Genomic DNA, 86740 nt, shown 5'->3' on the forward strand with positions numbered 1-86740 from the left:
CGGCGGGGCGGGGCCGCGAGCCCCGCGCGGCGGCGTCCCGCGATGGTGACGGGCAACTGGCGGGCCGCCAGGTCCACCATCCGGTTCAGATGCTCGCCCGAGGGCAGCTCGTACGGGTAGTCGACGGCGTCCGCGATGTCCCCGGCGTGCACCCAGCACTCGAAGGCGCGGTCCAGGAACGCGTCGCGCAGGGGCAGCGCGAAGTCGCCGTAGGAGACCTCGATACCGGCCGAGGCGGCCCCAGCGAAGGAGACCGTGCGCAGCAGGGTGTGGCCCTGTTCGCGCCAGGGCTCACGGATCGCGGGGGAGCGCAGCTCCGCTGGGGCCGCGCGCCAGTACGCCTCCGTGCGCGTCAGCGGACTCGTGCCCGCGCTGTCCTGCACGGCCAGCTCGGCGAGCGGGTCGGTCAGGCCGAGCGCCGCCGAGACGAGCCCGTCCACGGCGCGCAGATGCCCGATCACCCCGGCGACGGTGGTCTCGCGGGTCGCCTCCTCCCGGCCGTCGAACCAGCGCAGCAGCACCGGGGCCCGCCACTCCTCCTCGGCCATGTCGCGCAGCAGCGCGTCGAGCCGCGCGGTCTCGGCATCGTACGGAGCGGCCCACTCCGGGAGCGGGATACGGGCCGGACGCCGCCCGAGGCAGCCCTCCAGGACGCGCGAGCGCAGCATCGGGTCGAGGTCCAGGCTGTCCTCGGGGTGCAGCAGACCGACCGCGTCCCGCAGCCGCAGCGCCTCCTCTGCGCAGGTGGCGCAGTCGGTCAGATGGGCCTCGATCGCGGCCGTCTCCTCGGCCGAGCAGGCGGCCAGTGCCCAGGCGCCGAGCAGCGACTTCAGGACCCGGTGATCGTAGGCGGGCGGCTCCGGGGGCCCGGGCGGCTCGGGAGGCCCGGGGGTCTCGCGCTGCCCGGGAGCCTCCGGTGCGTCCTCCGTACCGTCACGCACGGCGTCCCCCGCGTCCTCGGTGGCCCCGCGCTGCTCCGGCACCTCTTCGCGCCGGGCCGCACCGGACGGCGGGCGCGGCCCGGGGGAGGGCGAGGCGGAGGGGGAGGGCGGCGGGGCGGGTGCGTCGTCGGCTGCGGTCCGGGGCGGCGGTATACGGGGCGGCTGGGCCGCACCGCTCCCGGGGCCCTGGCCGGGCCCGCCCTCGCCGGGGCTGCCGTCGGAGGGGACGCCGCCCCGGCCGCCGGGCCCGCCGGGGCCTTCCCGGTCGCCCGGTCCGCCCTGGCCGTGCGGGGCGTTCATTCCGGCCGTCCGAGACCACGCGGCTGGGCGGGCAGGGGCCGGGTGCGCGCTGAGGAGAGCAGCTGGAGGCCCAGGCGCAGCCTGCGCCGCGCCTCGTCCTCGGTGACGCCCAGTTGCCTGGCGGTCTGGCGGTAGTCGCGGCGCTGGAAGTAGGCCAGCTCCAGTGCCGCGCGCAGGGATGCGGGCATGGAGGTGACGATGTAGTCGGCGCGGGCCGCCGTTGACGCGGCGCGCACCTTCTCCTCGATCTGCTCGAAGCGCTCGGGGGAGCGCGGCCCGAGGTCCCGGTGCCGCTGACGCAGCCGGGCCGCGGCCTGGCGCTGGGTGACTCCGGCGATCCAGGAGCGCAGCGGTCCCTCCTTCGGGTCGTACGCGTCCGGGTGCTCCCAGACGTGGGCGAAGACCTCGCGCGTGGTCTGGTCGGCCGCCTCCTCGTCGTCGAGGACCCGGTGCGCGAGGCTGTGGACGAGCGAGGCGAACCTGTCGTACAGCTCGCCCAGCGCGGCGGCCTCACCCCGCGCGAGGCGCTGCTGCATCTTCCGGTCCCAGCGCGGTGGTGTGTCATTCGCCATGTGGCTCCCCAGCCCGTACGTACCGCCCTCGTCACGCGCTTCAACACCTCGAATGTAGTGCGAGGGGCAGACAACGCACGCCCCTTTGCGGCAATGTGCGCCCCGGAGCGACTGCTGACCGTACTGATCACGTCACCTTCCGCTCGCCCTCACCCGCCGCCCCGAAACGATCACTCTCGAATTCCGCCAGGAGTTATGCGGGTGTGACTGGAACTATGGGGAGGAACAGAAGGTCCAGGGCATAGGGTCTTGGCCAGGGGCCAGTTTTGACTGCGACCGGCAGGGCAGCCGAGTCGAGGAAGGATCACTTCCGGTACGCGATCACGGCGCGCCACGTCGAGAAGGAGCGCACCAGGCCGAGAAGGGGCGCACCACGCCGATCGAAGGGGATGCGAGACCTGTGTCGTTGAAGGTGTTGGAGGAGGAGCGGGGGGAGTGGGCCGTCCTCCGGGTCTCCGGCGAGATGGATCTGGTCACGTCCCCCGCGGTACGGCAGCACGTGCACGACGCGGTGGCCGACGGACGGCGAAGTCTGGTCCTGGACCTCTCCGACGTGCTCTTCTGCGACTCCAGCGGTGTGGGTGTCCTGATCGCGTCGCGTCGGCTGATGCGCTCTTGCGCGGGGAGCCTCCGGCTGATCCTGCCCGCGCAGGGTGCCGTGGACGGATCGCATGTGAACCGCGTGCTGGCGGCGCTCGGTGTCCGCCGCCTCTTCGACTGCTACCCGGACCTGGACGCGGCCACGGGGCGCGGCGCCACGGCAGGCCCGCTCTCCGCCTGAGCCCTTCCGGCGTTCCGGCGCCTCGACGCTCCCCGGGCCCGCCCCGGCCCGCCTCACCCGAACCGCTCGCGCAGCTTGTACTTCAGCACCTTCCGCAGCGCGTCGTTGCGCGGCAGCGCGTCCACCGTCTCCCACTGCTCCGGCAGCTTGTGCACCGAAAGACCCGCGTCCCGCAGATACGCGGTGGCCTCCTCCAGTGTCAGTGCCCCGGCCCCCTCGGCCCGCTCCACCACGGCACACACCCGCTCCCCGCGCTCCTTGTCGGGCAGCCCGATCACCGCGACGTCGCCGACGGCGGGGTGCTCGTAGAGCAGCTGCTCGATCTCCTTGGCCGAGATGTTCTCTCCCTTGCGGATGATGATGTCCTTCGTGCGCCCGGTCAGCACCAGATAGCCGTCCGGTGTGAGGTGCCCCAGGTCGCCGGTGATGAGGAAGCCGTCCGCGTCGAACGCCTCCGCCGTCTGCTCCGGGTCCAGATAGCCCTGGCACACGGCCTCGCCGCGCAGCCGTACCTCCCCGTCCGTGCCTGCCGGCAGCGGCTTGCCGTCGGCGTCGGTGATCCGTATCTCCATGGCCTCGGGCGGCCTGCCCTCGGTGGTGGCGAGGTTCTCCGGGGTGTCGTCGGGGGCGCCCATGGTGATCATGGGGGCCTCGGTCATCCCGTAGCCGTGGGTGAGCTGGCAGCCCAGCTCCTGGACGACCTCGTGGTACAGCTCCGCCGGTTTCGCCGCGCCGCCGCCCGCGAGCAGCCGCAGCGACGGGATCAGCCTGGTGCCGGGCCGCTTGCGCTGCTCGGCCAGGAACATCGCGTAGAAGGCGGTGGAGCCGCCTGCCGTGGTCACGCCGTTGCGGCGGTACGCGTCCAGCGCGTCGGGCAGCGCGAACTTCTCGAAGAGGACGGCGGGAAACCCGTAGAGCAGCAGCATCACCAGATAGTCGGGGCCGCCGATGTGCGCGTACGGGAAGGCGATCGAGCCGACGTCGTCCGGGCGCAGCCGCAGCGCGTGGGCCAGGCAGGAGCCGCCCGCGATGAGGCTGCGGTCGGTGTGCCGCACGCCGCGCGGGTCCGAGGTGGTGCCGGAGGTCCAGTAGATCCAGCGCACCGCCGTGCCGTCGGACGGGGGCGGCGGGAGGGTGGCGGGATCCCCGTCGGGGAGCGCGTCGTGGACGGCCAGCAGTTGTACGGGTTCCCCGCCAGTCCCCTCCGTCCCCTCCTTCCCCTCCGCCTCTTCCGGTTCCTCCGGTTCCGGGGCGACGCGACGGGCCATCGCCCCGTAGTCGAAGTCCCTCCAGTGGCCCGGGTGGACGAAGTACCGGGCCCGGGTCGCACGCAGCGCGAGGCCGACCTCGCGGTCGCGGTAGAAGGGGATGACCGGGGTCTGTACGGCGCCGAGGCGTGCGAGGGCGAGGGAGAGGACCACGGTCTCGATGCGGGTGGGGAGCTGCCAGGCGACGGTGTCCCCTGGGCGCACGCCCAGCGCGTACAGTCCGGCCGCCGTGCGCTCGGCGCGCGTGCGCAGCTCGCCGAAGCTGATGCGGCGGTCCGACGGGGCCTCGGTGCCGGTTCCCGCGCCCCCATTGCCGTCCCCGTCCCCGGCTCCGTCCCCGGCCTGGATCAGTACCGGCGCTTCCGGGCTGAGCGCGGCCCTGCGCGCGAGCAGTTCCCACAGGGTGCGCGAGGCGTCCAGTGCGTCCGGTGCGTCCGCGGTGCCGGTCATGCGCCCTCCCCTGTCGGGCCCGCTCGGGACCCGGAGTGACGTTAACTGACGTTCCGTCAGATCGTGCGGGAAGCGTAAGCCTCCACGCCTTGTCGGTCCAGAGGTCGCGGGGCTAGCCTCTTTCTGACGGGTCATCAGATACGGGCGAGGGGATATCCCGTGACGGAGCTACCGCGCATCATCAGCGTCGACGACCATGTGATCGAGCCCGCGCACCTCTTCGAGACCTGGCTGCCGCGCAAGTACCGTGACCGCGGCCCCCAGCCGCTCACCGCGGGCATCGGCGAGCTGGAGTACACGGGCGGCAAGTACCGGATCACGATGGACCCGGACGGTCCTCCGGCCGACTGGTGGATCTACGAGGACCTGAAGTTCCCGTACAAGCGCAACATCGCCGCCGTCGGCTTCGACCGCGACGACATGACCCTGGAGGGCATCACCCGCGCCGAGATGCGCCGCGGCTGCTGGGACCCCGTGGAGCGGCTGAGGGACATGGACCTCAACCATGTCGAGGCGTCGCTGTGCTTCCCGACCTTCCCGCGCTTCTGCGGGCAGACCTTCGCCGAGGCGCACGACAAGGAGGTCGCGCTCGCCTGCGTGCGCGCGTACAACGACTGGATGGTGGAGGAGTGGTGCGGCGGCAGCGGCGGGCGGCTCATCCCGCTGTGCATCATCCCCTTGTGGGACATCGGACTGGCCGTCGCCGAGATCAGGCGGAACGCGGCACGCGGCGTGCGCGCCGTCACCTTCAGCGAGATCCCCACCCACCTCGGGCTGCCCAGCATCCACAGCGGCTACTGGGACCCCTTCTTCGCCGTCTGCGAGGAGACCGGAACCGTCGTCAACATGCACATCGGCTCGTCCTCGCAGATGCCCGCCGCCTCCCCCGACGCGCCGCCCGCCGTCCAGGCGTCGCTGTCCTTCAACAACGCGATGGCGTCGATGATGGACTTCCTCTTCTCGGGCGTGCTGGTGAGGTTTCCCCGGCTCAAGCTCGCTTACAGCGAGGGCCAGATGGGCTGGATTCCGTACGCCCTGGAGCGCGCCGACGACGTGTGGGAGGAGCACAGGGCGTGGGGCGGGGTGCGGGACCTGATCCCCGAGCCGCCCTCCACGTACTACTACCGGCAGATCTTCTGCTGCTTCTTCCGCGACAAACACGGCGTCGCCTCCCTCGACACCGTCGGGCGCGACAACGCCACCTTCGAGACCGACTACCCGCACGTCGACTCGACCTTTCCGCACACCAAGGAGGTCGCCCTCGACCATGTGAAGGGCCTCGATGACGAGACGGTGCACAAGCTGATGCGGGGCAACGCCATCCGCATGCTGGGGCTGGACCTCGTATGAGCCGTGTGCGCGTACGCGGGGGCGCCCGATGGACCTGACGTCCACCGAGGAGGAAGAGGACTTCAGACGGCGGCTGCGCGCCTGGCTGGGCGAGGTGCTGCCCGAGCTGCCCGCCAAGCCGGACCCCCTGGACTGGCCGGGGCGGCGCGCCTACGACCTCGGCTGGCAGCGCATGCTCCACGACGCCGGGTACGCGGGGCTGCACTGGCCCAGGGACGCGGGCGGCCAGGGTGCCACCCCGGCGCAGCATCTGATCTTCCTGGAGGAGACCGAGCTGGCGGGCGCGCCCTACGTAGGCGCCAACTTCGTCGGACTGCTGCACGCGGGCCCCACCATCGCGGCCGAGGGCACACCGGAGCAGCGCCGCCGCTGGCTGCCGCCGGTACTGCGCGGCGAAGAGGTCTGGTGCCAGGGCTTCAGCGAGCCCGAGGCGGGCTCCGACCTGGCCTCGCTGCGCACTCGCGCGCTCCGGGACGGCGACGACTACGTCGTGACCGGCGCCAAGATCTGGACCTCGCACGCGGAGGTCGCCGACTGGTGCGAACTCCTCGTGCGCACCGACCCCGAAGCGCCCCCGCACCGCGGCATCAGCTGGCTGGCGATGCCCATGGACGCACCCGGCATCACCGTACGGCCGCTGCGCACGCTCGCCGGGTCCGCCGAGTTCGCCGAGGTCTTCCTCGACGAGGTGCGCGTCCCCGTGAGCAACAGGGTCGGCGCGGAGAACGACGGCTGGCGCGTCACCATGGTGACCCTCTCCTTCGAGCGCGGCACGGCCTTCGTGGGCGAGGTCGTCGCCTGCCGGCGCGTGCTGCGCCGGGTCGCGCGCGCCGCGAAGGCGAACGGGACGTGGGACGACCCGGTGCTGCGGCGGCGCCTGGGGCGGCTGCACGCCGAGTTCACGGCGCTGTGGCGGCTGACCCAGTGGAACGTCAGCGAGGCGGGGCACGCGCTGGCGCGGGGCGGGAGCGGGGTGCCGGGGGTGGGCGCCTCGGTGTTCAAGCTGCGCTACTCGCACGCCCGGCAGGAGCTGTACGACGCGGCGGCCGCTGTGCTGGGCCCCGGTGCCCTCGACGCCGACGAGGAGTGGACCGCCGACCGCCTGTCCTCACTCTCGTACACCATCGCCGCCGGAACCTCCCAGATCCAGCGGAACATCGTCGCCGAGCGCGTCCTCGGCCTCCCGAAGGGACGGTGACGGCGTGGACTTCCGGCTCACCGAGGAGCAGCGGGCGCTGCGCCAGGGCATGCGCGATCTACTGGAGCGCCGTTTTTCCCCTGACGCGCTGCGGGCTGCGGGGCGGGCCACAGCGACCCCGGATGGACAAGAAGGGGGAGGCGGGGCAAAACGGGCAGCCGGTTTCGGGCTCGACCGCGTGCTGTGGCGGGAACTGGGCGCGGCCGGGTTCTTCGGGCTGCGGCTGCCCGAGTCGGCGGGCGGGGTCGGCCTGGGCATGCCCGAGGCCGTCCTCCTCTTCGAGGAGGCGGGACGCGCGCTGCTGCCCGGCCCCCTCGTCGCCACGCACCTGACCGCGAGCGGGGGCGACGGGTGCGACGGGGGAGCGGCGACGGGCGCGGCGAAGGGGGTGGCGGCGGCTGCGGCGAGGGGTGAGGCCGTGGTCACGGCCGTGGACGGCGGCCTCGTGGAGTGGCTGGACGAGGCCGACACCGTGCTCGGCGACGCGTCCGGGGCCACGCCGCTGCGCTCCGTCGACCCGCTGACGCCGCTGCACCGGGTCCCCGCCCCCGAGGCCCCCGAGACCCCCGAGACCCCCGAGGCCGCCGCTCCCGGCCTTCCCGTGCGGGAGGCCGCGCTGCTCACCGCGGCGCTCCAGCTCGGCAGCGCCTCGCGCACCGTCGCCATGGCGGTGGACCACGCGCGGACGCGGCACCAGTTCGGGCAGCCTGTTGGCGCCTTTCAGGCGGTCAAACACCTGTGCGCGGAGATGCTGGTGCGCGCCGAGACCGCGCGCGCCGCCGTCTACGCCGCCGCGGTGACGGGTGAGGCGGCCGAGACGGCGGGGGCGAAGCTGCTCGCGGACGAGGCGGCCGTGCGCAACGCGCGGGACTGCCTCCAGGTGCACGGCGGCATGGGCTTCACCTGGGAGTCCGAGGTCCACCTCCACCTCAAGCGGGCGTGGCTGCGGTCCTGGCAGTGGCAGGACGCGGCGGCGGCAGAGGAGGAACTGGCGGGTGCGCTCTGAGTAACCACTGGGGCGCTAAGTGACGCTTAGTGGTTTGATGCGCAATTTAGATGCGTAATGCGGGATTGCGTGATTACGCTGCGTCGATATCGGGCTGTGTCCTCGATGTGATCGAAGACGAGCGGGGGATGTCATTCCGCTCCGGTACCCTCCCTGGGGTGCGAGCGGTTCCTGGGCGCGGCAAAAGCGAAACGAGTGCATGATGCGGTGTCGTTCGACTGCACCTGGGCAGGGTCGCACAGTATGCAGTACGTCTACTCCTTTGCGCCGGAATATGCCTGAAGCGCTTGTTGCAGTGACTATGCGTCAACCATGCTGTTCTCTGCCGGGGTCACGTTCTGTGACGACGAGGAGACAAGAGGCGATGTGTCCGCCGATTCGGATGGTGTGAGCGGTGCAGGTGCTTCAGGTGCAGTTGGAAATCGGATCCGACCCGATGGAGGTCGGCCGCGCCCGCAGGTGGGCCAGATCCAGGCTCGCGGGGTGCGGTATCGACGCGGACGAGCCGCTGGCGGAGACCCTGATCCTCCTGATCTCGGAACTGGTGACCAATGCGGTCGTGCACACGGGCGCTCCCGCCGTGCTGCGCATGCTGCTGCCGGTACGCCCCGTTCCGCGGGAGTCGGGGGCCGTGCGCGTCGAGGTCGCGGACGTGAGCAGCCGCCCGCCGCGCCAGCGGCAGGCCGACGGTGACGACACCAACGGCCGCGGCCTTGAGCTGGTCTCGGGCCTCGCCGACAGGTGGGGCTGGGAGCGCGAGGAGGGCGGCAAGAACATCTGGTGCGAGCTGGACTGCGACCGGCCGGGCGAACCGGACTGCGCCGAGCCGGGCGGAGTCGGCGCGGGAACCGGTTCCGGGGCCGGTTCCGGAGTCGGGGCCGGTGCCGGTGCGGCGGCCGGTTCCGGTGTCGGGGACGCCGCTCCGGACGCGTTCGCGATGGGTGTGTACGGAAGGGTGTGGGCTCGGACAGTCGGGGCATAACCCTCAAAGTCCAGACCAGGTGTTGACGTCTCGTATCTGGTTGATCACCCTTGGATGGAGCGATTCGTCGCGAGGGGACGCCGAGGGCCGTGTGCTTCCTCGGCGAGTGCGGGTCGTGTTCCGGCGCCGGCCTCCGTTGGAGGCAGGGCCCGAGCGCCGGAGCCGGGTGGCGGTCCGCCGTGCCGTGCTCGGGGTGCGCATGGGCGCACCGCCACCCGACCGGCCTTCCCCTTCGCGGGGTTCTTTACGGGGTCGTCGCGGCCACCGCAGCCGCCGTAGCCGTCGCGGCCACCGTGGCCGTCACAGCACCGCCACCGGTGCCACTGGCGTGCCCGTGCCGCCCACGAACGGCTCCGGGTCCGCCGCCAGCAGGAACGCGTAGCGGCCCTCCTCGGCGCACGCCTCGGACAGCTCCTCCAGGTTCCAGTTCTGGCCCTGGAGCATGCCCATCTCCACCAGGTCGAGGGCGTGGACGGGCAGCCAGAGGTTCTCGATCTCCGGCGGGAAGATCTCGAAGGTGAGCGTGTCGTTCGCGACGGCCGCCACGTCGCGTGCGTGGAACCACTCGGGGGTGCGGACCGACAGGCCCGGTGACGGGAACGCGTACGCCTGCTTGTCGCCCGCCAGATACCGCCGCATCTGGCCCGTGCGGACGAGCACGATGTCCCCAGCCCGTACGCGTGTCCCCGCCAGCTCCTCCGCAGCGGCCAGATCGTCGGGCGTCACCGCGTGGCCGCCCGCCAGTACCTCCTCGCCCCGCGCCCTGGCCACGTCCAGCAGCACCCCGCGCGAGACGATGCCGCGCGACTTGTCGATGCCGCTGAAGGCGGCGCCGCCATGTGCGGTGATCGTGTCGGCGGGGCGGCCGTTGTAGATCCGGCCCGAGTGGGATACGTGGGTGAGGGCGTCCCAGTGGGTGGCCGCCTGGAGGCCCATGGTGACGGCGTCGTCGCTGGTGGCGACGGTGCCGGGGCCGAACATCTCGTGGTTGAGCGCGACCATCGTGTGCAGCGGGTTGACCCGCCCCGGGATCATGCCCGTCTGCACACCGTCCTGCTGGAGCGGGAGTGCGAGCGGGACGCGGCGGCCCGTGCGGACCGTCGTCGCGGCGTCGCGCACGACCGCGTCGGTGATCAGGTTCAGTGTGCCGCGCTCGTCGTCGTCACCCCACCGTCCCCAGTTGTTGACGCGCTTGGCGATGTCGTGGAACTCCGGCGGCAGGGTCATCCTGGCCTCCCTCGGGGCGGGTGTGGGCGGGTTCGGGTACGGGTCTTGTGTTCCGTGGGCGCGTGCTCAAAAATCTAACGGTCCGTCAGAAACCGCGGGAAGGGGCGCGACGTGGGGAACTTCTTGGCAGGCAAGGTGGTCGCCGTCACCGGAGCCGGGCGCGGCATCGGGCGGGCCGTGGCGCTGGCCTGTGCCCGCGAGGGCGCGAAGGTCGTCGTCAACGACTACGGCGTCTCCATCGAGGGCGGCGAGCCACGGAGCGAGATCGCCGACGAGGTCGTCAAGGAGATCACAGCGGCGGGCGGCGAGGCGGTCGCGGTCGCCGACGACGTCTCGACGATGGAGGGCGGCCAGCGGATCGTCGACACGGCCCTAGCGGAGTACGGGCGGGTCGACGGGGTCGTCTGCGTGGCCGGGATCCTGCGCGAGCGCATGCTCTTCAACATGGGCGAGGAGGAGTGGGACCCCGTCGTCGCCACCCACCTCAAGGGCACGTTCACCGTCTTCCGCGCCGCGAGCGCGGTCATGCGCAAGCAGAAGTCCGGCACGCTCATCGGCTTCACCAGCGGCAACCACCAGGGCTCCGTCTCGCAGGCCAACTACGCCTCGGCGAAGGGCGGCATCATCTCGCTGGTCCGGAGCGCGGCGCTCGGCCTCAACAAGTACGGGGTGACCGCCAACTGCGTCGCGCCCGTGGCCCGTACGCGGATGTCGGCCAACGTGCCCATGGAGCTGAAGGAGATCGGCGAACCGGAGGACGTCGCGGCGCTCGTCGTCTACCTGCTCAGCGACCGGGCCCGCGAGGAGGACATCACGGGCCAGGTCTACACCGTCGCGGGGCCCAAGATCGCGGTCTGGGCGCAGCCGAGGGAGCTGCGCGCGGCGTACGCGACGGGAGCGGAGGCGGGAGCGGGAGCGGATGCCGGTGGTGGCGGCGGCGCTGCGCGCGCCGTGTGGACGCCGGAGCTGATCGCGGACGTGCTGCCCGCCACGGTGGGCCAGGACCCGATGCCCCTGCTCGGGCAACTGCGCGCCATGGCCGAGGCGGCGGCCAAGAAGGAGCGGCCCAACGCGTGACGGTCGCGGCGCGTGACGTGAGGGACGACAGGGTGAAGGACCGCAGGGGTGAAGGGCCGGAGGGAGGAACCGGAACCGTGGACTTCGGGGGCGAGGGAGGGGACGAGGCGTTCCGGGAGGAGGCGCGGACATGGCTCCGCACCCACCTCGTCGGCGACTTCGCGGCAGCCGCCCGCCGGGGCGGTCCCGGCAGCGAGCACGAGGCAACGGACGTCCGCCGCGCGTGGGAGCGCGAACTGGGCGCCGCCGGATGGATCGGCATGGGCTGGGACCGTACGCACGGCGCGTACGGCAACCGGGCCGCGAGCCTCACTCAGCAGGTCGTCTGGGCCGAGGAGTACGCGCGCGCCGGGGCACCGGGGCGGGTCGGGCACATCGGCGAGAACCTGCTCGCGCCGACGCTGCTCGCCTACGGCACGCCCGCGCAGCGCGACCGCTTCCTGCCCCCCGTCGCGCGCGGCGAGGAACTGTGGTGCCAGGGCTACAGCGAGCCCGGCGCCGGGTCCGACCTCGCCGCGGTGCGGACGTCAGCCGTCCGGGAGGGCGGTGACGGCGACGGCGGCGGCACGTACCGCGTCACGGGCCAGAAGATCTGGACCTCCCTCGCGCGGGAAGCGGACTGGTGCTTCGTGCTGGCCCGCACCGAGGCGGGATCGCGGCGGCACCGCGGACTGTCGTTCCTGCTGGTGCCCATGGACCAGCCGGGACGCATCGAGGTACGGCCGATCCGGCAGATGTCGGGGACGGCCGAGTTCAACGAGGTCTTCTTCGACGGCGCGCTGGCCCGCGCGGAGCACCGCGTGGGCGAGGAGGGCGAGGGCTGGCGCGTCGCGATGGGACTGCTCGCGGTGGAGCGCGGCGTGTCCACCCTCGTGCAGCAGATCGGCTTCGCCGCCGAGCTGGCCGAGGTGATCGGCCTGGCGCTGCGTACCGGCGCCGCCGGGGCCGACCCCGTGCTGCGCGAGCAACTCGTCCGCTCCTGGGCCGAGCTGCACGCCATGCGCTGCAACGCCCTGCGCACGCTGGGCCGGAACGGCGACGGCAACGGGCGCGCCGGGCACGGGCGCGCGCCCGGCCTCGGCGCCGGGCCCGAGGGCGCGCCCAGTGTCGCCAAGCTGCTGTGGGGCGGCTGGCATCAGCGGCTCGGCGAACTGGCGGTGCGGGTGCGGGGCGCGGCGGGCGCGCTGGGCCCGTACGACTGGACGCCGGAGCGTCCGTACGCCCTCGATCCGCTCCAGCGGCTCTTCCTCTTCACCCGCGCGGACACCCTCTACGGCGGCTCGGACGAGGTGCAGCGCAACATCATCGCCCAGCGCGTGCTGGGCCTCCCGAAGGAGCCACGCGCATGACGCGCACACAGGGCACACAGGGCACACAGGGCACAGCGTCCACGAAGGGTCCGACGCCCGCGAAGAGCTACCAGCACTGGATCGACGGGCGCCGGCACGAACCGGCCGCCGGGCACTATCCCGTCATCGCACCGGCCACCGAGGAGCCCGTCGGCCTCGCCCCCGAGGCGGGCGCGGACGGCGCCGAGGTGGACGCGGCGGTACGGGCGGCGCGCGGCGCACAGGAGGAGTGGGCGCGCACGGAGCCGCGCGAGCGCGCCGCCGTGCTCGACCGGATCGCCGACCTGCTCACCGAACGCGGCCCCGCGCTCGTGCCCCTGCTCCAGGCGGAGACGGGCGCCACGGCGAAGGTCGCCTCGGGGATGCAGATGCCGACCGCGGCCGACCGCTTCCGCCGCTACGCGCGCGGCGCGCTCGAACCCGCCACCGTCCCCCTCGCGCCGCAGCCCGTGCGCGCGAGCGCGCTCGCGCCCGGTGGCCTGATCGGCGCCGCCGCGGTGCGGCGGCCCGTGGGCGTGGTGGGGTGCATCACCTCGTACAACTTCCCCGTCGTGAACCTCGCGGGCAAAGTCGCCCCCGCGCTCGCCATGGGGAACGCCGTCGTGTGCAAACCGGCTCCCCAGGACCCCCTGAGCTGTCTGGAACTGGGGCCGCTCCTCCAGGAGGCGGGGCTGCCCGACGGGCTCTACAACGTGGTCACGGGATCGGGCGCGGCGGCGGGCGAGGCCCTGGTCGGGCACCCGGACGTCGACATGATCAGCTTCACCGGTTCCACCTCCGTGGGCAAGAAGATCGCCGAGACCGCGGCGAAGGGGATGAAGCGCACCCTCATGGAGCTGGGGGGCAAGGGCGCGGCAGTCGTCCTGGAGGACGCGGACGCGCGCACGGTGAAGTCCGCGCTGGGCGCCGTCGCGTCGACGTGGGCCTTCCACAGCGGTCAGATCTGCACGGCGCCGACCCGTGTCCTCGTCCACAGCTCGCTCTACGACGAGGTCGTCACCGCTCTCGCACAGTACGCCGAGGCACTGACAGTCGGTGATCCCGACGATCCGGCCACGCTGGTCGGCCCCCTCATCTCGGCGGCCCAGCGCGACCGCGTCGAGTCCTATGTGGCGGGCGCGCGCGCCCAGGGCGCCAGGGTCGTGGCGGGCGGCGAACGCCCGGCGCTGAAACCGGGCTTCTACGTAGCGCCCACCCTTCTCGCCGGTGTCACCCCGGAGATGACCGTCGCGCGGGAGGAGATCTTCGGCCCCGTGGTCGTCGCCCTCCCCTTCGAGGACGAGGACGAGGCGGTCCGGATCGCCAACGGCACGCCCTACGGGCTGTCCGACTACGTGTTCAGCTCGGACGCGGGGCGCGCCTGGGCGTTCGCGGCGCGGCTGCGCAGCGGCAACATCGGCATCAACACCGTGCAGCGCCACCCGGAGACGCCCTTCGGCGGCTTCAAGGAGTCCGGTATCGGGCGCGACGGCGGCTCGTTCGGGCTGCACGCGTACAGCGAACTCCAGTCGCTGGTCTGGCCCTCCTAGGGACGGCACGGGGACCGGCAAGCGGCGGCATGGCGGCGGCACAGCGGTTGACGTAGCGGTCGGCGCACCAGCAGCACCCCTCGCGCAACAGCGGCCGGGGGAACCAGGACCGAGGGAACCAGGACCGAGGAGCGGGCCCATGCGCGGTGTCATCTTCGACGGCAGGCAGGCACAGGTGGCCGACGACCTGGAGGTGCGCGGCCCCGGGCCCGGCGAGGTCCTGGTCGCGATACGGGCGGCGGGCCTCTGCCACAGCGACCTCTCCGTGGTCGACGGGACCATCCCCTTCCCGGTCCCCGTCGTCCTGGGGCACGAGGGCGCGGGCGTCGTGGAGGCGGTCGGCGAGGGGGTGCGGCATGTGGCGCCCGGTGACCACGTCGCGCTGTCCACGCTCGCCAACTGCGGGACGTGCGCGGAGTGCGACCGCGGGCGCCCCACCATGTGCCGCGCGGCCATCGGCAGACCGGGGCGCCCGTTCACGAGGAACGGGGAGCGACTGTTCAACTTCGCCTCCAACTCGGCCTTCGCTGAGCGCACCGTCGTCCAGGCGGTCCAGGCCGTGCGCATCCCGGACGACATCCCCTTCACCTCGGCCGCGCTCATCGGCTGCGGCGTGCTGACCGGGGTGGGCGCCGTCCTCAACAGGGCCCGGGTCGGCCACGGCGAGTCCGTGGTCGTCATCGGCACGGGCGGCATCGGGCTGAACGTCCTCCAGGGCGCCCGCATCGCCGGGGCCTCGCCCCTGGTGGCGGTGGACGCGAACCCGGCGAAGGAGGAGGTGGCCAGGCGGTTCGGCGCCACCCACTTCGTCGACGCGTCCACGGTGGCGGACACGGGCGCGGCCGTGCGCGAGATCCTGCCGACGGGCGCCGACCACACCTTCGAGTGCGTGGGCAGCACGAAGCTGATCCGGCAGGCCGTCGATCTCCTGGACCGGCACGGCCAGGCCGTGCTCCTGGGGGTGCCGCCGGCCGACGCGGAGGCGTCGTTCCTGGTGTCGTCCATGTACCTGGACAAGTCGATCCTGGGCTGCCGTTACGGCTCCTCGCGCCCACAGCGGGACATCGCCCTCTACGCGGACCTCTACCGGCGCGGGCTGCTGCTGCTCGACGAGCTGGTGACGGAGGTCTATCCCGTCGAGGACTTCGCCAAGGCCGCCGACGACGCGCACCACGGGAGGGTCGCCCGCGGCGTGCTCACGTTCTGACGAACCGGGTCGGGTCGGCGGGGCGGGGCGGGCCCGGCAACCGTCAGGCCGCGACCGTTTCCGCGTCGCGGCCCGTGCGGAACGTGCGCCGGTACGCGCTGGGTGAGACGCCCAGCGCTGCCTGGAAGTGCGCTCTCAGCGACGAGGCCGAGCCGAAACCCGCGTCGGAGGCGATGCGGTCGACGGGCAGATCGGTGTCCTCCAGCAACTGCCGCGTCCGCTCGACGCGCTGCCGGGTCAGCCACTGCTGCGGGCTGACGCCGACCTCCTCGCGGAAGCGCCGCGTGAAGGTGCGCACGCTCATCGACTCGCGCTCCGCCAGGGCGCGCAGCGTGAGGGGCTGCCCGAGGTTCTCCAGCGCCCAGGCGCGCGCGGTGCCGGTGCTGTGGATGCCTGCCACGGGGACGGGCCGCTCGATGAACTGGGCCTGGCCGCCGTCCCTGTGGGGCGGTACGACGGTGCGGCGGGCCACCGAGTTGGCGACGGCCGAGCCGAAGTCCTCGCGCACCATGTGCAGGCACAGGTCGATGCCGGAGGCGACTCCGGCCGAGGTGAGCACGTTTCCGTCGGCCACGTAGAGCACGTCCGGGTCCACGCTCACCTTCGGGAAGAGCGCCTGGAAGCGCGCGCACGACGCCCAGTGGGTGGTGGCCCGCCTGCCGTCCAGGAACCCCGCCGCCGCGAGCACGTAGGCGCCCGTGCAGATGGACGCGACGCGCGTACCGGGCCGTATGCGGGCCAGCGCGTCCGCGAGCGGGCGGCTCAGCACCCCCTCGGCGAAGGGCTCGTCCGCCTCGTGCGCTGCGGGGACGATCACCGTGTCGGCCTCGTCCAGCGCCTCGGGGCCGTGGTCCACGTTGACGGTGAAGTCGGCGTCCGTACGGACCGGGCCCGGCTCGGCGGAGCAGGTGACGACCTCGTAGAGCAGCGTGCCCTCCTCGGTCTTGGCGCGGCCCATCAGGCGGTGCGGAATGCCCAGTTCGAGTGGCAGCAGACCGTGCCGCACGAGGACGGCGACGCGGTGGCGGCCCGGATGACGGAAGACAGCCATGGCCCGATCCTCGCACATCATGGCTTTCGGGCCACTCGTTCGCACGGGGGCGCTGCCGGAGGCTGTTCCGCGTGACCCGGACAACCGAACTCCCTTCGCCAGAGGACCGCGACGAAACCCGTACTGGCCCCCGTATCGGCCGCCGTACCGGCGCGCCGCCGGAGGAGCGGGTTCCGCGCGTGCACCGGGCGTGGTGGGTGGCGGCCGTCGCGTTCGTCGCCCTCGTGGGCGCCGCGGGCTTCCGTGCCACGCCCAGCGTCTTCATCGACCCCCTGCACGAGGAGTTCGGCTGGTCCCACAGCACCGTCTCGGCGGCCGTGTCGGTGAACGTGCTGCTCTACGGGCTCACCTCGCCCTTCTCCGTGGCCCTCATGGAGCGCTACGGAGTGCGCCGCATCGTCGCCTGCGCCCTGCTGCTGATCTCGGCGGGCAGCGGGCTGACCGTCTTCATGGACGCCACCTGGCAGCTCGTCCTGTGCTGGGGCTTCCTCGTCGGACTCGGCACCGGGTCCATGGCGCTCGCGTTCGCCGCGACGATCAGCAACCGCTGGTTCATCCGGCGCCGCGGCCTCGTCAGCGGCATCCTCACGGCCGGAGGCGCCGCGGGGCAGCTCGTCTTCCTGCCGCTGGTCGCGCTCCTGGTGGAGGGCCCTGGGTGGCGCGCCGCCTCGCTCACGGTCGCCTTCTGCGCGCTGGCCGTCGTGCCCCTGGTGCTGTTCGTGCTGCGCGACCGCCCCGAGGACACCGGCCTGCTGCCCTACGGAGCGGGCCCGGACTACGTCACTCCGCCCACGCCCCCGCCGGGCGCGGCCCGGCGCACCCTGGCGACGCTCAGGGACGCGGCGCGTACGAAGGTCTTCTGGCTGCTGGCCGGGACCTTCGCGGTGTGCGGCGCGTCGACCAACGGCCTCGTCGCCACCCACTTCGTCCCGGCAGCGCATGACCACGGCATGCCGGTGCCGGCCGCCGCCTCGCTGCTCGCGGTGATCGGGGTGTTCGACCTGATCGGGACCGTCGCCTCGGGCTGGTTCACGGACCGCTTCGACGCGCGCAGGCTGCTCGCCGTCTACTACGCGCTGCGCGGCGTCTCGCTACTCTTCCTGCCGCTGCTCTTCGCGCAGGACGTGCGCCCCTCGATGCTCTTCTTCATCGTCTTCTACGGGCTCGACTGGGTCGCCACCGTGCCGCCGACCATCGCCCTGTGCCGGGAGCACTTCGGCGAGAACGGCTCCATCGTCTTCGGCTGGGTCCTCGCCTCGCACCAGGTGGGCGCCTCGGCCGTCGCCTTCCTCGCGGGACTCGCGCGCGACACCTTCGGCTCCTACGACGTGGCCTGGATCGGCTCGGGCGCGCTGTGCGCCGTGGCGGCGCTGATGGCCCTGGTGATCCGCAGGAGGCCGGTCACGGCGTGAGGCGGGGGTCCCCTGGGGCCGGACCCGCGTCCGTGTCCGGGCTCGGGTCCGGGTCCGCCCCCGGGGCCAGGTCCGGGGCGCGGAAGGTGGCGCGGTAGGCGCTCGGTGTCACGCCGAGCGCCGCCTGGAAGTGCTGGCGCAGGGAGGCGCCGGTGCCGAAGCCGACGCGTGCGGCGACCGCGTCGACGGGCAGCCCGGTCTCCTCCAGCAGGTGACGCGCCCGTTCCACGCGCCGCTGGCTCAGCCACTGCACGGGCGTGAGGCCGACCTCCTCACGGAAGCGGCGGCTGAACGTCCGTACGCTCATGGCCTCCCGCTCCGCCAGCTCGCGCAGGGACAGCGGGCGGTCCAGATGACGCAGCGCCCACGCGCGCGCGGCGCCCGTGGAGGCGCGCTGCCCGGGCTCGGGCACGGGGCGCGGGATGAACTGCGCCTGCCCGCCCTCCCGGTGCGGGGGCACCACGGTGGAGCGGGCCACGTCGTTGGCGACGGCGGCCCCGTGGTCGCACCGGATCATGTGGAGCGTCAGATCGATCCCGGCCGCCTCGCCCGCCGAGGTGAGGACGTCGCCCTCGTCCGTGTAGAGGACGTCGGGATCGAGCGTGACGGCGGGGAAGAGGCGCCGGAAGTCCTCGGTGGACTTCCAGTGGGTCGTGGCCCGCCTGCCGTCCAGGAGCCCCGCGGCCGCCAGCGCGAAGGCGCCCGTGCAGACGGAGGCGACGCGCGTACCGGGCCGTATGCGGGCGAACGCGTCAGCGAGCGGCCCGTCCAGCCTCCCGTCCGTCTCCGGCACGTCCGGCTCGTGGGTGGCCAGGACGACGACGGTCTCCGCGCCGTCCAGCGCCTCGGGCCCGAGCGCGACGTGTACGGGGAAGTCGGCGTCCGTACGCACCAGCCCCGGCGTGAGGGCGCAGGTGACGACCTCGTACAGCGGGCGGTCCGTGCCTGGCGCCCTGGCCGCGCGGAAGAGCTGGTGCACGAGGCCCAGCTCCATCGGCATCACCCCGTGCCGGACGAGGACGGCGACGCGGTGAGGGCGAGGGCGAGGGCGAGGGCGAGGGCGAGCGGTAGGGGAGGCTGTGGGCGACGGCATGGCCAGATTCTTTCACCTCACGTCCATCTGGCCACTCGTGGCGACAAGGGGCCGTCGCGAGGATCGGCGGCATGAGGATTCTCTGGATATTCGCGCACCCCGAACGCCGCTCCCTGAACGGCTCCCTGCTCGACGACGGCCTGCGCGCCCTGTCCGCACAGGGCCACGAGAGCCGGGTCTCCGACCTGTACCGCATGGGCTGGAAGCCGGTTCTCGACGCCGCCGACCTGGGCGGGACACCGGAGGACGGCGGACGGCTGCTGGTCGGCGCCGCGCAGGAGCGCGCGTACCGCGCCGAAGCGCTGGCCGACGACATCCGCGCCGAACAGGAGAAGATCGCCTGGGCCGACGCGCTCGTCTTCCAGTTCCCCCTGTGGTGGCACGGGCCGCCCGCGATCCTGAAGGGCTGGTTCGACCGCGTCCTCGTCCAGGGCCTCGCGTTCGGCCTCCGGTCCCCCGAAGGGCGTGCGCTGCGCTACGGAGACGGCGGCCTGGCGGGCAAGCGCGCCATGGTGGTCACCACCGTCGGGGCGCGTGCGTCGGGCTTCGGCCCGCGAGGTGTGCACGGGCACGTGGACGAGGTGCTGTTCCCGCTGCTGCACGGCACGTTCTGGTACACCGGCATGCCCTCGGTGCCGCCGTTCGTCGTCTACGGTGCCGACCGGCTGACGGCCACCGGCTACCAGGAGTACGCCGACGAACTGCGCGCACGCCTCCGCGACCTGCCCACGGCCGCGACGCTTCCGTACCGCCACGAGGCGGGCGGCGACTACGACGACGCGCTCGTACTGCGCCCCGCCGTGGCGCCGGGCCGCACGGGGCTGGGCGTGCACCTGCGGCCCGAGGGCGCGGGGGAGCCGGAGCGGGACCGGGGCCGGGGCCGGGCGGCGGCGGTCAGGGGGTGAAGCGGCCGAAGGCGCCCCGGTGGAACAGCAGCGGCGCCGCGTCGTCCCGTACCGCGTCGAGCGCCTGGACGCGCCCCACCACGATGAGGTGGTCCCCTCCGGTGTGCACGGCGTGGACGACGCAGTCGATCCAGGCCGGTACTCCGTCGAGGCGCGGCGAGCCCGTGACGGGCGCCGGTGTCCACCCGATCCCCGCGAACTTGTCGCCGCCGCGCACGGCGAAGCCCCGGCACAGTTCGCCCTGTTCCGCGCCCAGGACGTTGACGCAGAAGACACCGGCGCGTGCGATACGGGGCCAGGTCGTGGACGTACGGGCGATCATGAAGGCGACCAGGGGCGGGTCGAGGGAGAGCGAGGCGAAGGACTGGCACGCGAACCCGGCGGGCGGCCCCTGCTCCCCGTCCGGCTCCTCTTGTGGGGGCGCGGGGCGCTCGCCGGGGGCGGTGATCACGGTGACGCCCGAGGCGAAGCTGCCCAGCACACGACGGAACTCGGCGGGATCGAGCGGCGCCCGCTCGTCGTCCCGTACCGCGCGCAGGCCGGGGCGTGGCACGGGGGCGGCCGACAGGGGCGTGCCCCGGTCCGTCTCGCCGGGTGCGGACGCCGTCGCGCCCACCGACCGCAGATAGCGCACCGCGGTCGCTGCCATGCCTGCGTGTCCCATCATGGACTCATTGAATCTGATGGCCCATCAGATGTGAACCCCTGGCAGGCGGCTCGGTCAGTGCCGGTCGGTGTCGCTCGGTGTCGGCCAGCGCCGGTCAGTGCCCCCGGTACTCGGGGGTGCGGCGCTCGACGAAGGAGGACACGCCCTCGGCCGCGTCCCTCGTCGTCATGTTGACCTCCTGCGCCTGCGCCTCTGCGGCGAACGCGGTGGCACGGTCCACGTCCAGCGAGGCGTTGACCAGTTCCTTGGTGAGCGCCAGCGCGCGGGTGGGGCCCGTGGCGAGGCGCTCCGCCCAGGCGCGCGCGGTCTTCTCCAGCGCGTCGGGCGCGACGACCCGGTTGACGAGCCCGAGCCGTTCCGCCTCGGCGGCCGGGAGCGAGTCCCCGAAGAACAGCAGCTCCTTCGCCCGCTGAGGCCCCACGAGACGCGGCAGCAGATAAGCGCCGCCCCCGTCGGGCACCAGACCGCGCCGCACGAACACCTCCACGAACGTGGCGTCCTCGGCCGCCAGTACGAGATCGCAGGCGAACGCGAGATGTGCGCCGATGCCCGCAGCGGTGCCGTTGACCGCCGCGATCACCGGCTTCTCGCAGTCCAGCACGGAGGCGACGAGGCGCTGGGCGCCACGGCGGAGGGTGCGTGCCACGTCGCCCGGGACGCGTTCCGGGGCGCTGGTACCTCCGCCCCCGCTTCCGCCCCCACTTCCGCCCTTGAGATCCGCTCCGGCGCAGAACGCGCGGCCCTTCGCGGTGAGGACGACCGCGCGTACGGCGGGATCGGCGGAGGCGCCTTCCAGCAGCGCGATGAGGCGTTCCCGCTGGTCCCAGGTGAGGGCGTTCATGGCCTTGGGCCGGTCCAGAGTGATCCACGAGACGCCGTTGTCAGTGGCGTGGCGTACAACTTCTTCCACGGGCTCATCACCGGGGGAGGTGCTCATGGGAACGCTGCTCCTTGTCGCCGTCACGGCCGCTGTCGCGGTCGTCGCTGTGGTTGCCGCTGTCGCGCTGCTCGGTTCGCGCGTGTGCGGGCGGGGCACGCAGCGCGGACGCCCTTCACCGGCAGACGGCCAGCGCGTCGAGCGCCACCGCGCCCTGGCCCCGGGGCAGGACCACCAGGGGGTTGATGTCCAGTTCCGCGAGGCTGTCGCCCAGTTCCAGCGCCATGCGCTGGACGCGCAGGACGACCTCCACCAGGGCCTCCGTGTCGGCGGGCGGCAGCCCTCGCACGCCGTCGAGGAGGGCGCGCCCGCGCAGTTCGGCGAGCATTGCGCGGGCCCGGTCCTCGCCGAAGGGCGGGATGCCGATGGCCACGTCGCGCAGGACCTCCACCAGCACGCCGCCGAGCCCGACGGTCACCGTCGGCCCGAACAGGTCGTCCTGGCCCACGCCCACGACCATCTCGACGCCCTGCTCGATCATCTGGCACACGAGGACGCCGTCCAGCTCGACGCCCTCGTAGCGCGCGATGTCGGTCAGGTCGCGATAGGCGTCGCGCACCTGGCTGGCGGAGGTCAGGCCGACCTTCACCAGGCCCAGTTCGGTCTTGTGGGCGAGCTGCGGGGCCGATGCCTTCATCACCACCGGGTAGCCGACCTGCGCCGCAGCCCGCACGGCGCCCGCCGCGCTGGTCACGAGCTGCTCGCGGGGCACGCGGATGCCGTAGGCGCGCAGGAGCTGCTTCGCCGCGTGCTCGCTGAGCTGCTGCCCCTCGCGCAGCAGCGCGCGGGCCTTGCGCGCGGAGGGGGAGAGGGTGCGGGGCGCCTCGTCGAAGGGAGAGCGGTAGTCGCGGGTGAAGCGGTGGTGTCCGAAGTAGGCGCGCACGGCGGTCACGCAGTTGGCGAACGTACGGAAGGTGGCCACCCGCGAGGAGCCGAGCAGCGTCTTGCGATAGGCGTCCTCGTCGCCGACGGGCGAGCCCCAGATGACGCAGACGAGCTTGTCCGTCTCCTCGGCCGCGTCCACGAGGTCCTGTGCGAGCTTGTCGCTCATCGGCGGGAAGGGCCCGGTGATGGGGCAGATCAGCACGCCGACGTCGGGGTCGGCGAGGATCGCGTCGATGATCTTGCGCCCGCGCCAGTCGCCCACGGGGTGGCCGCCGTTGTCGATGGGGTTGGCCACGCTGAGATAGTCCGGGATCCACTGGTGCAGCTCGGCCTGCTTGGCGTCCGAGAGCGTGGGGAGTTCGAGCCCGGCCGCGCTGGCCAGGTCGGAGAAGTGTGCCCCGGTGCCCCCGGAGATCGAATACACGGCGACGCCCTCCGCGCGCGGCGCGCGTGCCCGCGCCAGCAGCGCCGCGGTGTCCTGGAGTTCGTCGAGTCCGTCGACGCGTATCACGCCGTACTGCCGCATCGCCGCGTCGACGGTCGCGTCGGCGCCGGTGAGCTTGCCGGTGTGCGAGGCGGCCGTGCGCGCCCCGGTCTCGGTGCGCCCCACCTTGACCGCGACGACGGGCACCCGGTTCCGGGCCGCACGGTCGGCGGCGAGCAGGAAGCCGCGGCCGTCCTTGAGCCCTTCCACATAGGCGGCTATCGCCCCGACCTCGGGACGGGAGGCGAAGTAGGAGATGAAGTCGGCGGTCTCCAGATCGGCCTCGTTGCCGGTCGGAGCCCAGTGTGAGAGGCGGACGCCCAGTTCCTGCATGGTGAAGACGGGACGCCCCTGGTGGCCGGACTGCGTGATCAGGGCGATGGCGGGCCCTTCGAGATCGTCGCGGAACCTCTCGAAGGCGTTGAGGTTGGTGTTCGGGCCGAGCAGGCGCAGGCCCGAGCGCTCGGTGACCTCGGCCAGTCGCTCCTGCGCCGCCGCGCCGTCCTCGCCGGTCTCGGCGAAGCCGGAGGCGAAGGCGACGGCGAACCGGGTCTTGGTGTCGGCCAGTTGCTCGATCACCGGGACCGGGTCGCCGACGAGCAGCACCGCCACGTCGACGGGCTCGGGCAGATCGGCGACGGAGGAGGAGCAGGACAGCCCGAACACCGTCTCCCTGGTCGGATGCACGGGGTGGAGCCTGGCCCCCACCCGCTCCGACCACGCGATGAGCTGGCGGGTGATCCCGGTGTTGGGCCGTCCCTCGGCGTCCGACGCTCCGACGACGGCGACGGACTCGGGCCGGAAGAGCCGGTCCAGATCGGGTACGGGCGCGTGCAGCGGGCGACCGCTGACGTCGAGCCCGTCGTCCGACGCTGTGCCGTGCACGATCTGTGCCGAGTGCTCGCCGCAGGCCACGACACGGGCCGGACGGGAGGTGGTGGTGAGGGTGCCGTGAGTCGATCCAAGCATCGTTCTCGCCCACTCCTGTGTGGTGGCCAACACAACTGACGCCCTGTCAGATTACTGAACTGACAGGGCGTCAGGAAGAGGCCGTACCCACCGCGCCGTCAGCCGCGGTGTCCGCGCGGGGCCGGTCGGCCACCCGGTTTTCCGGGGAGGGCGGGTCCCCGGCCAGTGTCGGGGCACCGGGCGTACGGGGTCCAGAGCGCGGGCGGCGGGGGCGGGTGGCGAAGGAGGAGCGGGGGCACGCACGCGACGGCGGCCCCTCCGCCCCGATGAGAGGGGGAAGGGGCCGCAGTCCGGCGCTCCGTCAGGAGAGATACGTGGTGCGGACAAGTGCTACCCGGTGATTTCCCGGCGCGTTCACCGAGGCCCCCCTTCCCCATGTCTGTTTTCGCGCGCTAATTCAGGAGAGGTTGATCATTTCGGACTTTTCCGCACGCGGGCAGAGAATTGCCCCGGGTCGCCGCAGCGGCCCGGGGCAATGCGCGCTTGTTCAGTTCAGCGTGTGTGCGAGGTTCAGTCGTTGCCGACTTCGAGGAGCCAGCCGTCGCTCTGCTCGGTGCACATGAAGCCGTCGGTCTGGCCGTTGTTCGTCAGCTCGGCTCCCTTGTCCATGCAGGCCTGCTGGGTGGGGAAGCCGCGGTATTCGTCCGCCGCCTGTGCGGTTGCCGCTGTGGCGCCGGTGATGGCCGCGAGGCTGGCCAGGACGACTGCTGCCTTTGCGAACTTGCTGCGCATGCACACCTCAAGTGAATGTGGTTCAGCCGAATTTCCGCTGAGCCATGACTTTCGGGATCCAGGGCGTCTCCACGTTTCCGTGAAAAGGGATAGCGAATTTCCGCTGTCCGACGCCCAAGGGGAAAGTATCAGGCGCCCGTTGCCCCTTCGGGTTACTCGTCCGTATGTTACGTGCGCAGGGCATCTTGTTACATTCTCAAGTGCTAGGCGGCGGCCTTGGATATCGCTTTGGCGATTTTGTCCGCGTCGCGGGCGATTTCGCGCAGCATCCCGCTGATGGGATTGGTGAACCCGGTGAAGTGCAGTCCGGGCGCGTCCGGGTGGGTGCGTCTGCCGTGGACGACGGGGCGGCCCCGCGCGTCCAGCACGCCGAGGTGGCCGACGAGGTCCTCCAGCCCGCGCCGGTAACCCGTCGCGGCGATGACGACGTCCGGAGTGACCGTCGTCCCGTCGGTGAGCTGGACCTTGGACCCGTCGAGCGACTCGACACCGGCCACGGGCTCGACGCGGCCCTCGCGCACCGCCTTGACCAGGCCGACGTCCTGCACCGGGATCGCGCCCTCGCGCACCCGCGAGTAGAGGCCGGTCGTGGGCCTCGGGAGCCCGTACGGGGAGAGGTCGGGGAGCGACGCCTTCGCCAACTGGGCGGCGAGCCCGTCCACCAGGCGCGTCGGCAGCCGGCGGCACAGCACCGCGCTCGCCTGCGCGGGCCAGCCCAGGGTGGTGCGGCGGACGATGTGCGGTGGGGTGCGCACGGCGAGGCGTACGCGCGAGGCGCCGCCCTCCGCGAGATCGACGGCGATCTCGGCCCCTGTGTTGCCGACGCCGACGACGAGCACGTCCTTGCCCGCGTACGGGGCTGCGTCGCGGTAGCGCGAGGCGTGCAGCAGCTCGCCCTCGAAGCTCTCGCGCCCCGGCCAGTCGGGCAGATGCGCCGTGTGGTTGCAGCCCGTGGCCACGACCACCACCGGAGTGGTCAGCCGCCGCCCGCCGTTGGCGTGGAGCACCCACTGCTCGCCGTGGCGGTCGAGGCTGTCCACCTCGACGCCCGTCGCGACCTCGATCTGGTGATACTCGGCGTAGGACTCCAGATAGCGCACGAGATCGTCGCGCGCGACCCAGCGCCCGTACGAGCGGGGGATCGGCAGGCCCGGCAGCGACGACCAGCGGCGTGTGGTGTGCAGGTGCAGCCGGTCGTAGTGCGCGCGCCAGGAGGCGCCGACGGAGTCGGACTTCTCCAGCACCACGGTGCTGATCCCGCGCGCTCTGAGCGCGGCGGCCGTCGCGAGTCCCCCGGGTCCGGCGCCGATGACGTGGACGGGTCTTCCCTCATCGGTCATGGGCATGACGGAGAGCTTAGTGCCCATGACCCCTTGCGCACCCGGGGGCATTCCGATGAACTGACGTACCGTCAGATCAACCGTGGGGGCAAGGAGGTTGGCCCATGGAGATGGAGACCGTGTGGCTCAGCGGGGCCGAGTGGCTCGCCGTGCTGCGCGTCGGCCTCGGCCTGTGGTGGCTGGAGAGCTGGCGGCACAAGGACAAGAAGGGCTGGTTCGAACGCGGTACGGGCATCGCCTGGGCCGGTGACGTCGCGGCGAAGCACCGCTGGCGCGCGGTCGGCAAGGGCTTCGACACGGTCGTGAGGCCGAGGCCCAAGGCCATCGCGTACGTCGTCGTGTACGCGGAACTCGCGCTCGGGCTCGGCCTGGTGCTCGGGTTCCTCACACCCGTCGCGCTGGTCGGGGGACTGGTGCTCAACCTCCTCTACCTCGTGCTGATGATCCACGACTGGGCCGAGCAGGGGCAGAACGCGATGATGGCGCTCATCTCGCTCGTCGCGCTCTTCGGCATGAGCTGGCAGACGTGGTCGCTGGACAGCGCACTGGGGATCTTCTGATGGCGGGCCGTCCGGTGAGCCGTCCGGTGAGCCGCCCGGTGAAGCTTCCGGCGAACCTTCCGGAGGCCGACGCCTTCACGCGCACGTACTGGGACGCCGCCGCCGAGGGGCGGTTGCTGGTGCGCCGCTGCCGGGCCGACGGGTGCGGCGCCGCGCACCACTACCCGCGCGAGTTCTGCCCGCGCTGCTGGAGCGAGGACGTCGTGTGGGAGGAGGCGAGCGGACGCGGCACGCTCTACACCTGGTCCGTCGTCCACCTCAACGACCTGCCGCCCTTCGCGGCGCGCGTCCCCTACGTAGCGGCCGTCGTGGACCTCGCGGAGGGGCCCCGGATGATGACCGAGGTCGTCGGGTGCGAGGAGGGCGCGCTGCGGGTGGGGATGGCGCTGCGGGTGGCGTTCCGTACGGAGGGTGACCCGGAGGAAGGGGAGGGCGGGGCGAGCGGGACGGCGGTGTCCGTGCCGGTGTTCACGCCCCTGGAGTGAGGGCGCGGACGAGGGGGCGGAGGATGGGGATATGCGGAGACAACCTGTGCTCGTCTACGACGGAGACTGCGCGTTCTGCACCACCTCGGTGAGGTTCGCCGAGCGGCGCCTCCACGCGCGATGCGAGGCCACGCCCTGGCAGTTCGCCGACCTGGAGGCGCTCGGCGTCGCGCGGGAGAGGGCCGAGCGGGAAGTGCTCTGGGTGACCCAGGGCGGGGAGGTGCACGGCGGGGCCCAGGCCGTGGCCAGGCTGCTGATGCGCTCGCGGGGCGGCTGGCCGCTGCTGGGCGCGCTGCTCACGCTGCCGCCCGTGCGGTGGGCGGCGCACGGCGTGTACCGGCTCGTCGCGGAGAACCGGCAGCGGATGCCGGGCGGCACCGCGGCCTGCGCGGTCCCGCGACCGCCCGGCGGTACGGGTACGGGTACCGGCACCGGTGCCCGCGCCTGAGAGGGCCGGCCCGGCGGGGGCGCGCCCCTACGGGGACACGTCGCGCTCGACAGCGGGCCCAGTGACGCCGAGCCGCGGACGCCGGGGGCGCCCCTGCGGGGCACGTCGCGCCCCGGCCCCGTCGAACCCCGGCCCATCGGGCCCCGAACCTAGTCGCGGCCCAGCACCACCGTGCCCGAGGAGCAGAACCAGCCGCCCGTCCCTGACGCGACGGCGAGGCGCGGGAGCCCGCCGTCCCGCCCCGCCGCCTGCCGACCCTCACCCGCCTCGCCGCGCAACTGCCGCACCGCCTCCACCAGCAGGAACAGCCCGCGCATCCCGGGGTGGCAGGCGGACAGGCCGCCGCCGTCGGTGTTGGTGGGCAGGCCGCCCTTCAGCGTGAGCCGCCCGCCCGTGACGAAGTCGCCGCCCTCGCCCTTCGCGCAGAAGCCCAGGTCCTCCAGGGTGACCAGCGTCATGTAGGTGAAGGCGTCGTAGATCTCGGCGACGTCGATCTCGTCGGGGCGCACCCCCGCGCGCCCGAACGCGTCGCGCCCCGAGACGGCGGCGGGCGAGACGGTGAAGTCGTCCCACTCGGACATGGTGGTGTGCGAGACGGCCGTGCCGGAGCCCAGCACCCACACCGGGGGCCGCGCCAGGTCCGGCACCCGGTCCTCGGCGACGAGCAGCACCGCGCAGCCGCCGTCGCTGCGCACACAGCAGTGCAGCTTGGTGAACGGGTCGGCGATCATCGGGCCCGCGAGGACGTCGTCCACGGTGAGGGGCGCGCGGTACATGGCGTCAGGGTTGGCGGCGGCGTTGGCGCGGGCCTGGACGGCGACCTCGGCCAACTGCTCCAGGGTGGTCCCGTACTGGTGCATATGGCGGCGCGCCGCCATCGCGTACTTCGCGATCAGGGTGTGCCCGTAGGGCACCTCGAACTGGAGCGGGCCGCGTGCGCCGAACGAGAGGTTCGCCGTGCGGCGCCCGGCCTTGAGATCGGCGCGCGCCGTCGAGCCGTAGACGAGGAGGACCGCCTCCGCGTGCCCCGCCGCGATGGCGTCGGCGGCGTGCGCGGCCATGACCTCCCAGGTCGAGCCGCCGACGGAGGTGGAGTCCACCCAGGTGGGGCGCAGTCCGAGGTACTCGGCGACCTCGGCGGGCGCGAGCGTCCCGAGCCCCGCCGAGGCGAACCCGTCGATCGCCGAGCGCTCCAGCCCGGCGTCGGCGAGCGCGCGCCGCGCGGCCTGGGCGTGCAGCGCGTACGGCGTGGCGTCGTCGACCCGCCCGGTGTCGGACAGCGCGACCCCGGCGACGGCGACCCCGCGCCGCCCGGTCCCGCGCCCGGCCTCGTGTGCGGTGGTGCGTGCGGTGGTGTGAAGTGCAGCGGCAGCCATGGAATCTGACGGTACATCAGATGTGTGCGGAGCTGGAGAGGTGCGGCGCCGGTGCGCGAGGCCGGGCTCCGCGAGGCCGCTCCGCGAGGTCGCGAGGGTTGGACGGCCCGCGCCTCTGGGCATCTCGTAAGCACGTCCCTAGCATGACGCCCCGTCAGATCTGAGGGGAGTGCCGATGGACACCGCGTTCACCGAGGAGCAGGACGAGATCCGGCGCACCGTACGGGAGTCGCTGGCCAAACGGTGCGGCCCCGGCGAGGTGAAGTCCGCCGTGCTCACCGGGCACGGCTACGACGAGGACCTGTGGCGCCTCCTCGCCGGGCAACTGGGCCTGCCGGGGCTCACCGTGCCGGAGGAGTACGGGGGTGCGGGCTGCGGAGGCGTCGAACTGGCGCTGGCCTGCGAGGAGGCGGGCCGCGTGCTGCTGCCCTCGCCGCTGCTGGCCAGCACGGTGCTGAGCGCCCCGCTCGTACGGGCCCTCGGCACCGACGCACAGCGCGCCGCGCTGCTGCCCCGGCTGGCCTCGGGTGCCCTGACCGCCGCGCTGGCCGTCCCCGGCGGCGCGCTTCCGCTGGCGCTCGGCCTCGTCGGCGCCGACGCGACGGAGGGGGCCGACGCGGCAGCGGGCGACGGTCGCGGCCGGGCCCCGGACGCGGACTGGTCGGGCGGCGGGCGCGCGGGCGGTGTCCAAGCGCGCTGCACGGACGACGGCTGGCGGCTGTACGGCGAGGCCGCGCAGATCCTGTCGGGCCACAGCGCGGGCCTGCTCCTGGTCGCGGCGCACACGGGTGGCTTTGTACGGGGCCGGACGCTGCTGTTCCTCGTGCGCGAGGGCGCCGAGGGCCTGGTGCGGGCCCGGCAGACCGGGCTCGACGAGACCCGCGCCGTCGCCCGCGCCGAACTGCGCGACACCCCGGCGGAGCTGCTGGGCCACGACGATGCCACTGCCGTACGGGACGCGCTCGCGCGTGTGGGCGCCTCGGCCGCGGCGGCGCTCGCGGCGGAGGCCGTCGGCGCGGCGGACGGGGCGCTGGAGCGTACCGTCGAATACGTCAAGACGCGCGAGCAGTTCGGCCGGGCCATCGGCTCCTTCCAGGCCGTGCAGCACCGGCTGGCCGATGTGTACGTACGGGTGCAGGCCGCGCGCTCGGCCGCGTACTACGCCGCCTGGGAGGCGAGCGGACCCGCCGCCTCCGGCAACGGCCCAGGGCCGGTTCCGGTTCCGGCCCCGGTTCCGGGGGGCGTGTCGGCGGGGCTCGCGCTGGCGCAGGCACTGGACGCGCTGCGGCTCGCGGCGGGAGAGGCGGTGCAGTTGCACGGCGGAGTCGGCTTCACCTGGGAGCACGAGGCGCACCTCTACTTCAAGCGCGCGGCCGGGGACGACCTCCTCCTCGGCCCGGCACACCGCCTCCGCGACCACGCCGCGGCCCGCGCGGGCCTCTTCACGCCGCCCTCGCCGCGCCCGCCGTCCCCGTCGCCCACTCTCGAAACCGGCGCCGACGCGGCGGTGAGGGCGTGATGGACAGGGCGAGGATGGTGCAGCGGATGTCCTCGACGAGGGGCTTCGCGAAGGTCGCCCCGTACGTCGTCCCGGCCCTGGACCGCACGGTCCACCGGCTCACCGGCGGCAGGAAGATGCTCAGCGACCAGATGCTGCCGGGCGTCGTCCTGACCGCCAAGGGCGCGAAGACGGGCCTGGAACGGCGTACGCCGCTGGCCTGCATGCCCGAGGAGGGCGGCACCTGGCTGCTCGTCGGCAGCAACTTCGGCAAGCCGGGCCACCCCGCGTGGACCGCCAACCTGCGCCGTCACCCGGAGGCCGTGATCAGTTGGAAGGGCGAGGAGATCCCCGTCACCGCGCGCCAGTTGGAGGGCGCGGAACGGGAGGAGGCGTGGCAGGCCGTGCTCGGCTTCTGGCCGCCGTACGCGGTCTACCAGTCACGCGTCGAACGCCGCCTGCGCCTCTTCAGGCTGGAGCGCCGCTAGAACAGCGTCCCTAGTAGAACGGCGCCCACGGCAACCGACCCGACGCCACGGCAACCCGCCCGACGGCCCGGCGTGCCGGAGCGACGCCGCCCCGCACACTCCAGCCGCCTACTTGACGGGCTTCTTGCCCGTCACACCCAGGTGCACCAGCAGCGCGAGGCTCGGCTTCAGCTCCGCCTGCTTGACGCCCCAGCTCTGGAAGCCCTTCTGGTGCCCCGCGACCGAGGCCAGCATGGCGACGAGGGCGCCCGCCATCGCGGCGGGGTTCACGTCCTTGTCGACCCTGCCCTTGGACTGCAACTCCTTGATGGAGTCGGCGAGGGAGTTGTTGACCGAGTTGAGGATCTTCATGCGGATCTTGTAGAACCGCTTGTCGCCCTCGGCCGCGCCCAGGTCGACCACGCGCAGGATGGCGTCGTTCTTCCGCCAGAAGGAGAGGAAGCCGTCGACCAGCTCCTCCGCCGTCTGCCAGCCCGACTTGCCCGTCCAGGACCGCCCCGCGACGAGGTCGGTCAGGCCCGCGCCCTCCTTCGCCATGGCCTCGGCGAGTTCCAGCACGGCGCCTTCGACGTCCGGGAAGTACTGGTAGAAGGTCGCAGGGGACGTGCCCGCCTTCCGCGCGACATCAATGACCTTGACGTCGCGATACGGCGACGAGCTGAGCATCTCGCTGAGGCAGTCGAGCAGCTTCTGCCGCGTCGCCTGCCCGCGGCGCCCGGCTACTCGGCCGTCGACGGTTCGAACTTGTCCTGTCATGCCGTCAGCTTACCGAGGGGTGATCGGGGCGCGATTCGGCGCATGCAAATGGGGTGAAGCGGCGTCATCACGGGAGCGCGGCCGGGGCGCGGGCGGGATGCGGAACCGCCGGTGTTCAGTGCTTTTCACTGCGCTTGCCCCCGAACACGGCTAGCGTTCCCGTACAGGTCGGAATCCGCCCCCAGGGAGGTACGGAAACCATGGCCGCACACGTGGGCAGACATGCGGACAGGCATGCGGACAGGCATGTGGACAGGCCCCGCGAGGGCGCCCCCTGCTGGGCCGACGTGATGCTGGCCGACCTGGAGGCGGGCAAGCGGTTCTACGGCGGGCTGTTCGGCTGGAGCTTCGGCGAGCCGGTGAGCGGCAGGGACGCGTACACGCTCGCCTATCTGGACGACGGTGTGGTCGCGGGCCTCTTCGTGAAGCCCGACGGGCGCATGCCCACCGTCTGGAACCTCTATCTCGCGACGGACGACGCGAAGCTGACCGCCTCCCGCATCCGCGAGGCGGGCGGCCGGATGCTGATGGATCCCATGCCGGTGAACGGCGTGGGCGTCAACGCGGTGGGGGCCGATCCGGAAGGCGCCGTGTTCGGGCTCTGGCAGACCAGGACACAGAGCGGCTTCGAGGTGCGCGAGCGTCCTGGCGCCTACATATGGGCGGAGGTCTACGCACGGGACAAGATGACGGCCGACGCCTTCTACACCGAGGTCTTCGGCTACGGCATGCGGGACATCGACGCCGGAGGGGGAGCGGACTTCGCGCTCTGGGCCCTGGAGGGCGATCCGGTGGACGACGCGCACGCCGTCGGAGGCCGCTGTCTCATCGAGAGCACCTTCGCTCCGCAGATGCCCGCGCAGTTCCTCACCTACTTCGCCGCGGCCGACTGCGACGAGACGGCGCGCACGGCGGTCCGCCTGGGCGGGCGCGTCCTGCGCGGCCCCGAGGACAGCCCGTACGGGCGCTTCGCCGTCCTGACGGACGACCAGGGCGCGAGCTTCGCCGTGCTGGAGCCGCCGTCCGGGGAGGCCGCGGGCTGAACCGTACCCGGCGCGGAACCGTAGCTGAGCAGGGAAGCACGGCGAGCTGAGCGGGAGGGGAGTGGAGAAACGGGGGAAGCGGGGGAGAGGTGTCCGGCCCCTGCGCCGGGCCGTGGACGGCGCGGCCCGGCACAGGTCCGGTCCGCGTCGCGCATCGCACCGCACGGGGTGCGAGGCGAAGGGCGCGAGGCGAGGGGCTGAGGGCGAGGGGCGACACTCCCGGCGCACGGTGAAGGCCGCGGGTGGGCACGTCGCGTCTCCGGATGGTAGGAATGCCGGAAATCTCCCGCGTCGGTGCGCTGACCCGTAAGGCGAAGACACGTCCGGGCTGCCCCCGGGTTCGCAACCGTCGGCTTCGCCAGGAAGAATCAGCCTCTGGACCGCAGGTCCGGCACGGCAGTGAGAAGCTGCACGGGGCGGAAGTCGAAGAGCCCCTACGGGGAGGTGGCAGGCAAGTGGTGGAGCAGCTTACGCAGCACGATCCGCGGCGGATCGGCCCGTTCGAGGTGCTCGGCCGTCTCGGTGCCGGGGGCATGGGGCTGGTCTATCTCGCGCGCTCGGCGTCCGGGCGGCGCGTCGCGATCAAGACCGTGCGTACGGAGCTGGCCGAGGACCAGCTCTTCCGGGTGCGCTTCACCCGCGAGGTGGAGGCGGCGCGGGCGGTCAGCGGTTTCTACACGGCCGCCGTCGTGGACGCCGACCCGCGCGCGGCCGTGCCCTGGCTGGCGACGGCGTTCGTGCCCGCACCCTCCCTCGAGGAGATAGTCAATGAGTGCGGGCCGCTCCCGGTGCAGGCGGTGCGCTGGCTGGCGGCCGGGGTCGCCGAGGCGCTCCAGTCGATCCACGGGGCCGGACTCGTCCACCGCGACCTCAAGCCCTCCAACGTGCTCGTGGTCGAGGACGGGCCGCGCGTCATCGACTTCGGCATCGCGTCCGGCGTCTCCAACACGCGCCTGACCATGACCAACGTGGCCGTCGGCACGCCCGCGTACATGTCACCCGAGCAGGCCAGGGACTCCCGCAGCGTCACCGGGGCCAGCGACATCTTCTCGCTGGCTTCCACCCTCGTCTTCGCGGCCACGGGGCACGCGCCCTTCCACGGCGCGAACCCGGTGGAGACCGTCTTCATGCTGCTGCGCGAGGGCCCCGATCTGGAGGGCATGTCGGAGGAGCTGCGCCCCCTGATCGAGTCCTGTATGCGCATGGCGGCCGAGGAACGCCCCACTCCGGCCGACCTCCAGGCACAGCTCGCGCCGCATCTCTTCTCGTCCGGCGGCGACGACAGCGGCACGGCCTCCGCCTGGCTGCCGGGCGGCGCCGTCGCGCTCATCGAGCGCAAGCGCGGCGTACGGCCTGCGCCCGTGCCGAAGCGCGAGCCGCCGCCCAGGCCGCAGCACGCCGCACCCGCACCCGCACCCGCACCCGTACCCGCTCCCGGTCCCGACCAGGCCCCGGCGCACGGCGCGCCGCCCGAGGCGGTCCCGGCCGGTCACGGCGCGGGCCAGGGCCAGGGCCAGGGGCAGGGCGGCCAGCACGGACCGGGGCACGCGGCGGCGTACGCGCACGGTCAGCACGGTCAGCAGAGCCAGCACGGCCAGCACGGACACGGCGGCGGCGCGCACGGCGGATACGACGGACATGGCGGGCACGGAGGCCACGGAGGCCACGGCATCCCCGCGGGACCCGGCGGCCCCGCGGCCGTCGGCGCCAACACGGGCGCGAGCGCGGGCCCCGGAGCAGCCGCGGCGGCGGCCTCCGTGGCCTCGCCGCCCGCCGCGCAGTCGGGGCCGCACATGGCGCCGCCCAGCTCGCCGCCGGTCGCGCCGGCGCAGGGCGCCGACGGCAACCCCGTACGGCTTCCCGGCTCGCATGTGCCGATCGGCCCAGGACCGCGCCGTTCCGAGGACGCGCGGTCGGCCGACACCGGCCCCGCGACGGGCTGGGTGCGCCCGCCCAACGGTGGTCAGCACGCCGCGCAGCCCGCGCCACCGCCCACCGCGCCGCCCATGCCCCACCACCCGTCCGGTGTCTCCGGCGTACCGGGCGCCACCGGTGTCACGGGCCCCGGCGCCGGAGCCGGTCCCGAAGCGCAGGCCGCTGCCGCCGCCGGTGGCGCCGGTGGCCCCGGAACGGGCGCGCCGCCGCCGCCTTCGGTCCCGCCGCAGCAGCAGCGCTGGCGGCCGTGGCGGTTCCGCATGTCGAACGACGTGTGGGGCACGCCCGTCGTCGCCGACGACCTCCTGTACGTCACCTCCTTCGAGGTGCACGCGCTCGACGTGGCCAGCGGGCGGCGGCAGTTCAAGACCCGCGAGGTGGCGTGGTCGATGGCCGTCGCGGGCGGTCGCGTGCACGCCTCCGACGGGCCGAGCCTCTACGCCCTCGACGCCCAGGACGGCTCCGAACGCTGGCGGCTCGCCACCGACGGCTGGGTCTACGCGCTGAAGGTCGACCGCGGCACCGTCGTCACCGGCACCCGGGGCGGCGGCGTCCAGGCGTGGGAGGCGGGCAACGGCGAGCGGCTGTGGGAACTCACCGGAGCCCAGTCCGACTTCGAGACCCCCGAGGCGGGCCCCGTCCTCCACGACGGCACCGTCTACACCTGGGGCGACGGACGCCTCTACGCGGTGGACGCGCGCGGCGGCACGGAGCGCTGGTCGTATCCGGTCGGCGACGTCTCGGCGACGGGCGGCGTCCCCGTGCGGGTGACACCGGCCGAGGACGGCACGGTGTACGTGTGCGCCGGGTCGCGGGTCTTCGCGCTGGACGGTGCGACGGGCGCCGAGCGGTGGCGTTTCGACGCCCCCGCCGCCTTCCTGTGCGCCCCGGCCTTCGCGCCGGGCCCCGCCGTCACGGGCGGCGGCATCTACCTCGCCGACTACCTCGGCACCGTCTACGCCATCGACGCGTCCAACGGCCACGACCGCTGGCGCATCGCCACGGAGGCGCGGCACTCCACGGAGGCCGTCGTCGTCGCCGACGGCCTGGTCCACCTGGGCAGCGGCGGCGCGCTCTACACGCTCGACGCGGTCAGCGGCACCCCGCGCTGGCGGTTCGCCGCCGGCGGCGACGTGGTCGGCGCGCCCGTGGTCTCCGCGGGACGCGTGCACTTCGGGTCGGCGGACCACTGCCTCTACACGCTGGACGCGGTGGGCGGCCAGCTCCGCTGGAAGCTCGCGACGGGCGGCGAGATCACGGGGTCGCCGGTCGCGGCGGGCGGCGTGGTGTACGCGTGCAGCAAGGACCGCTGCGTCTACGCCCTCGACGCGGCCAAGGGCACGGGCCAGTCCCGCCAGACCTGACCCGACCGCCCCTGCGCGTCGGCCCACTCCGCGCGGTCTCCGGCTCACTGGCCTGTGCGTCCGGGCTGGGCCTGACGGGCGGGGCCGCGTCTGGTCCGCCGGGTGCCCGGCCCGGCTGGGGGAGGCTGGCGCCGCCCCTTCGGGGCTGCCCTGTGCGGGCTGCGGCTGACGGGCGGGGCTGCGTCTGGTCCGCCGGGTGCCCGGCCCGGCTTCCCGGCCTGTCCGGCTTCAGTTGAGGGGCCTGGCATCGCCCCTTCGGGTCTGCGGGCTGCGGCTCCGCCGGGGTGGACGGCTCGGGTTTCTGGCCTGTCCGGTTCCGGTTGAGCGGGCTGGTGCCGCTCCTCCGGTTCTGCCTTGCGCGGGCTGCGGCTGACGGGCGGGGCTGCGTCTGGTCCGCCGGGTGCCCGGCCTGCTCGGCTTCGGCTGGGGGAGGCTGGCGCCGCTCCTTCGGGTCTGCCCTGTGCGGGCTGTGGTCGGCCTGTGTGTCTGGGCCGCGCCTGGTCCGCCCGGCTGTCTGGTTCGCCGGGTCTGTCCGCTCGGCTGAGGGGGGCTGGTGCCGGGTCGGGGCGCGTGTTCGGGCGGGGTGCCGGGGGTCAGGCCGCGTCGCGGTGGTTCGGGGTTCGGTGGCTTCCGGGGTTCTCCGGGGCGGTCGGGGGGAGCACCTGGGTCTCGTCCATGTCCTTGGGGGGCTGCTCGGGGGGCCAGGGTTCCGTGTCCTCCGGCGTCGCCGCTCCCCGCATGTCGCGCGGTTCCGTCGTCTCCGTCGGCTCCGCTGTCTCCCCTGTCCGCGCCGCCTCGCGCTCGGGGAGAGGGATCACTTCCGTTTCCGGTTCCGGACGGGGCGGGCCAGTGGGCGGTGCGCCCTGTCCGGAGGCGTCCGGCTGTCCCGGGTGCCCCGGCTGACCCTGCTGGCCTGGCTGCCACGCCTGCCCGGGGTGACCGTACGGGTCGGGACGGGGCTGGCGTACGGAACCGGTCGGCGGGGTCGGCCTGAAGTCCTGCTGCTTGCCGGGGTCAGCGACGGGCCAGGGGTCGCGCTGTCCACCCTGCGCCCGGTACGGAGAATCCGGTTCCGTTCCTGGTTCCGGTTCCCACCCTTGGGCGGGCGGACGACCGGGGGCCCACGGCTGGGGCGGCGTCGAGCCGGGCGGCGCGGGCTCGTACCCGTAGCCGGGCCCGTACCCGTATTCGCCGTCCGCCTCCTCCGCCGCCTCACGGCGCCGAGCCCGCCGCCCACCGCGGCGGCCCCGCATCACGAGCGCGCCGACGAGCAGCACGACGCCTCCGGCAGCCGCGCCCGCCACCCCCGTGCCCAGCCCCTCGTCGCCGTTGCCGCCCGCCGTGAGGCTGCCCTCGGCCTGGCCCTGGCGGACCATCCACAGCGCCGTGAAGCCGAGCACGAGCAGGCCCGCCAGCGCCGCCGGTGACTTCGCCCTCAGCAGCACGGCGACGACCGTGAGGAGGGCGGCGACGAGCATGGGCAGCAGCATGCCGGAGAGCGGCGTCGCGGCTCCTCCGGTGATGCCGCCGCCCGTGAACAGCTCCTCGACGCGGAAGTCGCGCCCGAGACGGCCGTCGTACCAAGGACGGAAGGGGCTCCATACGGCGGCCGTCGCTCCGATGAGGGCGAGCAGGGACCCGAGGATGTTCCGGATCATCGCCTCGCCTCGCTTTCCGGCGTCCTGACCCGGCCCTGAGCGGGCAGGCGGGCGCCGAAGGGTGCGTCGTCCACGTTCGACGCTACGCCCGCGGGAACCGCCCCGCCACCGCTGACGTCCCCCACGTAAGCGTTTGGAGAGGCGGCGGGAGCGGCAGCCGCGCGAAGTCACATGCGTCTCTCAAGACACTTCCGTACCACCCGTCACAGCGCTGCTAGGGTGACGTGCGCTCGTCAAAAGGCGGGTGACATGTCACTACTTTTGCGTAAGTAACGGGGAGTTGAAGAAGCGTGAAGCTTCGTCATGTTCGGGCGGTGGCCGTCTTCGGGGTCGCCCTCGTCCTGCTGACCGGTGCCCGCGGTTCGCACGGCGGAAGCTGCGGCAAGAGCGACAGCGACAGCAGCAGCAGTAGCAGCAGCAGCGGTGGCAGCGACGACGTGATCGGCACGACCGGCAGCACGGGCGACGTCGGCAAGGACGACCTCAGCGGCGGCACCTCGTCCACCGGGACCACGTCCTCCGGCACCACGTCCTCGGGCACCAGCACCACCGGCAGCGTCGGCGGCAGCAGGAACGACGCCATGCGCGACATCCGGATCTCGGACTGCTCCTACGACGAGGCGACCGGCATCACCGCGAGCCTGTCCGCCACCAACAGCACGTCGGAGACCGTCACCTACGAGGTGACGGTGAAGTTCACCGACGCCAACAGCGCGACCATCGCGACCGAGGACCGCACCATCGCCCTCGTCGAGGCGGGCGGGACCGACACCCTGGACGTGTCCACCCCGTACGTGCCCGAGCAGGGCTCCAACGGCGGCGGCGAGTGCAAGGTCACCGACGTGTACCGCAAGACCTACTGAGTCAGCGCTTACCGTCCCACGTCGCCTCAGCGCAGCCGGAACCCGGAACTCCGGGCGCCGAACAGGCCGGACTGCTGATCAGGCGGCAGATTGCCGAGCGCGATCAGGTGCGGGGCCTGGGCCATGGCCTGGCCCCGCACCGCCTCCTTGGCGGCCCACACGGCCCGTACCGTCCCCTGCACCGCCTCCGCCGGGTACGAGGCGAGCACGCGCGCGCAGCGCAGCGCCGCCTCCAGCGCGCCGCCCGGCGGGGTCAGTTCGGAGACCAGTCCGACGTCGTACGCGCGGCGCGCCGAGATCCGTTCCGCCGTCCCCATCAGCGCCATCCGCGCCACCTCGCCGAGCGGCATCCGCTGGGCCATGGCCATCGCCTCGTACGCGCTGACCATGCCGTAGGTGGTGTGCGGGTCGAAGAACGCGGCCTCCTCGGAGGCGATCAGGAACTCCGCCTCGCCCAGCAGGTAGAAGGCCCCTCCGCACGCCATCCCCTCGACGGCGGCGATGACCGGAATCCACAGGTCGTTGGCCTTGGGGCCGATGGTGAGCAGGGGGTCGTCGAGGGCGTAGGGGGAGTGCGGCTGACGCGCCCCGGCCGCCACGGCCGCCTCGCGGTCGATGCCGGTGCAGAACGCCCGGCCGCCCGCCCCCGTGACGACGGCGGCGCGCACCGAGGGATCGGTGCGGAACCCGCGCCACACGGCGGCCAGTTCGGCAGCCGCCGCCAGGTCGATCGCGTTGTGCCGCGACGGGCGGTCGAGGGTGACGACGGCGACACCGTCCACGGTCTCCGTCCGGATCATGGACCCCGCACCGGTCTTGTCCCCGTCTGCGCCCCCGTCCCCGCCTGCGTCACCGCCCCCCGTCACGGCCGCTCCAGCAGCCAGCGCGGCACGTGGGTGCCGTCGGAGAGGCGGGTGAAGGCCACCTTGACGGGGGCGCCGATGCGCAGGCGGGACGGGTCGACGGAGTTGAGGGGCGCGTCGGGCGAGGCCACGAGGTTGCCGACGAGCCGGATGTGCGGGGCCTCGGCCAGCTCCACCACGATCGCGTTGTACGGCGCCTGTTCGGCGTACCCGGGAAGCAGCGGCGGATGCGGGACGACGTACGACCACACGCGCCCCCTGCCGCTCATCCTGCGCCACTCGCTCGCGAAGGAGTGGCAGTACGGGCAGCAGGGCCGGGGCGGGAAGCGCAGCTCCCCGCAGGACTCGGCGGCACACGCCTGGACGCGCAGTTCGCCCTCGGCGGCGTACTGCCAGAAGGGGGCGCCGTCGTCGTCGCTGACAGGTGACAATAGTTGATTAACAGAATCTGTCATCTGTTATCTGTCCTCCCAATTTCAGATTCCGGATTTCCCATCCCGGATTCCCGGCTCCCGTTCCCGCCCGTCCATTCCCCGACCCCGTTCAGTTCCGCAGCAACAGCGCCGACGTCGGCACCCCTTCGCCCGCCGTGACCAGGCACGTCGCGGCGTCGGGCACCTGGGCCGTCGAGGTGCCGCGGAGCTGGCGGACGCCCTCGGTGATCAGGTTGAAGCCGTGTACGTACGCCTCGCTGAGCCCGCCCCCGCCCGTGTTGATGGGCAGCCGCCCGCCGATCTCCAGGGCCCCGCCCTCCGTGAAGGCGGCGCCCTCGCCCCGGTCGCAGAAGCCGTAGCCCTCCAGGGAGAGCGGTATCAGCGGCGTGAACGCGTCGTAGATCTGCGCGACGTCCACATCCTGTGGGCCGAAGTCGGCTGACTTCCACAGGTGTTCTGCCGCCGTCCAGGAGGGGCCCGTGAGGGGGTCGTCGTTCCAGTAGTTGACCATCCCGTGGTGCTGTGCGGGCAGGCCCTGCGCGGCCGAGTGGACGTAGACGGGGCGCTGTCGGCAGTCGCGGGCGCGGTCGGCGGAGACGAGCACGCAGGCCAGGGCCCCGTCCGTCTCCAGGCAGTTGTCGAAGAGGCAGAGCGGCTCGCTGATCCAGCGCGCCGTCATGTACATCTCGCGGGTCAGCGGCCGCTCGTACATCATCGCGGCCGGGTTCTGGTTGGCGCGGTTGCGGCAGGCGAGCGCGACGTTGAAGAAGTGGTCGCGGGTGGCGCCGTACTCGTGCATGTAGCGCCGCGCGAGCATCCCGATCTCGTCCGCCGGGCGCAGCAGCCCGAAGGGGCGCGTCCATTGGGCAGGAGTGGGCAGTTGGACACGGGTGTTGGTCCACGGCCGGGCGCCTGAGCCGCGCTTGCGGGAGCGCCAGGCGACCCCGACCGTCGCCTGGCCCGTCGCGATGGCGGCGGCCAGGTGCGCGACGGTGGCGCAGGAACCGCCGCCGCCGAAGCCGACCTTGGAGAAGAAGGTCACGTCACCCGCGCCGATGGCCTTGGCGACCTCGACCTCGTCGGTCTCCTCCATCGTGTACGAGGCGAGCCCGTCGACCTCGGACGGCGCGATGCCCGCGTCGTCGAGTGCGGCGAGGATCGCGCGGCAGGCCAGTGCCTTCTCGGATTCGGGGAGGTTCTTGGCGAAGGGGGTCTGGCCGGCCCCCACGATCGCCGTCGCGTCCTTGAGGTCGTTGAGCGCTGCCCCCATCGCCACCTCCGGGCGTATCCGCGTGTGTGCCTGTCCAGGGCGTGGCCGTCACCCCGCCGCGTCCGGGACTGCTGACAGCGGAGGAGGCTACAGCTAATCTGACGGATAGTCAGCTAGTAACCGGCTACTCGGCGGGAGACTTGCATGCGCGAGACGGCGTCCTCCCGGGGCGAAGTCCCTGGCCCCCGGCCCCCGGCCACCCGGTGGCGCACCGTTCCGGACCTCGTCCGCGACGCGGCCCGGCGCTACGCGGACCGCGAGGCGGTCGTCGACGGCCGCACGCGGCTCACCTACGCGCAGCTCGGCGCGCGCGTCGAACGCGCGGCGGCGGCCTGCGTCGCCGCGGGCCTCGCGCCGGGGGAGCGGGTCGCCGTCTGGGCGCCCAACACCGTCGACTGGATCACCGCGGCGCTCGGCGCGGTGACCGCGGGCGGCGTCCTCGTCCCCGTCAACACCCGCTTCAAGGGCACCGAGGCCGCCTACGTGCTGCGCCGCACCCGCGCCACGATGCTCTTCGTCACCGGGACGTTCCTGGGGACCTCGTACGTGGCGTCGCTGCGGCGCGCCGCGTCGGAGGTGCCGGAACCGTCGGAGGCGCCGGGGGGCGGCACCGTGCCCGGCGTCGGGCCGCTGCCCGGTCTGCCGCACCTGCGTACCGCGGTCGTCTTCTCCGACGACGCGCCCGAGGGCTTCCACACCTGGAGCGGGTTCCTCGCGGGCGGCGCGGACGTGCCGCCCGAGGCCGTACGGGAGCGGGCCGACGCCATCGACCCGTCCTCCCCCTCCGACATCACCTTCACCTCGGGCACCACGGGCAACCCCAAGGGCGCCGTCATCACCCACGAGCAGACCCTGTGCGTCTACGACACCTGGGCGGGGCTCGCGGGCCTGGAGGAGGGCGACCGCTATCTGATCGTCAACCCGTTCTTCCACACGTTCGGGTACAAGGCGGGGATCATCGCCTGTCTGACGCGGGGCGCGACGATGATCCCGCAGCCCGTCTTCAGCGTCGAGACCGCGCTCGCGCACATCGCGGCGGAGCGCGTCAGCGTGATGCCGGGCCCGCCGACCCTCCACCAGTCCGTGCTGGACCACCCGCACCGCGCCCAGCACGACCTGTCCGCGCTGCGCCTGGTGGTGACGGGTGCCGCGGTCGTGCCGCTGGAACTGGTCGAGCGGCTGCGCAGCGAGCTGAAGATCGCCACCGTGCTCACGGCTTACGGGCTCACCGAGGCCAGCGGCACCGTCACCATGTGCCGCCAGGGCGACCCGGCCGAGATCATCGCGGGCACCTCGGGCCGCGCGATCCCCGGTACCGAGGTCCGCGTCGTCGCCTCGTCGGGCGCCACCCAGCCACCAGGCGAACCCGGCGAGGTCCTCGTGCGCGGCTACCACGTGATGTCGGGGTACTTCGAGGAGCCGGAGGAGACGGCGAAGGTCCTCACGTCCGACGGCTGGCTGCGGACGGGCGACGTCGGCGTCATGGACGCGGACGGCAATCTCCGCATCACCGACCGGATCAAGGACATGTTCATCGTCGGCGGCTTCAACGCCTACCCCGCCGAGATAGAGCAGCTTCTCGCCCGCCACCCCTGCATCGCGGACGTCGCCGTCGTCGGCGTGCCGGACGGGCGGCTGGGCGAGGTCGGCAAGGCGTTCGCCGTCCGGCACGAGGGCGCGACGGTGACGGCCGACGACCTCATCGCCTGGTCACGCCGGGAGATGGCCAACTACAAGGTGCCGCGCGAGGTCGAGTTCGTCGACCGGCTGCCGCGCAACGCGAGCGGCAAGGTGCTGAAGACGCGGCTGCGCTCCGGGGGTTGAGCGAGGGAAGCGCGGTGCGATTCCGCGTCGGTACGCCGGAATACGGGGCGGGCGGGAGAAGCTGAAGACTGCGCGCCCGGTGCCACTGTCCGCCGGACGCGCGTCTCCCTTACGGCCTTACGGCACGTTCTGCGAAGGAGCACGACATGGCCCTGTCCCGTGAAGAACGCGAACACTTCCTCGCCGAGCCGCACATCGGCGCCCTCTCCGTAGCGCGGGAGGAGGCGAACCGGGCACCGCTGACCGTCCCCATCTGGTACCAGTACGCACCCGGTGGCGAACTGTGGATCATGACGGGCCGCGACTCCGTCAAGGCCAGGCTCATCGGCAGCGCCGGCCGCTTCACGATCATGGCCGACCGCCTGGAGCCCACGATCCGCTACGTCTCCGCTGAGGGCCCGGTCACCGAAACCTCCCCGGCCACCCAGGAAGCCCTCCGCGAGATGTCAGCCCGCTACCTCCCGCAGGAGAAGGTGGACGGCTACGTGGCCTGGTCCTGGAAGGAGCACGGCGAACAGATCATCATTCGCATGCGCCCCGAACACTGGGTGAGCGCGGATCTGGGAACGGTATAGCCGACGGAAGAGACCGGGGCGCTACGGTCCTTGCCGTGCCCGGCCCTGGGCTCAGGAGGTGCGGTCGCGTCCTAGGTGGCTTGGGCGACGGCCGGTCCCTGGTCCTCGGACGTCGGCGGGGCGACGGTCTGGTGGCGGTCCTCGGTGGTCACCGTGTCGGAGTCCGCGGCTAGCGTGGGCCCGGCCGAACCGACGGCCATCGCTATGGCTATCGCACAGGTCGCGATGATCTTTTTCGAACGGGTCATAGAGAGACTCCTCCCAAGGGGAACGGGCTTGACCTTTGGTGCTGCGCGTGACGCTAGTCGCATAATGTTCGGACGAATCCGGTCATGGCTGGAACTCACCATGAAGTGACGGGTTCTGATATCCGTATACCCGCGTCTGTCCCTCTTGCGCACACGCGCGGGCCGTCACCGGCGACTCCCCCTCTCCGTCGCCGATGACGGCCCACGCATGTCCCCCGTGGTGGTTGGTCTTAGCCGGCGGGCTCGCTCGACTGGTGACGGTCCTGCGTACCGACGGTGCCGACCGTGGCCTCTTCGTTGGCGGGCTCGCTCGACTGGTGACGGTCCTTGGTGGTCGGGTTGTCGTCGGTCGTGGTCTTCTTCTCGTGAGTACCCATGGTGAATCCCCCTGTTTCTATTCATTTGGGTGACGGTGCCCGCCCGGCGACTCCCCCGTGGGTCGCCGGACGGGTGTTGCAGGACCGCATACCTTAGTCGGTCTGCGGCCCTCCCCCATCGGTCCGCCTGCCCCCCGACGCGACGGATCGATTGCAATGAGCATGGCGGGTGGCGATAAACGATCGATGAACGTCCGGTTGGCGGGCTGTCTCAGGCGGCCACGGTGGGGCGGAGCAGCTCCCTGACCTCGCTCGCCTCAACAGTGCCGAGTTCCTCGAAGATGGCGAGAGCCTCGCGCCAGCAGGCCCGAGCGCGGTCGGTCTGTCCCAGAGCGTCCAGTGACTTGCCGAGAACGAGCAAGAACGTTCCCCGCCGCCATTCCCCGCCGATCCCGCGCAGCGCGAGGGCCCGTTCGGCCTGCGCCGCCGCCTGGGCGGGCTTGTGCGCCGCGAGATACACCTCCGCCAGTCGGAAGTGGGTGTTGCCCTCCCACAGTTGCTGTCGGCTGTGGCGGAAGATTTCGATGGCTTCGAGGAACTTCTGCTCCGCTTCCTGGGGCCGATGGGCGGCGGTGAGTGTGATCCCCAGCGCGTAGAGACCGTTTGCCAACCGCATGGAGACGTCCAGCTGACGGTAGATGACGACCGCCTGCTCGGCGAGCTGGACCGCGCTGGAGGCCCTTCCGGTGCCGACGTGCGCGCGAGCCAGGTTGCACAGTGCGCTGGCCTCGGACGGCTTGTTCGCGTACTCGCGGAACCGGTCCAGCGCCTGCCGGATGTATTCCTCGCCCTCGGTGTACCTGCCCTGGTAGTTCGCCACGATCCCGCGGTCGTTCAGCGCGTACGAGGAGGAGATCGGGTCCTCGGACGCGAGCCCGAGGATGCCCGCCATGCGGGCCTCGTCGTCCGCGCGGTCGAAGGCGCCCGTCGTCAGGTGGAGCCCCGTCAGCACCGAGCGGGCGCGGGCCTCGGCGTGGGTGTCCCCGGCGATCTGGGCGGCCTTCTTCAGGGTCTCAGCGGCCTGCTCGTACTGGCGGACGTTGATGCCCGCCTCGCCCAGGTCGCTCGTGGCCATCAGCAGGTCCACCGCGCGGCGCAGTGTCGGTCCCGAGGCGAGCTGACGCGCCGCGGCGAGGAAGCAGCCGGACTCGGCGAAGAGCCAGTCGATGGCCGCGCTCTGGCCGTCGAAGGCGAGCCCTGGGCAGGCCGTCTTCGCGAGGTGTTCCACCAGGCGCTCGCCCGGACGCTCCAGGGCGTGCACGTTCCGTGCCGTCGCCAGGTAGAAGTCCAGCAGCCGGGAGAGCGCCGCGTCCCGTTCGCTCGGCGGCTGTTCGTCGCGCTCGGCGCAGGCGCGGGCGAAGAGGCGGACGAGGTCGTGGAGGCGGTAGCGGCCGGGCGCTGCGGATTCCAGGAGGGAGGTGTCCACCAGGGACTCCAGCAGGTCCTCCGTCACCGCCGGGTCGCGGTCGAGCATGGCCGCGGCCGCCTGGACGGAGATGTCCGGGCCGTCGGCGAGGCCCAGCAGGCGGAAGGCGCGGGCCTGTTCGTGGTCGAGCTGGCCGTAGCCGAGTTCGAAGGTGGCCTTTACCGCTTGGTCGCCCGCCTGGAGTTCGTCCAGGCGGCGGCGCTCGTCCGCGAGCTTGGAGGCGAGGACGGAGACGGTCCAGGTGCGGCGGGCCGCGAGCCGGGCCGCCGCGATGCGGATGGCCAGCGGCAGGAACCCGCACGCGGCGACGACGTCCATCGCCGCCTGCCGCTCGGAGGTGACGCGCTCCTCGCCCACGATGCGGGTGAAGAGGGTCATGGCCTCCTCGGGGCTCATGACGTCGAGGTCGACGAGGTGCGCGCCCGCGAGGTCCACCATGCGGGCCCGGCTGGTGATCAGCGCGGCGCAGCCCGCCGTGCCGGGCAGCAGGGGCCTGACCTGCGCCGCGTCGCGGGCGTTGTCGAGGAGGGTCAGGACGCGGCGGCCCGCGAGGAGGGAGCGGAAGAGGCCCGCGCGTTCCTCGACGCCGTCCGGGATGGCCGAGTCGGGTGTGCCCAGCGAGCGCAGGAACGCGCCCAGCACGGCCTCGGGTTCGGCGGCCGAGGGGCCCGCGCCCTGGAGGTCCACGTAGAGCTGTCCGTCGGGGAAGTGCTCGGCCGCCGCGTGGGCGACGTGGACGGCCAGCGTGGTCTTGCCGACGCCGCCGATGCCCGCGACGGCGGAGACCGCCATCACCGTGCCCTCGGCCTCCCCGAGCTGGTCGCTCAGTTCGGCGACGAAGGAGGCGCGACCGGTGAAGTCGGCCACCGTGGCCGGGAGCTGGGCCGGGCGGGTCAGGCTGGGGACGGCCGTGCTCTCGGGCGCGTCGGGGTTGTGGTTGAGGCCCTCGTCGGCCTCCAGGATGCGCTGTTGCAGCTCGGAGAGCTCGATGCGCGGATCGACGCCCAGCTCGTCGGCGAGCAGGCGGCGGGTGTCGGCGTAGACGGCGAGGGCCTCGGCCTGCCTGCCGCTGCGGTAGAGGGCGAGCATCAGCAGTTCGCGCAGCCGCTCGCGCAGCGGGTGCGCGGCGGTGAGCGCGGTCAGTTCGCTGACGGCCTCGGCGTGGCAGCCGACCTGGAGGTCGAGATCGAGCCGGTGTTCCAGCAGGCTGAGGCGCCACTCCTCCAGCCTGATGCGCTGGGTCTCGGCGTAAGGGCCCGGGACGTGGGCCAGCGGCTCGCCGTCCCACTCGTCCAGGGCCGCGTTGTACTGGGTACGGGCGCGGCAGCGGTCGCCGCCGGCGGCCGACTTCTCGGCGTCGGTGGCGAGGGCCGCTGCGGTGTCCACGTCCAGGACGGCGTCGTCGGTGGCGCGGATCGCGTAGCCGCCGGATTCGCTGACGAGTACCTCGGCGTCGGCGCCCAGTGCCTTGCGGATGCGGGACGCGTACGTGCGCAGCGCGGCCTTGGCCTGATCCGGTGGCTCCTCGCCCCAGATCGCGTCGATCAGCTCCTCGGCCGTGGCCGTGTGGCCGCCGCGCAGCAGGAGGGCCGCGAGGAGGGCGCGCTGCTGCGGGGAGCCCATGTTGAGTGCCTGGTCACCGCGCCAGGCGCGGACGGGTCCGAGCACGGCGAAGCGCAGCCGTCGTTCCTGCTGCTCGGGTTCGCGTCCCCGGTGCCCCTCGGCGCCCATGGTGCCCCCTGCGTTCTGCGCTCCACTCCGCAGGGCCAGTTTGCCTTGTCATCGGCGATTACGTCAGCTCGGTACCGGCCTCTCTACGAGGTCCCCAAATTTCGCTGGCATTCCGCTAGCTGACGGATCGTCAGATCGGGGTTACCGTGGACGCCATGGAGACCTTCCCGAAGATCATCTCGGTGGACGACCACACGGTCGAACCCCCCAACGTCTGGCAGGACCGGCTCCCGTCGAAGTATCAGGACATAGGGCCCCGTATCGTCCGGGCGCCGCTGAAGGAGATGACCTTCGTCGGCGGGAAGTTCGCCCCCCTGATGGGAGGTCAGGGCGACCCGGGCCCGGTGGCCGACTGGTGGGTCTACGAAGACCTGCACAGGCCGCTGACCAGGCTCGATACGGCCGTCGGCTACGACAGGGACGAGGTCAGGCTGGAGGCCATCACCTACGAGCAGATGCGCCCGGGGTCCTTCAGCGTGAAGGACAGGCTCGCGGACATGGACGTGAACCACGTCCAGTCCGCGCTCTGCTTCCCCACCTTCCCGCGCTTCTGCGGACAGACCTTCACGGAGGCCAAGGACCGCGAACTCGGACTGCTCGGGGTGCGCGCGTACAACGACTGGATGGTGGAGGAATGGTGTGGGCCCGAGGCGGGCGGACGCCTGATCCCCCTCACCCTCGTACCGCTGTGGGACGCGGAACTGGCCGCGGCCGAGGTACGGCGCAATGCCGCGAGAGGAGTCCGCGCCGTCTGCTTCAGCGAGATTCCCCCGCACCTGGGTCTGCCCAGCATCCACGGCGACGAGTGGGACCCGTTCCTGCGCGCGTGCGACGAGACGGGCACCGTCATAGCCATGCACATCGGCTCCTCCAGCCGGATGCCGTCCACATCCGCTGACGCGCCCCCGGCCGTCGGCTCGACGATCACCTTCGCCAACTGCTGCTTCTCGATGGTCGACTGGCTGATGAGCGGCAAGTTCGACCGCTTCCCCGGACTGAAGATCATGTACGCGGAGGGCCAGATCGGCTGGATCCCGTACATCCTCGAACGCGCGGACGTGGTCTGGGAGGAGAACCGGGGGTGGGGCGGCGTCGCCGAGAAGGTGCTGCGCCCGCCGTCCGAGCTGTTCGCCGATCATGTCTACGGCTGCTTCTTCGACGACGCGTTCGGCCTGAAGAACATCGACGCCATCGGCGTACCCAACGTGCTCTACGAGACGGACTACCCCCACTCCGACTCCACCTGGCCCAGGTCCAGGGAGGTCGGCGAGGAGCAGATGGGGCATCTGGCGCCCGATCTGGTGGAGCGGATCGTGCGCGGCAACGCGATCTCGCTCCTGGGGCTCACGCCGGACGGGCTGTGGGCCGGAGCGTGACCCGGGGCCGGGGCCGGGGCCGCCCACAGCCGGGCGGCCCCTCCCCGTCACACGGTGCGGTGCGGCGGCGTCGGCGCGTTCCGCGTCAGCTCAGCAGCACGGGAAGCGTCGCGGGCCCGTCCGAGATGAACGAGGTGATCGGGACGATCTCCTCCGGAGGGACCGCCAGTCGGATGCCGGGGAAGCGCCCGAAGAGCGCGGGCAGCGCCGTACGGGCCTCCACCCTGGCCAGCGGCGCGCCCAGGCAGAAGTGCACCCCGTGCCCGAAGGACAGGTGCTCCTTGTCGGTGCGGGTGACGTCGAAGGCGGACGCGGTCGGCCCGTGCTTCTCCGGGTCGCGCGCCGCTGCCGCGTAGGTGGTGAGGATCGCGTCGCCCTGGCGGATCGTGCCGCCGTCGGGGAGCGCGATGTCCTCGACGGCGAAGCGCAGCGGCAGGTTCGAGATGCTGGGCGCCCAGCGCAGCGTCTCCTCGATGACGTCGTCCCACGTGGCGCCGCCGTCCAGCACCAGCTTGAGCTGTTCGGGGTGGGTGAGGAGCGCGTGGACGGCGTTGGCGATGAGGTTCACGGTGGTCTCGTGGCCCGCGCCGATCACCAGCATCAGCGTGTCGATCAGTTCGCTCTCGCTCAGCCGCGAACCGTCCTCCTCGTCACGCGCAGAGACCAGCACGCTGGTCAGGTCCTCGCCCGGCTCCCGCCGCTTCAGCTCGGCCAGCGCGCCGAACGCGATCCGGATGTCCCGCGCGGTCTCCGCCGCCTCCTGCGGGGTGGCGGAGGTGTCGAAGACCCGCTCCACGATCCGCCGCACCTCCGGCTGGTCGCGCTCGGGCACCCCGAACAGCTCGCAGATCACCCGCATCGGCAGCGGGTGCGCGTAGGCGGCGCGCAGATCGACGCTCTCGCCCTCCGGCTGCTCCTCCAGCGCGCCCAGCAGGTCCGCCGTGATGGCCTCCACGCTGGGACGCAGCCCCTCGGTGCGGCGTGCCGTGAAGGCGGGCGCGACGAGTTTCCGCAGGCGTCTGTGGTCGGTGCCGTACGCGGTGAACATGTTGTCCACGTCGATCCAGGCCCGTACCCAGGTGTCACGGAACTCGCCGCGCTGCCAGGCGGGCCAGTGCTTGCGCGGGTCCTTGGAGACCCGTGCGTCGGTCAGCATGTCCTTGAGCAGCGCGAAGCTGTTGACGGACCAGGCGGGGATGCCCGAGGGCAGCTCTATCCGGGCCGCTGGTCCGAAACGGCGGAGGCGGTCGGCCTCGCCGTGGATGTCGCTGCCTGCGGGGTCGATGACGAGGGGCTGCTCTTCCACGGGGTGGCTCCCGCCTGGTCGGGGACGATGGGCGTGAAACGGGCGGGCAGTTCGGCGAGGGCACGGTGGAAGGGGCCGTTGCGCCACTCCAGCGTGTCGAAGGCCACCCGCAGTTCGATGTCGGAGAGCCAGGCCGTGAGCCGCTCGATCGCGGTCGTCGCGATGAGCAGCGCGGGCCTGTGCACCGGGCAGGAATGCGGGCCCGCGGCCCACGCCAGGTGCGCGCCGCCGCCGGAACCGCCGGTGCCGCCGCCCTGGCCGGGGGCCGTGCGCCCGTGCTGGGTGTTGGCCGCCGCGTAGGAGACGAGCACGAGCTGGCCCTTGCGGATCCAGGTGCCGTGGAACAGCACGTCCCTGGTGGGGAAGTGCGCCGAGTAGTTGGAGATCGGCGGCTCGTTCTGGAGGACGTCGAGGATGGCGTCGCGCGGGGTGAGGGCGCCGCCGGAGAGGGTGCTGTAGTAGCGGTCGTCGGAGAGCATCCGGGCGAGCGCGTTGCCGATCAGGTTGGTCGTCGGCTCGTGCCCCGCGCCCATCGTCAGGACGATCTGGTGGATGACCTCCTCGTCGCTGAGGCCCGCCGGGTGGTCCATGAACCAGGAGGTGAGGTCGGCGCCGCGCTCGCGCTTCTTCGCCGCCGCCAGCTCCCCGATGTAGCTCTCGAACGCCGCGTTGCCCGCGGCGGCCTCCTCCGGGGTGTTCGCCTCGAAGAGCGCGGAGAGCGCGCTGACCAGCCGGTCGCTGTAGGAGTCGGGCAGCCCGAAGACACGGTTGAACAGCAGCAGCGGCAGCACCCGCGCGTACTGCGAGATCAGGTCGGCCTCGCCGTCGGCGCCGAACCTGGCGATGAGGGAGTCGGCCAGCTCCTGCACGTGCCCGCGCATGACGTGGGGTTCGATGCGGTCGAAGCTGTCGGTGATGACCTGCCGGTAGCGCGTGTGGGCCTCGCCGTCGCTGAAGAAGACGTTGGGCCGCCACGACATCATGGGCCGGATCGGCGAGTCCTCGGGGATCGTGTCCTGCCAGACCCGCGAGTCCTTCGACCAGGTGACGGGGTCGTGCAGCAGGTCCAGCGCGGCGCGGTAGTCGAGGATCAGCAGCGCGCCCACGCCCGGCGCGACCTCCACGGGCGCGAGGGGCCCGTAGACGCGGAGGCGGTCGTAGACGCCGTGCGGGTCGGCGGCGAACTCCGGGCCGTACAGCGCGGTGACCTCGCTGCCGGGCGGCGCCATGGGCGGCGGCATGACGCCGGTGGCGCGGGAGGCGCCGGGACGCCCTGGGGGCGGGCCGTGCCTGCGGGGCGGGGGCGGGGGGTGCGGGGTGTTCACGCGGGCTCCTGGTGCTGTGCCGGTGCGTGGCCGGGCGCTGGGCCCGGGTCCGGGGTCTGCGGGGTGTGGGAGAGGACGTGGCCGACGAGGGCGATCAGCGCGTCGGCCGACTGGTCGCGGTCGCGCGCGTCGCACAGCACCAGCGGGGTGTCCGGGTCCAGATCGAGGTGGTCGCGCAGGGTTTCGACGGCGTGCGACGGCGAGTCGGGGAAGGTGTTGACGGCGACCGCGTACCGCAGCCCCGCCTCCTCGATCATGTCCATCACCTCGAAGGAGTCCGCCAGCCGCCGGGTGTCGGCCAGCACCAGGGCCCCCAGGGCCCCGCGCGCGATGTCCTGCCACAGCGGCCTGAACCGCCGCTGGCCCGGCGTGCCGAACATGTAGAGCACCAGGTCGCCGGGCAGGGTGCGCCGTCCGAAGTCGATCGCGACGGTGGTCGTGGACTTCTCCCTGACCCCCGCCAGGTCGTCGACGAGCGCTCCGGTCTGCGTCATCACCTCCTCGGTGTGCAGCGGAGCCGTCTCGGACAGCGAGCGGATGAACGTCGTCTTGCCGACCCCGAACGGCCCGGCGACCAGCAGCTTCACCAGCGTCTTGGCGGAGGGGTCCAGATACATGCTGCCGTCGGACGCCGTGCCCGGCTCGGGGCCGGGACTAGGACGACTTGAGAGTGCGGAGTCCATCGAGAACTTTCTCCAGAATCTGCCGCTCGGGCAGTTCGGCATCGGGTATCGGCGCACGGGCCTGGAGATGGCCCGCGTCGACCAGGTCGGCGGCGAGGACCCGCACGACACTGACCGGCAGCCGCAGGTGAGCGGCCGTCTCGGCCAGGGAGAGCGCGCCGGGGAGGAGCAGCTCCAGCAGCCGCCGCTCCTCCGGCCGGAGTCCGCCCGGCAGCGTGCCCGCCGAGCCGGACAGCACGGTCAGCCGGTCAAGGGTGTTGCGGCTCGGCCGGGCGCGCCCTGAGGTGGCCAGGTAGGCCGGGACGAGGCGCCTGCTGTCGCGGGGTGGCGGAGTCATGCGGGCGCGTCGTGCGGAGACCGGTCGGGGGTGTCGTCGCGGGGCGGCGCGTTCATGGTCTTGGCACCGAGCGTCGCCACCTGCACCTGCATGTGGTGGGTGACGACGCCCATGTTGACCTCGGGCTCGGCGAAGACGGCCAGGCAGGTGTTCTCACCGGCGGGGATCGCGAAGACCCAGCCCTGATCGGACTCGATCACGGTCTGCCGCAGCTTGACCCCGAAGTCGCCGCTGAACGCGACGGTGGTGGTGCGGGCGGCGCCTTGGAGGGCGGACATCATGGCGGCCACGCCCTCCGCCGCCTCCCGCTCCAGGCCGGGCGAAGCGCCCTCGATGAGGCCGTCTCCTGAGATGACGGCCGCGTGGACGACGTGGGGCAGGTCCAGGAGCGGGGCCAGTACCCAGGACGTGTCCTCTCGGACGGACCTGCGTGCGGGGGATGTCATGCGGGGGAATTCCCTTCGGACTCACGGGGGTCGGCGTCGGATTCGGTACGGGGGCCGTCGTACGGGGCACGGGGCGCGGGTACGGACGTGGGTTCCGGCGTCTGCTCGGGGGCCTGCTCGGGCAGCGGCGCGCCGCCGGGGGAAGCGGAGGCGGCGGCGGACTCGCTCTCCTGGACCGCGGCCCGGCCTGATGCCGTGCCCTGCTGGAAGGCGGCCCAGCGTGCCGCGCTCTCCCGCGCGTCGGGCTGTGGCGCGGGCTCGGGGCGGTGTGCGGAGTGGCCGGCGTGGCCGGACCGGGCGGAGTGCGAGGAGTGCCCGTACGCCTCGTGCGCGCCCTCGCCCTCGCCCCTCGCGCGGGCGTGCGCACCGGAGGACTGCGGCGCGCCGCTCTCCTCGGGCAGGGCGCGGCGCCTGCGCCTGCGCGGCAGTTCGGCCTCGGCCGACGCGGGCGCGGGCTCGGGCGCCCCCGCCGGGACCTCGGGTGCCGCGGGGGCGGGCGCCGCCTCGGGCGCCCGCGTCGAGCGGCCCCGCACCGGGAGGCTCGCGCCCTCCGGCGTGGCCGGGACGGACGAGGAACTCGTCGGCGGCAGGGGCGCCATCGCGGACACCGGGTGCTCCTCCTCGTCCAGCAGGGTCAGCAGCGGGTCGCCGGGGATGTGCACGATGGCCCGGACGCCGCCGTACGGCGAGGTCTCCACGTGGGTGCTGAACCCGTACTGCCGCACGAGCCGGCCCACGGCGGCGAAGCCGCTGCGCGGCGGGTCGCCCAGTTCGGTGATGAGCACCGCATCCTGGCCGCCCATCAGCCGGGCCGCGCGGCGCAGTTCGTCGCCGTGCATGCCGACGCCCGCGTCGTCGATGATCACGGAGGCGCCCCGGTTGCCCTGCTGGAGGGTGACGGCGACGGGCAGGTCGGGGTGGGAGTAGTGCAGCGCGTTGGCCAGCAGCTCCGTCAGCGCGACGGCGACGGGCTCCACGGCGCGCGCGACCACGCCCACGGGGTCGCGCAACTGGTTGGTGACCTGGATGCGCTCGTAGCCGTTGAGGCGGGAGCTGGCGCCGACGACGATGTCGGCCAGGTGCGAGTTCTGCCGCGTCAGGCCGGGCCAGGCACCGCAGACCACGGCCGTGGACTGGATGCGGCGCAGCGCCTGCTCGTTGAGGAAGTCGGCGGCGAGGAGGTCCTCGGCGACGGCGGGGTCGTCGTAGCGCTCCTGCATCCGCTGGAGCAGCGTCTGGAGCTGGTACAGCAGCGCCTGGATCGTGGTCGCCGCGCCGCGCAGCGCGGCCTGTGCGGCGGCGTCCACGCGCAGCCGCTCCTTGTCGACGGCGTCCCTGAACTGGTCGAGGACGGTGGTGAGGGCCTGGTCGAGGCCGCTGCCCACGGTCTCGCTGTGGAGCGGGCCGCGCACCGGGACGTCGGTGTGGGCCATGGCGACCGTCAGATCGGGGATCCGGGCGCTCGACAGGTGCTGGACCTCGCTCTCGGCTGCCTGGAGCCGGGAGGTGAGGGTGGCGTTGTAGCGCGAGGCGGACCGCAGGTCCTGCTCGACGGAGTCGACGCGTGCCCGCAGGCGGCGCGCCTCCCCCCGCGCGCGGACGAGCAGCAGGGCCGTGACGATGGCGGCGACTGTGCCCAAGGCCAGGATGACGATCAGCGCCACCGGTATCTCGGTCATCGGTGTCCTCGGTCATGGAGTGCTGGGGACAGTGTTCGGTTTGCGGCGAGTGGCCGGTTCCGCCGGGGGCGGGGCGAGGCAGCCGGGAGGCGCGTAAATGCGCTTCACCGGTTCCTCTTCAGTCACTCATGGTGCACCAGTTGACACCTGTGTACACCGCCTACGTTAAACAACGGTTGCCCGAGGCGCGCATCCGGATCATGCCAGCTTGCGCCGGGGACCGCACTCCTCTTGTCTGATGGCCCGTCAGATAACACCATGGGGCCCGCACAGCGGCGGGCGCGCGGCGTGCCCGCACCGAGCCGAGGAGGGTGCGTCGTGCTGTACGGGATGCAGTTGCCGGTCCAGTCGCAGAGCGCCATCTACACCGAGCCGTGGGAGGCGGAGGCGGGGGCCGGGGACCTGGTCGCCGTCGCCAGGGCCGCCGATCTGCACGGGTTCGACTACATCGCCTGCTGCGAGCACGTCGCGATCCCCAGGCGGCTGGCCGCGGCCATGAGCACGGTCTGGTACGACCCCGTCGCCACCCTGTCCTTCCTGGCAGCCGCCACCCAGCGGGTGCGGCTGCTCAGCCACGTGGCGGTCGTCGGGCTGCGGCACCCGCTGGCCACGGCCAAGCAGTACGCCACGCTCGACCACCTCTCGGGCGGGCGGCTGATCCTCGGCGTGGGCGCGGGGCACGTGCGCGAGGAGTTCGACATGCTGGGCGCCGACTTCGCGGGGCGCGGCGCCGTACTGGACGAGACCGTCGACGCGCTGAAGGCGGCGCTCGGCGAGGAGGAGTTCCCCGAGTTCGCGGGGGAGCGCTTCCGCTTCTCGGGGCTCGGACAGCGGCCCAGGCCGGCGCAGACACCCAGGCCGCCGATCTGGGTGGGCGGCTCGTCCCCCGCGGCGGTACGCCGTGCGGCGGTACGGGGCGACGGGTGGCTGCCCCAGGGCGACCCCAGGGACCGGCTGCCGGGGCAGATCGAGAAGCTGCGGGCGCTGCGCGAGGCGGCGGGCGTCGAGGAGCCGTTCACCGTCGGCGCCATCGCGGAGCCGCTGTACGTGGGCACGCCCGGCTGGGACACCGGGCGTCACACGCTCTCGGGCGGGCCGGAGGCGCTGGCCGAGTCGCTGCGCGCGTACGCGGCGATGGGGGTGCGGCAGCTCCAGGTCCGGTTCCGCAGCCGGGGGCGCGACGAACTCCTGGACCAGATGGCCGCGTTCGCGACGGGGGTGGCGCCGCTGCTGGAGGACTGACGGGCCGGGGCGTGCCCCGTCGAAGGCGGGTGGTGTGCCCCGTCGAGCACCGGACCGCACCGTTCACCACCACACAGGGACAGGGAAAGAGGCGCTGGACATGGGCAAACTCGACGGGCGCGTCATCGTCATCAGCGGGGCCGCGCGGGGCCAGGGCGAGCAGGAGGCACGGCTGTTCGCGGCCGAGGGCGCGCGCGTCGTGCTCGGCGACGTGCTGGACGAGCGGGGTGAGCGGCTGGCCAAGGAGCTGGCGTCGGAGAAGGGGAACGGCGGCGGGGGCGCGGTGTACGTCCACCTTGACGTGCGCAGCGAGGAGGACTGGGCCGCGGCCGTCGTCGTCGCCAAGGAGCGGTTCGGCAAGGTGGACGGCCTGGTGAACAACGCGGGCATCGTGCGCTTCGCCGAGCTGACGGGCACCTCGCTGGCGGAGTACCGCGAGGTGGTGGAGGTCAACCAGGTCGGCTGCTTCCTCGGGATGCGCACCCTCGCGCCGGAGCTGACGGCCGCTGGCGGCGGCACCATCGTGAACACCGCCTCGTACACGGCGCTGTCCGGCATGGCCTTCCTGACCTCGTACGCGGCGACGAAGGCCGCCATCGTCGGCATGACGCGGGTGGCGGCAATGGAGCTGGCGGCCAAGGGCGTCCGGGTCAACGCCATGTGTCCCGGCGCCATCGACACACCGATGAGCAACCCGCGACAGGCGTCGGAGAACGGCCTGGAGGTGGACGACCAGGGCTCGCGGGAGGCGCTGGACGCGCTCTACGCGAAGGTCGTGCCGCAGGGACGTATCGGCAGGGCCGATGAGGTCGCGGCCCTCGCCCTGTTCCTGACGTCCCAGGACTCCTCGTACATCACGGGCCAGCCATTCGTGGTGGACGGTGGCTGGATGGCGGGCCTCTCGCTGCTGTGAGGCCGGGGCGCACGAACCCCGTGTCTGATGCGTCGTCAGGTATTGACGCTCCACGGAGCCGGTGCCAGAGTCGTGCACATCCATATCTGACGCACCGTCAGAAAAGAGAAGCAGGACCGAAGAGGGAGTGAACCGCCTTGGAATTCGGGCTCTTTGTGCAGGGATACGTGCCCGCTTCGCGGGCGAGGACCGATCCGGAGGCCGAGCACCACGCCCTGGTCGAGGAGACCGAGTACGTCATCCAGGCGGACAGGTCGGGGTTCAAGTACGCCTGGGCCTCGGAACACCACTTCCTGGAGGAGTACTCGCACCTGTCGGCCAACGACGTCTTCCTCGGCTACCTCGCGCACGCCACCGAGCGCATCCACCTCGGCTCCGGCATCTTCAACCCGCTGCCGCAGGTGAACCACCCGGTGAAGGTCGCCGAGAAGGTCGCCATGCTCGACCACCTCTCCGGCGGGCGCTTCGAGTTCGGCTCGGGCCGGGGCGCGGGCTCCCACGAGATCCTGGGCTTCCTGCCGGGCATCACCGACATGAACCACACCAAGGAGATCTGGGAGGAGACCATCGCGGAGTTCCCGCGGATGTGGCTCCAGGACGAGTACCAGGGCTTCCAGGGCAAGCACTGGTCGCTGCCGCCGCGCAAGATCCTGCCGAAGCCGTACGGGGGCTCGCACCCGGGCATGTGGTACGCGGCCGGGTCGCCCTCCTCGTACGCCATGGCGGGCAAGAAGGGCCTCGGCGTGCTGGGCTTCAGCATCCAGAAGGTCTCCGACATGGAGTGGGTGCTGGAGTCGTACAAGGGCGCCGTCAAGGACGCGGAGCCGGTGGGCGACTTCGTCAACGACAACGTCATGGTCACCTCGACGGCCATCTGCGCGGAGACGACGGAGAAGGCCAGGCGGCTGGCGGTCGAGGGAAACCTGCACTACCTCCAGTCGCTGCTGTTCCGCTACCACGACACCTTCCCCCGGCCCGAGGGCATACCGGAGTGGCCGGAGCTGCTGCCGGAGTACACCGACGAGGTCATCGACCTGCTCATCGCCGAGGAGCTGATGATCTGCGGCAACCCCGACGAGGTGCTCCAGCAGTGCAAGCGCTGGGAGCAGGCCGGGGCCGACCAGCTCTCGTTCGGGCTGCCCATCGGCATCCCGCCAGAGGACACGCTCAACACGATCCGGCTCATCGGCGAGCACGTCATCCCGCAGATCGACACGGACCCGGTGCACAGGACGACCCGCTTCCGGGACGCGGCACGGGCCGCGCGGGGCTGAGCGCGCGCCGTTACCGGTCGCGGGGCGGGCGCCGGGGCCGGGCCCCGTCCCGCGGCCGGTGAGCGTGCGTTCCGGAACCGGTGACCAACCGCCCGAGGCCGATCCGAACCCGAGGCCGATCCGAACCCGAGGCCGATCCGAGGCCGAACCCGAGCCCGAGGAGGAGACGGAACCATGCTTGACCACCTGATCAAGGGCGCGACCGTGGTGGACGGCACGGGCGCGCCCTCGTACACCGCCGACGTCGGCATACGGGACGGCCGCATCGCCGTCGTCGCCGAACCGGGGACCGTCCACGAGGAGGCGCGCTCCAGCCAGGAGGCGGCCGGGCTCGTCCTGGCCCCCGGCTTCGTCGACCCGCACACCCACTACGACGCGCAGCTCTTCTGGGACCCCTACGCCACCCCGTCGATGAACCACGGCGTCACCACCGTCGCGGGCGGCAACTGCGGCTTCACCCTCGCGCCCCTCCACCCGGACCGCCCTGAGGACGCCGACTACACCCGTCGGATGATGTCCAAGGTCGAGGGCATGTCCCTGGTCGCGCTGGAGGAGGGCGCGCCCTGGAACTGGCACGGCTTCGGCGAGTACCTGGACGCGCTGGAGGGGCGCACGGCCGTCAACGCGGGCTTCATGGTGGGCCACTGCGCGCTGCGGCGGCACGTCATGGGCGCCGAAGCGGTGGGCGGGCAGCCCAGCGAGGAGCAGCTCGCCGAGATGCTGCGCCTCTTCCACGAGGCGATGGACGCGGGCGCGTGGGGCCTGTCCACGACGCAGTCCGCCACCCACTCCGACGGCGACGGCGAGCCCGTCGCCTCCCGGCACGCCCGGCCCGGAGAACTCCTGGCCCTGTCCCGCGCGGTGGCCGAGCACGAGGGCACCCAGATAGAGGCGATCGTCTCCGGCTGCCTCGACCAGTTCTCGGACGAGGAGATCGACCTCTTCGCCGAGATGAGCGCCGTCGCGGGACGCCCCCTGAACTGGAACGTCCTCACCATCGACGCCGCCGTGCCCGAGCGCGTGCCCCGGCAGCTGGAGGCCAGCGAGCGGGCTCGCAAGGCGGGCGGACGCGTCGTCGCGCTGACGATGCCGATCCTCACCCCGATGAACATGTCGCTGGGCACCTTCTGCGCCCTCAACCTCATCCCCGGCTGGGGCGACATCCTCGGGCTGCCGCCCGCCGAGCGCGTCGCGAAGCTGCGCGATCCGGCGGTGCGCGCGGAGATGCTGCGGCGCGCCGACAGCAAGGAGGCCGGGGTCTTCCGGCGCCTCGCGCGCTTCGACCGCTACGTCATCGGCGACACCTACTCGGCCGCCAACGAGGGCCTGTCGGGGCGCGTCGTCCGGGACATCGCCGCCGAGCGGGGGCTCGACCCCTTCGAGTGCCTCGTCGAGATCTGCGCCGCCGACGATCTGCGTACGGTGCTGTGGCCCATGCCCACCGACAACGACCCCGCGAGCTGGGAGCTGCGCCGCCGCACCTGGGAGCACGAGGACGTGCTGCTCGGCGGCTCCGACGCGGGCGCCCACCTGGACCGCATGTGCGGCGCCCCGTACACGACGCGCTTCCTCGGCGACTGCCTGCGCGGGCGGAAGCTGGTCGGCCTGGAGCGCGCGGTGAAGATGCTGACGGACGACCCGGCGCGGCTGTTCGGGCTGCGCGAGCGGGGCCGCGTGACCGAGGGCTGGCACGCGGACCTCGTCCTCTTCGACCCAGACCGCATCGACGCGGGCCCGGCCCGCCTCCTCCACGACCTCCCCGGCGACAGCCCCCGCCTCGACTCCGAGGCCACGGGCATCGTCGGCGTCTGGGTCAACGGCGTGGAGACCGTCCGCGACGACAAGGTCACGGGCGCCGTGCCCGGCACGGTACTGAGGTCGGGGCGCGATACGGAGACGGTGCGCACGAGGTGAGGCGGGACGGGGTGAGGTGGGTACGGGGAAAGCGTTAAAAGCGCTGGCCGGACCGTATGAGGCCCGTCAACGGCCGCGTCACGAGGGCGCCCTTCGCCGTATTCCGGAATGAACCGCGAAACCGCGGATACGGCATACGGCATACGGCAAGTGGCGGAAAATATGAGCGAGTCTCCCCGGCGTCAAAGAGCACTGGAAGCCACCCTTGAAGGTCTTCCCCTCGCCCTCCAGGGGATCGGCACCATCACGAGAAACCTCAAGGCTTATGGAGCCGGTGTCGCGATAAACGGGATCGTCGGGCTCAAACAGGTCGCTGACGAGGCCGGACACGCCTGGCAGATCTATTGGCACCCGGACCACATCCACCCGAAACCCAACTACTACAAAGCCGCCAGCGGCGTCGTCAACGTCGTCGGCGCGGCCGTGTACGGCGCTTCCAGCGCCGGTGCGCTCAGTCCGGCGCTGGGCGGTGCGGGCGCCCTCGCGCAGGGCGTGTCCTACTACGCGGCAAAGCTCCTCCCGCAGGACGCGGGCACCTACTATCCGCCCCTTCCCACGCACCACGGGCCGGTGAGTCCCGGCGCCGCCCGGCCACCTGTCGCACCGGGGAGTACGACAGTGGCCCAGGCGGCGGCGCTGAGCGCGACGGGCCGTGGGACCCCGACGCGCGAGGGCGGCACGGCGAAACCGGCCGCCGACTCGTACGCGAACCGTCCACACGCCGGTCCGCACGGTCCGCACGGTCCGCACGCCGGAACGGTGACGCGCGGGGGCGGCGCACCCCAGGGGCGTCGGCACTCGCTGTAAGCCCTGGCCTCGGAAGAGCACCGGAACGGCCGGGCTCCGACCGGGCTACCGGCCGTTCCGCGCCTGGAGCACGAACAGCGCCCACGCCACGTTCTGGCGCTGCTTCCTCTCCTTGTTCCACTCGCCCAGGGACAGCGCGCCGCTGAGCAGGCTGCCGAGCCCAGGGTGGACGAGGTTGCCCGCAGGGCCGATGCTCGCCCTGCCGATGGTGCGCAGCTTTCCCCTGCCCCGCACGAAGCGGTCCATGACCTCCACGGAGTGCCGCGTGGCGAGTTGGCAGACCTCGGCGGCGAGGGCCGTCGCGTCCGCGTCCGGCCTGTCCGCCTCGCTCATGTAGTCCCGGAACTCCCGGAGACGAGCGTGCGCGCGCAGGTCCTCGACCGACTCGTGATAGGCGCCGCGCGGCCCGAGATGGTCGATCGTCCGCAGCGCGACCACCTCTTCCGCCGCCTGGAGCTGCCACTGCTCGAACGTCTCGACCCCGCCACCGGGCGCGGCCCGGCCGAGGGCGCGCAGCGCCCTGGCCATGATGCTGTTGGAGACGAGGTCCACGTCCATGTCCATGGCGGCGGCGATGCCGAGGTCCTGGACGAAGAGGACGGGGTCGGCGGAATTCCCCTGCCCGAACCCTGGGGTGATGCCACGGGAGTGGTTGTCGGGCCCGAACGCGCAGGGCAGGGCCCGCCGCATCCTGTCCACCACATCGGGATAGTCGTCGGGCCGGGCCTCGCCGATCCTCGTGACGGTCTCCCGGAAGTCCGTGTAGTCGTACTGCTCGCGTGCCACCAGGCTGCGCTGCCACAGTTCCGGGTGGTCGTCGATGAACTTGACGTACGGCAGTTCCCGCAGGTCCACGGGGCAGAACTCCCGCGAGACGAACCAGATCTCGTCGTAGCAGAGCAGCAGCCCGGTCACGTTCTCCAGTACGGCGTTGGGAATGGTCCCGCCGTGCTCCGTCCGCCCCAGGATGTTCTCGTAGTCGTACGTGATCGGCGTCGACAGCCCGACGAGTGCACGCTTCACGGTTCGTCCCCCTCCGCCCCCGGATGCTCGCATCCTAGAAGGGGGCGGCGGACTGGGTGTGTCCGGCCTGGGCGGGGCCGGTCAGCGGCGGCGCAGGGACGCGTCGGTCAGGGGCGGCGGGGTGAAGTAGAAGTCGTCCGCGTTGAGGTCCGTGCCCGGCGGGACGATCTCGTCGATACGGTCCAGGACGTCCGCGCTCAGCGTCACCTCCGCGCCCGCGAGCAGCGAGTCCAGGTGGTCCATCGTGCGGGGGCCGAGGATGACCGAGGTGATCGCCGGGTGCGCGCGGACGAACGCCGTCGCCAGCTGGGGCAGCGGCAGCCCCGCCTCCTCGGCCAGCTTGGCGAGCAGGCCGACGGCCTCCAGCTTGCGCGCGTTGCCCGGCAGCGCGGGGTCGAACTTGTGCCGCTCCACGCTGCCGCGCCCCTGGCCGAGGTCGACGTCCGCTGCGGAGCGTATGCGGCCCGACAGCCAGCCCGCGGACAGCGGCCCCCACGTCAGCACGCCGAGCCCGTACTTCTGCGCCGTCGGCAGCACCGCCCGCTCCACACCGCGCGCGAGCAGCGAGTAGTGCGGCTGCTCGGTACGGAGGCGGACATGCCCGCGACGCTCCGACGCCCACTGCGCCTCGACCAACTGCTCGGCGGGAAACGTGGACGTGCCGACGGCGCGTACCTTGCCCGAGCGGACGAAGTCGGACAGTGCCGAGAGCGTCTCGTCGATGTCCGTGTCCGGGTCGGGGCGGTGCACCTGGTACAGGTCGACGTGGTCGGTGCCCAGGCGGCGGAGGCTGTCCTCCAGCGCCCGGGTGAGCCAGCGGCGCGAGTTGCCGCCCTGGTTGGCGTCGGGGCCCATGGGGAGGTGGCCCTTGGTGGCGAGGACCACCTCGTCGCGACGGGCCCCCTTGAGCGCCTTGCCGACGACCCGCTCAGAGCCGCCGGTGGAGTAGACATCGGCGGTGTCGATGAAGTTGATGCCCGCGTCCATCGCGCGGTGGATGATGCGGACGGCCTCGTCGTCGTCCGTGTCGCTCAGGCCCCCGAACATCATCGCGCCGAGCGCGTGGTCGCTGACGGAGATGCCCGTCCCGCCGAGAATCCTGCGTCGCATCGCTGCGTACCCCTCGTTCTGTGTGCGTGTGCCTGCGCGTGTGCGTGGCTGTGGCTGTTCCGTGCGTCTACGGGGACGACTCTGCGGGCTCCCGCGGCCGGCAACCAGATCAGGCTCAGCCTGGGTCCGGCAGTACCACCCGGCGGATACTGGAGCCATGGCACGAGGCGAGCACACGGAGACGATGGGCATTGCCGCGTTCCTGAGAGCCCGCCGGGCCGCTCTGGAACCGGGCGAGGCGGGACTGCCCCGGATGCCGAACCGCAGGCGCGTGCCCGGGCTGCGCCGCGAGGAGGTCGCCCAGCTCGCGGGCATCAGCGTCGACTACTACGTCCGCATCGAGCAGGGCCGCGCGCACGGCATCTCGGACTCGGTGCTGGAAGCCCTGGCACGGGCGCTGCGGATGACCGAGGACGAGCGCAGCCACCTGCGCAACCTGGCCGCGCCGCGCCACCGGCACGGGGGCACCGACAACCTCGTCGTACGGCCCCAGATCCAACGCCTCCTCGACTCGATGGAAACCGTGCCCGCCTTCGTGGTGGGCCCCGGACTGGACTACCTGGCCTGGAACCGGCTCGGCGCGCGGATCGCCTACGACATGGAGACGCTGCCCCCGGAGGAGCGGAACAGCCCGCTGCTCGTCTTCCTCCACCCCGAGAGCCGGGCGCTGCACCCCGACTGGGACAGCGTGGCCGCCGAGACCGTCGCCGCCCTCCGCGCCGAGACCGGACGGCACCCAGGCCACCCCCGGGTCGAGGGCGTCCTCGCACGGCTGCTGGAGGAGAGCCCGGAGTTCCGCGCGCTGTGGGAGGAGCAGGAGGTGCGCGAAAAGCTCTCCGGCACCAAGCGCATCCACCACCCCGGGGCAGGTGAGCTGACGGTCACCTACGAGACCTTCCGGCTCACCCTCGACCCGGACCAGACGCTGTGCACCTACACCGTGGACCCCGGATCACCCTCCGAGACCGCCCTGCGCAGGCTCGCCGGAGAGCCCGTGGGAGCGGGCGCGGGGAGAGCGGGCGCGGGGACCGGGGCGGCGGGCTAGGCGGTGGCGTCCAGCCACACGGGGTTGGTCATGGCCGCCATCGCGCCCGGTATCCCCGAGGGGGAGCCCTCGGGCACCTTGTGGCGTATCTCCGCGCGGACGTACGTGGCCAGGGAAGCCGTGGTGCGCCACTCGACGGGCGCGGCGCTCACGGGGCCCGAGCGCATCTCCCCCTGGTCGGTCAGCAGGCGGAACGTGGCGCCCTCGGGCGCGCCCGAGACCTCCATCCTGACCGTCACCTCCGCGTCGCCCGGGACGCGGAGGCGGTCCCCGATGCCCGCGTGCTCGCCCCGGCCGCCGCTCGCGGACAGCTTCAGCCCGGTCTTCGAGGACTCGGCGAGATAGCTGCGGCCCGCGCGGATACCGTCGAGCAGCGCGCGCCGGGACAGGTCGTCGGCGAGGACGACCGTCTGGGGCAGCCCCACGACCTGGGGCTCGCGGTGGGCATCGCTGTTCCCCATGGCCGGAAGCCAGCCGTCGCCGCTCTCTGCGGCCGACACCAGCATGTTGTCCCAGGCGGCGACGGCCAGTTCGTCATCGGCTGTCCAGGGGCCGTTCCAGACCTCGACGGCGTCCGCGTCCTCGTAGCCGAACTTCCACTGGCAGCCCACGAACGGGCAGTTGGGATGGGCGGGGACCACCAGGCCACCGGCCCGGCGGATCCTGCGGGCGTAGCGCTCATAGGCGTCGTCCCGCGCGCGGTAACGCCAGTCCACGAAGGTGCCCGGCTCGGTACCCAGGGCGAGATAGTGCCCGTTCCTCGTGGTGACCTCCTCACCGCAGAGGACGAGGAGATCCTCGCCCCACAGCCCCTCCCAGGCGGCGTGCCCCGAGGTGGTGTTGTGCTCGGTGGTGGTGAGGAAATCGAGCCCGGCGGCGCGCGCCGCTGCCGCGACCTCCGCCGGGGTGCGCTGCCCGTCGGAGTGGACGGTGTGCAGATGGCAGTCGCCCCGGTACCAGGCCCTGCCCCGCCCCTTGGCGCGCTCCGGCGGATAGGCGGGCTTCGGCGTCTCGCCCCGCTCACCGTGGCGGAGGGTGACCGTCACCTCGTAGTCCAGGCCCTGGGGCGCGACCGTGTAGGGCCCCAGGGCGATATGCCAGGTGCCCTCGCGCACCGGGCCCGCGAGATAGCCGGGAGTGGCCTTCTCGGCGCTGATCGCGAAACTGGTGCGGAAGCCGCCCGACCAGCCGCGGAACCCCTTGCCGCCGGGCGCCGTGCCCCGTTCGTCGAAGATGCCGATGTCCAGCGCGTTCCCCGGAGTGCCCGCGGGGACCTGCGGCTTCTCGTACGTGTACGAGACGGCGATCTCGCGCACGCCGCCGGGCACCTCGACCGGCAGATAGACGAAGTCCGGCGCGCCGGTGGGCAGATGGCCGCGCACGGTCCGGCTCTCCTCGGCGCCGCCGCCCCGCCCGGCACCACCGCCGTCCTGGCTGCCGTCCGGGCCGTTTTCCACGCCGCCGCCCGCGGCGCGAGCGAAGCTCACGGTATTGAGCGTAAGCACACTGGCCGCGCCCGCAACCGCGGACAGCTTGATGACCTCGCGTCGTTCCATCCCGGACCGCCCCCCTGCGTCGAAAGTGCCGCGAGACACAGTTGTACGCGGGCGGGACAGGCAGGGAAAGCCCTGTGGATAACTCGGAGAAGAGGGGGTGACGAGGGACTTCGGTGCTCCGGACAGGGGCCCGGGAGGGGACGGTGGCGGGGCCGCGCGGGCTCGGCCCCGCCGGGTTCGGTTCCGCCGTGCTCGGTCGCGGCGGGTTCGGCCGCGCCCGGGTTCAGCCGCGGCGGGCGCGGCGAACCAGGAAGACGACCAGCGCCACGATCAGGACGAGCGGCAGCAGCAGGTACATAAGCAGCCGCTTGACCCACTTGCTCGTCGTGCTGCTGCCATTCGTGCCGCTGGTACCGGTGGTGCCGGTGGTGGTGACCCCGCTGGTGGAACGGCTCGTGCCGCTGCTGGAACCGTTGTCCTTGCTGATGCCGCCGCTGCCGCTGACGGTGCCGCCCGTGCTGCCGCCACCGCTGCGGCTCCCCCCGCCGCTGCTCCCGCCCGAGGACCGCCCGGGGGCCGCCTGCACGGTGGAAGCGGAAGCGGAGTGGGCCGAGATCAGGCCGGAGGTCCGGCTGGACGCCTGAGTGGACGTCTGAGTGGACGTCTGGCCCGTCGTCCGGCTCGTGGTCTGGCCCGATGTCCGTTCCGACGACGGGCTCTTGTGCGGATACGCGGGCGTCGAGGCGTGCGCGGCGACGGGCCCCAGCCCCAGCAGGGCTCCCAGGAAGAGAACAAGAGTGGCAGTTCGCATGGATTTCCCCCGTGATCGTGTGCAGAGTGACGGTGGCCCACCCGTCGTACGGGCCTGGGCCACGGAACCGTAGAACCGTAGACCACTCGTCAGGACGCCGAGAGAAGGGCCCTGGATGCGGATCGCGACGACAATCCCCTCGACGGACGAGACCATCCGCCCGGCCCGGCTCGCCCGCGAGGTCGAACAGCGCGGTTTCGACGGGCTCTACCTCCCCGAGCACACCCACATTCCCGTCAGCCGCGAGACCCCGTCACCGATGGGCGAACCGCTCTCTCGCGAGTACGGGCGCCTGCTCGACCCCTACGTCGCGCTCGCCGCCGCGGCCACCGTCACCGAGCGCATCGCGCTCGGCACGAGCGTCACCCTCGTCGCCCAGCACGACCCCATCGCGCTGGCCAAGACGGTCGCGACGCTCGACCTGCTCTCCGAGGGACGGTTCAGCCTCGGCGGGCTCGGCGTCGGCTTCGGCTGGAACGTGGAGGAGGCCGCCGACCACGGCGTCGAATGGTCCGGCAGGAGGGAGCTGGTACGTGACCGGATCGCGCTGATGCGGGCGCTGTGGGACCCGGAACCGACGCCCTACGAGGGCGCCTTCGGCTCCGTGAGCGCCAGCCTCGCGCACCCCAAGCCCGCCCGACGGGGCGGACCGCCGGTGCTGCTGGGCGGGGCCGCGGGGCCGAAGCTGTTCGCGCAGATCGCGGAGTACGCGGACGGCTGGATCCCCATCGGAGGCAGCGGCCTGGCCGAAGCGCTCCCGGTCCTCCACGAGACATGGGAGCGGGCCGGGCGCGGCCCGGAGCGGCCCATGGTGGTGCCCAGCTTCGTGGAACCGTCACCGGGCAAGCTGGAGCACTACGCGGAACTGGGCATCGACCAGGTTGTCCTGCGGCTGCCCGCTGGCGAGGAGGGCGAGGTACTGCGCACGCTGGACGCGTACGCGCGGTACTTGTGAGGGGGGCACCGCCAACCCGGTGCCCCCTTCCCGCTCCCCGCCCCGTTCCCCCTGCCCCGTTCACGCCGCCTCGGCGCGCCTGATCTCCTTGATCTTCAGCATCCGCGTGATGACCTTGTCCAGCTCGTCGTCCTGGAAGACCTTCTTCCAGTCGTCCTTGACGATCGACTCGCGCCCGTAGTCCATGGCGATCAGACAGGCGTCGGAGAACGGGTTGGACCCCTTCAGGGTGTTGGCCAGCGCCACCTGGGTGTGGCCGAGCAGCATCGCGCGGGCGGCCTTCTCGGGCACGCCGACGGTGTTGACCGTCTCGTCCAGGGCCTCGGTGAGCAGGGCGCCGACCATGCAGGCGATGGTCTCGACGAGGGTCGGCTCCAGCACCGCCAACTGCTTGACCGTCACCCAGTGGACGTCCACGACGGGCGCGTACATGGTGCGGATGACCTCGTCTGCCAGGTCCTTGCGGCTCTCGTCGGCGCCCTCGTACGCGGCCACGACCTCCTGGGGCGCGGCGATCCCCCCGAAGGTGTCGGCCCACTCCTCCTTGGTGGTGCGCTCCAGGAAGACGGACGGGTGGCAGGGGTGCGCCACCGCGTTGACGACGTCGGCCCTGCGCGCGAGCAGCCCCGCGTACGCGGCGGCCGGGTCCAGGGTGAGCAGCACCGAGCCGGGTCGCATCAGGGGCACCAGGGCCTCGGAGACGGTGCCCAGCACGATGTCGGGCACGGCGAGGATGACGACGTCGGCCTGGGCGGCGGCCTGGGCCGAGTCGGTCAGTTCGCGGCCCTTCTCCCGGAGCAGTTCCTGTCCCTTGGGCGAGTTCTCGCTGAACAGGACCCGGAAGTCGCTCTCTACGAGGTTGTTCGAGACGCGCTGGCCCATCTTGCCCGCGGCGCCGATGACGGCGACGGTCCGCTGCTCGGTCTCCTGCTCGGACATCACTTGCTCCTCATGAGGGTGTTGACGCTGTGCTGTGTCCACTGGTCTTCGAGCCGGGCGGTCTCCTCGAAGCCGCCCTGCCACGGGAGCCAGTGCTCCACGATCTGGTTGATGTCCCGCTCGTCGGGACGGACCCGCTCCACCATGTGGGCGTGATCGAGCAGCCCCTCGCCGAGCGGGCAGCCCGCGAAGGTGAAGCCGACCCAGCCGTCGCGGCGGCTGAACGCGAAGTCCTTCACATGGATGTTGACCACGTAAGGGGCGGTGCGCTCCACCACGTCGACGGGCCGCTCCAGGCGGGCGACGCTGTTGCCGGGGTCCAGGCAGACGCCCAGGTGGGGGCTGTCCACGGCCCGTACGACGGTGAGCAGATCGTCCGTGGAGACCTGCTCGTACGTCTCCAGGCCGAGGGTGACGCCGCGCTCCGCGTAGGCGGGCACGGTCTCGCGCAGCAGGGCCGTTGCCTCGTCGGTGGAGGGCCGGTGGCCGGCGGTGTTGAGCATGCTGCGCACAAACGTGGCGCCCAGCGCTTCCGCGAGACGGAGGTAGCGGCGCAGGTGGCCGGGGGCCACGCCTCGGGTGCCGAGTTCCAGGCGGAGGCCCAGGTCGTCGGCGGCGGCGCGCACCTCCGTCAGCTCGGCGTCGGTGAAGGACTCGATCACGGGGTGGTCGCAGATCTGGAAGACGTCGGCGCCCAGTGCGCGCGTGTTCTCCAGCATCTCGCGAACCGTCAGCGGCTTCGGGGCCCGTTCGGACAGGCGCCAGAAGAACGCGTACGTGCTCAGGCCGTAGGCCATCACGCGCTCCTTTCCAGGGTGTCGGTTCCGTTTCCGTTTCCGTGGCCGCCGGTCGTCCCCTGGGGGCGGCTCCCCTGCGGCGGGCCCCCTTGCGGGTGGCTCCCCTGGGGGAGGCCGTGGAGGGCGACGGCCTCGTCGAGGATCTGGGCGAAGGCCGCCGGGTCGTGGGCGAACCGGCCCAGGAACAGGCCGCCCGCGCGCGTGCCGAGCCGCGTCAGCAGGCCGGGGCCCGCGCTGCCGCCGTAGATGACCCGGCTGCCCGTCAGGCCCGGCTGTTCCGCCAGCCACGCGGACAGGCCCGCGCAGACGGCGCCGATGTGCTCGGGCGAGGCGGGTTCCGGGGCGCCGATGGCCCACTGCGGCTCGTACGCCACCAGGACGCGCCCCAGCACACCGCCCGCACCGTCCCGCGCCGCGACGGCGAGCGCCGAGGACACCTCGTCGATGCAGCGCTCCGTCGCCTCGCCCACCCGCACGCGCTCCGGTTCGCCGACGCAGAGCACCGGGGTGAGCCCGGACCGCAGCGCGGCCGCCGTCTTGGTGGCCACGGTGTGGTCGTCCTCGCCGAAGAGGCGGCGCCGTTCCGCGTGGCCGACCTCCGCGTAGGAGCAGCCGATCTCCCTCAGTTGAGGGCCCGCGACCTCGCCCGTGTAGGCGCCGTTGTCCTCGGCGCACAGGTCCTGGGCGCCGATCCGTACGCCCGATCCGGCGAGGATGCCGCAGGCGGGGGCGAGCGTCGGGAAGGAGGGCAGGACGAAGGTCTCGGCGAGTCCGCTGACGACGGCGGGGTGCCGGTCGGCGATGGCCGCGATGCGGCGGCACCAGTTGAGCGTCTCGTGGTGCCCGAAGTACATCTTGAGGCTGACGCCGATGGTGACGGCCGAGGCGGCCGGGGTGGTCGAGGCTGCCGAGGCCGCCGAGGCCCTTGTGGGGTGGTCGGGGGTCATGTCAGGCCGCCTCGTGACCGGGGCCGGTGCCGGGGCCCGAGGCGGTGCCGGTGCCGGGCGCGTCGTCGCCGTCGCGGCTCTCCTCGTAGTCGCACATGAGCTGGACCTTGGCGGCCGAGGCGGACGAGGTGTCGAAGCGGTACGTCAGCCACTCCGCCGCCAGCCTGCGGGCGAGTTCCAGGCCGACGACGCGCTGGCCGAAGGTGAGCACCTGCGCGTTGTTGGAGAGGACGGCACGCTCGACGGAGAAGCTGTCGTGCGCGGTGACGGCGCGGATGCCCTTCACCTTGTTCGCGGCGATGGCCACGCCGAGGCCCGTGCCGCACACCAGGAGGGCACGGTCCGCCTCGCCCGCGGCGACGAGTTCGGCGGCGGCTATCGCGACCTTCGGGTACGCGGTGTGGCCGTCCGCGTCGACGCCCACGTCCCGTACGGACGCGACGAGTCCGCTGGCCTCCAGGTCCTGCTTCAGCGCCTCCTTGTAGGAGTATCCGGCGTCGTCGCTGCCGACGACGATGCGGAGCGCGGGGGCCTGCGGTGCGGTGTCAGCCTTGTCAGCCATCTCAGCTTTCCTTAGTGGTGCGGTACTTCGGTGGTGCGGTGCTTCGGGGTGGTGCGGTGCTTCGGCTCGTCGACGCGGGCACGGGCACGGGCGTGGGTGCGGGTGCGGGTGCGGCTGTCCGTCGGCTCAGCCCCCTGCGGGCCGGGCGGCCAGTACGCCGTGCACCGCGCGGGCTATCAGGGCGAGCGAGACGGCGCCCGCGTCCGGGGTCCCGAGGCTCTTCTCGGCGTGCGGGCGGGCCCGGCCCATCCGGGGCAGCAGCTCGGCGGTGGCCTCGGCGGCGCGCTCGGCGGCCGTCGCGGCGTCGTCCCAGGCGACGGTCAGCGCGCGGCCCTCGGCGACGCCCTTGCCGAGCGTCTCGGCGAACGGCACCAGCACGTCCACCATGGTCTTGTCGCCGACCTCGGCCCCGCCGAGCCGTCGCACGGCGGCCGACGCCTCCGCGGCGGCGTCGCCGACGGTCCCCGGCGCGGGCGCTTCCTGGTCGCCGAACGCGGTGCCGAACGCGCGCAGGACGACGCCCCACAGTGCGCCCGAGGTGCCGCCCGCGCGGTCGGCCCAGGCGTCGGCGGCGCGCTGGAGCAGCGTCCCCGCTCCGGCGCCCTGGCCGAGCGCCTCACGGCCCGCCTCGTAGGCGGCGGAGGAGCCGCGGCGCATCCCGATGCCGTGGTCCCCGTCGCCCGCGACGGCGTCGATCCGGCCGAGTTCCTCCTCCTGCCCCGCGACGGTGCGCGCTGTGGCCTCCAGGGCGGCCAGCGCGGTACGGGCCGCACGGCGGGAGGCATCGCTCGCACCCGGAACGGGCTCGGTCGCGGGGACGGCAACAGGCGCAGCCCCGGCCCCAACTCCAGCCCCGTTTCCGGAACCGGCCGGTGCCACGCTCCCCTTGCGGTACGCGGGCGCGTCGGCCGGAGCCCGCCACAGCGGCTCCAGCTCGTCGTCCAGCCAGCAGAGGGTGAGCGAGACGCCCGCCATGTCGAAGCTGGTGACCAGCTCCCCGACCTCCGGATCGACGGCTTCGACGCCCGCCTCCTCCAGAAGGGCGGCGACGCGCCGGTAGACGACGAACAGTTCCTCGTACTTGACCGAGCCCAGCCCGTTCAGGAGCACCGCCGCACGCTGCCCACGGGGCGCGGCCACGCCGTCGGGCAGCTCGGACAGCAGCGTGGAGACCAGCAGCCCGGCCGCCTCGTCCGCACTGGGGACCTCGCGCTCCCCGAGCCCGGGCTCCCCGTGGATGCCCAGGCCGACGGCCATCCGGCCCTCCGGCACCTCGAACAGGGGCGCCTCGGCGCCGGGCAGCGTGCAGCCGGAGAAGGCGATGCCGAAGGAGCGCGTACGCGCGTTGGCGAGGCGCGCGAGGCGCACCACCTCGTCCAGCGCGAGCCCCTGCTCCGCCGCCGCTGCCGCCGTCTTGAAGACCGTCAGATCGCCCGCCACGCCCCTGCGCCGCTCCGGCTCGGACGCATCGGCGCTGGACACGTCGTCGGTGACGGCGAGCGTCTCGCAGCGGATGCCCTCGCCGTTCAGCCGCTCCGCCGCCTGCCCGAAGTGCAGTACGTCCCCGGCGTAGTTGCCGAAGGCCAGCAGCACTCCGCCGCCGGAGTGCGCTGCCCTGGCGACCTGGTGGATCTGCTGCGCGGAGGGCGAGGCGAAGACGTTGCCGACCGCCGCGCCGTGCGCCAGCCCCTGGCCGACGAGACCGGAGAACGCGGGGTAGTGGCCAGAGCCGCCGCCGACGACGACCGCGACCTGCCCGTGAACCGTGGGCGTGCTGCGGACGACGCCTCCGGGGACGCCGCGTACCCAGCGGCGGTGCGCGGCGACGAAGCCCTCCAGGGCCTCGTCCGCGAAGGCGGAGGGCTGGTTGAACAGTCGAGTCATGAGAGGCGGCCTCCAGGACCGTGAGGAGGGGGAAGCGGGGGGGGCGGGCGTGGGGACGCGGTGGGGGGGCGGGAGCGCGCGGGGGTCAGCGGCCGGTGGCGGGAGGCGCGAGGGGCTGCGGCGCGGAGGGGGCGCCCTCGGCCACCGCCGATCCCGCCGATCCCGCCGATCCCACCGATCCCGCCGATCCCGTCGAACCTGTCCGTCCCGTCGACCCCTCCGGCGTCCGGGGCCCCTTGCCCTTCCCCTCCCGGGCGCTGAGCCGGAGCATCAGCACGGCGGACAGCAGCATGAACGCGCCGACGAGGAAGAGCGGCAGGTAGTAGGTGCCGCTGAAGTCCTTGAGCCAGCCGGTGATGTAGCCCGCCGCGAACCCCGCGATGTTGCCCGCGGTGTTGATCAGCGCGATGCCCGCGGCAGCCGCGGCCCCGGTCAGGAACTGGGAGGGCAGCGACCAGAAGGTGGGCAGCGCGGCGAAGATCGCGCACGCGGTCACCGTGATCACGGCGATGGTGGCGGCCGGTGAGCCCATGTAGAGGGCGAGCGGAATGCTCAGCCCGCCGACCACCGCCGGGCCCGCGATGTGCCAGGACCGCAGCCCGTGCCGGGTGGCGTGCCGGGACCAGAAGAACAGCACGATGGCCGCGGGCAGATACGGGATCGCCGTGATCAGCCCGGTCTGGAGCACGTCGAAGCTGGTGTCGTACTGCTCCTCGAACCCCTTGATGATCGTGGGCAGGAAGAACGCGAGCGCGTACAGCCCGTAGATGAAGCCGAAGTAGATGACCGCCAGTGTCCAGACGCGCCCACTGGTGAACGCGGCCTTGAGCGCCGCCTTGCCGTGGCTGCCGCTGCCGCCGCTTCCGTTGCCGCTGCCGCTGCCGCTGCCGCCGTGGGCCTTACCGTCGGCGCCGTCCGTACCGTCCGTCTTGGCGGTGTTCTCGCGCGCCAGCTCGGCCGTCAGCCAGTCCTTCTCGGCCTGGGTCAGCCACTTCGCGTCGGCCGGGCGGTCGATCAAGTAGAACCAGGCGACGACGCCCAGGACGATCGCCGGGATCGAGACCCCGAGGAACATGAAGCGCCAGCCCTCAAGGCCTAGGAAGGCACCGTGCTGGTTGATGAGCCAGCCCGCGAGAGGGGCGCCGATGACCGTGGTCAGCGGCTGGGCGAGGTAGAAGAGGGCGAGGATCTTGGTGCGGTGCCGGGCGGGCACCCACTGGCTGAGGAAGAGGATCGCGCCGGGGAAGAACCCGGCCTCGGCCACCCCCAGCAGGAAGCGCAGCGAGTAGAGCTGCCCGCTGCTCTGCACCCACGTGAACAGCAGCGAGACGACGCCCCACGAGATCATGATGCGGGCCAGCCAGCGGCGGGCGCCGAACTTGTGCAGCGCCATGTTGCTGGGCACTTCGAGCACGATGTAGCCGATGAAGAAGACGCCCGACGCGAGGCCGAACTGGGCGGCGGTCAGGCCGAGGTCCTGGCCCATGCCGTTGGGCTCGGCGAAGGAGATGGCCGTCCGGTCCAGATAGTTCACGAAGAACATCAGGGCGACGAAGGGGACGAGCCGGACGGCGATCTTCTTGATCGCTGATCGCTCCACGGCTGGAGCGGCGGTGGCACTCATGGCGAACTCCTCTTCCGATCCGGACCGCGTCGTCCGGAGAAGAAACCCTGTCCACCTGGCGGCGGCTCCGCGAGAGAACTCGCTGGACAGGGGGCTGTACGGAGCACGCTAAGCCCGCACCAGCAAATTGGTCACCAATTTACCAAAGTGATGTATGTCGCTTTTGAATCCCCTTGACGGCCCACCCTGGACCCCTTTGCGACGTGCTCTGATGTACTGGAGCCAGGCCGCCGCCCGCCCTCCCTCCGGGAGCACGCGCCGGGAGCGGCGCCGACCGAGGGAGCCTCCGTACGTGAAAGGGAACGCCGCGTGAGCGCCCAGCCTGACCAGCCCGGCCAGCCCGCCCGGTCCGACGAGCCGAGCTTCGAGGCGCTGCTGCGCCCGGTCGTCCGGGAGTCGTCCGTCAGCGAGGTCGCGAAGCGGCTGCTCGACCACCTCTCCGAGGGGCACCTCAAGCCGGGCATGCGGCTGCCCGCCGAGCGCCAGCTCGCCGAGGCGCTGAACGTCGCCCGCTCCAGCGTCCGCGGCGCCCTCTCCGCGCTCGACGTGCTGGGCATCATCGAGATCCGCCCGGGCTCAGGCTCCTACGTGCGGGCCGGGACCTCCGAGTTCCTGCCCCGCGCCATCAACTGGGGCCTCATGCTGGGCCAGCGCCGCACTCATGACCTCGTCGAGGTGCGGACGTTCATGGAGAACGTGTCCGCGCGGCTCGCCGCCGAGCGCGCGTCGGAGGAGGACGCCGATCGGCTCCAGCGGCTCCTGGACCGGATGCGGGAGGCGGGCGACGACGTGCCCGCGTTCGTCGAGGCGGACATCGCCTTCCACTTGGAGACCGCGAACATCGCGGGAAACTCCGTGCTCAGCGACATCCTGCACAGCATCCGCGCGCTGCTCCAGGTGTGGATGGAGCGCGCGGGCGGCGTCGAGGGCACCGTGTCCGGCACCCTCAAGGAGCACGCGGAGATCCTGGCGGCGATCCGTGCCCACGACGGGGACGCGGCGGAGCGCGCCATGGCCGCGCACATGAACTGCGCGAGTGCGCGCCTGCGGTCCTCGCTGAGCGACGAGGAGAGCGGGGAACTGGACACCGCTGACACGACGCGCTGACCGTCGCGCCGCGCCCGGAGCGGCCCGCCCTGCCCCCAGGCGCCGCGAGCCCCCCTTACCGCCCCGAACCGCACAAAGCGCTTGCTCGTATGCTCGGGGGATGACTTCGAGCGCGCAGGCAGTCCCCACAGCCAACGCCATGCGACGTGCACTCCGCCGCGCCCGCGACGGTGTCGCACTGGACGCGACGGAGGCCGCCGTGCTCCTTCAGGCGCGCGGCGACGATCTCGCCGATCTGGCCGCCTCCGCTGCCCGGGTGCGGGACGCGGGTCTGGAGGCCGCGGGACGGCCGGGAGTGATCACGTATTCGAAGAGCGTCTTCATTCCGCTGACCCGGCTCTGCCGCGACAAGTGCCACTACTGCACCTTCGTGACCGTGCCGGGCAAGCTGAGGCGCGAAGGGCATGGCATGTTCATGTCGCCCGATGAGGTGCTGGACGTCGCGCGGCGCGGAGCCGAACTCGGCTGCAAGGAAGCGCTGATCACTCTCGGCGACAAGCCGGAGGACCGCTGGCCCGAGGCCCGGGAGTGGCTCGACGCCCACGGCTACGACGACACCATCGCCTACGTACGGGCCATCTCCATCCGCATCCTGGAGGAGACCGGTCTGCTGCCTCATCTCAATCCGGGCGTGTTGTCGTGGACCGACTTCCAGCGGCTCAAGCCCGTCGCGCCGAGCATGGGGATGATGCTGGAGACGACGGCCGAGCGGCTGTGGTCCGAGCCGGGAATGCCGCACTACGGCTCCCCGGACAAGGAACCGGCGGTCCGACTGCGGGTGCTGGAGGACGCGGGCCGTTCCTCCGTGCCGTTCACCAGCGGGCTGCTCATCGGGATCGGGGAGTCGTACGAGGAGCGCGTGGAGTCACTGTTCGCGCTGCGCCGCGTCGCCCGCGCGTACCACGGCATCCAGGAGCTGATCATCCAGAACTTCCGCGCCAAGCCGGACACAGCGATGCGCGGGATGCCGGACGCGGACCTCGACGAGCTCGTCGCGACGGTCGCCGTGGCCCGGCACATCATGGGCCCAGCCGGGAACCTCCAGGCGCCGCCGAACCTCGTCGACGGCGAGTACGCGCGTCTCATCGGCGCCGGGATCGACGACTGGGGCGGAGTCTCCCCGGTGACCATCGACCACGTGAACCCCGAGAAGCCGTGGCCGCGTCTGGACGAACTCGCCGCACAGTCGGCGGCGGTCGGCTTCGAGCTGCGGGAACGGCTGTGCGCCTACCCCGAGTTCGTCCAGCGCGGCGAACCCTGGATGGACCCCAGGCTGCTGCCCCACGTCACCGCGCTGGCCGACCCGGAGACGGGCCTCGCGCGCGAGGACGCCACTGTCGAGGGCCGCCCCTGGCAGGAGCCCGACGAGGGCTACATCGCCCCCGCCGGCCGCACCGACCTGCACCGCACCATCGACACCGAGGGCCGCACGGGCGACCGTCGCGACGACTTCGACGAGGTCTACGGAGACTGGGACGACCTGCGCGAGCGCGCCAAGCCCGGCATGGTGCCCGAGCGCATCGACACGGACGTACGGGCCGCGCTCTCGCAGGCCGCCGACGACCCCACCAAGCTGACCGACGACGAGGCCCTCGCGCTGCTCCACGCCGACGGGCCCGCGCTGGACGCGCTGTGCCGCACCGCCGACGACCTGCGCCGCGAGGCGGTCGGCGACGACGTCACGTACATCGTCACGCGGAACATCAACTTCACCAACGTCTGCTACACGGGCTGCCGTTTCTGCGCCTTCGCGCAGCGCCGTACCGACGCCGACGCCTACACCCTCTCCCTCGACCAGGTCGCCGACCGCGCCCAGCAGGCGTGGGACGTCGGCGCCACCGAGGTCTGCATGCAGGGCGGCATCCACCCGGACCTGCCCGGCACGGCCTACTTCGACATCGCGCGCGCCGTGAAGGAGCGCGTCCCTGGCATGCACGTGCACGCCTTCTCACCGATGGAGGTCGTCAACGGCGCCAGCCGCACAGGCCTGTCCATCCGCGAGTGGCTCACGGCCGCCAAGGAAGCGGGCCTGGACACCATCCCGGGCACGGCCGCTGAGATCCTGGACGACGAGGTCCGCTGGATCCTCACCAAGGGCAAGCTGCCGGCAGCGACGTGGGTGGAGGTCGTCGAGACCGCGCACGAACTGGGCATCCGCTCCTCCTCGACGATGATGTACGGGCACGTCGACCAGCCCCGCCACTGGCTGGGCCACCTGCGACTGCTCGCGGACATCCAGCGCAAGGCGGAGGCGAAGGGCGTGGAGGGCTTCACCGAGTTCGTCACGCTGCCCTTCATCCACACCAACGCCCCCGTCTACCTCGCGGGCATCGCCCGGTCCGGGCCCAGCACCCGCGACAACCGCGCGGTCACGGCCATGGCGCGCGTCCTGCTCCACCCGCACATCCCCAACATCCAGACGAGCTGGGTCAAGCTCGGTACCGAGGGAGCGGCCGAGATGCTGCGCTCCGGCGCGAACGACCTGGGCGGCACGCTGATGGAGGAGACCATCTCGCGCATGGCGGGCTCCAGTTACGGCTCGTACCGCTCCATCCAGGACCTGATCGCCATCGCCGACGAGGCGGGCCGTCCGGCGAGGGCCCGTACGACGACGTACGGGCCGGTCTCCGAGGAGCGCAGCGCGGCGGCCCACGCCTCGGACGGCCACCTCCCGGAGCTGCTGCCGGTACTCGGCGACTGACCCTCACGCTGACCCCCGCCCCGCCCCGTCTCTTCCCCGGTCATCCGGACACCACGGACAGCTCACACAGCGCCCACAACTGACAGAACCTTGTCGATTAGAGTGCTGACCCGGTCAGGCGGGGCGGAAGGCGTACGTCCGGCACGGCAGCGTCCGGAACGGCAGGGCGACGCGTTCCCCGCGCGGCCAGCGAGACGACGGCGACACGAGGGAGCAAGGGGAGGGGAGGACGGTGGCCGCTTCCGGCAGCGATGCCATATGGGGCCGCGCCGAACAGCAGGACTTCCGCAGCAGGGTGCGGGGCTGTCTGCTCGGTGGCGCGATCGGTGACGCACTCGGCGCGGGCATCGAGTTCGACTCGCTGGACACGATCCGGCGCACGCACGGCGCGAGCGGCGTCACGGACTACGTATCGGCCTATGGGCGACGCGGCGCGATCACCGACGACACGCAGATGACGCTGTTCACGATGGACGGCCTGATCCGCGCCCACGTCCGCCGCGACACGGGCGCCTGGCACCCGCCCACCGACGTGCACGCCGCCTACCGCCGCTGGGCGGCGACCCAGCGCGACTGGGGCCCCGACGAGCGCAAGAAGGAAGACGGCTGGCTCGCGCGCGAGGAGTGGCTGTACGCGCGCCGCGCGCCCGGCAACGCCTGCCTCAGCGGTCTCGCCGACGACCGCATGGGCACCGTCGAGACGCCCAAGAACCCCCAGTCCAAGGGCTGCGGCACCGTCATGCGCTCCGCGCCCTTCGGGCTGCTCGTGGGCTGGGAGCCCCAGCTCGTCTTCCAGCTCGCCGTCGAATGCGCGGCCCAGACCCACGGCCACCCCACCGGCTACCTCGCGGCCGGCGCCTTCGCCGCGATCGTCCACGCGCTGGCCCGCGGCGACTCCCTGGACCACGCGGTCCAGAAGGCACTGGCCCAGCTCGCCGCCCGCCCGGGCCACGAGGAGACCTCGGACGCGCTCAAGCGCGCCCTGGGCGCCGTGCGCCAGGGCATGCCGACAGCCGAGCGCGTCGCGGCCCTCGGCGAGGGCTGGACGGCCGAGGAAGCGCTGTCGATCGGCGTCTACTGCGCCCTGGTCGCCGAGGACGTCCGCCACGGGCTGCTGCTCGCCGTCAACCACGGCGGGGACAGCGACTCGACGGGGTCCGTCTGCGGGAACCTCCTCGGCGCGATCCACGGGGAGACGGCGCTGCCGCCCGGGTGGGTGGCGGAGCTGGAGGGGCGCGCGACGATCCTGGAACTCGCGGACGACTTCGCGATGGAGATGACGCAGGGCCCGGCGCTCCACGCCCCCGGCGCTGCCAGCCCGGCCTGGCTCCTCCGCTACCCGCGCGCGTAACGGCTCCGGCGCCTTTGGCGGACCGTGCCCTCCGAAGAAGGCAAGGAGAAGGCAAGGGGCCGGGGGAGGTTTCAGCGGAGGCACACCGCCAAGGGGCCGGCGCCACGCGTCAGCGCATCAGCTCGCCCGCGTTCACCAGGAGGCACTGGCCCGTGACCGAGCGGGCCCGCTCGGACGCGAGGAAGGTGACCGCGTCGGCGACGTCCCCGTCGGTCGCCAGCTCGGGCAGCGCCATCCGCGACGCCAGCCGCTCCCGCACCTCCTCCTCCGGCACCCCCTCCGCGTCGGCGGCCCACCGCACGTACGCCTGCACGGGCGGCCCCCACATCCAACCGGGCTGCACGGTGTTGACGCGGACGCGGTGCGGGCCCAGCTCGCGGGCCAGCGAGTACATGGCCGACACCAGCCCGCCCTTCGACGCCGCGTAAGCGGCCTGCCGCACCTGCGAGGGCGCGGCCACGGACGACTGCGTGCCGATGAGGACGACGGCGCCGCCCCCGCGCCGCTTGAGCGCGGGCAGGCAGGCCCGTGTCATGCGCAGGGTGCCGAGGAGGTTGACGTCGAGCACGTCGCGCCAGGCGTCGAAGTCGGCGTCCTCCAGGCCGCCCATGTAGCTGTCGAGTGCCGCGACGTGCACGACCGCGTCGATCCCGCCGAAGCGGGACTCGGCCAGCGCGGCGAGCGCCGCGCACTGGTCGTCGTCGGTGATGTCGGTGACGAGATGGGCCGTGCGCGCACCGGACGGGTCGATCTCGGCGGCCGATTTGGCGAGATTCGCCTCCGTACGGGCGCCCAGCACCACGTTCGCCCCGTCCCGCACGCACGCCGCGGCGACCTGGTGCCCCAGCCCCGCGCCGACGCCTGACACCACCACGGTCCTGCCTTCGAGCAGCACTGTCGGTCCCTCCCACCCGCTGAGCCGTAACTGACGGCTCGTCAGGGTAGGGACGCGCCCGCGAGAAGACCAGCCCCACGCGCACCCGGCGTGACTCCCAGTGCGCCGCACCTCTCGTCTTCTGATGCCACGTCAGCTATACGTGCGGGGGTGCGGGGGACTGTCGTCGTCACAGGGAGGCACTCATGCCGGAGGACACACGGAGCGGGACGTACGCCGAGCTGGCCGCCGTCGGCCCGTACGGGGTGCGGCCCGGACACGCCCTGATCACGATGGTCGAGCCGCACCCGGGGCACGAGCACGCCTACAACCGCTGGTACGAGGACGACCACTTCATCGCGGGCGCCATGGCCATGCCCTGGATCTACGCGGGCCGCCGCTGGGTCGCCACCCGCACGCTGCAACTCCTGCGCTACCCGGAGGACTCGGCCGTCGCGAAGCCCGTGACGGCGGGCTGCTACCTCTCGACGTACTGGATCACCGAGGGCCGCTACGACGAGCACATGAAGTGGACCGTCGGCATCAACAAGCGACTCAACCGCGACAACCGGGTGCACCAGGAGCGCACCCACGTCTTCACCAGCTTCCAGGACCACGAGGCAACGGTCTACCGCGACGGCGACAGCGGCCCCCGCGACTTCCACGCGCTCGACCACCCCTACCGTGGGCTGGTCATGCAGGTCATCGACGCCGAGAGCCCGGAGCGCTGCGGCGAACTCGCCGCCTGGCTGCGCGACACGCACCTGCCGGAGCGGCTGAAGGGCTCACCGACGGCCATGGTCACCCTCTTCCGGCCCACACCGCTGCCGGGCGACCGGATGTCGTACGTGAAGCAGGTCGAGGGCGTGGGCACCCGGCTCACGCTGCTGTGGTTCCTGGAGCAGGACCCGCGCGAGTGCTGGGAGGCATGGTTCACGGGCCTGGACGAGTCGGTGGCCGGTTCGGGCCTGGGACGCGTGGAGTTGGTGGCTCCTTTCCTCCCGACGGTGCCGGGAACCGACACCTACGTGGACGAACTCCGTCAGGAACTCCGGTGAGGGTGAGGGGAGGGACACGCGGGGAGGACCCTCACGGAAGCTCCTCACAGTGACAACTGCGGAGGAGGGGAGGCAGTTCCCGAAACGGGAGGACATCCGAAGGGCGGGAGTGTCGGCGCGACGGGGTGGCGTGGGGTGGTGCGGAGCGGCGCGGGGCGGTGCGGGGGCGGTGCGGAGTGATGCAAGGCCGAGCCCCCTCGGCCGGGACGGCGGACCAGTCGAGAGGGCTCTTGGGTGTTGCTGGTGTCACTTACCTTGTCGCACTCGTGGCGTTCTGCCGCGCCGAATACGTGGCAGAAGCCGAGTTGGTCAGCGAGGGTCGAGAACCCTGGCGCTCACCGCGTCGACGAACCCGGTCCAGCTCTCCGGGCGGAAGCTGAGCGAGGGGCCGCCCGGCGCCTTCGAGTCACGGACGGCGATCGCGGACACGATCGGCGACCTCACCTCGACGCACGCGCCGTTGGCAGAGTAGGTCGATTTGGTCCAGTTGTCGGTGTTTCCCTGTCGAATAGCCATGTCTGCTCCATTTGTTGGTGCCTTGTGATCGACCGTACGCCCCGATATCGGGGCGCGAAGAGGTCCTTCACTCGACTGGATGGCATATTCCAGTCCGGTCTTCACACCGCAGACAGGCGAGGGGTACCCTCTCCGCCCTCAGGGTTTGACGAAATCCTTGGCCGCTTTTTCGATGAACCGGCGGGTCTCCTCCGGGTTCAGGGCCTCGGCGCGCAGATGCTCGTACATCACGCTGTAGCTCTGCACATCGTGCGACTTCTCCAGATAGAGGTCGCTCGTCACACCCTCCAGATAGACCACGGACGAGTCCGAGGTGTCGGGGAACTCCAGGATCGTGTACTGCCCGTTGACCCCGGGGTGCGCACCCATCGAGAACGGCATCACCTGGATCGTGACGTGGGGCTTGGTCGCCATCTCGTTGAGGTGCTCCAACTGCTCGATCATCGTCTGACGGCCGCCGACCTCCCGCCGCAGCGCCGCCTCGTCCAGCACCGCCCACAGGCGCAGTGGCTGCCGGGGGTCGGTGATGCGCTCCTGGCGCCGCATCCTGACCTGCACCCGTTTCTCGATGTCGGCGTTGGACGCCTCCGGGAGCGCGCCCACGCAGACCGCTTCCGCGTACGCCCTGGTCTGCAAGAGGCCCGGCACGACCTGCGGCTCGTAGACACGCAGCGAGGCCGCGTCGGTCTCCAGGCCGATGTAGACGCTGTACGGGATGTCGCCGAAGGCGTGCCACCAGCCCTGCTGGCGGGACTCCTTGGCCATTTGCATGAGCGAGTCGACTATCCGCCGGTCATCGACCTCGTAGACCCCGCAGAGGTCACGGACGTCGCGCTGGCTGATGCTGCGGCGCCCGTTCTCCAGGCGGCTGATCTTGGACTGGGACACGAGCAGACGGTCCGCGACCTCCTCGGCCGTCATGCCCTTCCGCTCGCGTAGCTGACGCAGTTCCTGCCCCAGCCTTCGGCGTCGGACGGTGGGGTTCACGTTGGACGCCACTGGATCTGCACCTCCGCGTAAGTACGACTACTTCCAGCAGGTTGCCACCAACATGTGCGGCTGCGCTGGCAAATGGCAACAGAGGGTGCCTGTTTGAGTACGCGTTTGCGTCGGGATACGGCCAGCCGCGCGCACAACCGGCGCGCGGGCGTCACGGAGTGAGCACCGCCCCGCACGTGGGCGTACGGGGCCGACGGCGGTACGCGTACGGACTCCGCCCTCAGCCGCGGCAGGGTCGTGCGCGGGCGGACGTGGGGTGCGCGCATGCCCGTGCAGGCCCTTCGGCGCGCCCCCGAGCGCCCTGTCGCCGCGCCACAGGGTGCCCTTGCTCCGGGGGTCCGGGGGCCCTCCGTGGAGGGCTTACGGGGCCGCGCACGCCCGCGCGGGGTGGCGAACCCGGCCGTCGTCCTAGGCGGTCGGATCGCCACCCCGCGCGTTTTCGCGGCTCCCGGTGGTGGTTCAGCCGTGGGTACGGCGTGCTGCCTCGTGCTGTGTGCGGTGCTGCCTGTCTGTGGTGCTGTCGTGCCTTGGTGCTGTGGTGCGCGCCAGGGTCGTACGCCCTCAGTGGTGCCCTGGTGCCGTGCCCGCGCCATGCCCTGGTGGTGACCGGACGTACGCGCGGTGGTGCTCGTCCTGCCTCAGCGGGCGCCGGCGCGGGCCATGCCGCCCGCCGGTTGCCGTGCCTGCTCGGGGAACTGCCGCGACTGCGTGGGCCCGGGGGATGAGGTCGCCCGCGCCGTCGCCGGTGGGCGGCCGACCGGGCCGCCCCCGCTGTTGTTCCCCGCCGGGCGCCGCGGCTGGGCCGCGACACCGTTCTGCACGTCCATGACGGCGTGCGCGACCAGACCACCCATGGGGTCGTGCCTGATCAGGTCCCGGAGGCGGGAGCGGCACGACCGCCCCTCGTTCCCGGGGTAGAGGTGCTTGCCGAGTCCGACCGCGTGGGCCAGCGCGGCGAGCGCCGCGGTCCGCGGGTCCGGCGGCACGCCGGTGCGGATCGCCGAGTCCAGCCGGGTCCTGATCTCCCGGCTGATCGCTGTCTCCGTCGCCTGGTAGCGCGTCGTCGGCAGCACCCCGCACATCTGGCCGGATACGGCGTGCACCATGCCGCACCGCTCCAGGTGTGTGAGATAGGTTTGGCGCAACCCCAGCCGGGGTCCGCCGATCCAGTGAACGGCGCGCACCGGGCTGCCACGCCTTCGCAGCAACTCAAGCGCGGAGTCCAGAGTCGGATCTCCGGTCGGCCGTGGCAGCACCACGGCGATACGATCCCCATCAGGGGCTATCCGTCCTGCCAGAGCCAGCTCCACTAGCTGTGCCCCGGCCAGGCCGAGGTCGAGCGACTGTGGCTGCGCCGTGGTGCCCGTGGCCGGGTCCAAGGCGAGCAACAGAAGCTCCTCCGGAATTGTTCTGCGGCTCCTGCCCATCCATGCCTCCCCGCGTGGATGAATGACAGGGTGACCCCTCTCACAATGGTCTGTCGAGAGTGCGTGGACGTTATGGGCGGGAACCAGTAGGTATGTCGTTCTCGTCTGCCCGGTTGGGAAGGCCGGTAGCAGACCTGTGGAGCCGCCGCCGCGTGACGTGGCGGGCACGGTGCACAGGACACTGTTAACTGGTATGGCGAGCGGCGAGCATCAGCATCAGGAGGCATCGGTGGCGGGCGAGTCCCCCGACAAGTCGAAGCGCGAGAGGTCGTCGGGGGAGACGACGGCGGACGGCGGAGTGGTTCCGTCCGACAACGGGAGGGCCGCGAAGGCCGAACCCGAGGTGGAGTCCCCGGCCGTCGAGACCGAAGGTGACACTGCGTCTTCGGACGGTGACGCTGAGGTCGAGGCGCAGGGCGACCGTAAGGGCAACGGCGAGGGCGGCGGTGACGAGCGGCTGAAGGTGGCCGTCGCCGCATGGGTTGCGAACGCGAACGACGACCCGGAGAGCGCGGACTCCGGCGAAGCTGACGAACCCGGTGAAGCCGACGAAGCCGACAGGTCCGAGAAGAAGGGGAGCGGCGGCGACGAACCCGTCGCCTCCGGTTCCAAGGACGGTAAAGCGCCGGAGGGCGAGGGGGATTCCGGCCAAGCTGCGCCGAGCGATCTGCCGATACGTCCGAAGCCGGGCGACGGCGACCCGGAGGAGCCCGAGAAGGGCGGCGAGCGCGCCGCGAGTGCCGAGGGAGGCAAGAGCGCCGGGACGGCCAAGGGCGGCAAGTCCGGCGGCAAGCAGGGCGGTAAGCAGGGTGGCAAGCCCGGCAAGGGTGCTGCCAAGGGTGCGAAGGGTGCCGGGGCGGCCAAGAGCGCTGCTGGTGCTGGTGCCGTCGCTGGTGGTGGCGACGCCGGCAAAGGTGCTGAGGGAGCCGAGGGCACCCGGGGCGCCGAGGCGGAGGTGGACCAGCCGACCGCCATGTTCGGCGTCCTGCGGCCCGACTCCGACCGCACCGCCGACGCCGACGAAGAGGCCGCGGCACGTCGCGCCGAGCGCATGACCTCGGCCTTCTTCGGCAGCACGAAGCGTGGCGACGAGGACGACGAGCCGACGGCCGCGAAGAACGGCGACAAGGACTCCGCGGACGACGCGGGCGGTAAGGACGCCAAGGGCGGTAAGGGCGAGGGCGGTAAGGACGCCAAGGGGGGCAAGGGCGAGGGGACTTCCGCGAAGAGCTCCGGGTCCGCCACGGGTTCCGGCTCGGAGAAGGCCGCCCCGTCCGGCAAGAGCACGCCCTCGTGGGCGGCCGTCGACCAGCCCACGACGACCTTCCGCGCGGTCGGCCCCGACAAGGGCGGGGACGAGGGCAAGGACGAGAACAAGGGCGCCTCCGACGCGCCCTCCGACAAGAGTGAAGGCGCCAAGGACGAGAGCGCCGGAGCCGTCGACCAGCCCACGGCCGTCTTCCGCGCCCTCGGTGCGGATAAGCAGGACACCAAGGGCACCAAGGAAGCCAAGGGTGCGAAGGACGCGGCGAGCGACCAGGGTGCCAAGGACGCCGACGGCACCAAGGACACCAAGGGTGGCAAGGAGCCCGTCGAGGAGTCGGAGTCGGAGCGGACGAGCCAGTTCGTACCGCTGAAGTCCGCCGACGACGCGCCGCGTGCGCCCAAGAAGCCCACGCCCGCCGTGCCCCCGAAGCCCTCGGGCAAGCCGCGTACGGGCGCTCAGGACCCGCGGCTTCCGCTGCCGCAGGCCGAACCGTCCGCGGGCGGCCAGGGCGCGGCAGCGGCGTCCGCTTCCGCGGCGGCGCCGTCGGAGGCCGGGGCGCAGCCGCAGGCGGAGCAGCGCCCGTTGACCGAGGCGGAGCTGACGCGTTTGCAGCCGCGGCCCGACCAGGCGCCGTTGGACCTGCTGGCGCAGCTCACCAACACGCCTCCGCCCCCGGAGACCCCGCTGCGCACGGCCGCGCGCCGGGTGAAGATCTGGACTCCGCTGGTGCTGCTGCTGTTGGTCCTGTTCGTGATCGCACAGGCCGTGCGCCCGCTGCCGGAGTCCACGCTCACGCTCACCGCGTCGGACACGTTCACCTTCGAGGGCTCGAAGCCATCGGTGCCGTGGCCCTCTGAGGGGCAGGCGGTGCTCGACGTCCAGGGGCTGGGCTCGCTCGGCTCCTACGGGGAGCAGAAGCCCGTGCCGATCGCGAGTGTGGCCAAGGTGATGACGGCCTACGTCATCCTGCGCGACCACCCCGTCAAGAAGGGCTCGGACGGCGTGAACATCCCCGTCGACAAGAAGGCGGAGGACGAGGCGGGCCTGAGCGCGCAGAACGAGTCGACGGTGGAGGTGAAGGAGGGCGACAAGATCTCGCAGCGCGAGGCCATGGAGGCCATCATGATCGCGTCCGCGAACAACGTCGCACGACTCCTCGCCCGCTGGGACGCGGGTTCGGAGGAGGCGTTTGTGAAGAAGATGAACGCCGCCGCCAAGGACCTCGGGATGACGAACACGAAGTACACCGACCCGAGCGGTCTCAAGCACTCCACCGTGAGCACCGCCGCTGACCAGGTGAAGCTGGCCAAGAAGGCGATGGCCATCGACCTGTTCAACAAGACCGTCCGGCTGCCGGCGTACACCGACACCAAGGGCGAGAAGCACCTGAACTGGAACCGGCTCGTTCCGCTCGACGGCGTCGTCGGCATCAAGACCGGCACCACCACCAGGGCGGGCGGCAACCTGCTCTTCGCGGCCGAGAAGGAAATCGGCGGCACGAAGCAGTTGATCATCGGGGCCGTGCTGGGGCAGTACAAGCCGTCGATCCTCGACACGGTGCTCGGCGAGAGCAAGAAGCTGATCGACTCCGCACAGGACGCGCTCCAGTCCCGCAAGGTCGTGCAGAAGGGCGACGTCGTCGGCTACGTGGACGACCAGCTCGGCGGCAAGACACCGGTCGTCGCGACCAAGGACGTCTCCGCCGTCGGCTGGTCCGGGCTGAAGGTCAAGCTCGCGCTGAGCGACAAGGGCAAGAGCGTTCCCCACGAGGGCGCCGCCGGCGACGTGGTCGGCAACCTCACGGTGGGCGACGGTCCTGGCCAGGTGCGCGTACCGGTCGCGCTCCAGGACGACATGAGCGAGCCGAGCTTCGGCTCGAAGCTCACCCGCATCCTCTGACGGATGGCAGGTAACAGCTTTCAGATGACAGCTAACAGATAACAGATAACCAATTTCGGATAACGCCTCACGGCGCAGCCACGACTGCGGGCCGGGACACACTGTCCCGGCC

General features: G+C 72.4%; 74 protein-coding genes (1 of these 74 only partly in view). 34 read left to right on the plus strand and 40 right to left on the minus strand.

Annotated features, from left to right (window positions below; genetic code table 11):
- Together ACWGJ2_RS06430 and ACWGJ2_RS06435 are read right to left on the minus strand one after the other, a co-directional pair.
- Nucleotides 1-1241, minus strand: the 5' portion of a protein-coding gene (locus ACWGJ2_RS06430; protein ID WP_453344823.1) for a zf-HC2 domain-containing protein. Its footprint begins 265 nt before the window's first position; 1241 of the gene's 1506 nt are visible here — the first part of the coding sequence; the start codon lies at nt 1239-1241; its stop codon lies beyond the left edge, outside the window.
- On the minus strand, nt 1238-1813 hold the full coding sequence (locus ACWGJ2_RS06435) for a sigma-70 family RNA polymerase sigma factor (protein ID WP_453344824.1): 576 nt from the start codon (nt 1811-1813) through the stop codon (nt 1238-1240). The genes ACWGJ2_RS06430 and ACWGJ2_RS06435 overlap by 4 nt, the downstream gene beginning before the upstream one ends.
- A gap of 400 nt (nt 1814-2213) precedes the next feature.
- Between ACWGJ2_RS06435 and ACWGJ2_RS06440 the strand changes: the two genes are divergently transcribed.
- Nucleotides 2214-2594, plus strand: coding sequence for an STAS domain-containing protein (locus ACWGJ2_RS06440; protein WP_453344825.1), 381 nt, complete (start codon nt 2214-2216; stop codon nt 2592-2594).
- A gap of 53 nt (nt 2595-2647) precedes the next feature.
- Here the strand turns inward: ACWGJ2_RS06440 and ACWGJ2_RS06445 are convergent, their stop codons facing one another.
- A complete protein-coding gene (locus ACWGJ2_RS06445; RefSeq protein ID WP_453344826.1) occupies nt 2648-4312 on the minus strand; it encodes a class I adenylate-forming enzyme family protein in 1665 nt (554 codons plus the stop codon).
- 159 nt (nt 4313-4471) lie between these two features.
- On the opposite strand from ACWGJ2_RS06445, the gene ACWGJ2_RS06450 reads away from it, so the two are divergent.
- From ACWGJ2_RS06450 to ACWGJ2_RS06465, 4 genes are all read left to right on the plus strand, one after another.
- A complete protein-coding gene (locus ACWGJ2_RS06450; RefSeq protein ID WP_453344827.1) occupies nt 4472-5662 on the plus strand; it encodes an amidohydrolase family protein in 1191 nt (396 codons plus the stop codon).
- Between the two features lie 28 nt (nt 5663-5690).
- The gene (locus ACWGJ2_RS06455) at nt 5691-6860 is read left to right on the plus strand and encodes an acyl-CoA dehydrogenase (RefSeq protein ID WP_453344828.1); all 1170 of its coding nucleotides are present in this window, start codon (nt 5691-5693) and stop codon (nt 6858-6860) included.
- 4 nt (nt 6861-6864) lie between these two features.
- A complete protein-coding gene (locus ACWGJ2_RS06460; protein WP_453344829.1) occupies nt 6865-7866 on the plus strand; it encodes an acyl-CoA dehydrogenase family protein in 1002 nt (333 codons plus the stop codon).
- Nucleotides 7867-8260: 394 nt separating this feature from the next.
- A complete protein-coding gene (locus ACWGJ2_RS06465) occupies nt 8261-8848 on the plus strand; it encodes an ATP-binding protein (protein ID WP_453344830.1) in 588 nt (195 codons plus the stop codon).
- A gap of 300 nt (nt 8849-9148) precedes the next feature.
- Here ACWGJ2_RS06465 and ACWGJ2_RS06470 read toward each other — a convergent pair whose 3' ends face one another.
- Nucleotides 9149-10075, minus strand: a complete 927-nt coding sequence (locus ACWGJ2_RS06470) for a cyclase family protein (protein WP_453344831.1) — start codon at nt 10073-10075, stop codon at nt 9149-9151.
- 111 nt (nt 10076-10186) lie between these two features.
- On the opposite strand from ACWGJ2_RS06470, the gene ACWGJ2_RS06475 reads away from it, so the two are divergent.
- From ACWGJ2_RS06475 to ACWGJ2_RS06490, 4 genes are all read left to right on the plus strand, one after another.
- Nucleotides 10187-11152, plus strand: a complete 966-nt coding sequence (locus ACWGJ2_RS06475) for an SDR family NAD(P)-dependent oxidoreductase (RefSeq protein ID WP_453344832.1) — start codon at nt 10187-10189, stop codon at nt 11150-11152.
- Between the two features lie 77 nt (nt 11153-11229).
- A complete protein-coding gene (locus ACWGJ2_RS06480; RefSeq protein WP_453344903.1) occupies nt 11230-12501 on the plus strand; it encodes an acyl-CoA dehydrogenase family protein in 1272 nt (423 codons plus the stop codon).
- Nucleotides 12498-14030, plus strand: a complete 1533-nt coding sequence (locus ACWGJ2_RS06485; RefSeq protein ID WP_453344833.1) for an aldehyde dehydrogenase family protein — start codon at nt 12498-12500, stop codon at nt 14028-14030. Before ACWGJ2_RS06480 ends, ACWGJ2_RS06485 begins: the two co-directional genes overlap by 4 nt.
- A 139-nt stretch (nt 14031-14169) precedes the next feature.
- Nucleotides 14170-15237: a Zn-dependent alcohol dehydrogenase gene (locus ACWGJ2_RS06490; RefSeq protein WP_453344834.1), complete on the plus strand. Its 1068-nt coding sequence runs from the start codon at nt 14170-14172 to the stop codon at nt 15235-15237.
- Nucleotides 15238-15280: 43 nt separating this feature from the next.
- Here ACWGJ2_RS06490 and ACWGJ2_RS06495 read toward each other — a convergent pair whose 3' ends face one another.
- Nucleotides 15281-16288, minus strand: a complete 1008-nt coding sequence (locus tag ACWGJ2_RS06495; RefSeq protein ID WP_453344835.1) for a GlxA family transcriptional regulator — start codon at nt 16286-16288, stop codon at nt 15281-15283.
- 71 nt (nt 16289-16359) lie between these two features.
- Between ACWGJ2_RS06495 and ACWGJ2_RS06500 the strand changes: the two genes are divergently transcribed.
- The gene (locus ACWGJ2_RS06500; RefSeq protein WP_453344836.1) at nt 16360-17700 is read left to right on the plus strand and encodes an MFS transporter; all 1341 of its coding nucleotides are present in this window, start codon (nt 16360-16362) and stop codon (nt 17698-17700) included.
- Here the strand turns inward: ACWGJ2_RS06500 and ACWGJ2_RS06505 are convergent.
- On the minus strand, nt 17690-18793 hold the full coding sequence (locus tag ACWGJ2_RS06505; RefSeq protein WP_453344837.1) for a GlxA family transcriptional regulator: 1104 nt from the start codon (nt 18791-18793) through the stop codon (nt 17690-17692). The genes ACWGJ2_RS06500 and ACWGJ2_RS06505 overlap by 11 nt on opposite strands.
- Nucleotides 18794-18864: 71 nt before the next feature.
- Between ACWGJ2_RS06505 and ACWGJ2_RS06510 the strand changes: the two genes are divergently transcribed.
- Nucleotides 18865-19698 carry an NAD(P)H-dependent oxidoreductase gene (locus ACWGJ2_RS06510; protein ID WP_453344838.1) on the plus strand — a complete coding sequence of 278 codons (834 nt, stop codon included), beginning with the start codon at nt 18865-18867 and terminating at the stop codon, nt 19696-19698.
- Here ACWGJ2_RS06510 and ACWGJ2_RS06515 read toward each other — a convergent pair.
- From ACWGJ2_RS06515 to ACWGJ2_RS06535, 5 genes are all read right to left on the minus strand, one after another.
- The gene (locus ACWGJ2_RS06515) at nt 19688-20347 is read right to left on the minus strand and encodes a flavin reductase family protein (RefSeq protein ID WP_453344904.1); all 660 of its coding nucleotides are present in this window, start codon (nt 20345-20347) and stop codon (nt 19688-19690) included. The two genes, ACWGJ2_RS06510 and ACWGJ2_RS06515, sit on opposite strands and share 11 nt — an antisense overlap.
- A gap of 112 nt (nt 20348-20459) precedes the next feature.
- Nucleotides 20460-21302, minus strand: coding sequence for an enoyl-CoA hydratase/isomerase family protein (locus ACWGJ2_RS06520; RefSeq protein ID WP_453344839.1), 843 nt, complete (start codon nt 21300-21302; stop codon nt 20460-20462).
- 115 nt (nt 21303-21417) lie between these two features.
- Nucleotides 21418-23640, minus strand: coding sequence for an acetate--CoA ligase family protein (locus ACWGJ2_RS06525; protein WP_453344840.1), 2223 nt, complete (start codon nt 23638-23640; stop codon nt 21418-21420).
- Nucleotides 23641-24150: 510 nt separating this feature from the next.
- Entirely contained in the window at nt 24151-24372 is a 222-nt protein-coding gene (locus ACWGJ2_RS06530; RefSeq protein WP_453344841.1) for a hypothetical protein, read from the minus strand.
- Nucleotides 24373-24575: 203 nt separating this feature from the next.
- On the minus strand, nt 24576-25712 hold the full coding sequence (locus ACWGJ2_RS06535; protein ID WP_453344905.1) for a flavin-containing monooxygenase: 1137 nt from the start codon (nt 25710-25712) through the stop codon (nt 24576-24578).
- Between the two features lie 110 nt (nt 25713-25822).
- Here ACWGJ2_RS06535 and ACWGJ2_RS06540 point away from each other — a divergent pair, with 110 nt between their 5' ends.
- From ACWGJ2_RS06540 to ACWGJ2_RS06550, 3 genes are read left to right on the plus strand one after another with little or no spacing between them, the layout of a single operon-like run.
- On the plus strand, nt 25823-26272 hold the full coding sequence (locus ACWGJ2_RS06540) for a DoxX family protein (protein WP_453344906.1): 450 nt from the start codon (nt 25823-25825) through the stop codon (nt 26270-26272).
- Between the two features lie 38 nt (nt 26273-26310).
- Nucleotides 26311-26757 carry a Zn-ribbon domain-containing OB-fold protein gene (locus tag ACWGJ2_RS06545; protein WP_453344842.1) on the plus strand — a complete coding sequence of 149 codons (447 nt, stop codon included), beginning with the start codon at nt 26311-26313 and terminating at the stop codon, nt 26755-26757.
- Between the two features lie 31 nt (nt 26758-26788).
- Nucleotides 26789-27205, plus strand: coding sequence for a thiol-disulfide oxidoreductase DCC family protein (locus ACWGJ2_RS06550; RefSeq protein ID WP_453344843.1), 417 nt, complete (start codon nt 26789-26791; stop codon nt 27203-27205).
- Between the two features lie 149 nt (nt 27206-27354).
- Here ACWGJ2_RS06550 and ACWGJ2_RS06555 read toward each other — a convergent pair whose 3' ends face one another.
- Nucleotides 27355-28581 carry a thiolase C-terminal domain-containing protein gene (locus tag ACWGJ2_RS06555; RefSeq protein WP_453344844.1) on the minus strand — a complete coding sequence of 409 codons (1227 nt, stop codon included), beginning with the start codon at nt 28579-28581 and terminating at the stop codon, nt 27355-27357.
- Between the two features lie 175 nt (nt 28582-28756).
- On the opposite strand from ACWGJ2_RS06555, the gene ACWGJ2_RS06560 reads away from it, so the two are divergent.
- Together ACWGJ2_RS06560 and ACWGJ2_RS06565 are read left to right on the plus strand one after the other, a co-directional pair.
- Nucleotides 28757-30100, plus strand: a complete 1344-nt coding sequence (locus ACWGJ2_RS06560; protein ID WP_453344845.1) for an acyl-CoA dehydrogenase family protein — start codon at nt 28757-28759, stop codon at nt 30098-30100.
- A 26-nt stretch (nt 30101-30126) separates the two neighbouring features.
- Entirely contained in the window at nt 30127-30567 is a 441-nt protein-coding gene (locus ACWGJ2_RS06565; protein ID WP_453344846.1) for a nitroreductase/quinone reductase family protein, read from the plus strand.
- Nucleotides 30568-30675: 108 nt separating this feature from the next.
- On the opposite strand, the gene ACWGJ2_RS06570 is transcribed toward ACWGJ2_RS06565, so the two are convergent.
- Nucleotides 30676-31323: a TetR family transcriptional regulator gene (locus tag ACWGJ2_RS06570; RefSeq protein WP_453344847.1), complete on the minus strand. Its 648-nt coding sequence runs from the start codon at nt 31321-31323 to the stop codon at nt 30676-30678.
- A gap of 200 nt (nt 31324-31523) precedes the next feature.
- On the opposite strand from ACWGJ2_RS06570, the gene ACWGJ2_RS06575 reads away from it, so the two are divergent.
- Together ACWGJ2_RS06575 and ACWGJ2_RS06580 are read left to right on the plus strand one after the other, a co-directional pair.
- On the plus strand, nt 31524-32366 hold the full coding sequence (locus ACWGJ2_RS06575; RefSeq protein WP_453344848.1) for a VOC family protein: 843 nt from the start codon (nt 31524-31526) through the stop codon (nt 32364-32366).
- A 455-nt stretch (nt 32367-32821) separates the two neighbouring features.
- Nucleotides 32822-35665 (plus strand): outer membrane protein assembly factor BamB family protein, encoded by a 2844-nt coding sequence (locus tag ACWGJ2_RS06580; protein ID WP_453344849.1) that lies wholly within the window; start codon nt 32822-32824, stop codon nt 35663-35665.
- 593 nt (nt 35666-36258) lie between these two features.
- On the opposite strand, the gene ACWGJ2_RS06585 is transcribed toward ACWGJ2_RS06580, so the two are convergent.
- On the minus strand, nt 36259-37323 hold the full coding sequence (locus ACWGJ2_RS06585; RefSeq protein ID WP_453344850.1) for a hypothetical protein: 1065 nt from the start codon (nt 37321-37323) through the stop codon (nt 36259-36261).
- Nucleotides 37324-37613: 290 nt separating this feature from the next.
- Between ACWGJ2_RS06585 and ACWGJ2_RS06590 the strand changes: the two genes are divergently transcribed.
- Complete coding sequence (locus tag ACWGJ2_RS06590; protein ID WP_453344851.1) at nt 37614-38186, plus strand: hypothetical protein; 573 nt, start codon at nt 37614-37616, stop codon at nt 38184-38186.
- 26 nt (nt 38187-38212) lie between these two features.
- Here the strand turns inward: ACWGJ2_RS06590 and ACWGJ2_RS06595 are convergent, their stop codons facing one another.
- The 3 genes from ACWGJ2_RS06595 to ACWGJ2_RS06605 form a co-directional block, all read right to left on the minus strand.
- Nucleotides 38213-38986 (minus strand): enoyl-CoA hydratase/isomerase family protein, encoded by a 774-nt coding sequence (locus tag ACWGJ2_RS06595; RefSeq protein WP_453344852.1) that lies wholly within the window; start codon nt 38984-38986, stop codon nt 38213-38215.
- 62 nt (nt 38987-39048) lie between these two features.
- The gene (locus ACWGJ2_RS06600) at nt 39049-39504 is read right to left on the minus strand and encodes a Zn-ribbon domain-containing OB-fold protein (RefSeq protein WP_453344853.1); all 456 of its coding nucleotides are present in this window, start codon (nt 39502-39504) and stop codon (nt 39049-39051) included.
- An 88-nt stretch (nt 39505-39592) separates the two neighbouring features.
- Nucleotides 39593-40753: a lipid-transfer protein gene (locus tag ACWGJ2_RS06605; protein WP_453344854.1), complete on the minus strand. Its 1161-nt coding sequence runs from the start codon at nt 40751-40753 to the stop codon at nt 39593-39595.
- 144 nt (nt 40754-40897) lie between these two features.
- On the opposite strand from ACWGJ2_RS06605, the gene ACWGJ2_RS06610 reads away from it, so the two are divergent.
- Both ACWGJ2_RS06610 and ACWGJ2_RS06615 read left to right on the plus strand, forming a co-directional pair.
- Complete coding sequence (locus ACWGJ2_RS06610; protein ID WP_453344855.1) at nt 40898-42577, plus strand: fatty acid--CoA ligase family protein; 1680 nt, start codon at nt 40898-40900, stop codon at nt 42575-42577.
- 146 nt (nt 42578-42723) lie between these two features.
- Nucleotides 42724-43152: a pyridoxamine 5'-phosphate oxidase family protein gene (locus ACWGJ2_RS06615; RefSeq protein WP_453344856.1), complete on the plus strand. Its 429-nt coding sequence runs from the start codon at nt 42724-42726 to the stop codon at nt 43150-43152.
- 71 nt (nt 43153-43223) lie between these two features.
- On the opposite strand, the gene ACWGJ2_RS06620 is transcribed toward ACWGJ2_RS06615, so the two are convergent.
- From ACWGJ2_RS06620 to ACWGJ2_RS06630, 3 genes are all read right to left on the minus strand, one after another.
- On the minus strand, nt 43224-43400 hold the full coding sequence (locus tag ACWGJ2_RS06620; RefSeq protein WP_453344857.1) for a hypothetical protein: 177 nt from the start codon (nt 43398-43400) through the stop codon (nt 43224-43226).
- 230 nt (nt 43401-43630) lie between these two features.
- Complete coding sequence (locus tag ACWGJ2_RS06625) at nt 43631-43777, minus strand: hypothetical protein (protein WP_453344858.1); 147 nt, start codon at nt 43775-43777, stop codon at nt 43631-43633.
- Nucleotides 43778-43988: 211 nt separating this feature from the next.
- Complete coding sequence (locus ACWGJ2_RS06630) at nt 43989-46934, minus strand: BTAD domain-containing putative transcriptional regulator (RefSeq protein ID WP_453344859.1); 2946 nt, start codon at nt 46932-46934, stop codon at nt 43989-43991.
- A gap of 155 nt (nt 46935-47089) precedes the next feature.
- On the opposite strand from ACWGJ2_RS06630, the gene ACWGJ2_RS06635 reads away from it, so the two are divergent.
- Nucleotides 47090-48310, plus strand: coding sequence for an amidohydrolase family protein (locus tag ACWGJ2_RS06635; protein ID WP_453344860.1), 1221 nt, complete (start codon nt 47090-47092; stop codon nt 48308-48310).
- 85 nt (nt 48311-48395) lie between these two features.
- On the opposite strand, the gene ACWGJ2_RS06640 is transcribed toward ACWGJ2_RS06635, so the two are convergent.
- The 6 genes from ACWGJ2_RS06640 to ACWGJ2_RS06665 are packed head-to-tail and all read right to left on the minus strand — an operon-like array spanning nt 48396 to nt 54086.
- Nucleotides 48396-49616, minus strand: a complete 1221-nt coding sequence (locus tag ACWGJ2_RS06640) for a cytochrome P450 family protein (protein ID WP_453344861.1) — start codon at nt 49614-49616, stop codon at nt 48396-48398.
- The gene (locus ACWGJ2_RS06645; RefSeq protein ID WP_453344862.1) at nt 49523-50941 is read right to left on the minus strand and encodes a cytochrome P450; all 1419 of its coding nucleotides are present in this window, start codon (nt 50939-50941) and stop codon (nt 49523-49525) included. The genes ACWGJ2_RS06640 and ACWGJ2_RS06645 overlap by 94 nt, the downstream gene beginning before the upstream one ends.
- The gene (locus tag ACWGJ2_RS06650; protein ID WP_453344863.1) at nt 50938-51558 is read right to left on the minus strand and encodes a GTP-binding protein; all 621 of its coding nucleotides are present in this window, start codon (nt 51556-51558) and stop codon (nt 50938-50940) included. The genes ACWGJ2_RS06645 and ACWGJ2_RS06650 overlap by 4 nt, the downstream gene beginning before the upstream one ends.
- A gap of 37 nt (nt 51559-51595) precedes the next feature.
- On the minus strand, nt 51596-51961 hold the full coding sequence (locus ACWGJ2_RS06655) for a DUF742 domain-containing protein (protein WP_453344864.1): 366 nt from the start codon (nt 51959-51961) through the stop codon (nt 51596-51598).
- On the minus strand, nt 51958-52407 hold the full coding sequence (locus ACWGJ2_RS06660) for a roadblock/LC7 domain-containing protein (protein WP_453344865.1): 450 nt from the start codon (nt 52405-52407) through the stop codon (nt 51958-51960). Before ACWGJ2_RS06660 ends, ACWGJ2_RS06655 begins: the two co-directional genes overlap by 4 nt.
- Entirely contained in the window at nt 52404-54086 is a 1683-nt protein-coding gene (locus tag ACWGJ2_RS06665; protein ID WP_453344866.1) for an ATP-binding protein, read from the minus strand. The genes ACWGJ2_RS06660 and ACWGJ2_RS06665 overlap by 4 nt, the downstream gene beginning before the upstream one ends.
- A gap of 330 nt (nt 54087-54416) precedes the next feature.
- On the opposite strand from ACWGJ2_RS06665, the gene ACWGJ2_RS06670 reads away from it, so the two are divergent.
- The 5 genes from ACWGJ2_RS06670 to ACWGJ2_RS06690 all read left to right on the plus strand — a co-directional run bounded on the left by ACWGJ2_RS06670 (nt 54417) and on the right by ACWGJ2_RS06690 (nt 60236).
- The gene (locus tag ACWGJ2_RS06670) at nt 54417-55328 is read left to right on the plus strand and encodes an LLM class F420-dependent oxidoreductase (protein ID WP_453344907.1); all 912 of its coding nucleotides are present in this window, start codon (nt 54417-54419) and stop codon (nt 55326-55328) included.
- A 100-nt stretch (nt 55329-55428) separates the two neighbouring features.
- Nucleotides 55429-56241, plus strand: a complete 813-nt coding sequence (locus tag ACWGJ2_RS06675) for an SDR family NAD(P)-dependent oxidoreductase (RefSeq protein WP_453344867.1) — start codon at nt 55429-55431, stop codon at nt 56239-56241.
- Nucleotides 56242-56378: 137 nt separating this feature from the next.
- A complete protein-coding gene (locus ACWGJ2_RS06680) occupies nt 56379-57515 on the plus strand; it encodes an LLM class flavin-dependent oxidoreductase (RefSeq protein ID WP_453344868.1) in 1137 nt (378 codons plus the stop codon).
- A 174-nt stretch (nt 57516-57689) separates the two neighbouring features.
- On the plus strand, nt 57690-59429 hold the full coding sequence (locus ACWGJ2_RS06685) for an N-acyl-D-amino-acid deacylase family protein (RefSeq protein ID WP_453344869.1): 1740 nt from the start codon (nt 57690-57692) through the stop codon (nt 59427-59429).
- A 162-nt stretch (nt 59430-59591) separates the two neighbouring features.
- Nucleotides 59592-60236 (plus strand): hypothetical protein, encoded by a 645-nt coding sequence (locus ACWGJ2_RS06690; RefSeq protein ID WP_453344870.1) that lies wholly within the window; start codon nt 59592-59594, stop codon nt 60234-60236.
- 45 nt (nt 60237-60281) lie between these two features.
- Here the strand turns inward: ACWGJ2_RS06690 and ACWGJ2_RS06695 are convergent, their stop codons facing one another.
- Nucleotides 60282-61259 (minus strand): hypothetical protein, encoded by a 978-nt coding sequence (locus ACWGJ2_RS06695; RefSeq protein ID WP_453344871.1) that lies wholly within the window; start codon nt 61257-61259, stop codon nt 60282-60284.
- Between the two features lie 81 nt (nt 61260-61340).
- On the minus strand, nt 61341-62369 hold the full coding sequence (locus tag ACWGJ2_RS06700; protein WP_453344872.1) for an aldo/keto reductase: 1029 nt from the start codon (nt 62367-62369) through the stop codon (nt 61341-61343).
- A 157-nt stretch (nt 62370-62526) separates the two neighbouring features.
- Between ACWGJ2_RS06700 and ACWGJ2_RS06705 the strand changes: the two genes are divergently transcribed.
- Nucleotides 62527-63414 (plus strand): helix-turn-helix transcriptional regulator, encoded by an 888-nt coding sequence (locus ACWGJ2_RS06705; protein ID WP_453344873.1) that lies wholly within the window; start codon nt 62527-62529, stop codon nt 63412-63414.
- Here ACWGJ2_RS06705 and ACWGJ2_RS06710 read toward each other — a convergent pair.
- Nucleotides 63411-64970, minus strand: a complete 1560-nt coding sequence (locus tag ACWGJ2_RS06710; RefSeq protein WP_453344874.1) for a CehA/McbA family metallohydrolase — start codon at nt 64968-64970, stop codon at nt 63411-63413. The genes ACWGJ2_RS06705 and ACWGJ2_RS06710 overlap by 4 nt on opposite strands.
- A 223-nt stretch (nt 64971-65193) precedes the next feature.
- Nucleotides 65194-65721, minus strand: coding sequence for a hypothetical protein (locus tag ACWGJ2_RS06715; protein WP_453344875.1), 528 nt, complete (start codon nt 65719-65721; stop codon nt 65194-65196).
- Between the two features lie 115 nt (nt 65722-65836).
- Between ACWGJ2_RS06715 and ACWGJ2_RS06720 the strand changes: the two genes are divergently transcribed.
- A complete protein-coding gene (locus ACWGJ2_RS06720; protein ID WP_453344876.1) occupies nt 65837-66676 on the plus strand; it encodes a TIGR03619 family F420-dependent LLM class oxidoreductase in 840 nt (279 codons plus the stop codon).
- A gap of 60 nt (nt 66677-66736) precedes the next feature.
- Here ACWGJ2_RS06720 and ACWGJ2_RS06725 read toward each other — a convergent pair whose 3' ends face one another.
- From ACWGJ2_RS06725 to ACWGJ2_RS06750, 6 genes are all read right to left on the minus strand, one after another.
- On the minus strand, nt 66737-67615 hold the full coding sequence (locus ACWGJ2_RS06725) for a phosphogluconate dehydrogenase C-terminal domain-containing protein (protein WP_453344877.1): 879 nt from the start codon (nt 67613-67615) through the stop codon (nt 66737-66739).
- Nucleotides 67615-68412 carry a sugar phosphate isomerase/epimerase family protein gene (locus tag ACWGJ2_RS06730; protein WP_453344878.1) on the minus strand — a complete coding sequence of 266 codons (798 nt, stop codon included), beginning with the start codon at nt 68410-68412 and terminating at the stop codon, nt 67615-67617. Before ACWGJ2_RS06730 ends, ACWGJ2_RS06725 begins: the two co-directional genes overlap by 1 nt.
- On the minus strand, nt 68412-69359 hold the full coding sequence (locus tag ACWGJ2_RS06735; protein WP_453344879.1) for a triose-phosphate isomerase family protein: 948 nt from the start codon (nt 69357-69359) through the stop codon (nt 68412-68414). Before ACWGJ2_RS06735 ends, ACWGJ2_RS06730 begins: the two co-directional genes overlap by 1 nt.
- 1 nt (nt 69360) lies before the next feature.
- Entirely contained in the window at nt 69361-69921 is a 561-nt protein-coding gene (locus tag ACWGJ2_RS06740) for a ribose-5-phosphate isomerase (RefSeq protein ID WP_453344880.1), read from the minus strand.
- Nucleotides 69922-70047: 126 nt separating this feature from the next.
- On the minus strand, nt 70048-71805 hold the full coding sequence (locus ACWGJ2_RS06745; RefSeq protein ID WP_453344881.1) for a dihydroxyacetone kinase family protein: 1758 nt from the start codon (nt 71803-71805) through the stop codon (nt 70048-70050).
- 85 nt (nt 71806-71890) lie between these two features.
- The gene (locus ACWGJ2_RS06750) at nt 71891-73429 is read right to left on the minus strand and encodes an MFS transporter (RefSeq protein WP_453344882.1); all 1539 of its coding nucleotides are present in this window, start codon (nt 73427-73429) and stop codon (nt 71891-71893) included.
- Between the two features lie 309 nt (nt 73430-73738).
- Between ACWGJ2_RS06750 and ACWGJ2_RS06755 the strand changes: the two genes are divergently transcribed.
- The 3 genes from ACWGJ2_RS06755 (at nt 73739) to ACWGJ2_RS06765 (ending at nt 78588) form a co-directional block, all read left to right on the plus strand.
- Nucleotides 73739-74536: a FadR/GntR family transcriptional regulator gene (locus ACWGJ2_RS06755; RefSeq protein WP_453344883.1), complete on the plus strand. Its 798-nt coding sequence runs from the start codon at nt 73739-73741 to the stop codon at nt 74534-74536.
- 139 nt (nt 74537-74675) lie between these two features.
- Nucleotides 74676-77237, plus strand: a complete 2562-nt coding sequence (locus ACWGJ2_RS06760) for a bifunctional FO biosynthesis protein CofGH (protein ID WP_453344884.1) — start codon at nt 74676-74678, stop codon at nt 77235-77237.
- Nucleotides 77238-77469: 232 nt separating this feature from the next.
- Entirely contained in the window at nt 77470-78588 is a 1119-nt protein-coding gene (locus ACWGJ2_RS06765) for an ADP-ribosylglycohydrolase family protein (RefSeq protein WP_453344885.1), read from the plus strand.
- 109 nt (nt 78589-78697) lie between these two features.
- Here the strand turns inward: ACWGJ2_RS06765 and ACWGJ2_RS06770 are convergent, their stop codons facing one another.
- Entirely contained in the window at nt 78698-79483 is a 786-nt protein-coding gene (locus tag ACWGJ2_RS06770) for an SDR family oxidoreductase (protein WP_453344886.1), read from the minus strand.
- A 185-nt stretch (nt 79484-79668) separates the two neighbouring features.
- Between ACWGJ2_RS06770 and ACWGJ2_RS06775 the strand changes: the two genes are divergently transcribed.
- Nucleotides 79669-80520 (plus strand): hypothetical protein, encoded by an 852-nt coding sequence (locus tag ACWGJ2_RS06775; RefSeq protein ID WP_453344887.1) that lies wholly within the window; start codon nt 79669-79671, stop codon nt 80518-80520.
- Nucleotides 80521-80829: 309 nt separating this feature from the next.
- Here ACWGJ2_RS06775 and ACWGJ2_RS06780 read toward each other — a convergent pair whose 3' ends face one another.
- From ACWGJ2_RS06780 to ACWGJ2_RS06790, 3 genes are all read right to left on the minus strand, one after another.
- On the minus strand, nt 80830-81036 hold the full coding sequence (locus ACWGJ2_RS06780; protein WP_453344888.1) for a DUF397 domain-containing protein: 207 nt from the start codon (nt 81034-81036) through the stop codon (nt 80830-80832).
- Between the two features lie 138 nt (nt 81037-81174).
- The gene (locus tag ACWGJ2_RS06785) at nt 81175-82035 is read right to left on the minus strand and encodes a helix-turn-helix domain-containing protein (RefSeq protein ID WP_453344889.1); all 861 of its coding nucleotides are present in this window, start codon (nt 82033-82035) and stop codon (nt 81175-81177) included.
- Nucleotides 82036-82673: 638 nt separating this feature from the next.
- Entirely contained in the window at nt 82674-83462 is a 789-nt protein-coding gene (locus ACWGJ2_RS06790; RefSeq protein WP_453344890.1) for a GOLPH3/VPS74 family protein, read from the minus strand.
- Nucleotides 83463-83655: 193 nt separating this feature from the next.
- Between ACWGJ2_RS06790 and ACWGJ2_RS06795 the strand changes: the two genes are divergently transcribed.
- Complete coding sequence (locus ACWGJ2_RS06795) at nt 83656-86628, plus strand: D-alanyl-D-alanine carboxypeptidase (protein WP_453344891.1); 2973 nt, start codon at nt 83656-83658, stop codon at nt 86626-86628.
- Nucleotides 86629-86740 lie beyond the last annotated feature (112 nt).

Source organism: Streptomyces sp. NPDC054796, from assembly GCF_053611545.1.

Bases quoted from the DNA above. Each gene is read 5' to 3' on its own strand.
- ACWGJ2_RS06435 (WP_453344824.1), bottom strand. From the start codon at position 1,813: ATGGCGAATGACACACCACCGCGCTGGGACCGGAAGATGCAGCAGCGC.
- ACWGJ2_RS06445 (WP_453344826.1), bottom strand. From the start codon at position 4,312: ATGACCGGCACCGCGGACGCACCGGACGCACTGGACGCCTCGCGCACC.
- ACWGJ2_RS06455 (WP_453344828.1), top strand. From the start codon at position 5,691: ATGGACCTGACGTCCACCGAGGAGGAAGAGGACTTCAGACGGCGGCTG.
- ACWGJ2_RS06470 (WP_453344831.1), bottom strand. From the start codon at position 10,075: ATGACCCTGCCGCCGGAGTTCCACGACATCGCCAAGCGCGTCAACAAC.
- ACWGJ2_RS06485 (WP_453344833.1), top strand. From the start codon at position 12,498: ATGACGCGCACACAGGGCACACAGGGCACACAGGGCACAGCGTCCACG.
- ACWGJ2_RS06490 (WP_453344834.1), top strand. From the start codon at position 14,170: ATGCGCGGTGTCATCTTCGACGGCAGGCAGGCACAGGTGGCCGACGAC.
- ACWGJ2_RS06495 (WP_453344835.1), bottom strand. From the start codon at position 16,288: ATGGCTGTCTTCCGTCATCCGGGCCGCCACCGCGTCGCCGTCCTCGTG.
- ACWGJ2_RS06505 (WP_453344837.1), bottom strand. From the start codon at position 18,793: ATGCCGTCGCCCACAGCCTCCCCTACCGCTCGCCCTCGCCCTCGCCCT.
- ACWGJ2_RS06510 (WP_453344838.1), top strand. From the start codon at position 18,865: ATGAGGATTCTCTGGATATTCGCGCACCCCGAACGCCGCTCCCTGAAC.
- ACWGJ2_RS06515 (WP_453344904.1), bottom strand. From the start codon at position 20,347: ATGGCAGCGACCGCGGTGCGCTATCTGCGGTCGGTGGGCGCGACGGCG.
- ACWGJ2_RS06520 (WP_453344839.1), bottom strand. From the start codon at position 21,302: ATGAGCACCTCCCCCGGTGATGAGCCCGTGGAAGAAGTTGTACGCCAC.
- ACWGJ2_RS06525 (WP_453344840.1), bottom strand. From the start codon at position 23,640: ATGCTTGGATCGACTCACGGCACCCTCACCACCACCTCCCGTCCGGCC.
- ACWGJ2_RS06530 (WP_453344841.1), bottom strand. From the start codon at position 24,372: ATGCGCAGCAAGTTCGCAAAGGCAGCAGTCGTCCTGGCCAGCCTCGCG.
- ACWGJ2_RS06535 (WP_453344905.1), bottom strand. From the start codon at position 25,712: ATGACCGATGAGGGAAGACCCGTCCACGTCATCGGCGCCGGACCCGGG.
- ACWGJ2_RS06540 (WP_453344906.1), top strand. From the start codon at position 25,823: ATGGAGACCGTGTGGCTCAGCGGGGCCGAGTGGCTCGCCGTGCTGCGC.
- ACWGJ2_RS06550 (WP_453344843.1), top strand. From the start codon at position 26,789: ATGCGGAGACAACCTGTGCTCGTCTACGACGGAGACTGCGCGTTCTGC.
- ACWGJ2_RS06555 (WP_453344844.1), bottom strand. From the start codon at position 28,581: ATGGCTGCCGCTGCACTTCACACCACCGCACGCACCACCGCACACGAG.
- ACWGJ2_RS06560 (WP_453344845.1), top strand. From the start codon at position 28,757: ATGGACACCGCGTTCACCGAGGAGCAGGACGAGATCCGGCGCACCGTA.
- ACWGJ2_RS06565 (WP_453344846.1), top strand. From the start codon at position 30,127: ATGTCCTCGACGAGGGGCTTCGCGAAGGTCGCCCCGTACGTCGTCCCG.
- ACWGJ2_RS06570 (WP_453344847.1), bottom strand. From the start codon at position 31,323: ATGACAGGACAAGTTCGAACCGTCGACGGCCGAGTAGCCGGGCGCCGC.
- ACWGJ2_RS06575 (WP_453344848.1), top strand. From the start codon at position 31,524: ATGGCCGCACACGTGGGCAGACATGCGGACAGGCATGCGGACAGGCAT.
- ACWGJ2_RS06585 (WP_453344850.1), bottom strand. From the start codon at position 37,323: ATGATCCGGAACATCCTCGGGTCCCTGCTCGCCCTCATCGGAGCGACG.
- ACWGJ2_RS06595 (WP_453344852.1), bottom strand. From the start codon at position 38,986: ATGATCCGGACGGAGACCGTGGACGGTGTCGCCGTCGTCACCCTCGAC.
- ACWGJ2_RS06600 (WP_453344853.1), bottom strand. From the start codon at position 39,504: ATGACAGATTCTGTTAATCAACTATTGTCACCTGTCAGCGACGACGAC.
- ACWGJ2_RS06605 (WP_453344854.1), bottom strand. From the start codon at position 40,753: ATGGGGGCAGCGCTCAACGACCTCAAGGACGCGACGGCGATCGTGGGG.
- ACWGJ2_RS06610 (WP_453344855.1), top strand. From the start codon at position 40,898: ATGCGCGAGACGGCGTCCTCCCGGGGCGAAGTCCCTGGCCCCCGGCCC.
- ACWGJ2_RS06615 (WP_453344856.1), top strand. From the start codon at position 42,724: ATGGCCCTGTCCCGTGAAGAACGCGAACACTTCCTCGCCGAGCCGCAC.
- ACWGJ2_RS06620 (WP_453344857.1), bottom strand. From the start codon at position 43,400: ATGACCCGTTCGAAAAAGATCATCGCGACCTGTGCGATAGCCATAGCG.
- ACWGJ2_RS06625 (WP_453344858.1), bottom strand. From the start codon at position 43,777: ATGGGTACTCACGAGAAGAAGACCACGACCGACGACAACCCGACCACC.
- ACWGJ2_RS06630 (WP_453344859.1), bottom strand. From the start codon at position 46,934: ATGGGCGCCGAGGGGCACCGGGGACGCGAACCCGAGCAGCAGGAACGA.
- ACWGJ2_RS06635 (WP_453344860.1), top strand. From the start codon at position 47,090: ATGGAGACCTTCCCGAAGATCATCTCGGTGGACGACCACACGGTCGAA.
- ACWGJ2_RS06650 (WP_453344863.1), bottom strand. From the start codon at position 51,558: ATGTATCTGGACCCCTCCGCCAAGACGCTGGTGAAGCTGCTGGTCGCC.
- ACWGJ2_RS06655 (WP_453344864.1), bottom strand. From the start codon at position 51,961: ATGACTCCGCCACCCCGCGACAGCAGGCGCCTCGTCCCGGCCTACCTG.
- ACWGJ2_RS06660 (WP_453344865.1), bottom strand. From the start codon at position 52,407: ATGACATCCCCCGCACGCAGGTCCGTCCGAGAGGACACGTCCTGGGTA.
- ACWGJ2_RS06665 (WP_453344866.1), bottom strand. From the start codon at position 54,086: ATGACCGAGATACCGGTGGCGCTGATCGTCATCCTGGCCTTGGGCACA.
- ACWGJ2_RS06670 (WP_453344907.1), top strand. From the start codon at position 54,417: ATGCAGTTGCCGGTCCAGTCGCAGAGCGCCATCTACACCGAGCCGTGG.
- ACWGJ2_RS06675 (WP_453344867.1), top strand. From the start codon at position 55,429: ATGGGCAAACTCGACGGGCGCGTCATCGTCATCAGCGGGGCCGCGCGG.
- ACWGJ2_RS06685 (WP_453344869.1), top strand. From the start codon at position 57,690: ATGCTTGACCACCTGATCAAGGGCGCGACCGTGGTGGACGGCACGGGC.
- ACWGJ2_RS06690 (WP_453344870.1), top strand. From the start codon at position 59,592: ATGAGCGAGTCTCCCCGGCGTCAAAGAGCACTGGAAGCCACCCTTGAA.
- ACWGJ2_RS06700 (WP_453344872.1), bottom strand. From the start codon at position 62,369: ATGCGACGCAGGATTCTCGGCGGGACGGGCATCTCCGTCAGCGACCAC.
- ACWGJ2_RS06705 (WP_453344873.1), top strand. From the start codon at position 62,527: ATGGCACGAGGCGAGCACACGGAGACGATGGGCATTGCCGCGTTCCTG.
- ACWGJ2_RS06710 (WP_453344874.1), bottom strand. From the start codon at position 64,970: ATGGAACGACGCGAGGTCATCAAGCTGTCCGCGGTTGCGGGCGCGGCC.
- ACWGJ2_RS06715 (WP_453344875.1), bottom strand. From the start codon at position 65,721: ATGCGAACTGCCACTCTTGTTCTCTTCCTGGGAGCCCTGCTGGGGCTG.
- ACWGJ2_RS06720 (WP_453344876.1), top strand. From the start codon at position 65,837: ATGCGGATCGCGACGACAATCCCCTCGACGGACGAGACCATCCGCCCG.
- ACWGJ2_RS06725 (WP_453344877.1), bottom strand. From the start codon at position 67,615: ATGTCCGAGCAGGAGACCGAGCAGCGGACCGTCGCCGTCATCGGCGCC.
- ACWGJ2_RS06730 (WP_453344878.1), bottom strand. From the start codon at position 68,412: ATGGCCTACGGCCTGAGCACGTACGCGTTCTTCTGGCGCCTGTCCGAA.
- ACWGJ2_RS06735 (WP_453344879.1), bottom strand. From the start codon at position 69,359: ATGACCCCCGACCACCCCACAAGGGCCTCGGCGGCCTCGGCAGCCTCG.
- ACWGJ2_RS06740 (WP_453344880.1), bottom strand. From the start codon at position 69,921: ATGGCTGACAAGGCTGACACCGCACCGCAGGCCCCCGCGCTCCGCATC.
- ACWGJ2_RS06745 (WP_453344881.1), bottom strand. From the start codon at position 71,805: ATGACTCGACTGTTCAACCAGCCCTCCGCCTTCGCGGACGAGGCCCTG.
- ACWGJ2_RS06750 (WP_453344882.1), bottom strand. From the start codon at position 73,429: ATGAGTGCCACCGCCGCTCCAGCCGTGGAGCGATCAGCGATCAAGAAG.
- ACWGJ2_RS06760 (WP_453344884.1), top strand. From the start codon at position 74,676: ATGCGACGTGCACTCCGCCGCGCCCGCGACGGTGTCGCACTGGACGCG.
- ACWGJ2_RS06775 (WP_453344887.1), top strand. From the start codon at position 79,669: ATGCCGGAGGACACACGGAGCGGGACGTACGCCGAGCTGGCCGCCGTC.
- ACWGJ2_RS06780 (WP_453344888.1), bottom strand. From the start codon at position 81,036: ATGGCTATTCGACAGGGAAACACCGACAACTGGACCAAATCGACCTAC.
- ACWGJ2_RS06790 (WP_453344890.1), bottom strand. From the start codon at position 83,462: ATGGGCAGGAGCCGCAGAACAATTCCGGAGGAGCTTCTGTTGCTCGCC.
- ACWGJ2_RS06795 (WP_453344891.1), top strand. From the start codon at position 83,656: ATGGCGAGCGGCGAGCATCAGCATCAGGAGGCATCGGTGGCGGGCGAG.